This is a genomic window from Fervidibacillus halotolerans, assembly GCF_026547205.1.
Lineage (GTDB): Bacteria > Bacillota > Bacilli > Bacillales > Caldibacillaceae > Fervidibacillus > Fervidibacillus halotolerans.
Window position 1 is genome coordinate 911,370 of sequence record NZ_CP106877.1, and the last position, 115,343, is coordinate 1,026,712.

The window sequence follows — 115,343 nt, forward strand, 5'->3', positions numbered from 1 at the left end:
CTTTCTGCCATAGGGGCTGCAGCTGCATTCGCCCACCCATTGGCGATTTTAACTGCCTTTGTCGCCGCTCCAATCACTTCACTTAATCCGTTTTTAGCAGCCGGGTGGTTTGCAGGATTTGTTCAAGCGATCGTCCGTAAACCGAATGTACAAGATTTTGAAAACATGTCGGAGGATGTAACGACCGTTAAAGGTTTTTGGAAAAACAAAGTGACTCGGATTTTATTAATTATTATTTTAGCAAACATAGGAAGCTCCCTCGGTACATTTATCGGTGGTGCAGACGTTGTTCGGCTATTTTTTAAACAATTTTAAGTATGACAATTCAAGGATCGTCCGCATATTTGCTGGACGACTTTTTCTTTACAAATGAGGGTTTGGGAGGGTGATGGAAATGAAAATCGTGTTGATTACCGGTGCAGGCAGTGGCTTTGGATTGGAAACGACAAGATGGTTGGCAAACAAAGGCTACTATGTGATCGCTACCGTCAGATCCTTGGAGCGAGCGGGGGATTTGTTAAATCGAAAAGAAGAAAATATTGAAGTTTTGGAAATGGATGTGACCGACGAAGCCCAAGTGGCAAAGGTTCGAAGTAATCTTGAAAAAACCTTTGGAAAACTGGATGTCTTGATCAATAATGCTGGCTATTCCCAAGGGGGATTTTTAGAGTATTTATCACTGGACGATTGGAAAAAGCAGTTTGAAACAAATTTTTTCGGAGTTGTGCAAGTCACAAAAACATTTCTACCATTCATACGAAAAAGTGATAAAGGAAAAATAATAAATATTTCAAGTATTAGTGGCTTTTTCGGGTTCCCCGGGCTGGCACCGTACGTTTCGTCCAAATTTGCTTTAGAAGGTTTTAGTGAAAGTTTACGTCTTGAATTAAAACATGAACAGATTTCCGTATCCGTCGTTCAACCTGCGTCGTTTCGGACGAATATTTGGAAAAAGGGAATGGAATCGGTTCCGCCGATGGAACACCCCTTAAACTATCAAAAAAATCTGTTCAAAGAAAGTACAAAATCGATGGAAAAAGGTCAGGATCCTTCTGAAGTCGCTCGTATCATCGGAAAAATATGTGAAAGTTCTCGACCCCGTTTCCGTTATCGGGTAGGAAAGGGAGCCAGAACCCTCGCATTTTTCAAATCCGTTCTTCCATGGTATATGGTGGAATGGGTTGTGCATAAAAAATTGGAAGAATAAAAATGAACGCGCAAAATGGAATATCCATGTATTGCGCGTTTTATACATTATTTTGCTTTCTTCAATTGTTTACTTCGCAATTGGCCACACGCCGCATCGATATCGGTTCCGTGCTCTTGACGAATCACACAATTGACCCCGTTTTTCTTTAACGTATCGTAAAATTTAAGAATTGCCTCTTTTTCACTTCGTTCATAATGGATGTGTTCGTTCACCGGATTGTATGGAATCAAGTTTACATAGGAAAGGTGACGAATGTCCTTTAATAAATTTGCCAATTGTTGGGCTTCCTCTACATGGTCATTGACATCCTTCAGCATAATATACTCAAAGGTAACCCGCCGATTTGTCTTGTCTAAATAATAGCGGATGGCTTCCATTAGTTTTTTAATCGGATAGGCACGGTTGATTTTCATAATCGATGAACGCAATTCGTCATTTGGCGCATGTAAAGAGATCGCTAAATTCACTTGCAAATCAAAATCAGCAAATTCGTAAATTTTCGGAACGATGCCACTAGTCGATACGGTAATATGACGGGCACCGATGGCCAATCCCTTCGCGTGGTTAATCGTTTTTAAAAACCTCGTTAAATTTCCAAAATTATCAAAGGGTTCACCAATTCCCATCACAACAACGTGGCTGACTCGATTTCCATTTTCCGTTTCATCTAAATACCGTTGAACGAGCAAAATTTGTTCAACGATCTCACCCGCTGATAAATCTCGATTTTTTTTCAATATACCACTAGCGCAAAAGGAACAACCAATATTACAACCAACTTGAGTCGTTACACAAACGCTCAGTCCGTATTTTTGACGCATCAACACTGTTTCAATAATATTACCGTCGTTCAAACGGAATAAAAATTTAACCGTTCCATCAGAAGAAACTTGTCGAATTTCTTCCTTCATCGTATGGAAGACAAAGTTTTGACTTAATAATTGAAGGGTGTCTTTATTGACATTGGTCATATCGGAAAAGTCGGTTACCCGTTTTCGATACAGCCATTCCCACACTTGGGTCGCCCGAAATTTCTTTTGATCGTGTTCAATCATCCAATCCGTTAGATCTTCAAAAGTTAAATTATAAATGGATTCACTATTCATTAAAAACCCTCATTTCATCGGTTACTTTCCAAATTATAATCGAATAATCTTCCTTTTTCCATTAGTATTTCCGACCATTTCTCTATTTTAACTGAATAAACTTGCCATTTTCAACGGTTTTGATTGGAAGAAGGGAAGCGAAAGGAAGTTCGCATCCGATTTTAAAAAATGATAAAATAATCCTATTGTATGCGAAAGGAAGTGAATCGATTGAAAAAGATGAAATTAGGAACGAGCGATTTAGAAGTATCGAATCTAGTTCTCGGATGTATGCGTATGAATGAGCTAGATTCGATCGAAGCGAGTAAGGTGATTCATCAGGCGTTGGATGTAGGAATCAACTTTTTCGACCATGCGGATATATATGGTGGCGGGAGATCGGAGGAAATATTTGCCGAGGCGATCGGGATGAAACCGTCCGTTCGGGAAAACGTTATTTTGCAAACGAAGGCAGGCATACGGAAAGGGTATTATGATTTTTCCAAGGAACATTTATTGAAGTCCGTTGACGGCAGTTTAAAACGGTTGAAAACAGACTATATCGACTTGTTTTTATTACATCGTCCAGATGCCCTCGTTGAACCGGAAGAGGTTGCAGAAGCTTTCCAAATATTAAAGGATAGCGGGAAGGTTAGATATTTTGGTGTAAGCAATCATACCCCGTATCAAATCGAGCTTTTGAAAAAATACGTTGGCGAAGAAATAATTGTCAATCAATTACAATTTGGGATTATGCATACGAATATGATCGATACGGGCATTCAAATGAATACGAAATTTGAAAATGCAGTAGACCGAGACGGCCATGTTTTAGATTATTGTCGATTACATAATATAACCGTTCAAGCATGGTCACCATTCCAATACGGGTTTTTTGAAGGTGTTTTTATCGACAATGAAAAATTCCCTGAATTAAATCAAACATTAAAAAGGATCGGTGAGAAATACGGTTTATCCAAAACCGCCTTGGCCATCGCATGGATTTTACGTCACCCGGCGAAAATTCAACCGATTATCGGTTCCATGAATCCGAATCGAATTAAAGACATTTCAACCGCTTCCGAAGTAGTAATTACGAGGGAGGAGTGGTATGAAATTTATCGCTCGGCAGGCAACCGTTTGCCTTAAGCTAAAGGGCCATTCTTTCCAATATATGGATGAATGTTGCAAGTTAACCAATCGATCTATTATTTGTTCTGACTAAAAACGGGTGTGGAAATTCCTTTCGATTAAAATTTAAATCCCCACATTTCTTTCGTGGGGATGATTTTCAAATATGAATCATCGAACGTGGATATTATAATTTGAAAAATGTGAGAAACTAACAATCACTCTGTTTGATAAAGGAATAAGTTTTTCAATGATTTCGTTGACATATGTAATGAACCTTACTCCCGTTCGATTTGATGATCATGCATCACTTTCGGAAAATAGATAGCTAGAAAAAGATTCTCCTTAACCGGTATATCGTTCAATAATTTGTTTCACCGGTTGAAAATACGTTTTTCCAAATAAATTGAGATGAACAAGTAAATAAAACAATTGATACAAAGCTTTTCGTTCCTCATATTCTTTCGGAATCGGATGTATTTCCCGATAGCTTGCGTAAAACGCGGAAGGAAAACCACCGAATAATTGTGTAAAAGCTAATTCGAATTCAAAATGTCCATAAAAGACAGCTGGATCGATTAAATACGGGATTCCATTTTTCCCTGCAATCCAATTTCCACCCCAAAGATCTCCGTGTAAAAGGGAGGGAGCGACGTCCTTTGGAATCCAGCGATCGAAGTTTTCCAATAAAATCTCTGCCTTTTTTCGCACATCGAGCGGCAAATAGCCCTTTTGTTCTGCAGACCTGATTTGAGGCAGGAATCTTTGGTTGCGTAAATAGTCAATCCAGTTGGAAAACCATCCGTTTTTTTGTTTGATCATCCCGATGTAATTATCCTTTTCAAATCCGAATGCGGGCCCTAATGTTTGATGCATTTGTGCAACTTTTTCACCGAGTAATTGCGGGGTATCTTTCGTTTTTTCCCCACTGATCCATTCCATCACTAAAAATCCGTACGTTTCCGTCTCTTTCACACCATAACAAGAGGGCACTGCAATCGTGTTCGTCGCACGAATCGTTTCCAATCCTAGTTTTTCAAGGGAGAAAAATTGGGGAGGAATGGATTTTCGGTATTTCACAAAATATTCCCCTTGAGCACTTCGCACATAAAACGTATCATTGATGTCTCCCCCATAAACCCGGCGCCAATGGGAAATCGGTGATCGGTCTGCAATCCACCGTATCGCTTCATATAATAAATCTTCCATTATTGTAACACCTCTTTTGACTTAGGAAAGGAGTCGAAGAATCGGGTTCCTTTATTTTTTCTGTATATTAACTATTATACTGTCTTTTTCTTATCAAGCGTAGTGAATGGGAAAAGAATGAATCCGAATTATTTTTAAAAATGGTATATTTTTTAACTTGTTCACCCTTTGAAAAAACATTACCAAGGACACTATTTTAGAATGAACGAAATCGTAGACGGTGCACTTTCATTTGCGGATGGGAAAGGATGAAACGCTCAAGGATAGAATCAAACATTCCCTACCCATTCGTTTTTCTTCACTCAATCAGTTAGAAAAATCTAAATTCGGGTAAACGAAAAACAGTGATTAGAGACGGAGGATGAAAAGGAAGATTATTATCAATTGACTTACATAACACCGGATGATTACATGTTTCAAATCACCTGCGTTAACGAACAATGAATTCATTTGAGTCGATGAAATCGGATGAAAATCGGGGTGAAAAAGGATGAGAAATGTATAAGTGTGTTGGAATCATCATCGTCTTCGAAACCGGGATTGGAAAACGCTTTTTAAAATTAAGGCCTAAAGAGTGAAGGGAGAGCAAAATCTTTAGGCCTATTTGTTCATTGGTCATCTAACGAAAATACGGACATTTTTTTCGGATATACTTTTGTTCTGGAACGATCGGAGGAGAATATATCGAATGGTGAATAGACTTCTTAAATTATTGAATTAGTTTCGATATAGGCGATTATATTCTGGAATATACAAAATGAAGGATAAGGACAAAAAGATGAAAGTAATCCCCATCAACAACTGGGCAATATTCGGTTGTATGTTAGGAAAGGCGACTAAAAAGACCATAGTCACGTAAAAAATAAAGGTAGAAAGCTTTCCAAACCATTGGGCTCCGTCCAATTTTTTCCCTCTTCGTAATAGAATAAGACCATTGATCCCCATATACAATTCTTTGATGACAAACAAAGTAATTAAAATCCAAATAAATTTATATTTAATTGTTAAACAAAAAGCAATGGCTGCTTGAGTTAATTTATCTGCAATCGGATCCAATGCTTTCCCAATTTCGGTAATTTGATTAAAGGTTCTTGCGATCAATCCATCGAAAAGATCCGTTAAACCGGATAATAAAATGATGGAGGAGGCGATGAAATAATCCCGTTCATCAGTTGCATTTATGTACAGGAAAATAAAAATTGGGATAAGAAGGAGCCGGACGAAGGATAAAATGTTCGGTATGGAAAATATTTCTTTAAATGATCCTTGCACAATCATTCCTCCAAAATATGTAAATTGCTTTACTTTCCTTATTTTATACGATTCGTTAATAGAAAACTACCCTTTTGCCCATTTGTAGTAAAAAAAATGAAATAAACAATATTCATTTTATTAGAAATATTTACACAGAACGGTCTGTTTGGGATAATAAATCGTATGTTATGTGAAAAGTGGGGGGATTGAATTAGGGAAAAATATTTTAGAAAAAATATGAGTGGAAAGGGCAGTTAAAATAGAAACGGGGACAGTTAAAACAGGAAAACCCCTGCTAATTATCATGGGGAAAGATTAAAAGGAAAGACCTAAAAAATGCTGGAGATCAACATTTTTCAGGTCTTTATTTTTAATTCCTTTGGACACTTTTTCACCTTTTTTTCCTTTTAAGCTGTTTGTGAATATCAATGTTGCACGGTCATTTAGTAATGGTTCCCAATCCTTTTGGAAACGGATAAATTTCAAAGGCAACCTACTTTGAAAAGTTTAGTTCTTTTTAAAAATCGAACCGATTGCATTTCCTATGAAGGCTACAATAGTATATACAATTATATAACCCCAAGCAGAAGTATTATAGTGTATAAACATTGTCAAGGCAAATAGGGTACCGACGAAAATGGAAAATAAGAAATGAAATCCGTTTTTGATTCCAAATATGATTGATATAATGAGGCATGTTAGTGGAAAAACGATAACGATATTTGCAATGTAATCGGCATTTTTCTCGAATATAGGTAATGTGAAAAAGACGATTGCACAAATGAGTAAATACGGTACCATTTTTTTCAACGATTCCATATTTTCCCTCCTTTCATTCGCTCCAATGTTCATTTGTTCAACACGTGAAATGGGGCTATAGGTGGGCAAGGAGCGTTCGATAATCACGTTAACGTAGAAACATTGGGCACATGATAATTGTTTTAGAAAATTTGCTATAAATTTTTTTTTTAATGATCTTTTGAAATCCAATGTACTCGACAATGTTTCTTTTTCATTTTTTTAGACGTTTCATATTTTGAAAAGTTGCTCTTTTACGGTCGTTCAAAGAAAATTTTTTTTTGAAAATTTAGATGAACCCGATTAGAAAAAGGGCATTTATTTGAAAAAGAGGACAAGAAGGAAAAAATATTGGGGGTTGGAAAAATTTGAAGAAATTGATAGAAAAGTTTGAAATTCCTATAAATGAACATAGAAATTATATGAATTGCAAAGTGTTTAGAAAATAAAGATTATAATAATTGATAAAAAATGGGTCAAAGGAAGGCTTCCCGTTTCCTTTAACCCATTGGAATCTACTCATATCGATTTTTTTACTTTCTTATTCCGGTATAATAATGAATTGCTTCCCGTAAAAACTCCGCTGCACCAGGTGCAATTTTATCATAATAGGCTTTGAATCGTTCATCTTCCACGTACATGTCAGCAAGGCCTGCATGGGCTTCTTTACTATAGGTGTCCCAATAAAAACTAATCCACTGTTTATGGAGACTTGCGGTTTTCTGAGCCAATTCGCCCTTTGGATCGCCCGTTTCAATTGCTTGAGCTAATGTTTCGTTAATTTGTTCTGATAAATTTGTTATCGTTTCATAATCCTTTTTACTCATGTTTAACAGTTTTTCATTAGTGGCATCTACTTTTTCATCGCCATACTTCGCCCGGGCTTCCTTTCCGTACGTTTTCTCATTTTCCTGTACCAACGCTTTTTTAAAGCCTTCAAATTTTTCCTGATCAGACATTTTTCTTCCTCCTTCAAATTCAAGTAATGTATTGTCGATGTTTTTCAATAAACGATCGATCTGTTCGCGCTTTTCTAATAGTTTTTCCCGATGTTCCTTCAGTGCAGCAATTGGATCGAAGGATGGGTTCGATACGATTTCTTTAATTCGATCTAGACACACCCCTAACTCCCGATAAAATAAGATTTGTTGCAGTTTTTCCACTTCTTTTTTTTCCGTAAATTCGATATCCTGAAGAGTTAATTCGGGAAGGTTTTAGTAAATTAATTTCGTCATAATATCGTAATGTCCGTGTACTAACGCCTGCTAATCTGGCCAAGTTTTGAATCGTATATTCCATCATATCACCTCCTAACATCCATCACTTTACACCTTTACGTAACGTCAATGTCAAGTGGGTCGGGGTTCCGGTTCTTTTGGCCCACCTGGGTCAAGGTTCCGGTTCCTTTGACCCACTTCGACCCGCTTTGGCGTCTTGACCACTGTGGTCTAGTTTGGTAAGATGGATTTAGACCGTATTGGTCGATTTATTCAAAAAGGAGGGATACAGTGTCAGAACGATTTGAAAAATTACCTCGTGAAAAGCAGTTGCGTATTCTAAATGCCTCCTTCAAACAGTTTGCCGAAAATGGATTTGAAAAAGCTTCGACGAATGAAATCGTTAAAGAAGCCGGTATTGGAAAAGGGATGTTGTTTTATTATTTTGGAAGTAAAAAGGAATTATATGATTATTTGATGAATTATGCCCTAGATACATTTATGGAACAATTTTTGAATACAATCGATGATACAATTTATGATCTGCTTGATCGAATCACGCATATATCCCGTTTGAAAATGAAGTTTTATATGAAATATCCGGAATTAAGCAAATTTATTACTTCAGAACTTTTGCGCGGGGATATGAAACTGTCCGATGAACTTAATGAAAAACTAAATCGGGTGATTCAAATCGGAAATTCAAAAATGTATGATCATTTAACGGTCTATGAGGATCAACTTCGGGAAGGAATCGATGGGAAAAAAGTGTATCGGATCATCGAGTGGGTCATTCAAGGGTACCAAAATGACTTATTACAGATGATTAAAGGAAAAAATATTGAAGAGGTCGATTTTAATCAGTATTGGGAAGAATTCGAGGAATATTTGAAAATATTGAAAACTTCCTTTTATAAAGAATAGGAGGGATTTGGATGAATGTAATTGAAGTTAGAGGAGTTACGAAAAAATTTGGTAATTTTACCGCACTGAATAACATTAATCTAACGGTAGGGGAGGGGGAAATATACGGTTTTATCGGACCAAACGGGGCAGGAAAATCGACGACGATCCGGATTCTCCTCGGCATGTTGAAGGCAACGGATGGAAAAGCAACGATTTTCGGAAAGGATGTATGGAAGGACGCTGTGGAGATTCATAAACGGATTTCGTACGTTCCAGGGGATGTGAATCTTTGGCCGACTTTAACCGGTGGGGAAGTGATCGACATATTATTGAAGTTAAGGGGGAACGGAAATTCGAATAAACGGGATGAATTACTGGAACGATTTGATTTGGATCCAACGAAAAAATGTCGTGCCTATTCGAAGGGGAACCGGCAAAAGGTAGCTCTCGTTGCCGCACTCGCTCAAGATGCCGATTTGTATATTTTCGATGAGCCGACAAGTGGCCTTGATCCTTTAATGGAACGGATTTTCCAAGAATACGTTCGGGAACTAAGTCAAGAAGGGAAGACGGTCTTTTTATCGAGTCATATTTTATCGGAAGTAGAAAAATTATGCGATAAAGTGGCAATTATCCGTCAAGGGGAAATTATCGAAGAAGGTACATTGAAGGAAATGCGGCATTTAACCCGGATGAATGTCATCGTACAGACGAAGGAGCCTATCGATGGTCTTAAAGAGATGGACGGAATTCATCATTTGGAAAAAAGGGATAAGGAATGGCATTTCCAAGTTGATGCTGATAAAATGGGCTCGGTCATCACGCATATTAGTGAATTCGGAATCATCCATTTAGAAAGTTTGCCACCGACGTTAGAAGATTTATTTATGGGCTTTTATGAAGGTTCGGTTCTTTCGGAAAACAAAAGGGGGAACCGGTAATGTTAATAAAGGGGACAGGACAATTAACGAAACTTTTATTTAGAAAAGATCGCGTAAAAATCATCGTATGGCTCACTATACTTCTAGCCGTTTCGTTGGCTGCTGCATTTGCATATCCGAACGTATATAAAACGGAACAAGATATTATGGCGTTTGGACTTACTGTGGAAAATCCTGCGATGGTTGCGATGATTGGTCCAGGGTACGATCTGGAAGACTATTCCACGGCTACGATGTTTGCTCATGAGATGTTACTTTTTACATCCATAGCAGTAATCGTGATGAATATTTTGTTTGTCGGCAGGGCAACGAGAGCTGATGAGGAAGAGGGGCAATTGGAACTTGTCCGTTCTTATCCCGTCGGTCGTCTGTCTTATTTAAGCGCAGCGGTCATTGAAGCGTTGATCGTCAACTTGATCCTGGCTTTTGTTATCGCCTTTGGACTTTTTCTATCTGGACTTGATGGAATGGATTTGGAAAGTACGATGTTATACGGGTCGATTTTAGGCAGTATCGGTTTTGCTTTTGCAGGGTTTACCGCGCTTTTTTCCCAATTGGCTGAAACATCGAGAGGAACGAATGTTTTTTCCTTCGGGTTTTTGTTAATCGCTTATTTTTTACGGGCAATCGGTGATATTGAGTCAGAAGTTTTATCGTTTCTTTCTCCTTTAGGATGGATTGTGCGAGCATATGTATTTACAGAAAATGCTTGGTGGCCTGTTTTCTTATCCTTCATTACAGCAATTTTAACGATTGGTCTTGCCTATTATTTGAATTCGATCCGTGACATGGGTACCGGTTTTCTTCCAGAAAGAAAGGGAAGGAAGCGGGCAAGCGGGTTTTTAAAAACGATGTTCGGGTTTTTACTTCGTCAACAAAGACTGAACATTTTCGCTTGGGCGTTCGGCATCTTTTTGCTCAGTGCTTCCTTCGGGTCAATTATGGGAGAATTGGAATCGTACTTTGCAGATGTGGACCTTATAAAAGCCTTTTTAGGTGAGTATCCGAATGAATCACTAACAAATCAATTTTTGTCCTTGCTCATTGGTATTATGGCATTGTTTAGTGTCATTCCAGCGATTATGTCCGTTTTAAAATTAAAGAGTGAAGAATTTCAAAACCGGACAGAATTTTTTTACTCCCGTGCAGTATCACGTCCGTTCTTATTTAGTCATTATTTTCTCTTTGGATTGATCGTTACAGTTGTCGTTCAAATGATGATTCCCTTAGGACTTTGGTCAACGGGATCTGTCTTAAAAGAGATGGGTGTTCCATTCAATGATCTGATGAAAGCTTCTTTAGCCTATATTCCAGCTCTTTGGATTTACGTTTCACTAACCGCTTTCATAATCGGTTGGTTTCCAAAATTATCGAACGTAGTCTGGATTTATTTTGGTTACTCCTTTATCGTTTTGTACTTAAAAGAATTATTGAAACTTCCAGATTGGTTAGTAAATATTTCGGTAGTGGAGCACGTTCCAAATTTCTTAACGGAAGACGGCAACCTTCTGCCATTATTCCTATTAATGGGCATTGCACTCCTCCTATATATTATAGGAATAGTAGGGTACAAACGAAGGGATATCGTTGGATAATAATAAATCGCCCCACCTGTGGATATTCTTTAAGGTGGGGTTTTGACCATATTAAGGAAAAGAGAAACATCAATTTTTAAGAAGTTCTGCCACCTGCCCTAAATGATCGAAAATTCGATAGGCCTTGTCTTTCATTTCATCGTTTGGTTCTATTAAATCGGGAATAATAATGCAACGGATGCCAGCATTTACGGCCGCTTGAAGTCCGTGGTACGAATCTTCCAAAACGAGGGCATGCTCCGGTTGAACGTTCGCTCGGTTTAACGCTTCTAAAAATATATCCGGACTAGGTTTTCCATGCTTTACCTCCGTCCCACTTATGTAAAAATCGAAGCGATCAAAAAGACCGGTCAATTTTATATTTCGTTCAATTACTTCCGGTCTACTAGAGGAAGCGATACATTTTTTAATATGTTTTTCATCAAGGGTGTCAAGTAAACGATCCACACCCGGCTTTACAGGGATTCCTTCTTCTTGAATGATCCGTTCCACTTCCCCTTGATACAAATCGAAAGCATTTAAAATGGCCGAGTTTTCCCCGTAAATCTCTTTTAATATTTCCTTTCCTTTTTCATCGGTCACTCCAACAACTTTTAAATATGTGTCGAAGGTGAAATCAAAGCCTAATTTTTTTGCCGTTCGTTGAAAAGCCCGAAAATGGATCCGTTCCGTATCGAACAGGAGACCATCCATATCAAAAATGGCAAGTTGTAAATGTTTCATATATGTATACTCCTTTTCATCATTTTATTCGTATTATAACATTTTTTCGCCCTTCATAGCTTTTTTGTGAAATATAAAACAATCTAATTATACGACATATCGATATCGCTCTAGCAAAAAAATACTTTTCTGTAATTTAAAAATTGAAAAGTGAGGTATGGGTTTACAAATTATCTGACCATTTTTTGAACAGATCGGATTAAAAAAAGAATTCATCCCTATATAAAAAAGTTATAAAGCGATGAAGGGGAAACCTTCGGGAATCGATTTCAACTGAAAAATAATTATACACGCTGACATATATAAAAGAGATCGTCTCGAAATAATTAGTGAATTGACAAAATACGAAATAATCCATAAAATGGGTGTGAATAAAAAAGTGTAATATGATTAAAAACTCGAACGGAATCGCCTATCACCCAACTTTTTAACATAAAACATGGTTAGTCATTATAGCGCTCTTTTTTAACGAATAATTGGTTGGATGTGGAAAACGGTTGGAAGAAAAATTTCAATGGCTGAAAATTGAGGGTTTGCGATAGATAGACACTATTTTCTCTCCGATTCGTATCTTATTTGAAAAAGAAGTACCAAAGTTTTGAAAGAATGGTCAAGGTTTGTACTTTTGATGACTGGGATATTTCTAATCTATTGATTCGTAACCATTTCCCGTTCACAAATTCCCCCTTTGAACGAGAAGTAAAATTTTCGATTTACAAAGGATAAAAGGATAGTATTAAAAGCATTTTTCCACCCATAACAAAGGATGAAAAAATAAAAATGGAGGGGTTCTTTTGAAGATTGTCATTCAAGGTGCCGGGGCACTCGGTGCGTATTTCGGAGGGAGACTCCAAGAGGCTGGTCAAGACGTTACCTTTCTCGTTCGAAAAGGAAGGGCTGAACAGCTTCGGCAACATGGACTTGCCATCAACAGCGTGAAAGGAAATTACAAAATCGAACCGTTACATTTCATTGAAAAGGCGGAAGAACTTGAAGAAGTCGACCTCGTTATTACCGCAGTAAAAGGGTATCATTTACAAGGTGCACTGGACGATTTGAAAACATTTGTAAAAAAAGGTGCAAAAGTATTACCGTTACTAAACGGTATGGAGCATTTCGACGTATTGCAACGAGCATTAGGAAAGGAAAACGTATTAGGTGGACTAGCTTTTATTATCGCTACATTAGACGAAAAGGGGCATGTGGTACATACCTCTGAACAACATCGAATCGTATTCGGTCCCCTTGATCCTTCCCAAAAGGAAATGGCCGAAGAGTTTCGGCGAATAATTGGAAAGGCCAATGTACAATCCGAATACTCCGATCAAATCAATCAAGCATTATGGGAAAAATACGTTTTTATTACCGCTTTTTCCGGAATCACAACCGCAAGCAACATGCCGATCGGTCCCGTCAGAAGTACGAAGGAAACCTTTTCGGTGTATAAAGATCTCGTCAAAGAGATGGCTGAACTTGCAAAGGCCTACGGGTATCCATTAACGGATGAAAAACAAAAGGGAATTATTCATACCGTCTTTCAATTACCCGAAGACAGTACCTCATCCATGCATCAAGACAAGCGAAAAGGGTTGCCATTAGAAGTGGAGCATCTCCAAGGCGGTGCTTTACGGATGGCTGAAAAAAAGGGTTGCAAACTTCCTGTATTAAAAACCATTTACGGTTTAATCAAGCTATTTGAAAAATAAGGGAGAGGGAGCGTTCGATAAAGAAGCGCTCCCTTTTTTCTACTCTCTTGGAAATGATGAAACCGTTAGATTATTTAGGAAAACAGAGGAATCGTATTTTCCAATTTTTTTATTGCAATAATCCGTAAACCTTTTTTAGATAAAATGTTAATTATAAAATAATAGGCTACATAATTCGGTAACTTAAGCAGAAACCTATGCATCACACTTTAAAAATATGTTAATTAATTAGATTTTACCGACTGGTTATGTTCTTCTTGCTTATTTTTTACATACATATAGCTGAGGGCACTGAAGATGATGATATACCCAAGGATACTAAATCCATCCGGTGCTTGTTGGAAGACGAATACGCTAATGATGGCCGCAAAAAGAACGGTTGAATAAAAGAAAATCGAAATTTCCTTTGCAGGGGCAAATTTATACGCAAGGGTAATACCAAATTGCCCGACCGTTGCAAAGGTTCCTGCTAAAAGTAAATAGACGAATTGCTTCAATGTCATCGGTTCATAAAAGGCGATTACAAAGGGAAGCAGAGTCACGGTTGAAAAAAAGGAAAAATAAAAGACAACCGTGTACGACTTTTCCTTATTCCCAAGTACCCGTAAAACGGTATAAGCCCCGGCTGCAAACACGGCAGAGAATAGTCCTAACAAATACGGAATCACTTCAATGGAAAACTGGGGCTTAATAATAAATAACGTGCCAATAAAAGCGATGACAATGGAAACAATTTGAAACTTCATCGGCTTTTCCTTTAAAAAAATCGCCGAAAAAATAATCGTAAAAAACGGACTTAATTTATTTAACATTTCCGCATCGGATAATACAAGGGCGTCGATGGCATAAAAATAAAAAACGATCCCCAATGTGCCGAGAAAGGAGCGGAGAAGTAAATATTTTTGATTTTCCCATTTTCCAAATAGTCGTTCCTTATAATGTAATACAAACCCGAAGGAAATAACCGCAGATACTGCATTTCGAAATAATGTTTTTTGAATAGAGGGCAAATCCCCCGATAATTTCACAAAAGCGGCCATCACGGAAAAACCGAAAGCCGAAATAAGTAATAGTAATATGCCTTTCCTTTTGTCGCTCATAAAACCCTCCTTATCTAATCGGAAAAACGGACGACTGTGAAAAAACGTCTACTTGTCGAATTTTATCAAAAATAAACGGCGATGTCATCCGTTGAGGATGGATGAAAAAGGCTTTTACATGAATGTTAAGATGAAACACATACGATATTTTATTGGGGAGAATGACTTGTTTGGAAAAAGGTTGACACGGGAAAAGGGAGTCGTTCCATGGAAGATTCTATCGGGAATGGGTATTTTACATATGAAGGGAAAATTTTGCAGGAACAAGGCAGGGACAAAATAAGATTTTCATCTATTCCACTATTCTATACACACAAAACGCACCCTCGAATAATCGTCTAAATGAAAATCCTCTTTTTCAAAACCAGTCATAATAACTTTTAATTTCTCTCATGATTAATTCATCTTTCAAAATCCCTTTATAGATTAAAATGATAAAGGATTTCTTCAATTGATAATTTAAAGTATCCATACGATTATCGGTATTCATCGGACAGCCCTGTTGGATCAAATGGATGAAGTAGGAATCAAATCTTACGTTCAAACGAATTGTAATAAAATTACTGACGATGGTGTTGAAATTAAGCTTCCTAATGGAAAGGAAAAATATTTATCGGCTGATATGGTCGTTTATGCGGTAGGGTTAACGAGTAATAAAGAAGAAATTGAGAAATTAAAAAATGCCATTCCTGATATACCTACCTTTGTGATTGGCGATTGCAAACGTCCCGCAAAAGTAGGTGAAGCGATTCAAGAAGGCTATATGGCAGCAATGTCAATTGTTTAGCAGGGAAAAATCCATAATGATAAAAATTAGGAAAAATTCGATAAGTTTTTCCAGTTCTTTTCTTCAATAAAAAATTTTTTAAAGACAAGTGGACGTTTGATTACCACTTGTCATTTTTATTGTTTGGCCTCTACAAGGATGTGAAGGGTTTCCGTATGGTAAAATAGTTCATGTATTATATACTTGGTAGAGAAGTAAAGACGATGTAAAGGGAAGCAATAATCATTCTATTAACCATCCGAAACCGTATAGTATGATGCTTTATTTAAAGGGAAGGATTTTTTTAGAAAAGAAAATGGGGAAAACATTTATTTAGAAATTTTCTATGTTTAATTTATATGCATATAAACGGAAAGGAAATCAATGAATCATTTTTGTCGTATTATAATTAAATTGTAAAAAACATTCATCATCGGAGGCAAAAGGATGGGAAAAGTAAAGAAAACGAACGCGATGCGAATGTTAGATCAGGCAAAAATCGAATACAACGTCTATACATATGAAAGTACGGATTATCAGATCGATGGGATTTCCGTAGCAAAAAAGATCGGTAAAGATGGAAACGTCGTTTTTAAAACATTAGTTGCTCAAGGTGAATCAAAGGAAATATACGTCTTTGTCATTCCGGTTAATCATGAATTACATTTGAAACTTGCAGCGAAGGCAGCTGGAGAAAAGAATATCCACTTAATTCCCGCAAAAGACTTGAAAAAGTGGACCGGTTACATTCGGGGCGGTTGTTCACCCATCGGTATGAAAAAACCGTATAAAACGTATATCGACGAAAGTGCCAATAATTTAGATAAAATAATTGTAAGTGCAGGAAAGATCGGAATGCAGATTGAATTATCGTTGGAAGATTTACTGAAAATGACCGATGGTACCGTTACAAAACTCATTCAATCCTAACCGATTTCTTGAGGCATGAATGGAATGATGAAGATTAGGAGAAAAAATCTTTAAAAATAAAAGAGTTTTGAAATGGAAGCAATTTTAAAAGCGTTTTACAAAAATAAAAAGAGAAAGTGTCCAATCATTTCATAATAGCTCCGGTTTTATTAAACGTGTCATAACAAAAAATAGGACAAATGACATAATGATCGACCAAGGTGCAGCATAGATCAACTAGGAACTCCAAGGAACATCTACGTGAAATTCCTTTTCAATAAAACCGATTGCGACCATGTTTTGAGCAGCCGCCGTTTTAATTCCAATATTCCAAATGGAGACAGCTTGCACGGATGTTAATACTAAAAGGGCACCGAGTTTGCTGTTATTTGGCAGACCAAAAGCAGCGACCATCCCTAATAAAATGGGAATGACTGCCCCGGCCCTAGCTGTAGCACTTGGCACAAAGAAGGCTAAAATTAAAGAAACAAGAATTGCACCAAATACTAAATTTTTCGTTTTTACACCGACTTTGGAAAGAATCCATAAAGCTAGCCGCTTATGTAAATTCGTATCCTTAATGGCGGCAGCGAGAAATAAGGCAGCAGCAACAAGACCGACAGCCGTACTGCTGAAACCACTTAATGCCATTTTCAGTGCATTTTTTGTTCCAAATAGTTCGGTCGGATCCGTTAAATCAGGGGATAGACCGATAAGTATGGCAATCAAACTCATAATCATAAAAGCGCTTACTTGATAGGAGACTGCTTCCGTCACCCACAGGATCAACGCAAAGGCTAAAATGGCTAACGCCCGCTGTCCTGCCACAGGAAGATCTGAGGAATTTGGTAAAAGCACAATCGTGATTAAGGCGATAAAAGCAATTGCAACCCATACCCATTGAAATACTGAATTCTTCTTTTGTTGTACTTCTCCCAATGGTAACCCACTCCCTTTTTGTAAATTGAATGCAATAATAGAAAATAATTCCTATATACATTGTAACAAAAAGGAAAATAAAACATTATATTAATATAAGAAGTTCAGAAACTTGTAATAAATTCCGAAACATTGTAAAAAAAAAACGGAAATAGGCTTTGCCTTTGCGGGAAAAAGGGGTTAATAATCCGTTGAATCGTAAGGAAATTATGAAAAACAAATTTATATTTTTAAAATTTCACTGAATTTTTCGAGTAAAACTTTTCAATTTTATGAAATGTTGGCAATGAACAAATTTATTTTTCACAACTCCATTTGAAACCGATCTCAATTAGGAGAAAGAGGGGGGGCTTTTTTTGGTCCATTTAAACATTATGTTGTTGTAAAATTTCTACTTTCTAGTTATTGGATGGGTTACAGGGTTCATTATGACGGTAAAGAACCTTATAATCAATTAGCTGATACATGAGTTCGATCCCATCTAATGTATGTAAAGGAAAGAAAAACGGGTGACTCATTATAACAAACTCGTTTGAATACTGGAAATAATCGAACACCGGGGAAAACAATGTAGGACAAAACGTTCAGATAAAAGGAAGTACGATTCCCACTAGGGGATAGAATATTCAACTCTCTAGCGGGGAAAAGATGAATTCATTTTATGTCTAATAACACACAATCTGTATACTCTACAGAAGCATATACAAAATTCTTGACAGTACCCATATTTATTTCGTTAAAATTAAACACAGAGTGGAAAATTTTAAATTTTACTTATATTGGTTTTACCGTTTTTTATATTTCAGTAAGTAACGATATAGAAAGTTTATTAATATTTTTAGCAAATTTAAAGTTTTTTCCACTTTTATTACAAGCAATCATTTACAATAATAATAGTAGATAAATAAATAGTAATGGAGTGAATATTATGCCAGTTTATAACAAATTGATCCGTGATCGTATATTAGAAATTCTAGATAAAGAAGGGCTTTCTTATAATTATCGAATACTTGAAAATAATGAGCACTTAAAGGAAATTAAAAAGAAATTATACGAAGAAGTAAAAGAATTTGATGAAGCTACAAATGAACACGATGCATTAGAAGAACTTGCGGATGTGTTAGAACTTATTCACGCCTCATTAAAGGTTTATAATAAATCATTTGATGAATTAGAAGTTATTCGTGTGAAAAAGAAAAATAATCGGGGAGGATTTGATAAAGGTCTTTATTTAATTGATGTAGAGGATAGATAAATATGAAATTAATTACTGCAAATTTGATAAATGAATTAACTCATTTAACCGAAGATGCAATACATATTTGCTGGATTACCGCCTTCGCAATGAAATCTGGTGTTTCATTAATTCTTCCTACTTTAAAAAAGGCACATGATCGAGGATGTGAAATACAACTCTTAGTTGGTGATTATCTTTATATAACACAGCCGGAAGCTCTTAAAATACTATTGGAAAATTTACCGAATGCTGAAATTAGAATGTATCGATCCTACGGTAAATCATTTCATCCAAAGGCTTATCTATTCCGACATCAAACTTCTCAACATGTTATTGTTGGTTCATCAAATTTATCTCAATCCGCCTTGACTAGCGGTGTTGAGTGGAATTTATATACGGTGAATTTAGAAACATTTGAAAAATCTGTTGAAGAATTTCATAGACTTTTTTATAGCATACATACCATACCTATCAATAAAGAGACATTAAAAGAATATGAAATTTCATTTTCTGAAGCTAACAAGATTACACCTCTGTCAACAAAATGGGATGATTATGAGTCTACTAAATTAATGTATGGAGTTGAACAAAGTTCTCCAGTTGTAACGGAAGAAACTGATTCATACGATATTATTGTACCTAGACCTGCTCAAAAACTTGCATTAGATGCACTTGATGAAACAATTGAACAAGGTTATGACAAGGCGTTAACCGTACTAGCAACTGGTTTAGGGAAAACGTATTTAGCAGCTTTTTTTGCTAAAAGATTCAATAGAATACTATTTATTGCTCATCGGGATGAAATTTTACAACAGGCCAAAAAAGCATTTAAACAAATTCATCCAAATAAATCCCATGGTTATTTTAACGCAAAAGAAAAAGATATAAAAAGTGAGTTTATATTTGCTTCAATATTTACGATTTCACAAAAATATCATTTAAATAAATTTCAAAAAGATGATTTTGATTTAATCGTCATTGATGAATTTCATCATGCTGTTGCCAAGACATACAGCCGAGTCATCGATTATTTTACACCAAAGTTTTTACTCGGAATAACTGCTACCCCTGATAGACTTGATAATCAAGATGTCTATAGTATTTGTGATGGAAATGTAGCCATACAAATTCATTTTCTTGATGCAATTGCAAGAAAATGGCTATCTCCATTTCATTATTATGGAATAAAAGATGAAATAGATTATTCACAAATTAAATGGTTAGGGAATCATTATGATGAAGAGGAATTACTAAAAGAACAATTACAAAATAGAGTAGTTGAAAAGGTTTTTAATGAATGGATAAAATATAAACAAACTAAAACGTTAGCTTTTTGTTCTTCAGTAAAACAGGCAAAGTATTTATGTAATTACTTTAAAAATAAAAATATTAAAGCAGAAGTATTAACTGGGCAAAATTCACATTTAGAACGGAAAAATATACGGGAAAAGTTTACGAATGGAGAAATTGAGATTATTTTTACAGTAGATTTATTTAATGAAGGTGTAGATATTCCTACAGTGGATACGTTGTTGTTTATACGTCCAACGGAATCAATATCCATTTTTACCCAACAAATTGGTCGTGGATTAAGAATAGCAGAAGGTAAAACCCATTGTGTAATTATTGATTTTATAGGAAATTATCGAAATGTAGATCGTAAACTACGTGTTTTTAAACCAACCTTAAAGCCTAACGAACCATTAAGGATAAGAACAGTAGAGAACATTCCTATGACAGATTGTACACTGAACTTTGATTTAGAAGCTATTAATTTATTAGAGGAAATGGTTAAGAGAAATCGCACTTATCGGCAACAAATTATTGATGCTTACTTTAATTTGAAATTAGAATTGGGACGTCGGCCTACTTATTTAGAAATGTATTTAAAAAGTAATGTATACGAGTTAAATTTATCACGGGAATTTGGTTCTTACATTGGTATGCTGTATGAAGCAGACGAGCTTTCTGATAGTGAAATAAATGTTTTTAATAGATTTAAAGATTTGCTCCACGAGATTGAAAAAACTGCTATGTCTAAAAGTTATAAAATGGTTGTGCTTAAATCGATGCTAGAAAGAGGAAAGCAATCATGGTATAAAGCAATTACTGCAGAAAAAGTAGCTCCTTTTTTTCAAAAATATTTATCTGTTAAGAAAAGAAACAGTATTGATCCTGTGGATCCAGATATAAAAAAGGTTATTTCTTTAATAGAGAGAATGCCAATGAAAAAATGGGCAAATAGTAGTAAAGGGTTTGTAACTTTTGAAAATAAGCAATTTCAATTTGAAATTGAAGTACCTTCCTCTATGGAGGAAACATTGTTTCAATGGGTAAATGAAATTTGTGAATATAGACTTCATCGCTATTTTGAACGGAAGGCAAAAAAATTAAAAAATAAAAATTAACGATTTAATGTTTAGCATCAGTAGCATTGCATAAGCAGTTTTATTGGTCAGTCAAACAACCAAAAAATATCAACGTATTTATCACATAATTTCATTCGTCCCTTTGACGTTCGATCCTAGATATGGAATTGAGACTGAATAAACTTCCTTCGTTTCTTAAATAATCAATTACACACCCGATAAATTTACCATCGGGAAGATCTGTTTTGGTGATTCCTTGCTCTAGTATGTTTTGACATACTTATTTGGCGGTGTTGCCGATTTTAGCAATAAATTTGAAGTCTTCTGAATGTTTGGTTCTCTTTATGATGTCAGCCTCCTGGGTACATTAAGCAGTAAAATTAAAATTATTCTTATTGTCCAAGTTCATTTTGGGGCTAATAAGGTAATGGTAATTCTTTACAAATTAACTTTACCCTGAATCCGTGACATGATGGTTATCTTTATTCATTTTAATGGATTTTTTTATATGTAGTGTTGCTGTTTTAATTTCTCATAAAGAACAATCATTTACTGAGTTTACGGGAACGACAAATAAACCTGCTGTTTTGTAATTTTTGGCAGGTTTAGTGTTTGGGTATTCTGTTCATCTCGTCTATCTATTTGAAAAAGATATGTATATTCGCTTGAAAGTAGGAAACCATGGGCTGTTGTTTCCAAATTTCAAATACCACCTTCGCGCGTGACAAACCATTTTCGATGCGAGCGTGATAAGGTTTTGAATAACGGTTTTCACTCTTCGACGAAAGACCTTCTTTTTGACGGGTGCATCATGAGACTTTAAGCTTTCTTGCCCAATGAGCCGAAGAAGATTATAAGTAAAACAACCAAGGTGCAAGATCAAGTCATTGGTCGAAAACTTTCCAGACGGTAACCGTTCTAAATCTAGGTCTGTTTTTAATTCACTATGAAATTGTTCACATGTTCCATGTGCATGATAGAGATCGATGACTTCCTCTGGCTCAAGGTCTAAGGTTGTCCAGTAACTCTCGAATTCAATATCAGGCACTAACAGGATTTGGCCGTTTTTATCAATCGTTTGCTCCACAACTTTATATACTTGCCGAAGGGACTTCTTCATCCCTTTGGGTGTGACGGAGATAGAGCCATAAAAGATCCGTTTCCCATCACGTGCAGAGACTTGCTTCCCTCTTTGCTCGGCAATCGCTAGCCATGTTTCCAGTTTTTCACGTCGCGGATTCCGTTTAATAATGAGATGGACGTTTTCTTTTTCACACACTTTTAAGTTGTCGATGCTATCATTTCCCCCATCCATACGAACAAGCAATGGATTGTTTGTCAGCCTTTTCGAATAGTGAATCGCTTCTTGAAGGAAAGTATCGGTATTGTTTTGAACATGTGTTTTTCCTTCTCGCAATTCAACATTGACGACATACCCTTCTTGACCAAGATACGCGAAGTTTGGAGCGTATCCATCACATCCTTTGTACGTTCGACTCACTCCTTCTTTCTTCGTGTTGGAGTTATCAAACGGGGAAACATCGATATCAAGTGGAACATACTTGGTTTTCTTATCTTTCAGGATTATTGGCGTAACAGGGGAATCAAACTGCTGAAGCAACAAGACGGATTCTTCTAAGATAATGGACTTCCATCCTCCTACTTTCGCCGTTTGATCTAAGCGTTGTCGCAAAGTAGCACTGGATGGAACAGATTGTACGCCTAGTGCGCGACAGAAGAATGGGTCATCTCGAAACGGTTCGATATCTTCAAAGTCATTTTTACTTTGAGATAGGATACCGATATAGGACGTCATCACATCCCCAGTAGATATGGAAGGGAATGACTTTATGTTAGGCACTTTTAAGTTTGAAAAGCGCTTGGACAACTTGGTTTTTGATAAAAGTAAACCAATTAAACCTAACCCGGAATGAGTGGATAATGTTTCATCGGAGTCTTCTAAAATAAATTTTACCATTGTCATTATGCACCTACCTGGTGAAGTGATTTTATTGATCCAAAAGGATGCATATCCCTATTATATCAAGGTTTGTCGCTGTGAATATCTATTTTTTTATCACGGATTCAGATTTACTAAACGTGGGGTGTTTTTTGTGTTTTTATCTCAATTCAAGAACTAAACTTCAACTAGTGTGAACTCTACAGGGAATAGTATTTAACCATTTTTCAAGGTGCGAAAGTTGATTTAATTATCTTATAAAAGTTTTAACAAGCGTGGGTTTTCTCCAACATTCATTACATTATATAGTGGAAAATTTCAAGAAAGGATGTTTGGAGAAAATGAAAACGAATGAAAGAATGACAATTATTCCTACCGAAGGACTTGTAGAAGGAAAAGACTTTGAAATTGTTTCCTATTTTGTAGTAGACAATTCAAATCGATTCCATACGATTGAATCCTATTTCCAAATAGACCAGCTGGAATTAATCAATCGGTATCCGAATCCGAAAGAATTTTTTCATGTTTTCCAGATTCATGCACGATTTAATCGGAAACTAGAGGATTTGGAACTCATTCAAAAGACACCAATGTTCAAAAGGCCGGTTTATTTTTATAGGTTTAATGATTTACCGATGGACTTAGAATTATTAATATCCCTAGGATTTGGTCTCGTTCGGATACACACCGGTGATAGTTGGGGTGAGTTGCTCTTATATGATATCGGTTTTTTTAAAAACCTTCTCTATGAAGACGGTGAGGAATGGGACAATCCTTTAATTGGTGATACTGCATTACGTATCGCCTTTTATTTGTCCCTCATGGATCCAAAATTTGATGACCGGGATTTAGAAATATTGATGAATATGAGTGAAGACTTGGTGAAAAACCTTTGCATGTGTAATGGAGATAAAATCGTTCAGCAGTTAAAGGAAACATTTGCAAAGAAAAAGGGTGGGAACAATGTACTTCCCTTCCCGAGGTATTAATAATTCGTTAGTAACAAATAAAAACAATAAGGAGATGAACAAATTGAACAATATCAATCATTTTGTAAAAAATATCATTCCCGCAGGCAATCTTAAGAAAGGATACGATTTTAAATTCGTATCTTTTTTTGTTTTTGATATGGATCATTTGGAGTTTCAGACGGTTGATCAATATCATCACTTTTCAACGAAAGAAATGATTGAGAAAGGTAGTACTGAAAGGACACTAATGGATAACATTCTTCAATATTTGAATGAAAAAGGAAGACCCTTTCTGTAGAATAAAGTTAGCCAACCAACTCACAGAAAAGAGGTCTTCCATATGAATCATCTTTCTACAGATTTAGTCGAAGCAATAGCACAAAAACAAGATATCGAAGAAGTTTTTCGTCATAATTTGGGAACAGCGATCAATCAACTGTTGAAACATGAATTAACCGTCTTTTTAGACTATGAGCCTTTCGATCGGGAAGGTTTTCATTCCGGCAATTCCCGTAATGGCTACTACGATCGTACCTTGTAAACTGCATACGCAGAACTACATCTTCGCATTCCTAGAGACCGTAATGGCTAGTTCTAGCAACAAACAATAGCTCCTTATAAGCGTTCCAATGATACGCTGGAACAGTTTGTCATTCACCTTTATGACAAAGGGATTACGACAAATGAAACCGCTCATCTCATCGAGCGGATGTATGGACACCACTATTCCAAACAAACGGTTTCGAACTTGACGCAACTTGTTTCTAAAGACGTTAAGGCCTTCCATGAACGAAAGCTCGAAGAAGGCTATGTGTGCATTTATCTGGATGCCACTCATATTCCGATTCGACATCAAACGGTTGAAATGAAGCTTTCTACATCGCTATCGGTATTACGGAAGAAGGAAGCAAAGAAGTATTAGACTTTACCATTGCACCAACAGAGTCTTATCATGTATGAGAAGAACTCATCCAAGGCCTACGTGAACGAGGAGATGAAAACGTTCTTCTCTTCATTTCCGATGGAATCTCAGGGATGACAGATAGCGTTCACCATGTCTATCAAAAGGTGAAACATCAAGTGTGCTGTGTACATGTCGCTCGAAACATTTCCAGTAAAGTACGTGTAAAAGATCGCGCAGCCATTTTGATGATTTCAAGGCTGAAAGACCATAAAGAAGCTTTAGAAGCTTGAAACAAATGCAAAGCAAGTGGGAAAAGTCTTATCCACGTGTCATTGAATCAGTGATGAACAATAAACAGATTCTAATATTTCATGATTTCCCACCTTCCATACGTCGCAGTATCTACTCAACAAATTTAATCGAAGCTTTTAACAAAGAAATCAAACATATGTCAAACGCAAAGAACAATTCCCGAATGAAGAATCGTTAGAACGCTTTCTCGTGACACGGTTTCTAGACTATAATCACAAATTTGGCATGCGTTGTCATCAGGGGTTGAAAAGGCGAAATCAGAATTGATACAGATGTTTGAAGCACTAGAAGATTAAGCTTTAGCATCAGTCCGCCATCCTTGACCTTGTTTGTGGTCGTGGTAGTGTGTACGTTGGCGGATGGGAAAAATAAAGCCCTGTGCAGGGACTTAATCCGCACACCTAGCGTACCACGACCGATCTTTTCTAAGTTCTAGCTGTCAGGGTCCCTGAACCCAACCAGCAAAACAGCTACCGCTGTGGCTGTGTGTTTCACCTAAAATAGAAGCTTTACCAATTAAAATGAGCAGGCTAATCCATCTACTGGAATTGGATCATTTACACAAAATTATTGATACACCCCAAAAAAAGTGTAAAAATCTTTTATTGGTATATTCTTAGAAATTTTTGTATTTAAATTCAAATTTTCTTAACAATATACTAATATAAAATAATTCGGAAGTTGTATTTGGCAAGAGAAAAATGTATAAAATGGCAAGCCTTTTTGTAGCCACCTGCAAACCCACTTTAGTATCGATTAGACACTGATTCTCTTAAACGATGACTCTCACCTTTAAATAAGATTAAACGGGAATGGTGAATGAGCCGATCTACTACTGCTTGCGTTAAAATCGGATCACCAAAAATATGATTCCATTGTCCAAACTGAAGATTGGTGGTAACGATGATGCTTTTTTGTTCATAACACAGGCTGATTACTTGAAAAAGTAATTCTGCTCCTTGCTTGTGTAAGGGAATATATCCTAATTCATCTAAAATCAGTAAATCGAGCTTTTCAATCTGCTTAAAAAACTTATTTAACAATCCTTTCTCATTGGCCTCTAAAAGTTGATTGACCAAAGAGGCAACAGTATAAAACTTCACTCTCATTCCATACTTGCGTATGACATTTAATCCGATCAAAGTAGATAGATAAGTCTTACCAACACCTACTCCTCCGTAGAAAATAAGATTTTCTTTTCTCTCGATAAATTTACCATCGAGAAGATCTGTTTGGGTGATTCCTTGCCCTAGTTCAATATCTTTCCAATCAAACGTTTTGCCATACTTGTTTGGCAATGTTGCCGATTTTAGTAATAAATTGATTTTCCGTTTTTCACGCTGGGCAATCTCTTGTTCGAAGAGTTTTAATAAATATTCTTCATAATTTCTGGCGTTAACTTCATGGTAATGTTCACGAATCCAACTCAGTTTCAATCTTTTGGCATATTGCTGAATGAGATCATTCATATTCGCCACCCCTTTCTGAGAACATTGCGGTATCATATTGGCTCATGCCTCTTACAACATTTGGCAGTTCCGGAACCGAATGGATCATCTGTAATGTGAAACGATCGCCTTGTCCAGAAACCAATTGAATATAGGCATGTTTGATTGTTTCTATTGAAGGGTGGCCAGAAGCCATTGCCAAATCCAATGCCTCGCTTGCTTTACGAAAATCATAGTCTTTGAGAATCGTTGAAAGGAGTTGTAATGCCTTCCTTTTCTCTTCCAATGTACATGTTTCCAAATATTTTTGCCAATTGTGCGGAAGCTGCTCATAAAATGTACTATATTTCAAGGCCGTCGGTCTTTTAGCCATTAAAGCCAAATACGGCTGCCATTTCATGGACCTCATTTTTTCCCCATATATTCTTTCATGCCGAACAATGATTTCACCATTTTCATCGATGATATCGACCCGATTATATGTAATCCGGGCCAATACGGTTTGACTAGCGAATCGGGGAGATGTTGAATATTTCTTGGCGTCGATCTGTATAAAACCATATTTATCTGCTTTTACTGTTTCATATCGAGTACATGTGTATTCTTTTGCAGGAAGACACAGGAAAGCAGCTCTTTCTTCTTCATGTAATTTTGCAATTTCTATCTTTTTTTCATAATGCTGTCGTTGATGATCTTTTTCACATTCTTCCCATAGTTGTCGATTAAAATCCTCAAGATTATATATGGTCCGTTCCGGAAGGAACATATTGTTCCTAATATACTTTACTTTTGATTCGACATGTCCTTTCTCATTTCCGGAGGCAGGGTTACAAAACTCGTAAGCAAATCCGTAATGAAGGGCAAATTGTTGAAAACCTTCCGTTAAAATCCGTTTGCCATGTGGAAGTATTTTCTTTACTGCTGGTGTTAAGTTATCAAAACGGATTCTACATGGAACACCCCCAATATGATGGAAGAAACGCTTCAATCCTTCCAAAAAACATTCTTGGTTTTGAGATTCAAACACTTGCACATATGCGGCATTACTAGATGGAAAGGACATGACCAAAAAGGGGAGATCCACCACTTTTCCCATATATTTAAACGGAGCTTCCCCAAAATCAACTTGAGCGTCTCCTGGCTTCGCTTCAAGTGGTAATGCAGCCTCATTGCTTTCCTCAAGTAATTCCTTCTTGCGTTTTGCCACATATGCGCGTACAGTCCGATCAGAACCTTTAAAATTTTCGTTTTCTACCAACAGTTGCCAAATACGCTTGGCAGTTCGTCGATATTTCTTTTTCTTTTTTAAATCCTCTCTCAACCATTGATCCACAATGTCTTTTACAGGATCCATAACTGGAGCCGGTTGTGATTTTTTTATCTTTTTATTTGGCTGAAATTCTTCCATGTCAGCGTATTTTTTTACTGTTCGGTAATCTACATTGGTTCGCCTTGCGACATCAGAATAACTGCACCCTTTTCTATTTACTTCTTGTCTGATATACTGTATATCGGTCACTTGTAACATCTCCTTATCTTACCTCCTGTTTTACTAGTTCATCCAACAGGAAGTGTAATGAATTTAAGGGATGTTCGCAAGTGGCTATTTTTTTGTCTCCCTTCAAGGAGAACCTACATAAAAGGAGTGCCAAAACCTACATTTTTATAATGCCATAAACATCGGAAGTGAAGTTTATTTGAAAAGTTTGTTATTATATATGATATAAGAATCAGGACTTACTTTATTTTTGCTTGGATAATTAATATAAATTTTCATAAAGGGAGATGAAAGAATGGATGTTCAAGGTGAAATACGTTCAGAAATGAAAAATCTTACTGAAATTTTACTAAATAATAATAAAACTTTCCATATTCCGGATTTTCAACGAGATTTCGTGTGGACTAGTGAGCAAGCTCTAGAACTTTTTAGAGACTTTGAAGAAGATACAAATGGTTTTCAAATAGAAACTAGTAATTTACCAGGGTATCTACTTGGTAATATTGTTTTAATAGATGCGGGTAATAAGTGGTTAGTAGTGGATGGTCAACAACGACTAACTACATTAACTTTAACATTTAAAGCATTATATGAAGTAGTAAAAAAGAAAGCATATGATTTGGAATCTCCAGATCATACTCGTTGGTTAAAAAGACTGGGGGATCTTGAAAAAGGATTTTATAAACTTGATGATGCTGGTGAATTTCTAGGTCTTAAGATAACACATGAGTCAACTTTACCATTTGGTGAATATTATAAAAGTTTAATAAGAGATATAGAAAATATTAAGCCTAAGGTTCAATCAGATGAAAATATAGAAGAGGTTTACAATACTATTTTAGATAAAATCCAAGATCTTGAAGAAAATCAATTAATAAGATTCATTGCTTACCTTCGTACTAAGGTAAAACTAATTGTTACCACGGCTCCGTCTGAGGCAAAGGCTTTCCAACTGTTTGAAGTATTAAATGATAGAGGTCGTTCATTAGAACCACTTGATTTAGTAAAAAATCGCTTTCTAAAACAATTAAACTTTGCTGAATATCATAAAACAGATATTGAAGAATTTAATAGCAATTGGAGTGGTTTTATCAATAATCTTCAAATTACAAAAAACCGAAAAATAAATTCTTCAACTTTCATGAAACATTTTATTTCGGCTGAATTCGGGGAAAATATTAAACAGGAAAAATTATTTGACTTTTTTCATAAAAACAATATCAAAGATCAAAGTCCCAAAGTTAATACGAATGAAATACTATCAATGTCAAGGAAACTATTAAGTGTTTCAGAGCTATATAAAGAGATTGAAAAATCACCTATGGATAATCCATTTAGTTGTCACCAAAATATGTTTATTTTATTTAAGATTTTAAGGCTGAAACAAATGCATCCCTTACTAATCATTTTTTATGAAAGTAATCAAGATATAAAAGATCGTGTCCTCGATGCCGCTGTTAGATATGGTGCATCCATTTTATTTTCATATACGCAAACAAATACGATTGAAAGAGAATTACCTATACTTATAAATAAAATTTTGGATAAAAAATTTTCAGATGAAGAAAAGGCAAATGTTGTGCTAAATGAGTTGAATAAATTGATCGAAAGGCGTAGAAAATTAATAGAAACAATAATTCCAACCAAGGACTTTGCCAATGCCCGTGGAACAGCGCAAATGAAAGCTGTAGATATGTTAAAGTTCATTGAATTATATTTTAACAACAATACTTCAATTATAACTGTTCCACGTGGTAAACGAATATCTGTAGAGCATATTTTATCTCGCTCATTAAAAATTAACTTAAAAGAATATGGATTTAAAAGTGATGAAGAGCATCAAGACTATTTAAATCGTATTGGAAATTTAACATTATTGTATAATGTTGAAAACTCGGGACTTGGTAATTCAACCTTTGGTGAAAAAATTAATGCATACAAAAAGACTGATTTTATGATTACTAAGACCATTGTTGAAAAAGTGAAAACATCTATAAAAAGTGGTAAAACAGCGGAAAATGTAGCACTAATTAACAAATATCAACCAAATTATGTTACAAAGGATAAGAAAATTTGGTCAAAAAAGGATATCGATCGTAGAGGACAAAATATTGCCAAATTGGTTTCGTATTTAGTTAGCAAAAAATAATCTTATAGTTTTAAAGAAGAAAAGCACTGAATTAATTTTATCTAAACCTAGTGTTTTTCGGTGATGTAAAAAATTTTGTGTATAGCATTTTACTAGATCAAAAGAAAAGGTAGGGTATTCTCTGAATTGGAAAAAACACATCCCAGAGAAAGAAGAACCTTACCTATGTTTAAAGTATACCGAATAAAGAATAAAGACAGGGCAAATCAACTGGAAAGTGCGATTCTTCAGTTTATAAAAGAAAAATTAGAACTGATCATGATAGAATCTCCCCGAAATTGAACAGGCTGGAACGTTGAATATGATAAACTGTAACGATCAACGAATATTTAGATACGTAATAAGGCCAAATTAAAGGTCTTTTTGGTCCTAAGAGACCGAAAAGGGGAATTTCAAACCCAGTTGTTCCCTCCTTACCAACGCCATACCGGTTGGCTCGAGGAAACCATCATCAAGATGTATTAAAATGGCATCAGTACGTGTGAATTTGGTCGGTTTATTGAAAGAGTTCAAGGAAATGGTTACTCATCTACACCCACTACTCATATTACGGATGTGGTAAAGGAAGACATTGCCAAATTGGCACAAACGTCCTATTCAAAAGCGATATTCGGGCATATATATGGGTGGATTGTATGTGAAACTTCATCGAGATACGGTAGAAAAAGAGGTTATTTATGTTGTGTTAGGTATAAACGGAAAACGTCTATGTTTAGCAGGAGATTCTTAAATAACTACACAACAAAGGAGTAAGGGAAGTGTTTCTGGGCGTATTTGATGTACCACCGGAGTAAGAGGAAGACTTTATGGCAGATTACCCGAAGGTCGATGTATAGTGTTGTGTCGTTCACAAAGTACGTAATACCTTAAATCGTGTTCGGAAAAAATATTAAGTTGAAGTGGTAGAGGATCTCAAACTGATTTATCGTGTTCCGAATAAGGAGAGGACGTTACAGATGTTTTAACAGTTTGAGTCGAGACGGTCAAGAAAGTATCCGAAAGAAGTTCAATCATGGGGCAATGAGTTGGATAACCTCCTTAATATTTATGGATGATTCAAGCAGTATTTGAAGCGTGATTTATGTGACGAATGTCATTGAACGAACGATCAAGGAGATTCGGAAACATCTCAAGCCGATGAAAAAGTCGTGTATTAGACCATCCGAGATTTTAATGAGAAATGTTCAGGGAAAAAGTGACAAGGATTTATCGAAGCAGATGAAGCCCTTTAGCGGATGTTTGAAGACCGTTACAAGACAATTAACCAAATAATAGAAATAAATGAGATAAGGGGATTCTCACTTTCTACACAGGGGACTGAATATTCAGTCTCACCTGTGTGAGAAACGTAGTCCCCTATGCATTCTAAATCCATACAGAGATATCCTATCTATGTTTTTTTACATAAAATTCGTGACAGTATCTGTTTTGATTACCTCAAAGATTTATTAGTAATTAATAAAAAATTTACCGAATTTTTATTTGCAAAATTAATGAGGTGATTTTAATGCAATTAAAATTTGATGATAATCAACAATGGAAATTCTCCCCAATTCCTAATATCGAAGAACCTTTATTTAACAGAAGCTTGGAACGATTTAAGGAAATGGGCGTGAAAGGATTAACGCGTGAAAATATCCAAAATTCTCTAGATGGGAAACTACCTGGTAGTGATAAACCTGTAATTGTAAAAATAAAAACTGGAGAAATTCATGAGAAAGACATTCCGGGAATAGAAGGAATTAAAGAAAGAATAAAATGTTTGGTAGGTCACAATAAATATACAAAAGAAACAATTCAACATATGCAAAATAAACTAGATCAAAAGATTGTAAGATACATCTCTTTTGAAGACTTGAATACCAAAGGGCTTACTGGTGCAAGAAATGGACAGAGTAATTCTAAAAAAGACACTTGGGGGATATATGCTTATAGCAAAGGGGTTCATTTTGAAGAAGATGATGAAAAAATTGAAATTGCTCGCGGTGGGTCTCACGGAGTAGGTAAAATTGCTTCTAATGCTGCTTCTGATTTACATATTATGTATTTTGCAAATTGTGATGAAAATGGAGATCAACACTTAGGTGGAACTGTTCAGCTAATTGAACACGAGTATAAAGGGAGAGTATATCGCTCTACAGGATACTTTACTGATGTTAGATATGACAAGAATAACAATGCTAAATTTTTTCCTTATGAAAATAGATACCATGAAGTTTTTAAAAAAGATACTAGGGGATTAAAAATTGTAATTCCATATTTGAGAAAAGAGTATGATAATGATATTGAAATAATTAAGACTGTTTGTGACAGCTTTTTTATATCTATTCTCAAAAATAAACTAATAGTTTATGTGAATGATAAAGAAATAAGTAAAGATACAATCTTAGATTATGTAAATAATGAAAAATACTACGAACAAGAAATAACTGAAATAAAAAAAGAATTTACCCCTCTTTATGTTAATACTTATTTAAACTGTACTCCTAAGAAAATTGTAATTAATAATATCGCTCAAGATTTTCATTTTGACCTTTATTTTAGATATGACGAGCGAATTCCTAGAGGTCGCGTAGCAATTGTTCGAACAATCGGTATGAAAATAGAGGATTTTATAGTAAGTAACAATGCAACAAAACCTTTTAATGCTGTATTAATTGGTGGTTCAAAGGAAGACGAATATTTGAAATCACTAGAAAATGAAGCCCATACCAAACTTTCAAAAGACCATATTAATGATGAGAAATTGAAAAAGCAAGCAACTAGATTTATTAACAATTTATCAAAAGAAATTGCGAAAGTAATTAATGAAGCTATTCGAGTGAACAATAAAACTGATGGATTAATGGATACTAAGGATATTTTATATGTTGTAGAAACCCAATTTCGCAAAGAATTAGAAAAGTCTTTAGGTACTGTTAGAGTGAAAAATGGAAGAACTCTTGTAAAATCATTTGGCAGTGAGTCAAAAAAGGAAAAGCGGAACAAAAAACAAAAAACCGGTGTAGAAAATAAAGCAAATGGAGTTCGTAAACAAAAACGCGATCCACTCAAATGGCAAAAAACTCATACAGAAATAGGAGATAAGTTTGAAGATAGAGAAAGATATAGCGCAAATCCGGAAATGGTGGATCGAGTTATATTAGGTGATCGGGAAATCCTTAGATTTAATTTTTTTAAAAGTGAACAACTAGTTGGTATTCAGACATGTGATATTTCATTTTCGGTAATAGATGGTATGGGAGTAGAATACAACGATGAATTTAAGATTTACGATAGCTATAAGGAAGTTATTGATATGAATACAGGTCAAACATGTTATTTTGTAAAAAATGTCATCAAAAATGTTCGGATTAACAATGGAATTGCACAATTGCAATTAAGGTTAAGGGATACTCTCCATGGATCATTAAAGTTTGTTTATTATGTGGAGGTGTAAAAATGATATATAGAAAGAATGCCAACTTCCCATACCCTGTTTTATCAAATACTTCAAATGCGTATGTCAAAAATACATTTGAGTTTGATGTGGATGTGTACGATATTTCAAGCGACTATCAATTTAATATTGAGATAGAAATCGATTCAGAGTACATCAAAAAGCTTTTAACTACGGGAAAAGCACAATTAATTTTTATCATACAATCTAAAGACAATAAATATTTCCGACTAACATCTAGTCAAAATTCAGTATTAGTAAAAAAATCACGAGTTTCATTAAATGATAAAACTTCACTTCAATTACACATTCAAACATTAGAAGATATAAATTTCAAAGATAATTTCGATCTTAATGATTTCTATCAAGAATTCAAACATGAAATTAACATACCAAAGTATTCATTATTAGGATTTTCCAACGTGATATCTTTGCTGAATATTAAAAAACCATTTGATCTATTTGAAAAACGGTTAGACGAAAATTTAAATTCTGAAATAAAGATAGAATTAGGTCAAGAAACGATTATTATCAATTATAAAAAGTCAGAATTTCAATTTAATCATTTACCGAAGAGCAACGTATTAAATAATCCATATATTTATACAGGCTTAACAAAAGCTCTCCAAGCATTTATAGCTGCAAATAGTAAGGATGGAGATGTTGATTTAGAAGATATAAATGAACCAGAAGGAACATTGGATTGGAAACTATATAATTTAATGAAGAATAAAGGGGTTACTAGATTAAATTATGACAATATTGATGAGGTAATTCACATAATTTCTAATCGAATAATTGAGAAGTATACAAAGGCTCTAGAGGAGATGGTGAATAATGGAAGTTAGGCTTTTAAAGATCGGGTATAAAAACAATGAGACCTTGTATCAAGATTTTTTGACAGGAAAGATCAAAAATAATGCTGAATATTTAACTGATGAAACAATATATATTGAAAAGTTTGAAGAGTTTCCAATATATATGGGAAGGGGTAATGAATCAAAAAAGAAAAATGATTTCCTTGAAGCTTTTAAAATAGTAGCTACAACTTACATTAATTATGATCGTGAAATTATTATGAATGAGAGATTTTGGCATTCTTTATTACTAACAGAAATGCAGGAATATATTTTAAAAAAATATCCTGAAGTTCGAGAAAGTGAAAGTAAATTTAAAAATATTGTATTGAAGAAATTTGACTGGGAGAATTATATATATAAAACAATTCTAGGTGCCCAGTATATTCATGATAATATTAAGGATCCAACTGATCATCAACGTTATTATGAACTCATTATAGACAACCTTGATCTTTATAACTACATAATTAAATACGAAATATTTAGAAATGATGCTTTTTTAATTAATATATTGGATATTGTTGATGAATTAAACATTTCAAAATTAATGAAAACCAAAATTCCAGGTAGGGAAGATCTTGGTGAAGATGAGCGTTATGGAAGACGGGTGATATTTGAATTTAATAAATCATATCCAATTGTTATGGCTCCTATGCTTGAAAAAGAAGAATTAAAAAAATACTTCCTAAAATATTTAAGTTATTACTATTCATCAGCCTTAAAATGGCTTGATAGTGATTCCCATGAAAATGTGGAAGAATTAGATGCTGTTGTGAAACAGTAGGATTCGATGAAACTTATCAAGAAAGCTTCAATTAATGATTCATCCCCACTTTTTGTGATTTTTGCAAAAAGAAGAAAAAACTTACGAAAACCTAGCAATAACGATTCAAATCATCGTTTTGGTCAAGTGAGCGTCTTATCATAAAGTGATTTAATCCGTCCGTTAACGACGATCGTCATTAATAAATACTATGTTATTCAAAAAGTCACACAAGCCTTTGACATAGTTAGAAAAGGATTCGCAAAAAATAAAAAATGCACGGTTCCTCCTGTTGAAAGGATGTGAATCCTTACAGGGTCATCAGAAAGTACACTTGGAAGAAATCTTAGAAGAGTACCCAGAACTTGTTTGTGCACACTATTAAAAGGAACTATTTCGAGATTTCTATAAGTTGGCCTACGATGATGCCCATGATCTTTTCGAAGAGTGGATTCAATTAGCACGGAATAGTCCTAACCCATCTTTTCATAAAGTGGCCAAGTGGAGATCACCCATACTCCAATATTTTTTATCGCCATACTCGAATGTCTGAACTGAAGGAACCAACTATAAAATCAAAAATATAAGACGGAGGATTTATGGATATCGGAATCTAAAGCGATTTCTATTTCGTGTATTTTTGGAATGTAAGGGGAAAGGCTCTTTTTCAGCAGCTAACATGATAGTTGGTAGAATGGCAGCCGTTAAGGAAGACACTTGACAACTCCCATTCTTCCAACTTAGTGGTCAGTAAGCTGACGAAGGAGCATGCTCTAGATCGAGTATCAATCTCGCTAACTTATTTCCAGAATTGTGTGAACATCACAGAATATGGTGATGAGACGAAATTTATAACTTTGAGCCGAATTTGTTTATCAAATTTTTGAAATAACAAAATATTAAACATGCAAATATTCAAGAAACAAATGACAACAAAAATAGAGGTAAAATAAAAGTCTCTGAGAGCAATGCTAAAACAGTAATTGAAATTAAAGACAATGAATATAGTCATCAAGACATAATCAAAATAGTAGAATATATTAATAAACATAAATCCATTAAAAAAGCAGAAAAATCCTTTGGTATTTCCTCAGTTAACATTAGGTTAAAGGTAAAAACCCACGGATTTCACTATTATAGTCTGTTTGATATATGGCCGAAAAAGTCAAGAAGGGAATTAATTGATGAATATAAAGAAAAATTAGATGAAGGAATAGTTACATATAAAGATTTAAAAATTAATGGTGTTGATATAGAACGTTTTAAGGAAGAGCTAAGAAAGAATTAATATTTAGATGCTAAGTGGATAAAAACCAATTATTACGAAGGATCAGGTAGATTTATGAATGAAATTATAATATGAAAGAAAAGGATTATTATGATTTAATGTAGATTAAAAATACGAAATAGTAGTAATCAGTCTGTATCTTTTTTTGTTCGTATGTTATAATATTTTTGAATAATCTAACTGGTAAAAGGTGGGAGAATGTGTGGCTTCATCAGTTTTAACCATTGTAAAAATAATTCTTTTACTTACGGTTATCGGATTATTTATATGGGCTCTGATCGGTGAGAAAAATAAGGAGAAAAATGATTATGAAACCTTTAAATACGGGAAATATATGATATATTTATTGGTTTTAGAAGTCGGGATTTTAATCATTTTTGATTTTTAATGTATATAAAATTTGTCGTTTATAGCTTGAGATGATTGGATAAAAGATTAGATCTGCCAGTGTAGTTTGACTTGGCAGATCTTTTCTACGTTTATTCAATGAATGGCTCCGCCTGATTCACAAATATCTTCTTGTTCTTTGGCGGAAGTGATAGAGGCAATTTCAATTCCCTTTACAATGAGATCGAGGCTAAGGCTTGGTGCGTTTTTTTCAATTGTTTGTTCTGGAATATACGGAATATGGATGAATCCACCGCGAATACTAGGTGCCTGTTTTTCTAAATAGTTCATCACACCGTAAAAGAGATGATTACAAACGAAAGTACCTGCACTGTTTGAAACGCTCGAAGGGATACCCGCTTTTCGCATTTCTTTTACGATCCGCTTGATCGGTAATGTTGAAAAATAGGCAGCAGGACCGTTCGGATCAATGGGTTCGTCAATCGGTTGATTGGTTTCATTATCTGGGATCCTTGCGTCATCCACATTGATTGCGATTCTTTCCGGCGTGATTTGTGCCCGGCCGCCAGCTTGTCCAATACAAATGACCACATCCGGTTGTTCCTTTTTGATTGCTTCGATGACGACTTGAATCGATTTATGGAAAACCGTTGGCACCTCTTGAGCAACAATTACCACATCTTCAATGACTTTTCCATCTAACCGTTTCACAACTTCTAAGGAAGGATTCAAGTGTTCATTGCCAAAGGGATCAAAACCTGTAATTAATACTTTCTTTTTCATCGTCCAAAACCTCCTGATTTACGAAAGGTATACTTTGAAAATCGATTTTCCCGTTTCCTCTATTAAAACAATAGAGAAATCTCATCTTATGTTTCTATTCATTTTATCATACGAAAAGGAGAAATGAAGGAGGGTTTGAATCGGAGTAATCATTCCTAAAATGGGATAGGTAGTGAAAAAGGGGAAAATAATTAACTATAAATTTATTATGTGAATTAAAGTTTTTAAAAACCAATCATAACAATCTTTTATTTTCAAAAATAAGAGGGAGGGAGAAGTTTGCATGCACGTGAATTAAGACGTTTGTCAATTGAACAATTACTGAAATTAAAACCGGAAGTTGTTTTGAATCATTTTTCGGAACAGCCGTATTCCTCCTACACATTGATTGAATTTTACAAAGAGTTGTATCGAAAATTGAAGATGGATCGCACAACCAAGTATGATGGTCTCCTGAATGAAACAAAAGGGAATTTGATTCAAGCCTTAATTCAATACGGAACATATTTGAAAATGGAAGGCAAGAAGGATCAACGGGTGGCAAAGGATTGTTTGAAAGAGGCATTACGTATTGATCGGAATTTGCCAATTGCCCACTATCGGATCGGATTTCTAGCGTATCAAGAAAAAAGATATGACGAGGCACTAATCCATTTTCAACAAGCTCTTTCCATTCCTGAAGGAAATATCGAAACAAAATATGCATTAAATGAACGGCAAAAACGGTATGCAAAGTTGTACTTTATTAATTGCAGTCTTCATCTTGCAACAGAACTAAATGAAACATTGGATTCCTTTGATGATGAAATCGAACCATTGCCGGGATATGATTTTTCACCGTATTTTGACATGATTCACCGGAACGAAGAATATTTAGGTAGACATAAAATTATTACACGTGATGGAGAAACATTTTGTTTTAAAGATGAGATTGACGAATACTTAGATCAGGAAAATACAATCGTACTATATTTTTCCGATCATGAAAACGTAGTTTGTTTCAACGGAAAACAACGAACACTTCATAAGAATCGGGCGGAACTTTTACGATATCTTTTGTTATACGGAAAAAACACGCGCCCCATAATGATGCGGGATTTATCCGATTTAATTTCCACTCACCAAACAGGTGATCAAAATAACGATGCATACCGCCAAGCCATTCGGAGATTAAGGGATGACTTGGAACAAATCGGCTTGTCAAGACAATTAATAAAGTCGAAACCATATGACGGAATTCCTGGATATTATTTCACGGATGACATTCCATTCACCATCATTCATCGACCGGATGTTGATTTTATCCTTCCGTAATCGTCTATTTCCTTTAAACTTGTATCTGTTTGCAATAGAAAGCAGGTGAATGTAACTTCCTTTAAACCTAATACAACGAATTACCATATATGTTCGTTTTTCTAGGATGAATTCATTGGGTGTACTTGTTTAGATCCACCCACATAAAAATTCCCACGGTTTATCCCTTTTCCTTTAGATATTCTGTTTTTTATTCCTTCTGTCTCTGTGACAGGGGTGTCACCGTCTCCAAGTATACTGAAGGTAAATTAAAAGATAAGAGGAGATGGTGAAATGAAAACATGGAATCAATTGTTTGTTCGGCACGGTTGGTTAGTGAAAGAAGTGGAAAGAAATGTTTTCGATTGCAGTGGTGAACGGAAAGAAAATATTACGTTTTTGCAAAAATCGTTACAAAAAGTTGGAGCAAATTTTTCATTGGAAGGCATGCGGCTGTACATCCAATCTGAACCTGTCCACGAAAAGGAGTGGATACGGGTACTTGATTTTGAACATCGGGGAAGAACTGAAAGGCTTTTTGATTTCGAGAACGAAGAAATGATTATTAATGAAATTGATACGTATATCGCTGGAGTTGTCCGACAATTGAATCGACTTGGATTTTATACAAGAATGTCTTGTGATGGACATGAACGGAGAATGCCTTCAATTCACTTCTTAAGAACGGATCAAATGGTTGAAATTGTCATGTTGTTTCAATGGTTAGGTGTTAGTGAGTTATGGAATAGAAGTGAATTCAATCGTAATAATCGGCTTTCCCTCCCAGTAAACCGGTCGTTTTTGCTCGAATTGGCTGAAAGGCTCAGCTTCCTGGAAAAAGACTGGATAGAAAAAGGCAAAACATTTATTGAGGAAAAAATTTTTCAACAAAAATTGGAACAATTGCTTTCGATTCCAGGAGAAAGCGGAAATGAAACAGACATTCGCAGCTTCGTCGTCGAGCAGTTGACCCCGTTTGTCGACCATATCGCAATCGACCATTACGGAAACATTTTAGCGGAGAAAACGGGCAGGCGTATCGGACCGGTCATCCTTTTGAATGCCCACTTAGATACACGTGAACCGATTGTTGAGGGGCGAAAAATCATTAAGAAAGGAAACATTTGGTCATCCGATGCCGGCATATTAGGAGCAGATGACCGGGCAGGGGTGGCTATTTTGCTTCAAATTGCAGAACAACTCCATCGACAAATGAATATTGGTACGGTGAAATTTGCCTTTACTGTTGAAGAAGAAATCGGCCTAGTAGGGGCAAAGCATGTGGAAGACTATTTCCTCTGGAACGTGGATGCAGCAATCGTCGTTGACCGCCGCGGAACAGGAGACATTGTGACGTCCTTTGGTGAAAGCATTCCTTATTGCAATCCGTTATATGGACAATTTTTCGAAATGGTCGCACAACAAGCGGGGCAGTCCGGTTGGAAATGCACACCAGGTGGAAGTAGCGATACACATATTTGGGCCTCTCACGGTATTGAAAGTGTGAATTTATCGGTTGGATACGGAAATGAACATACAGATATGGAGATTTTGGATGTAAAAGCTTGTTTCCGAACTTATCAACTCGTCAAAGAAGCCATTTTGCAACCGGAATTACTTCGAATGGTACTAAGAACGATTCGGCAACAAATTCGACGGGATCAGACGAGAGGAAGGAATAATTCCCTTTATTTAATGAGTTAGGGTACTAAGTGTCCTGAAACCGGAGGAGAAAATTTTGCAAATGTGTCATGTGAACTTTGAATATTTTTGGATTTAAGAACTACCTGTTTCCCTATTGTGAGCATCTACTTTCGATGCCCACAATAGGTTTTTTTATGAATCCCCAGGTGAATAACCAGATTTGAATATTCCTATTTCATCGTCCTTTCTTGCTGTCTAAAATCTTGGAACCATTATGAATTGACATGGACGCCCAAGAATTAAATAAATATATCGATGCGGTGTTTTCCATTCAGACGGAGTGCCGACCGTTGCAAGATGCATTGAAACCGGAAATTGCTGCAAGTCAAATAGAAATAACGGCCGAACAAATTGCCCGACTGTTACGATTTTGAAAAGGAAATTGAGTATTAACGAATCCTCACTTATTTGGTAAAGTAACGGAAGAGGGATTGATGTGTGATGCCATCTTTGAATGGAACAGGTGGGGATCGATTTTGAAGCGGAAAAGAAAGATCTTTCTTATTAGTCTACTTGCGATCATTTTGTTTGTAATTGGCGGATTTTTCCTATATACATCCGATTACTATCGGGCAGATGAACTAGCTCAAAAAATATTATTGAGTGAAAATGTTCAGAAAGAAGAAGGAATGTGGTTTTTCCTCCCGGATGAAGGGAAGGATCAAAACGTGGGAATTATTTTTTATCCCGGCGGTAAGGTGGAAGAGACTGCCTATGCTCCACTACTTGCGAAACTGGCTGAAAAAGGAATTACTTCTGTTTTAACATCTTTCCGAAAGAAGTCTCCCACTTCTAAACGAAGTGAAAGTGGGAGATGAATTTCGGTTAGGCGTAGGTATGAGTTGTCTCTTTTTTTGTGTTATAATATAATCAGTATTATAAAAACGAAAGGCTGTTTTACCAATGAAATTAGATAATAATAACCATTCAGTGTTCCTCCTGTATTATCATCTTGTTCTGGTGGTAAAATATCGCAGACCAGTGATTGATGATACCATATCTGACTATGCAAAAGATATGTTTGTGAGACTGGGTAAAAATTACAATATTTCCTTAGTCGAATGGAATCACGATAGGGACCATGTGCATATTTTGTTCAAAGCACATCCGAATAGCGAACTGTCAAAGTTCATCAATGCCTATAAAAGTGCAAGTTCTCGACTGATCAAAAAGCATTTTCCGGAAGTGAAAAGAAAACTGTGGAAAGAATATTTTTGGTCAAGAAGCTTTTGCCTGCTTACAACGGGTGGTGCACCCATTGAAGTCAAAAAAAAATATATAGAAAATCAAGGGATGAAGTGATGGGGTGTCGATATGGCAAACAAAGCCTATCAGTTCCGTCTGTACCCAACAAAAGAACAAGAACAACTGCTCGCCAAAACCTTTGGTTGTGTCCGTTTCGTTTACAACAAAATGCTTGAAGAACGTATACAAATTTATGAAAAGTTCAAAGACGATAAAGAAGCTTTGAAAAAACAAACATTTCCGACCCCTGCCAAGTACAAAAAGGAGTTTCCTTGGCTTAAAGAAGTGGATAGCCTTGCGCTGGCAAACGCCCAATTGAATTTGCAGAAAGCGTTTCAAAATTTCTTTTCCGGTCGTGCTGGATTTCCGAAGTTCAAAAATCGCAAGGCGAAACAGTCGTACACCACAAATGTGGTCAATGGCAACATTAAGCTTTCAGATGGCTATATCAAGTTACCTAAACTGAAATGGGTCAAGTTCAAGCAACATCGGGAGATTCCTGCCCACCATATCATCAAAGCTTGTACGCTTACGAAAACAAAAACAGGAAAATACTTCATCTCCATTCTGACTGAGTATAAACACCAACCGGTTCCAAAAGAAATAAAAAACGTTGTTGGGCTCGATTTTTCCATGAATACGCTGTATGTCGATAGCGAGGGTAAGAGAGCCAATTATCCTCGATTCTATCGGCAAGCGTTAGAAAAACTAACCCGAGAGCAACGGGTGCTGTCACGCCGCAGGAAAGGTTCCAACCGTTGGCACAAACAGCGTCTGAAAGTTGCAAAGCTACATGAAAAAATTTCGAACCAACGAAAAGACTTTCTGCATAAGGAGTCGCACAAATTAGCGAAACTTTATGATTGCGTGGTCATCGAAGACCTCAACATGAAAGGGATGTCACAAGCCCTCCATTTCGGTCAAAGCGTACATGACAACGGCTGGGGCATGTTCACCTCTTTCCTTCAGTACAAGTTGGCAGAACAGGGGAAGAAACTGATCAAAATCGACAAATGGTTTCCCTCATCCAAAACGTGTTCGTGTTGCGGTCAAGTCAGGGAGTCGCTATCGCTTTCTGAGCGTACATTCCGCTGTGAATGTGGATTCGAGAGCGACAGGGACGTCAATGCAGCAATCAATATCAAACATGAGGGCATGAAACGATTAGCGATAGCCTAACTTGTCCTCGAACCGTGGGGCACACGGGGATCGCTCGGTCAACTTCCCATCATGAGATGGGATTACCCGAGAAGCCCCCACCTCTAAGCGAAGCATAGGTGGTGGGAGTATGTCACTCGAAATGCCTTTCCACTTGGCAATCTTTAATATTGATGGAGCAGATGCTGTTTATGAGAAGTTTCCTGAAATTGACCATTGGTTTTTGGCCGGTCATTCCCTTGGTGGGGCAATGGGTAGTAGTTATGCCAATAAACACGAAGACCAACTTTCCGGACTCATTTTACTCGGTGCATATCCAACCGATGAGCCAACGATTCCGACGATTGCTATATACGGAAGTGAAGATCAAGTGCTGGACAAGGAGAAATTAAAGGTTGTAGAAAATCGCATTGAAATTACTGGAGGAAATCACGCCGGTTTTGGAAATTACGGTGAACAGGGACTGTCCCCTTCATTCGCTTGAAAAATTTATTTTGAGATAATCATCTTTAATAGCTCTTTAAATTCTTCTTTCACAGGTAACAAATGAGGAGTTTCTTTTCTTACAAAAATATATGTGTTCTCCCCATCTGGCGAATAAATGTATTTTTTTGGAATATCATCATCTTTATCATCAAGTACCAAAGAGACTTGATCTTTTTCCGCTTTATAAATGTTCATAGAATAATAAATTTCATCATTAATGAAAAATTCGACTTCATAGACTGGATCATTTTTTAACAACTTTCTTCTTTCGAACCAGTTCAATTTAATATGGATTCCAGAGTAAATTTGTCTGAAAAAAATTGGATCTGAATTTGTGAGAGTCAGGATTTCCTTTGATGTTTTCCCGTCCTTTACGATTACTGTATTAATATCATTCACTGGATAGTCTAATGCTTTTCCTATTAGTAATAGCTCTCTTTGATCCCGTAAATCCAAAAACAAAGCGACTCCCAAAACAACAAGAATAATAATTTCCCATCGTTTCATATATTCCCTTTCCTTCCTTTTGTTGATCTTAATGGTAAGCGGTGGTAGCTAAAAATAAAAAATATTCTAATTTTTTACATTCTTATTATAAAAATTATCTAAAGTCAATGCAATATAAACTTTATTGTCATCCATACAGAAAGGGGGTATGGATAGATCATAAAAGATACTAAAGGTCAAAGATACCGGGCTTTATTTATCTGGACTGTCGTATACAAATTTACAACTTTTTTGTCATTTATAGAAGGAGAGAGAAAACAATATTATTATTCGTATAATACTTATTTTATGAATAATATAGACGTATAAATAATTTATATATGATTCATCACCACATTTTGTGATTGAGGGTGTGTCAATAATTTTGTGTAAATGACCCTGTTCCAGTAGATAGGTTATCCTGCTCATTTTAATTGGTAAAACTTCTATTTCTATGTGAAACACAGAGCCACAGCGGTACCTGCTTGTCTTTGACCTTGTGACTCACCTTTGTTCTTGCTGGTTGGGTTTAGGGAACCGGTCAGCGGGAACTTTAAAAAGATCAGTCGTGATACACTCTGTGTGCGGATGGAGTCCCTCACAGGGCATTATTTTCCCACCCGCCAACTTTCACACCACCACGACTGCAAACAAGGTCAAGGATGGCGGATGGGTGTTAGCCCTTAATCTTCTGCCGAGTAGATACTGCGACGTATGGAAGGTGGAAAATCATAAAATGTGAGAATCTGTTTATTGTTCATCACTGATTCAATGACACGTGGATAAGACTTTTCCCACTTGCTTCGCATCCATTTTAAGGCTTCTAAAGCTTCTTCTCGATCTTTTGCTTGGTAGACGGCCTTAAAGTCATCGAGAATGGCTGCTTACTAGAAATGTTTCGAGCGACATGACACAGCACATTTGATGCTTTGCCTTTGGGTAGACACGATGAATGCGATCCGTCATCCCTGAGAGTCCATCCGAAATGAAGAGAAGTACGTTTCTACGCCTCGCTCACATAGGTTTTGGATGAATTCTTCCCATACATGAGGAAAATATAAAAGGAAGATTTCGACGTCGATTGGAGGAAAAGAAATATATGAAACTACGTGCCATAAACGATAGAAGGTTCCTTTTACAAAAAGATATGTAACTGATAAACTATAAATAATATTACAAAGTTCGGAATTTCATCAGTTAAAATAGGGCGAAAATTGTTCGGCGTACATTTGTGGGCGTGCTGGAAGCGAAATTTCACAGCGAAAAACGTCATTTAGATCGTTACGAACAATTCGATAGGTAGGGGTCGAAGTCGATGAACAAAAAGGAAATTAGAAATCGGTTACATAATCAAATGAAAGAAGGAAAACATTTAATCGGTGTGGCTGCTGGTTCTGGTTTAACAGGAAAATATGCCCAAAAGGGGGGAGCGGATTTTTTATTAGCCCTTACTTCTGGACGGTTTCGGCAAATGGGTGTCAGTTCTTCAGCTGGGTATTTACCCATTGCCAATAGTAATGAAAATGTCATGAATTTTGCCGTGAAAGAATTATTGCCACTCAGTAATCAAATACCCGTCATTTTCGGATTAATGGCCAATGATCCTACGATCCATTTACGAAACTATATTTCTACGATTCAAAAAAAGGGATTTTCGGGGATTAATAACTTTCCAACGGTCGGTTTAATCGATGGGAAATTTCGAGAAGCATTGGAAGAACAACATATTTCCTACGCAAAAGAAGTGGAAGCAATCTCCATTGCAAATTCCCTCGGCCTATTTACTGTCGCGTTCGTTTTCAATAAAGATCAAGCCATTCAAATGGTTAAGGCTGGGGCAGATGTGATTTGTGTTCATTTCGGTTTTACAAAAGGGGGCATTTTAGGTCCGAAGCATGTGCGTTCATTACAATCTGCAAAGACGTTAGCGCTAGAGATCTTTGAAGCATGTGAAAAAATCAACTCGAACATTATAAAAATGATTTACGGAGGACCTGTTACAAAGCCGGCCGATGTCCAATTTATGTACAACGGAACGGACATTCACGGCTATATCGGCGGGTCCGTTTTTGAGCGAATCCCCTCCGAACAAATGATTCTCCAAGTGACCAAATCATTTAAGGAAACCGATGAAGTTCAATATGAACAATTGTCCCATTTTATAATGGACGGTTTTACATCAAAGAAAGATTATATTGATTTTATTAAAAATTACATCCGTCTCCATTATGCCGATAACATATCCCTAAACGATTTAGCGGAGTACTTAGGATTGTCTCGATCTTATTTAAGTACATTGTTTAAAGAAGAGGTGGGCACGTCCTTTCGGGATTATTTAATTGAATATCGAATCAACCTAGCCATTGATATTTTAAAAACAAAAATCCTTCCACTTACAACGGTTGCAGAAATGGTCGGTTATCCAGATTATGCCCAATTCAGTAAATTGTTTAAAAAGAAACTAGGCATGTCACCGAAGGAATTTGCTAAAAGAAACAAAAACACAAAAACGTAAAATAAAATAACATGTATTTTCAGAAATGTAAGCGCTATACTAACAATGTATTTAAAATTGGTTGAAACGGAAAGGAGTGGAAGGATGGATAAAACAATCGCTATTTCAGGTACGTTTGATACGAAAGGGCAAGAGTTTTTGTTCGTAAAAGAATTAATTGAATCACTAGGCTTTCGTACTTTTACGATCCACACCGGCGCATTTACGCCCCAATTTGAACCGGATGTGTCAAACCGTGAAGTCGCTTTAGCAGCCGGTCGGGATATTGACGAGGTCGTAAGTCGAAAAGATCGGGCATATGCTACTGACACCTTGGCCAAAGGAATGGAAGTGTTATTGCCGAAACTATACAATGAGGGGAAATTCGACGGCATTATTTCGTTAGGTGGAACAGGAGGTACGGCTATTGCGACGGCTGGGATGCGAAAACTTCCGATCGGTGTACCCAAGGTGATGGTTTCAACCGTTGCATCAGGAAATACGACGCCATATGTCGGATTGAGCGATCTTGTTATGTTCCCATCGATCGTAGATGTAGCTGGGATTAATGCCATTTCAGCAAAAATATTTTCCAATGCGGTTTATGCGATTACAGGTATGTTACAACATGAATTTAAAATGGAAAAGGAGCATAAACCGTTAATTGCAGCGACGATGTTTGGCCTTACGACTCCTTGTGTGAATTATGCGAAAAAGTATTTGGAAGATCGTGGATATGAATTGGTCGTTTTCCATGCGACAGGAATCGGTGGAAAAACGATGGAAAGTTTGATTGAAAATGGATTTTTCGCAGGTGTTTTGGATATAACAACAACCGAATGGGCTGATGAAACTGTGGGTGGCGTTTTAAGAGCAGGTCCGCATCGATTGGAAGCTGCGGGAAAACACGGTGTGCCGCAGGTCGTATCCCTCGGTGCGATCGATATGGTAAATTTCGGTCCGCGGGAAACCGTTCCTTCCAAATTTGCAGGAAGAAACTTTTATCAACATAATCCATCCGTCACACTCATGCGGACGACCGTTGAAGAAAACCGACAAATTGGTGAAACGATTGCGGAAAAATTAAATATGGCAGAAGGTTATACTTCTTTACTTATTCCTTTGAAAGGGCTTTCGGGGTTGGATGCCGAAGGAAAAGCCTTTGAAGGGAAAGATGAGGACAAGATGTTATTTGATACTATTAAGGAAAAAATCGATCGAAATAAGGTGGAAATCATTGAGATCGATGCCCATATTAATGACCAAATCTTTGGTGAAACAGCAGCGAAAAAATTAATTGAACTCATCGAGAAGAAAAGGAGCGAAAAAGGATGATAAAAAGGGAAGAAATATTAAAACGTTTTCGGGAAACCATTGCAAATGGTAATATTTTATTAGGTGTCGGTGCCGGTACAGGAATTACCGCAAAAAGTAGTGAAGCCGGTGGCGCAGATATGTTAATTATTTATAACTCCGGTCGATATCGGATGGCTGGAAGAGGTTCATTAGCCGGATTACTTCCGTATGGGGATGCGAATCAAATCGTCGTTGAAATGGGTCACGAAGTACTTACCGTCGTGAAAGACACACCCGTTCTTGCAGGTGTAAATGGAACGGATCCTTTCCGAGTAATGGACGTATTTTTAAAACAATTGAAAGAACAAGGGTTCAGTGGCGTACAAAACTTCCCGACGGTTGGATTAATCGATGGGGTATTCAGGAAAAACTTGGAAGAAACTGGGATGGGTTATGATTTAGAAGTGGATATGATTCGGAAAGCCCATGAACTCGATATGTTAACGACTCCTTACGTTTTTGATGAAGAACAAGCGAGAAAAATGGCTGAAGCAGGAGCAGACGTTCTCGTTGCCCATATGGGACTAACAACGAAGGGAACAATTGGAGCGAAAACTGCTTTAACATTAGATGATTGTGTTGAACGAATCGAAAAAATCGTGGAAGCTGGTCGCTCTGTAAATCCAGATATTTTAGTAATTGCCCACGGTGGACCGATCGCTGAACCGGAAGATGCGGAATATGTGATTAAACGGGTCGATGGTGTCGTCGGATTCTTTGGAGCATCGAGCATTGAACGCCTAGCTGCAGAAAAGGGAATTCAAGCACAAACGGAAGCTTTTAAAAAGATTAAAAAATAAAAGGAAAAAGAGTATAATCCTTGATTGAAGAGGGTGCCTTGAAATATGGGCACCCTTTGTAATCCATATTTTGTTGCGGGTGAATGATTTTTTACCATCGACCGAATAACCCTTTGAAAATTCCTGCTTTATATGGCAATATGAGATGGTAAAACGTTTGATTTGTGAAAGGAACGATGATTTTGCGAACACTTGTTATAAGCGATATCCATGGTTGTTTCGATGAATTCATGGAACTGTTAGATTTGGTCGAGTATACAGTTGGTAAAGACCGTTTAATCTTGTTAGGGGATTATGTTGACCGTGGACCGAAGAGTAAAGAAGTAGTCCAATATGTGTTGGAATTGGAAAAAAAGGATGAAGTTATTATTTTAAAAGGAAATCACGATGAACGTTTCGTGTCATTAGTAGAAAGGGAAAACCCTACAGTTCGAGAAATGTTTTTCAAATATGGGGGTTATGAAACGTTAAAAAGTTATGTTCCGAATTTTTCAATGGAACATTTCGATGAAGCCGTCGATTTTATTCGGCAGGAATACCGCCATCATATTGAATTTTTAAATCGAACGAAGCTGTATTTTGAAGATGACCATTTTATATACGTTCATGCCGGATTAAATCCGAAATTTAAAGATTGGAAACAGCAACCGGTTCCGGATTTTTATACGATTCGTGAAACATTTCTTCAAGGGACAGTTGATACTGAAAAACGAATTGTCTTTGGACATACAGCAACCCCCTTGATACATGAATCAGGAGATATTTGGATGTCTGGAGAAAAGATAGGGATCGATGGGGGCTGTGTTTTCGGATATCAGTTAAATTGCCTTGAAATCGGAAATGAGGGGAAATTGACCCAATACGAAGTACCTTCCAAACAAAAAAGGTCAAGGATTTAAGTGCCTTGACTCTTTTTATTTTCCATAGCATTTATTAATTGTATAAATTCCGGTAAGCCTTTATCGATCAGCAGTTCGAAAATTTTCATCATATCTTCCACTTTGTTGTCATTGACTTCTAACAAGTATTGAAGGATGACACCGTCGACGGCACCTAATAACCAGGATGAGAGTGCTTTATTTAGCGGGGTATCTTCTAATCCATATAAATTCACTAAAATTTCTTCGATCCCGAGATTCCATTGTTTATATTTCTCTTTCAATTTTTGTTTTAAATCCATATTCCCAGATAAAATTTCATGGGCAAAATGGTGTTGTAAGCGATTTTCTGCGTCTTTATAAAACCGTTCCTTTGTCTTTTGGATGACATCCCTTTTTATTTTTTCTTTATTTTCCACGTGGTTTTTGATTCCTTTAGCGATGCGAATGGAATCGGAAAGGCTTTCGTCAAGAAGATCGTAAAATATCTCCTCTTTATTTTTATAGTAATGATAAATTGCACCGGTGCTCATGCCCGCTTCTTCAGCAATGGCTCGAACGGTTGCCCGATTCGTTCCGTGCTCACTAATCACTTTTTTTGCAGCAAAAAGAATTTTCGATTTTCCGTTCACTATATTATCCTCCTTACTTCACTAGCATACCACAGAGCAAAAAAGAATTGAAATTTAATATTGTAAAAAAATGTACATTGACTAAAATCGTTTTCATGTTTATACTAAGGACATAACGAACGTTCGGTATGTAGTTCATAAGACGAAAAGTAAAAAGAATAAAACATTACTTTAGAAAATAAAAGGTATAGATGTGTTCATTTTTGTAAAGTAGGAACAAATGTGATTCCAATATTTTTATGTTTTTCGATTCGTTTAGCAATTTGTTTTCAACGTCTGAAGTCCCATGTTATGGGAAGAGATTTTTTGCACATAATTGATTTTCTATGTTTATAATTTTTTGTTTGTTTCATTAAAATATGATCAGTATTGAACAATTGTATCAAAATATGCTCAGTAATGAACAATTTATTATAAGGAGGTTTAACCGTGGGTATTTTATATGAATCAACGGATTTAGTTGGATGGGGAATTTGGTTTTTCGTACTATTCTCTTTAATGGCTTTCAATGAATTTAGCCGTACGACGAAATGGGGAGGAATCACACTTTTTCTCATCGTTCCAATCATTTTAACGATTTTTGTTTGGCCTACTACAGCAGCGCCTGGGAATGAATATGGTACGGGTACTTGGTTTAACTGGGTAAAAACGTATTCAGCCCTTGCAGGTTGCCTCGGTTTTATGGCGATTCGATACATTCCGTCGTTAGCAAAAAAGAAATGGGTACTTTGGTTTCCACCGGCAATATTGGCCTTAAATATTTTAGAGGCATGTATTCGAGACTTTCAAGTGTTCGCGTATGGTGTTTGGGAAGGAGCATATATTGATCATCTTTGGGTGATGTCCGGTCCTTGGAATATTATGAATGGAATCGCAGGACTTTTAAATATTATCGTAATTTGTGGATGGACGGGTATTTTCGTTTCCAAAGACAAATCAAAGGACATGATTTGGCCCGATATGATTTGGCCTTGGATTATTGCTTATGATCTATGGAATTTTGCCTATACGTATAATTGTATAGCTGATCATTCATTTTACTGTGGTTTGGCATTATTGCTTTCTTGTACGATTCCGACATTTTTCATCAAAAAAGGTGCATGGCTACAACACCGTGCCCATACCTTAGCCCTTTGGATTATGTTCGTTATGACAGTGCCGGCCTTTGCTGATCGCATTGCACCTGTACCAACTACCCATAATCCAACCGCATTTTTCGTCGTTAGCCTCTTGTCCTTATTGGCGAATAGTGCTTTAGTTGTTTATCAATTTTATCGGATTCGAAAACGAAAACTTCATCCATTAAAAGATGAAATTTATACCGATACAAAAGCGTACAAAAAAGCAATGGAAGAAAATACGGTGGCAGTATAAAAAAGTATGGACGATTTTCGCTATTCGAATGGATGAAAGCGAAGATCGTCCGTTTTTAATTGAACGATTTTTACATTTTTTTGGTACGCATTTTTTTAGAGAAAAAGAGTTACATTACAATTGACTCAGTAAATGAAAAGTATGCTGGAAAATTTGTCTTGTTAAAAATTTAACATATTGTGAACACCTATTGACGGATTATACGTTGGGTGGTATTATTTAATTGTGAAAAGTTGAACAAACATAAACATCATTTTTATGAAAGGAATGGTTATAAATGTCTACAATGGAAACTTTTAAAGCGACAACAAAAATTTTAGAAGGAGGTTTATCGGTAGAATCTTCTTCTCGAAATTTTAAAGTAGTATTAGATGAACCGAAAAGTCTCGGTGGAACAGATAAAGGAATGAATCCCGTTGAACTCGTATTATGTGCATTAGGCGGATGCCAAGGAATTGTGGCAAAGGCCTATGCGAAACATAAAGGAATCGATTTGAAAGATTTCCGGGTTGAATTGGAAGGAGACTTGGATGTAAGAGGATTTAAAGGTGATCCAAACGTTCGTCCGGGATTCCAAGAAATTCGCTTTAAAATGTATATGAAAACCGATGCTTCTCCGGAAAAAGTGAAGGAATTTGCACAATTTATCGAAAACACTTGTCCGGTAGGAGATTCGTTAACCAATGGCGTTTCATTAAAACTAAGTGATGTAGTTGTAGAAAAACCGTAAAACCCCATTAAATTAAGGCTGGTTCCATTAACAGGAATCAGTCTTTTTTCTAAGTTTTCTTAAAAGGAATCCAACCGGTTCAAAAAGGTTTAAGGCTGGACCATTTTAAATCATGATCGGATCCGTTGTAAATATTTACGAGTTCGGAAAAAGCTTGTTTTGAATTTGTGAGAGTAAGGATTTTTTTATGTATTCCCGTCCTTTCTGGTGAATGAATCAATATGTGACATATTTTCTAACATATTTCCAATCATTGAATTTTCTCTTTGTTCCTGTTATCCAAAAAAATGTCCCTGATAATTACAACGGGGTAATTTTCAGAAACAGAATTGATTAAAATTTACAAAATCGTAAAATAAAGAAATGTTCTATTTATACATATTTGGTATGATAATCGTGAAATCGTTCAAATGTATTAACGTTTTTTGTAGGGAAGGAATGAAAATGTATTTTTGGGAAGGGAGCATGAACTATTGAACTGGAAAAAGGACGAGGAACAGTTCGTAAAATCAATTACTGTAATTTTTCAATTTTTGTTGAATATATCACTTATTTTTTTAGCAATCATTTTATCTGTTTTACTGTTTAAAGAGTTATTTGTGTTTGGGAAAATGTTGTTCCTTGGGGATCAGAACGATTACATTGTTTTTTTAGAGAATATTTTAATTTTCTTTTTATATTTTGAGTTTATCACGATGATTGTAAAGTATTTTAAAGAAGAGTATCATTTCCCCCTCAGGTATTTTATTTATGTGGGGATTACGGCCATGGTGCGGTTAATCATTGTCGACCATCAAGATCCATACAGCACCCTTTTGTATGCAGTGGTCATCTTAATCCTTATCATTGGGTATTTCATTATGAATTTAACCCCCCGGGACCGTCCTGAAAGCAGATGGTTTTTTAAACTGCAAAAGAAAGATGTCGAGGGCGACGAAAAATAAATAGTATATTACAATAATTGTCGTCGACCTCCAGGAGTGCAAAAAACCCGGGGGATCGACGACATTTTGTGATTTTTTCACAATCTACAATGATTCTTGATTTATCAATCCTTTTCAACAACTAGTTGTTTATATACACAAGTGATTCAAAAATAAATTACAGTTAATAACTAGTATATAAAACAATCACATATAATAAGTATCCCGTTAAAAGTATTGTAATAAACAGACGACGATCAGTAGAATTTTTTATTATGTATTTTTTTATGAAAAGTCCTGGCAAAGTAATAATTATAAACATAACAAGTGCAAAAAGTAATAAATTACTAGCATTGAATGATTCAATAAAATAGTCAAGAAATATAAATGATATAAAATGTACTATCAAATATAAACCAAAAATTATCATTGCAAATAATATGAATTTTTTCATTTTACCCCTCTAATTTAAAAATAATATTGGTAATAAAAGCCGACGATCTATTTATTTTGAAAAATTCTTCTTGCAACCCCACTAATATGCGTACAATATTCTTCTTTTACACCGATTTTTTCATAATAGTATTTTCCAACATCATAAACATAACCTTCTCCTAAAGAACTGAAGGTTATTTCTTCCTTATCCATTAATCTGTCTCCAGAATAATAATTGGCTTGATAAAATCCCGAAGAATCCCTTCCTTCCCAGCCGAAATCTGGAGGAGACGATGTTAATAAGATTCCATCTTCATTAAAATGGTAATCAATTACTCCGTCCTTTAATGTTAAAGGAGGTTCACTTTCTACATTGTAAAATACATACGCACATCCTTGGAAACCCTCTGGTAAATAGTAATTCATTACTTTTATGTTTTCTTTTTTAGGAAGGAGTAAAATTAAAGAAAAAAGGATAATGGAAACACCAACAAAAATACTTTTTTTTCATTTTCCTCATCTTAATCACTTCCTTGCAAACAATATTTTACTATTTTCGGTACCGTCAAGAATTTTGTGTAAGATCCTATAGAGTATCCTCAGATTATGCTTTATTTGATAATAAATTCATTTATCTGTTTCCCACTAGGAGACTGAATATTCAGTCTCCTAGTGGGAAACGCACGCCTCTTCGAATATCTTTATATACTTACAAATTTTAGTATCTTTCTTCGAACATTTCTTGCAGGGCTTGATAGGCGTTTGAAAAACCTCGTAATTTTCGATTCGACCATTTTTCATTAAACTCTTGTATGGTCAAATACGTGATTTTCTCCGCAGCTTCTATACTTGAAAGACTGTTCATCGTCTTTAGTCGTTTACGTATGTCTTTAATGGTTCTTTCAATCGCGTTTGTCGTGTATATGACACTGCGTATGCTTAGTGGATATTTCATAAACGTGAGTAGAACGTCTAAATCTTTTTCCCATGATTGTACTTCTCTTGCGTATTTTTTGGACCACTTTTTCTCGAATTCATGAAATGCTTGTATCGCAGCTTCTTTTGTCGTGGCACGATAAATGAGCTTTAAATCTTCTGTCACTTCTATTTGGTCTTTCTTTCTGACTTTATTTAATGTATTTCTGACTTTGTGTACGACACATCGTTGTACATCGGCTTTTGGATAGACAGATTTAAAAGCTTCTTCTAAGCCATTAAGACCATCAAACACACCAAGTAATACTTCTTTTACTCCGCGCTGATATAAATCTTGAAGAATTTCTTGCCATCCAAGAGCGCTTTCTTGACCTCCAACATAGAAGCCTAATATTTCTCGATAACCATCCTCATTGACTCCAAGGACGATATAAATGACTTCCTTCGCATACGTATCACGACGGACTTTTATATATAAGCCATCTAGGTAAAGGACAGAATAACGCTTATTGAGTGGACGTTGTTGCCATTTTCGAATGTCTTCTATTGTCGCATCTGTAATATTGCTTATCGTGGTTGGGGAGTAACTGGAACCGAGAATTCGTTCGATAAATTTACCGATTTCTCGAGTGCTCATCCCACTTTGGTACATTTTAATAATCGCTTCTTCAAGCCAACCATCGCGACGTTGATAAGGTTCAAATAGTTGGGTTTGAAAATCCCCATTTCGATCTCGTGGAACATAAAGTTGATCAATTTTTCCATACTTCGTATCCAAAGAACGGGTGTAATACCCATTTCTGGAGTTATGAACTTCTTTCTGTTCCACTTCTAAAAAGTTTTTGATTTCTTCTTTCATGATGAGCTCTAATTTTTCTTTTACAAACTCACGAATCAAATTTTCTAGTTGATTTGCGAAGTCAAAGTTAGGTATACTACTAGACATAGGTAGGGTCATCCTTTCTCAATTTGTTTGGTTGCAAATCTGAGAATACCCTACCTTTTTTCTTTTGGTCTAGCAAAATGCTTTACACAAAATTTTATACATCATCCTATTTTCCTTTATTATAACAAATTTAAATTATAATTTATAAAAAATGTTATGATAATTTATTTTAACAATTTTTTTTGGAATTTTTTTATGGACAAAAAAGAAAGCAAATTAAATCTGAAAAGTTTCCCATTTATCCTGCAAAAAATGCGTTTAACCATCCAGAAGTCATTTCCTTTTTCTTCCTTATAAGTTTTCGTTATAGTAAACAATAGTACAATAGAAAAAGAGGTGTTTGAAAATGAATCAACCATTAGTAACGTTACGAGTGAAGGGGAAGGTTGAATCAGGAATTACAAATACGATTCAAGTGCGAAATTTGGCACCCGTATTGATTGATGAACCGATACGCCTTGGTGGGAAGGATCAAGGTCCGAATCCGTTGGAGTATTTGCTTGCAACTTTAGGAGCCTGTGCGACCATTATTGCTCATGATGTGGCAAAGGAACAACAATTCACATATAAACGAATCGATTACTCCGTGAGTGGAAAACTCGATCCCCGTGGTTATAAAGGGGTTGAAGGAGTCAAAACGTATTTCCAATCTATCCGTCTCGATGTTTTTGTCGAAACGGATGAAAATGAAGAGGCGTTACAACGGGTGGCAGAAATTTCTGAGGGGAGATGTCCCATTTACAATTTATTGAAAGATGCAGGTGTGGAAATCGAATCGAATTGGGTGAAAAAACAATAATTTCGAAATGGATAAATTCATCGAATACGATTGGTGATGAACGAATTAGACGAGTAAAGAAAGGTCTAGACCCATTTACGGTTTAGACCTTTTTACAAAATGCCTTTAGGAAGGCTGCCTCTCGATGAAAGGACTTGTTACGCAATTAGTTCTTCATTATTTATAGATTCCTTTTCATTAACCGAATCGAGAATCATCGCAAAAATGGAAGCAATCATTTGTTGAAACAACATGCTGACAACGATCGGTAAAACGACTGGAGACGGGAAAAATGTGATGGCAATTACGGCACCTGCACTCACATTTCTCATCCCACCCCCAAAGGTTAGGGAAACGAGGGAACGTTTCGGAAACTGCAAAACTTTCCCAATAATAAAAGAAAGGAAATAACCGATAAATGTGACGAAAATCACAACTATCATGATATAAACGAGTTCCCAGTTGAAGGTTTGAAAAAAAGGAGCCACTTCCGCACCGTTTAATAACATTACTCCACAGAGGAACAACTTTGAAATCGGTGATAATCGGGGTTTCCAAACTTTTCCGCTATTCCCCTTTGTAAATTCATTGAAAAGGAGAGCGATAATGGAAGGAAAAACGATCATAAAAAGTAGGGATGACATCATTTGCCAAAGATCCAACGCCACGTCTTGACCGACCAAAATCGATAAACTAAGTGGCACGAGAAAAGGGGCTAATAAAGCATCGATGATAATCACTGAAAGGGTTAAAGCTTGATTTCCCTTTTTCATCGAAACCCAAATAAAACTTGTAATCCCTGTTGGTATTACCATGCTTAAAATTAAACCAGTCATCGTTTCTGAATCCTCTGGGAAAGTGAGTTGGGCAATGCCCCAAGTTAACATCGGCATTATGATATGAAGAAAACTTAAAATAATAAAAACTGGTAGGGGTTGACGGACCGCTTCTTTTAAATCCCGAAAATTTAGGCTCAAGCTTCCTTCAAAAGTCATAAAAGCAAAGAGACAAGGAATTAAATATGTAAAATCTTTCACATAACTAGTGAGAAAGATTCCGAGGATAACGCTAAATGGTGCAATAAAAGGGATGGATCTTTCAAAATTTCGATTCAAATTTTGTAGCATAAATGTACTCCTTCTATTTTAGACAATGATACAACCACTTTACTCTCCATAAAAGGTGCTGTCAATCTTAAAATAATTTACCGGAATTTTAATAAGAAAACTACCTTGTTGTAAAGAGCCAGTAGATGGAAGGTTGGAGAAAAATTCATGACAATTGATCATTGATGAGTCGATCAGAAAAAGTAATGAAAAGGAATTGTGAAAATGGTGATTATCAACATTTCGTATATCCGATTGTTTTTGAATATATAAAGAAAAGGATTTTTAAAAAATAGAATGACAAATATGTGAAATTATGGAAAAACTGTAAATGGTCGAATAAACCCCTTGACCGAAGAAAAAGGTAGTTGTAATATGAATATTGTAAAAACAATGATTTATTTGTGCGGAAGTAGTTTAGTGGTAGAACACCACCTTCCCAAGGTGGGGGTCGCGGGTTCGAGTCCCGTCTTCCGCTTAAAAGTCGGTAGAAACGGCGTAATGACGCTATTTCTACCGATTTTTTTATGCGTTGATTTAACCGCTGACTTGCCCCTTTGGGTGCGGCATAGCGCAATACTGGCATGGCGTCGGTTATTCCGTAAAAACAGGCGGAAGGAGTGCCGACGATGACAAAAAAGCGCCGCAAAGTTAACCGCAATATTGGAGAAACCTCGGACAACCTCGACGTACTTTTCAAAAAATTCCTTGAAATTAAAAAGGCGGAAGGACGCGCTGAAAAAACAATTAACCAGTATATCGAAAACTACCGGTATTTTTCGGAGTATTTAGAAAAGCGCAATATACCACGCCTAATGTCCAAGATGAATAAAGACGTAATGCGCGGCTATATCGTGTATATGCAAAATGAAATCATCAAATTTGAAGATCATCGGTTTGTACTCGACAAATATAAAACGGTTGGACTATCGCCAACAACGATAAATACACGATTAAAAACATTACGCGTAATGTTTAAATGTTTGCAAGACGAGCGATTAATTACAAAAAATCCGATGGACGGAGTTAAAAACTTAAGAGATCAAGAAAAGGAAATTGTCGTATTAAGCGCCGACGAATTAAAACGATTACTATATTCGCTTAATCAACGTAAATACACCGAATTTCGCGACTATGTACTTACAATGTTGCTACTCGACAGCATGATGAGAATAAGCGAAGCAACCGGTTTAAAAACGACGAATTTTGATTATGCAACGCGAACGGTCGTTGTTCCAGCACACGCCGCCAAAAACCGCAAGGCGCGAATTATCCCAATTCAAGAAAAGACGGCGCGCTTACTGCGGGAATTGATTGCAGAGAATCAAACGGACTTTGATAGCGAATACATCTTTTTGACAAATAACGGAAGTAAAATGCAGCCGTCGCATTACAGACAACGTTTAACAAGATATGCGGAACGTGTCGGTATTCAGAAAAAAGTACATCCGCATTTAATACGACATACAGCCGCGACAATGTTTCTCGAAAATGGCGGCGACATTCGTCATTTGCAAAAATTGCTCGGTCATAGTGATATGCGGATGGTGCAAAGGTACACGCATTTATCGAATAAAGCGCTGATTGAACAGCACGAGAAATATTCCGCGCTAAATAACGTCATGAGCAATCTAAATAAGCCGCGAAAAATTAAACGGTCAAACATTTAAACAAACAGGGGCGTTGATTATGTACTATTTAAGCGAATACCAAACTTTCAACAATAAAGACGAATTAAATACAGCGGTTAAAAGTCACCTTGCACGCCATAAATTTGATTTAACCGACACAGAAAAGCTGACGTTGCGCACTATCGCACGATACGCGGTCAAATATCCCGGTGCGGCGCATTTAAAAGCGGCTACTATTGCGGACTTGATCGGCAAGAGCGAAAAAACCGCCCGACGTGCCATAAACAAGTTGGTTAAATTCGGAATTATCCGCAAAGTTGAAACGATACGCAAAGTAACCGGAGGTAAGGGCGCCAACATTCTTCAAATTTTACCGCCTACTAATGACCATACGGACACGTCCAATCGGAAAGAATCGAAAAATAGCGACGTTGCAACGGTTAAAGCGTCAAATTCCGCAAATGAACCTAGTAACTCTATTAAGCAAAACATTAATACAATAGCTACTGAGGAAACCGCAAATGGCGCATTAAAGCGTTCAATTCCAGCCGAATTGTACAACGCATTAAAACCGTACTTCAATGATCGCGATATGTATAAAGCCGTCGGTATCTTGTGGCGCGCAAAGGCGTCAATTGACCGCAACATTACGTTTGAACAACATTCCAGCGTCTATGTTGACACATTTAAGAACGTCATATTCCATTACAAGCGAGGCAAAGTGCGGAATTTGTTCGCCTATTTATACGGTGCATGGCGTCAAGTAGCGATTGAAATTAAACGCAGGTTGACGCTGGCGGAAAGCGACTTGTTTTATAACTGGTTGGACGCTTAATTCGCTTTAGTGCGCTAAAATGTGTGCGCTTATTCGGACAAATCGCCAAAAAGTGTGCGCTTATTCGGACAAATTCGATACCCGAAATAAATCTATATATTGAGTATATTGCGTTATTTTTCGCTAAATGAACGCTATATATTGTGTTTAATCGTCGGTATTTACTGCGATATATGCGAAATTATATCTTAATCTTTGTTACTTGGTTTTAGCGGTAAGAAAACTGAATGACCATTCATCGGTAAATTCGCGGAAAAAATACGGGGTTCATCGGTAAATTCGCGGAAAGTGATTTTCGGGGGTTTTTCGCCGTTTTTCTTCGATTTGCTCCGTTTTTCTCCGTTTTTCTTACGTGCAGGAAACGACTTTATTCTTAATCTTTGTGAATTCGTCAAGCAACTTCACTCCAGATTTGGAGGAATGTCTAATGTCCGCGAACTAGTGAATTTAAACCTTGATCCAAAATTGGGTCAAGGTCAGGGTAGTACGATAACTGTACTAGGGTAGTACGATAACCGTACTGTATATATATTTATATTATATATATATATATCTAATTATATATATTTATATTTGCGTCCATGTTCGCTTACGCTCACATGTCCGCGAACTAGTTTACTTTATCCCGGTTTATAGCGGAATGTGAGGTAGAAGTAGTTATAAAAGGTATTAATCTATCATCATTAAGGTACTGTCCGCAATATAAATATTATTTAATAAATAATATGATATATTGACTAGTTCGCGACGACAAGCCACGATAGTGGCGCAGTCGGCGCAATATCACGTTTTCATAAAACGTACGACATTAGGCGGGGAATGTACAAGACATTCCGCGTTGATACAACGTTATATTTACGGAGGTGAGGACGATGGCAAAACGTAAGCGACGTAAGCGTACAAGACCGCCGTTGGATGATCGGCATTATACCGCAATATATTTGATGACGCGCCCATTTTACGACAAAAAGACCGGTAAAAAGCGTTGGTTAACGCGTCAAGAAGTCGCGGACATGGTCGGAGTTAGCCGGATGCAGTTATGGCGCTGGGAACAACGCAAGGACTTTCAGCGCGAACACGACAAGGCGTTAAAGGCGTACTTGCGAACGTTGAAACCGAAGAAACCGCGCTGGACGGTGCCAAGTAGTGCGGATGAAATTAACGCAATATTGCGCAATTCAGGAATAATTTAGCAGGATTACAACCGCGAGCGTTGTCTATACCTGCTTTTTTCGACAACTCTACGGAAGTGTCGCGATTTATTGCAAGGTCTGCCAAATCTGGCAACCCTTTATTAATTCCGCATTTTGTTTTAGTCGGTTGCGGTATACTGCGAGAAGGTTCGCCATTGACGACTTGCCTACGCCGGCTTTTTTGGCGAGGATTTCGTTTGTACGTCCTCCTTGTTGCAAATCTGCACCGAGGTCTGTACGTGTGCCTTTACGCCCCTCCGCTTTACGCCGTTCAACCGAATAACCAACGCTGCTTTCTGTCCTGTTACTAAAGTAGTTACAAGTTGCGTCTTTTTGCGAAATTTCACAAGGCAAACGCCTCTCACGCGCGACCCCTCCGACGTTTTGAATCCGCCACCTCGTATATATAAGTAGAAAAACGGAATCATTCCGATTTATAACGTCAACCAGTCGCGACTATTGTGCTGATCGACCGCTTACATGCGGAACAATGGAAACCGCGTCTGTCGGTCGTATTAACCGCATTAACTCCTATAAATGTGTATTTAATACCGAAAACGTACATCGGACGCAAGGCGCTATTAACCGCGTTAACTGTTATTCGTACCGATTTCCAACAAATCGCAAAAACCTGCGTATAATACTTGCGTATAATTAGCATTATGCGTATAATAAACGTAGAATCAAACGGAAAACAACGCCATTTTCGCCGAATAACAAGCGAAAAAAGTTGCGTATAATTATTTACGGAGGTTTTTGCGATGAGTAATAATGCGGTTATGGAACGATTTATTGCGGAATCATTAGCGGGCAAGTCGCCGAACACAGTCAAAGCCTACCGGCAATCAATCGCCAAATTCGCGGACTACCTTGCGGACAGTGGCGCCGACTTGACGACGTTCGCCCGATCGGACGTGCAATTCTACATACAACGGTTGGAAACCGTCGAGAAACGCAAACCAAGCGGTGTAAACCGCGAGTTAGCGGCAATCAAGGCGTTTTGTCGCTGGGCGAACAAAGAGGACGCGGTCAAGGACTTACGCGTTGTTAAGCCGGCAAAACCAACGGCAAAAGCGCCGGAATGGCTCGACAGAACGACGCGGAATAGACTGATACGCGAAACCGACCGCAAACGCAACAAACGCGATCATGCGATGGTCATGACGTTGTTGGGCTGCGGATTGCGCGTCAGCGAGTTGGTGACGCTTGACCGCGACGACGTGACGATTAGCGAGCGCAAAGGTACGCTACACGTCCGCAATGGCAAAGGCGGCAAAGAGCGTTACGTGCCGATACCAGCCGATACTAGACGCGCAATAAGCGAGTATTTAGCGCAACGTACCGATAACCATGACGCGTTATTCTTGTCGCAATATGGTAAGCGAATCAGCGTCCGGACAGTCCAAGCGATGTTGGCCAATTACGGCGTACATCCGCACCAATTGCGACATACATACGTTAAGACGCTCGTTGATCGCGGAGTGCCAGCCGCGACGATTATGGCACTAACCGGACATACTAGCGCCGATATGGTCGCGTGGTATTCGCAACCGAGCGAGGACGAGAAAGCGGCGATTGTCGAGGGTATGTTCGCATAGAAACGTAAGCGTGGCGAGGTTGCCGCGCTTTTTTTTTTTGACCCGGGGGGATGTCGAAATCAGCCGCGTTTGCCTTGCCGTTTTAAAATCCGCGCACTAAAAAATCACTTTGACTTTACCGCGCTAAAGCGTCGCGCACACTCCGCACGCTCGCGTCAACCTCGTTGAAAAATGCGTGTATTTGACAGATTTTTCGCTTAAAATTGCGATTTAAGGCGTTTATTTTTATGCGGTAATGTAATAAGTCGCTAAAACGTTAAAACGCGTTAGAACGCAAATTTGAGGCAAAAATCGGTTTAATGTAAACATGTTGCGGATAACCTATTTCCAAATTTGGAAAAAGGTCGAAGTTTTCACGCGCCTTCCGTCGTTCCTCTTTAATCGCCGTCGATCAGCGTCATGATCTCGTTAATATCGTCAATGTCGAGCGCATTGGCGATTTTTTCGATGTGTTCGATCGAAACCCGGCTAACAAATCCGCGCGATAACTGCGAAATTGCCGCCTGTCTAACGCCAGTCATTTCGCTTAATTGCGCTTGTGTGAGATTGTTTTTCGCAAGTAATTCGTCAATCCGCAATTTTACTCGTTTCATTACTCCGCCCTCCTATCCGTTTTAACTAAATTATAAAATTTTATGCGTAATTTTGCAAAAACGTATTGACGTATAATACGTAAATGCGTATAATAGAATCAAACAAAACGAGATAGGGGGAATTAAGTTGGAAGCAAAGGAAAAAGTTGTAATTTGGTACAAAGACGCTGACAACAGTATTATTGCAAATTTCTTTGACGCTTATCGACTGTTTGATGATGTTTATATCACACTTTTTCAAGGCAGCGGAGAATTCGCGGCAATCGGAACGTTAAAACCTAGCAATCTATACAAAAATTGTGCAGAAATAGACGAAATAATTACAACATTCACGAACAGGTTTGACGTTGACAAGTTAATTAATAAGTTCAACAGTCTAACAGCAGCTGACTTGCTTCGTTTGATTGAGGCGGAAGGAGTGGAGGAGTTGTGGTAACGATTAAATACGTGCGGACCGTTGTTGGCTGGTTTAATGTCACAGTCGGAAACAACCGCTATAACGTTGCACCGGAAGTTTTTCGCAAATTTACCGGTGTTAGCAGTAATGCGACGTTAGGTGTTGCGGAGTTGAACGCGGCGGATGTGGATGCGTTGATTAAGCATAGTATCGCAATCGGTGTTGGCGCGTGGAGGGCAAACGGAGAAGAAGTTGGCGGCAATCAGGGCAACGGCGAAGAAATTGGCGGACTATAGCGAAAAAGTTGGCGGGGCGCGAAGATTAAATAGGCGGAAGGAGCGACAAAGAAATGTGGGCGAACAAATGGCGCGGACTGGACGTGGAGTGCATAGACGGCAACTTTTATGTGAGATTGCGAGATTTAGAGCGGAAGTTTGACCGGTTTACAACAAAAGAACAGGCGGAAATTATACTCAAGCATATCTCAAAATATATAAACGTTGATAGCGCGTTCGAGGAATTTTATTTGAAAGCGATCATAGCAGGATTGGCGGAAATTGACCGGCGGTAAAGCCGGCTTTTTTTTTGCGGTTTACGGTGCAAAACGAGGTTTTATTTTGGTTATTTATAGTAGAGGCGGAAAAAAGTCCGCTTTGCCGAAGTTGGAAAAACGAGAGAACAGCGGAGAAACAGAACGGAATATTACAAAACATATACAAATAATACATTTTTGTTACAAATTACGATTACACCCTACAAAAATTGCAATTAGCTACCCTATATAGGTGGGAAAAAGCTGCCGGTCGATTGACTGGCGGTTTTTATTTCATCTTTAAATAACAACATTATGTACAAAAGGAGGAATCAAAGCATGAATCAGTTTTTGATTAAACGAGTTAGGCAAATGAAAGGAATGTCACAACTTGAATTCAGCAAAGCGCTAGGAGTAAGTCGCAGTCTAATTGCGCAGGTTGAAGGCGGCTATATAAATCCTAGCGACGATCTTGTCGAAAAAATTCGCGAATTTGTGGGTGATGATTTTATAAACGCAGTCAAAGCGTTAATGGAGGTGCAAAAATAATGAACGAGTACAAGTGTATTTTAAGTATCAGTGTAGCAAACAAGTTAATCAAACAAGGTTTTAAAGTTGAAAAAATCGAAAAAGGCAGAAAACACCGTGATCGCGTGGTTTTTGTTTTTAGAAACACAAAAGAATTAAGTGAAGCATTAAAACAACTTTAAAAAGAGCGGAGGTAAAAGCGGATGAAAACAACAGAACCGGTGCAACAAAAACAGCTAATTAAGAAATTCAACACGCTTTACATTCAGACGCGAAAAAAGTATTTAGTGCAATTTGCGGAAGGTCAATACGCTACGTTCGACAAATCGAAAAACAATCGCGTCATCATGCTGAATGACAGTATGTTAAAAACGCATTTAGCCGGCGAATTAACGTATGGCGTATTTAATGGCGGCTACTACAACAAGTTTATAACGTTTGATGTCGATTATAGCGACAATGAAACTGCGGCGCGTTGGACGACGTTTAAATTAATCGACGTACTAGTCCGCGAGTTTAATATACCGCGAAAATATATCCACGCAAGTCAAAGCGGCAACAAAGGTTACCACGTCGATTTATTTTTCGACCGACCGATTGCGCTAGTTGACGCGGAAAAGTTTTACAATCGCGTCATGGCGGCAATAGGCGAGTTACCGCCCGGCGGTCAAATCGAGTTTCGTCCGAGTTGGACGCAAGGCGTCAAGTTGCCGTTAGGCGTTCATCAGCGGACTGGCAACCGGTGCTGGTTCGTCGACAATGAAACGCTGGAGCCGGTCGAATCGTTCGACTACTTGCTAACCGTCGAGCCAATGGACGCAAATATCGTTCTTGACGCGATTATCGAGTTGACCGAAGAACAACAAGCGGAATTTGACGAAATCGTCCGCAATACTGACACGTCAATAACGATTGTTGACACGTCCAAAGCGTTGCGCAAAGCTGCGCGAATTTTAGAAGCGGGGCGGTTGACTGAAAGCGGCACGCGACATAATACGACGTTTACATTAGCGTGCTTTTTTAATTCGCAAGGTTTCGAGCAGGACGAGGCGGTCGAGGCGATCATGGAAATATTGCGGAATACGCCGCGCGACTATTTCAGCAAGGGAAGCACGCCGGAGTTTTGGCTAAAGGAAACAAAGCGCCTTGTTAAATACGTGTATGAAAAAGACATACAACTTGGTAACGCGCACAAAGAAATCAAAATCTATAAGTCTGAAATTTTAGAAGTGCTAAAAGTTGGAACGTTCCGGCAAAAACAACTAGCTTATGCGATGTTAGTAACGTCAAAGCGGTACGGCAAAGTGTTTTATCTTACAGTGAATACTGCAATGAAAATGATCGACACAACGTCGAGGCAAACGGTACAAAACGCGATTAATAAGTTGATTGACGTTGGTTTTATTGAGTACGTAAGAAAAGGAGAACTGGACGTGGCAAAAAGTAAGGAAACAGGTCGCGCCCACTATAAACCTAATAAATACAGGCTTTTAATCAATGAACCACCAGCCGGCGACGAATCAATTAAAACAACCGGCGATGACAGTTTGATCGATGTTGCTTACAAGTTATGTCGTACCGATGAGATAAAGAAGTATGTAAAACGCAGGGAGTTTGATAATCGTTGGGCTCGTTAATGGCGGTATTAATACGGTTTTACTCTATAAATATGTATTTAGTACTTAAAATGTACAAGGCATTCATGTAGGAGTATTTCAAACGTGCTGGTACGGTTGGGGCGTTATTACTCGGATCAACTCTATAAATATGTATTTAGTACTTAAAATGTACAAGCACACATTACACCACAAATCAAGGAGGAATTTTAAAGTGAACAAAGCAGCCAAAACAGCTAAAGAACTAAAAGAATTTTATGGAAGAACACCCAAAACCGCCAATTTCGCAGTTATGTCTTTAATTGTTGGAATTATTATAGACAAATTAAACGAAGTGAACTTGTCAGAACTACCGCGTCTCCGCGCAACTGACCGCGTCAATTCACCGACCGAGGCATACGCAAACGTGCCGGATCGTCGCTTGAGGACTGCGCCAGCTGCAACGGTTGAAGGCGTCACAAACGTTTTAGATTTAAACATACGACTATTAGAACGTGAACTCAAGCGCGAGGAAATTAAACGACGGACGGCGGCTGAATGGCGGTTGATTGAGCGGTCATATATTCGCCATGCAGACTATACACTGCCGGATTTTTATGACGATTTTAAGACGAGAATTGAACGTGGACAAGCGACGTGGGCGGACTATCGCGAGGAACGACGGAAATGGCGGCGATGTGAAAATCGTTGGTGCTTGAACGTGTTTCCGGTTGACCGCGATCACTTCAAAAAAGGCGAAATCAAAGCGAGAAATAAACACGCAAAGTTTTGTAGCAGTACGTGCAGGACTGAACATTTTAAAGCGCTGAAACAGTACGAGCGAACGGCGGAAATGTACGACAATCCGACATACTTGCCGCAATCGGAAATTGACGCAGAACTCGAACTGGAAACGTCGATAAATGACGCAATCAGCCGCCGCGAATTACCGTTTGAACATGAACATTTGATTGCGCTAGAAAATGGATCAATGAAAGTCGAATCGTTCGCGCCGACTGACGACGAGGTAAACGGCGAGGTTTACGAGTGTGTTACCTACAATTTGAACGACTTAACAGACGAAGAAATTCGGGAAAAAGGCTTGGAAAAATATGCGAAAAAGCGTTCTACTGTCATGTTATAAGTGAAGAAAATTCCTCCAGCGATATTTTTTTGGAGGAATTGTAAGAAAACAATAAAAAGGTGGTGAAATGTATATGAATAATGAGCAGTTTAGAATCGTTCGTCTGTATCTAAACATGACACAACAAGAATTCGCTGATTTTTTAGATGTATCTCCTGCAACCGTCGCGTTGATCGAGACAGGAAAAAGAAGCGTCTCGCCACGAATAAAAGCTAGGATTGTTTCAAAGGTCGAATTTGACAGTAATTTTTTAGATTTTCAAGAAAAAATGCTTAAACTAATCCACAATAACAATAACAAAAAATAACGATTAAGTCAAGTAAAAAAAAAGAAGCTGGGGGAATGAATAATGAAGGAATTAAAAACTTGTTCAAATTGTAAAAGAGAATTAGAAATCAATCGTTTTTACAACAAAGAAAGGTCATTGTGCATTGATTGCGAGAGAGATACTGCAAAAACACGCATGAGAGAGTACTATTCAACTTTGCACGGAAAAGCATATCAAGCATTGCAAAGTGCAAGAAAAACAATTCGTCGAAATAACTATCATGTTCATGATGATTTAACAGTCGATCAGTTAGTTGAAGCATTCGAGTTTTTCGACCACTGTGCATATTGCGAAAAACCGTTCGATAACTTGAGTGACCGTTCAATCGATCATATTGTGCCGCTTTCCAAAGGTGGCGCAAATACAATTTCAAATATTTGCATCGTTCATCGAAACTGTAATGCGAAAAAGCAAGACAAGAGTGTCGCGGACGTTTTCGGCGATGAAAAAGCGAACGAAATCGACGAATACATGAAATTCCAGCGAGCTGACGATGAAGTAATCGAAAAAATTTCGTACTATCTCGATATTGAAGCAAAGAAAAAGGCGGACAAGCCAGCAGGTTATTATGGCGAATTTTGCAGGTCAGCAAGTTACAAAATTGAAAAAATCGCGGTTCAGTTAAATAAATTACGTGAGGTGATTTAGTGTCGCAATTTTATTGCATATTTGACGAGAACATCGTCAATTTTAACAATTCCGCCCATTTACGCCAGTTTCGCGAAAACGTCGACGGCGACCGTTTGCCGATGTTTCCGGACGGTCGGGCGGTAATCGTCGTAAACAATCGCAATTTTGAAGTAATTAGCGAAGCAACCGGCGAAATTTATTACGTTTGCAACGACTTTGATGACGCAATCAGACGGGCAAAATACGCTGACAAAAACGCAGAAATCGTCGTACTGAAAGACGGAGAATACTTCACGGTTGACGCGTACAAGAAAGCAATTGCGCCAGTCGTGTTTCGCTTATATTTCTATGACGGAAAGTACGGATTTATTGCGGCGATTGATTGTGTTAAACGAGGTAAAGCCGGAAAAGTGCGGTTGTGTGAATCGGTTGACGAAATACAAGACTCGATTAATAGTGAAAATGTTGACGATTATGTCGTTGTGGCGTCGAGGTTGCCGGATGGTTTGACTGTCGAAAACTGGACAAGCGACGGCAATTTTGAACGAGTTAAAAAAGCGGTTGAAAAAGAGAAATCAAAGAGAGAACAGAAGGATAAAAAACAAACCGAGAAAGTAAAAAACGGAAACTTTGACGTAATGACGCTTTATAACATCGACGGAAAGGCGGTGAATGACGATTGAACGCAACGAATTATGGAAGTTAGAGCCGGGCTGGATCGCTGGATACACCGAGGATCGAGAGTTAATTCGACGGATAAAGAGGTATAAAACCGATTGGCAAATCATCGCTGAGTATTATCGTTTTAACAAACTAGTTGCGGTTCAGTACAAAATACCTGCTGAACAACGCAAATCGGCGGAACGAATGTTCGAAAAACGCGTCAAAATTGCGATTTAAGGCAGTTTTTAATCGGCTAGACTTATTATATTATAACGCAATGAAAAACGCGTCAGAAAGCAAATCTAGTCAAAAAAAATTGACCATATCACGCAAGGAGGAATAATAGATGAAAAAGTGGGACTTATACGAGCAAAGAAAAAATGGTGATGAAAGTATTTCTGTTGAGGATTTGATTAGTGATTATGCAAAAAACTACTGTCCATTGGTATTCAATGAAGAAGTTGCACCGATTGTTGAGCGTATGAAAAAAGCAAAGTCCGATTATTTTAATGCGCTGATGGATTTGCATGAAAAAGAGGAAGAATACAAAGACATCTACAATGAAATCAACGAATATGCGCACCGCTTCAAAGTCGATGGTGCTTACTTATTGGTAAACAATCCAGCAGAATGCGACAAGAAAGCTATTGAACAAGCAATGATTGATGAAAAAGACTTGTATAAAGCAAGAATAAATGAATTGCCGGATGGTATTGAACGTGTTGTGAAGGATGATGAATGATGAAAGAAAAAGAAAACAACTGGCAAAATCAAACAAAATATTTTGACTATTATCCGCGCTGGCTCGAAAAGTTTGTGGAAAGCGAGTTTCCTAATCTTGCGAGAAAGAAATACAAGCCGCCTTATATTAAACTTTGGGAAAAAGTTGCGAGACAACGAAAAAGGCGGCGACAGTAGTAATATGAGGTATTTAGCAGTAGTTAACTATGAACAACTTGATAGCATTACGTTTTTTGTTGCAAATCTTTATGACGATAATGGTTATCTTGCAGATCAAATAATCACACCAAAAACAACAGACGATGATGCAATCATAAAGATTAGAGAATTAGCTTTACTATATGATACTACAAATCTTGAAGTCTGGACAAGCACAAAATCCTTGTATAAAAAGCTATTACAAGAAGCAGGAATGGCGGCAAGTCTGGAAGAAAGAAGCGCAACACTGGACACATTGCGAGCAATAAACGAACATTCAGACTTGCTGCATGAATTTTATTTTCTTGACAAACTACCAAAATCAAAATTGAAAAAATTAGGGGGACTGATTGAATGTATCAAGAAAAAATTAAGCAAGCACAAGAATTAAAGCAAACGAGCGCTGGCTGGTATAGACAAATTGCGCAACAAGCACAACATGAAATTTCGCAAGCTGAACTAAACCGCGACTATTCCGAAGAAGGTCGGAAAAAACTAGTCGCAAAAATTCGCGCAAAACGAGCAAACGAATTAATGAACGCAGTAACCGAGCGGAAACAAGAATACATCAAGTTATTACAAGAAGCAAAAGCGGACGCAGAAAAAGTCGTCAAATCAAAGCTAAAACAACCGGTCGACGCGGACGAATTCAAAAAGGAAATCGACCGCTTGAAAGTCGCGGTCATGCTTGCACCTGACGCAAAAAACGCGACGGAAAAAATCGAATCAACCATGCAGAAAATTAGAGATCCTTATCATGCATCAATGCTTGCGGATGAATTTTCAACGATTGTACCGCAAGTGTTAACGCTAAATGGCGACACAAGCAAGGCAAAAACGGAATTGTCGCGAATGTTTGAACGCTTGAACAACGATTATTTGCCCGCCGACGTGAAAGACGCAAAAGAAGCGCTGGAATACGTCGAGCAGGCGCTTGCAAATCCGAAGTTGTTTCCTCCGGTTGTTTCGGAAAATGCGTCCGGATTGTTTGGACGTGAGGTGGCAAGAAATATAAATACGCCTGAAAACTATGAACCGGTCGAAATCGACGATGATGAACGCGAACAGGCGGTTTTATTTTAATGATAACGCCCGGCTAATCGGCTGGGCGCGATTTTTTTATCAAGGTAGGGCATGGAATCTTGAAAGTAGGGCGCCTATATGCTAGAATTGAGTAAACGAAATGACCGGCGCCGCTTTTTATCGCCTGATTTAGCGGTTGACTTGACGGAGAAAATTCGCCGTAGACTTCCCAAGGTGGGGGTCGCGGGTTCGAGTCCCGTCTTCCGCTTTTATAGTGCCCTATTATAAAGGGTTTTTCTATTGCATTTTTTGGGGCCTTAGCTCAGTTGGGAGAGCGCCTGCTTCGCATGCAGGAGGTCAGCGGTTCGAACCCGCTAGGCTCCATTTTTTTATGGGTAGTATGGGAACAAGAAATGATTCGTTTTAACTACGGGAGTAAATCAACTGTTTTTTAACATGTATCATTTTCAAAAACATGAACAATAACAAAATTCGATTTCATTTAAACATGGAATATAGATGTATTCAGAAAAGGACTGTTCGAATAGCAGTCCTTTTTTCTATTTTTATGAGCATTTTTACTATTCAACGTTAACAAGTTTATAGGTGTTTCATTGCTTAAAGGGTTCTTTCAAATGGATAAAAAGAAAGTACTTCCCTTTCAATCGCTCATCACCAAAATGAATGAAAAAATGGTTGCATCTTACGTAACGTTAGGTTGTATGATAAAGAGGAAAACAAAGGAGGGATTTCGTTTGGGGAAAATGTATTCCATCGGCGAAGTTTCAGAGAAAACGGGTGTAACGGTCCGTACTTTGCACTATTACGATGAAATCGGATTATTGAAACCTACTAAAGATCCAAAATCTAGGCATCGTATGTATACAGATGAAGATATTTTCACCTTGCATAAAATCATTTCTTTAAAAAATCTCGGAATGAATTTAAAACAAATTCGTGGAATTTTAAACAAAGAGCGGATCGATTTAACCGTGAAAAAAACGTTGGAACTTGAAAAGGAAATTATATCAAGAAAGATTAAACAAATGGAAAAATCGATTAACGTGATCGATCGTATTTTAGATTTACTTGAAGAGGAGGGGGAGGTTGATAGTGCGATATTAATGAGTTTGGTAAGAAGCCTACAAACGGAGGATGAACAAAAGAAATGGATGAAAAAATATGTAGACGAACAGTTTGTTGATTCGCTGTTTCAATTAATGAAAGATGAGAAAATACATATGGACAAAATGTTTCTCCAGTTTGCGCAAAAAGTAAAACAGCTATACGGTCGTCCTGTGGATGATAAGGAAGTACAAACGATGGTTGGCAATTATTTGGAGTCGAGTTTACAGTTATTTGAAACAGAACAGGTTCAATCGTTTAAATTGACGTCTGAACAAGTTGATTTTGACGAGTTGGATCGATTTGCACCATCACCATTTACGAAAGCGGAAGAAAAATGGTTAGAAGAGGCATTTGAATATTATTTTTCAAAGAAATGAAATCAATAAATGAGAGTGTGGTGTGCCTATTGGAAGAAAAGGTAAACGATATTGAACAGCCGACGATCAATATTAAGCGATTTATCAAACTGTTAAATTTCGGAAAGTTAAACAAAATCGTATTTGTTATCGCTTTTATTTTCGGATTCATTGAAACATTAGCAGGGTTGGTCGTTCCTTTATTTACTCGGAATATAATTGATTTGTTGTCAACAGGTGGGATCGAATGGTCGTATATCCTTTTTCTTGTGGGTGCCTTTATTGCTCAAGGAATCGCCGGTGGTATTTCCTTTTATTTAATGACGTATGCAGGTGAATCGATCGTGTCGTTTTTAAGAAATCGGCTATGGAGTCATGTGCTCCAAATACCCGTCTCCTATTTTGATGAGCATGAATCAGGGGAAACGATGAGTCGAATCACTCAAGATACAAACATTATAAAAACTCTTGTAACGAATCATCTTGTATCTTTTATTTCCGGTATGACCGGGATCATCGGCTCAATCTTATTGTTGGTAATGATTGATTGGAAATTTACTTTGTTTATATTTATTTCCATACCCGTTGCGATTGTTATTATTTTTCCTTTAGGCAAACTGATGTATAAAATTTCCAAACGTACCCAAGATGAACTCGCGTCGTTTTCTTCCCACCTAGGCCGGGTATTAAATGAAATTCGTTTAGTAAAATCCCATAACGCCCAGGAATATGAAAAAGAAATTGGGAGAAAAGAAATAAATCGATTGATGAACTATGGACTTAAAGAAGCGAAAATAAATGCGGTGATTTCTCCAGTTATGACGGCGATTATGATGGCGATTGTTGTCGCAATTATCGGTTACGGTGGTGCAAGGGTTGCATCAGGATCCCTTTCACCCGGATCCCTTGTCGCGATTATCATTTACATTTTTAATATCGTTCTTCCCTTTAGTCAAATGGCTACTTTTTTTACAACTTTTCAAAAGGCATTAGGGGCGACTGAACGAATTTTTCACATTCTCGAATTGGAAAAGGAACATTCTGGACATGTTACAGAGATTGATCTTATGAATCCCCTTTCATTTCATCACGTATCCTTTTCCTATGATGGACGGCAAAACATTTTAAAGGATGTTTCTTTTACAATCGAACAAGGAAAAACGTATGCCCTTGTTGGACCGAGTGGTGGAGGAAAGACGACGATATTTTCTTTAATTGAACGCTTTTATGTTCCGCAAGAAGGAGAAATTAAATTAGGAGAGACAAATATTCAAGATTTTCATTTAGCCAGTTGGCGGGCGCAAATCGGCTATGTTTCTCAAGAAATCTCTGTTTTATCGGCAACGGTGAGGGAAAATATTTGTTATGGACTGGAAGGACCAGTGGATGAAGAAAGAATAAAGGAAGCAGCTCGACTTGCGAATGCTTTCGAATTTATCGAAAAATTACCCGATGGCTTTGAAACACATGTAGGAGAAAGGGGAATCAAACTTTCCGGAGGCCAGCGACAACGACTTGCTATCGCTCGGGCGGTTTTACGGAATCAGAAAATCCTTTTGCTCGATGAAGCGACTTCGAATCTAGATAGTGAATCGGAACAATACGTTCAGCAGGCTATTAGAAATTTGATGAAAGATCGGACAACGATCATCATCGCCCATCGATTATCCACTGTCGTCGATGCGGATGAAATATTCGTCATTGAAAAGGGGAGAATCACTGGAAGAGGAACTCATGATCAATTGTTAGCAACCCATCCGTTATATCAAAAATTGGTCAAACATCAATTTCATTCACATGAGGTACATTCTTGATTTCCTTTTTTAGTAACTCGTTTTTAAACGGATGGATGTTTTCCCTTGTTCGCTTATTCCCCATATAGGAAAATCGTCTCTTTTTTCAGAAAATAGAACAAGCGTTCCATTTTTTATGGTAAAATGAGAATACAATAGCAAGAGTCTCAAGGGTGGCCGGCATGACCCCTATTGGAAAGGGGGTGATGCCTTCGTGACGACATTTCAAACGCTAATGCTCATGATTGCATTTGCCAGTTTGATTTTGTCGATTCTGTCCTTTACGAATAAAAAGTAATCCACCCTTGAGCTTGGCGGCATGGAGGGTGGATTACGCTTCCTTGCTGGCTTCCCAATCGGGACTTGCTATTGGATTCGCCGATGTTTTGTGCATCGGCGACTTTTGTTCGCATCTATTTATATTATACAAAAAGCGCCTAAAAATACACGAAAAAAATTCCATAAAAGGAAATATTCTTTTACTGTTTTCAATCCATCCCTTTTGATTTTGTTAACAGTGTTCGTCTCCAACTTCAACTTTGTCTCCGAATGAGTCGTTTCGCATCTAGTTTCCATACTCCATTCGCAAGGGTTATGAAAATTCGGTCAACTCCTTTCCTTTGATCAACCTTTGACTACTACCGATGAAGTTCGAATGCATTCCCATTAATTTGGATCAAGAATACTGCACCGACCGATTACAAAAAACGCAATATTTTTAAAGTGCTTAAATGCAAACAAGTGTTACTTCAAATAAACGGTTAAAGAGAATTAGACACGACATCGTTCAGCTGGAACTAATTGTTACCTGGAATCATCGAATTCTGGATTAAAATCGGACCTGCTTATTATTTATATTCAATTTAATCAATGGTAATCTACAAATTGGAATGAATATTCAAAAAACAACAGTTTTTCCCCGTTGATCAAAAAATGAATGAAGATGTAATTTTTATTTGGATTTGAAATGACTGACACATTTGATAGTTTCTGTTTATCAATAGTCATTGGTTAGTGTTGATTTTTCTAAAGGGACAGCTATATAGAGGAAAGCTATCGTATATTTAACGTGAAAATCTTATATGAGGGGGAGGATTATGAAAGAAGAGAATAAAGTAATTATTCCAATCGTAATCATTTTCATCCTTTTAAGTAGCGGAAGTTTTATCTTGTATAAATATATAACACGAGATATTACGGGTAGAGGTTCCGTCCCTAGTGAGGCGAAATTAGAGGAAACGATTCGAGACTATTTTCAAGCATTAAATGAAAATAATAAAAAAGAAGTTGCACAATTTTTAGGGGTATCTGAAAATGATCCGATTGTAGAGGATCACATGAAAGATTTTGACGGACGAAAGATCAACATCCAAAAGGTGCTAATATATCAGGAGTTTCCATATATCTTTCAAGTAACAGTATGGATTAAAGACGAAACGAATGATATGACGGATGTATATCTAGTTGTAGAATGGACGGGAAAAGAATTCGTCATTTCACCAACATAACGTTTTCTATTAAACGAAAAAGGCAGAAATGAAAGGGTAGATTTCATTTCTGCCTTATTTTATGGCAAAAAATTTGTTAGGAACGTCTCCGTAAACTTTCTTTTCAAGCGAGTGTTTGTTTAAGGGACGGAAGAAAAATAGGAAACGGAAATCTTTTTGTGAATCGATGTGGTTGGGAATTTATTGATCAGTTTACCGGAAGTCCTCTGGCATTGCTTTAAGTTTTTTTTGAACGTCTTACCATATCGATTCAAGCAAGCGAAAGGGCGATGGTTGGAAAAGGTGTACAAAAATAGGGTGTTGGAATAAGTATCGTGACAGATCCATCGAGAAAACTGGAAATAGACCTTTTTCTTTCAATCGTTGGCAAATCGGCAAATTAATCTTATAATCATACGATGGAACATTTGTTATTATTTGATTGATGGATTAAATGGTGTTTGATCGATTGAATTCGGCTAACCGATTGGAAAACTTTGCCGTCTCGTCATTTTATAAAATGATTTTTGTGCGAAGTTCGAAGTAAAATATGTGGAAATGGAGACGTGAATGATGACAGCAGAACGTTTTTTTACTCATCCTTTAGGAATTATGATTTCAGCAGTACTAGCTACTTTTTTATGGGGAAGCGCCTTCCCATTTATTAAGTTAAGTTATAAACTATTAGACATTCAATCGAATGAAATTGGTGAGCAAATATTATTTGCCGGTTATCGGTTTTTTTTAGCTAGTATGCTTATTTATCTTTTCTTTTATTTAGTGAAGAAAGATATGCGATTTAAGCGGAGAACTTTTCAACCGATTTTAAAGATCGGCTTTTTTCAAACATTTCTTCAATACGTTTTATTTTACGTCGGTTTAAGTTTATCGACCGGCATTCAAGGATCGATTATTGCGGGAACGACATCCTTTTTTCAAATGTTACTCGCCCATTTTATGTATACAGATGACCAGATGAATCGGCGAAAAATAATCGGATTGATTGCCGGTTTTTCAGGGGTCATTGTCGTAAACTTAACAAAGGGAGATTTTCAGCTTGACATCGGTTTTGGGGAAATTTTGTTATTACTTGCTATGTTTTCGGGTGGCCTCGGAAATATTTTGGCGAAAGAGGGAGCAAAAAAAATGGAGATCCCGTACCTTACTTCGTATCAAATGCTTATTGGGTCGCTCGGATTACTGGTGATCGGTATTTTACAAGTTGGATTTTTTCCATTTTCATTTCATCTTACTTCCTTTTTCATACTTTTATATTTAGCGCTTTTATCGGCTGCAGGGTTTATTTTATGGAATAATGTGATGAAATATAATCAAGTCGGTAAAGTATCGATTTATTTATTCCTCGTGCCTGTTTTTGGCGTATTTTTAAGTGCGTTGATTTTAGGAGAAGAGCTACATCTATTCGTACTTCTCGGACTGGTACTAGTTACATCCGGAATATGGATCATCAACCGCAAATAAAGAGATTAAATGATTGCTTTTACCAAAAAGTAAATGTGGATTAAGTATGGAAATAGTAGTTATTGGCGTTTTTTACATATTTAAAATACAAATTCCGTTAAGAGACGGAAACTAAAGGTGTCAGGAAAATATCAGAATCATTCCGACACCTTTTCTATATACCTTCCAATCTTATTTAAGTTTAGATGTTTGTAGAAAAAGAGAACGCACAATGTTAGGAGCCCGTTTACGCAGGTGATTTCATCGATGGGAATGAGTCCAAAGGGATTGTCCATTTCCCTGCGTAGTAAAACTTATAAAAAAACAAATATCCCCTTTTCTTATAGTCGTTACGAGTTGTACAATGAAAGAAACGATTTCAATTCGTTTCGTGGAAACAAACGATTTTTATAAAATGGGGGAGACATATGCGAATAACGTTAAAGACGTATCGGAAAAACGGTCTCCATGTGCGGTTGGCCGCAAAATTTATCACTTTTTTGCAAAACCAAATTTCTGATAAAGATTTAATTAAACATGCATATATTTTATATAATGGGAAAAAAGTTCAAGTGAATAACTTATTGGCTGTCGTTTCTTTAAAAATTCGACCGGGCGAAGAATTTTATTTTGTTGTTGATCGACCGTTAAGCGAACAAATGGTTGCTGATATTCGGAATTTTTTTCTTCAACAGGAAAAGGAAGACGCAGAACAAGTCGAGACAGATCGGATTTTGATGGAGAATTCTTTAACTTTACAGGAAGCCATTTCGAAAATACCAAACGGAATCGTCGTAATCAATCGGGATTTAATCATTACATATGTAAATCGTGCGGCGGCGTTACTTTTTGGACAAGATCCCCAACAGATGATCAATCATCGGGTAGACGGGATTATTCCGAAAGATGAATTGCAAGAATTATTTCAAACGAAAAAGCCGGTCGTTACGAAAAAATTGCAATTGAATCGGTATACAGTTATCGCCACCTATTCACCCATTTTGTTAAATGATCAAGTAATCGGTATTGTCGCTATTTTTCAAGACATCACAAGTATTGAAAAAATTAGTAAGGAATTGAAGGAAGTCAAAGAGTTACAACAACGGCTCGACCTTCTCCTCCATTCGGTTTCCGATCTGATTGGAATGACGGATCAATCGGGAAATTTTATTTACATGAATGAGGTTATGGAATTATTTTTGAAAAAAAATCAAAGGATTCAATCCCTTGCCCATATCATCGGCAGAGAAGATTTTTCAAAATTGAAAAGAAATCCGAAACCGATAATGAAAGTCGTTAAACTCGATGGCCAATCCTTTGTAATTAAAGTGAATCCGATTTATTTTGATAAAGAGTTAACAGGCACGGTTACGACGATGACGCGGCTTGATGATGTGAAAAAGCTACTTGAGAAAATCGAGCTAATGAAACAGCATAATGAATACTTAGAAAAGGAATTGTCGAGGCATGAAAGCTTGCATAAGGCCTTTCATTCGATTATCGGAACGAGCAAGACGTTAACAGATACATTAAATATAGCCCAAAAGGTTGCTTCCACCGATTCGACGGTGCTGATCACCGGTGAAAGTGGAACGGGAAAAGAACTTGTCGCAAGAGCTATTCACGAAGCAGGAAAGCGAAAGAACGAACCGTATATTCGGGTCAATTGTGCGGCAATCCCACCTACATTAATCGAAAGTGAATTGTTTGGCTATGAAAAGGGCGCATTTACCGGTGCGACGAAAACGACAAGGGGAAAATTTGAATTGGCCCAAAAGGGAACGATTTTCCTCGATGAAATAGGCGACCTCCCTATCGAATTACAGGCGAAATTATTACGGGTGTTACAGGAAAAAGAAATCGTACGAATTGGCGGATATGAACCGATTCAATTGGATGTTCGTGTGATTGTGGCTACGAATAAAGATTTGAAAAAATTGGTTGATGCAGGAAAATTCAGGGAGGATCTGTATTATCGTTTACATGTCGTTCCGATTCATTTACCTCCGTTAAGAAACCGTAAAGATGATATTCCATTACTTGTGGAAGCATTTCGTCAAGAATTAAATCAAAAGTTGGGAAAAAATATCAAAGGTTATGAAAAGGGATTTATCGAATATTTAACCCAATATAATTGGCCAGGGAATATACGGGAATTGAAAAATGTAATGGAGCGTCTCATGAGCCTTGCAGAAACGGATTATTTACAATGCAAAGATCTTCCCCATTATATTTTTTCACCAGATCAAGCTCCGTTCAAAGAAGATAATGGGGAGGAACATATTATTTTAAATAAAAAGAAAACATTAAAAGAATACGAAAAAGAAATCTATACCTTTGCTTGTCAAAATTACCCAAGTTTTAATCAAATTGCGAAAGCGTTAGGGGTAACTCATAAAACTGTTGCAAAAAAGGTGAGGGAATACGGATTAGAACCGCTTGTTGGTAAAAAGTATCAGAACACTTGATACTTTTTACCAATACAAATCACCCTATTTTTGAAAACGCATTCATAATGATGCTTCTAAGTTGGCACACTTCTTGCATATTTTTTTAGTGAAAGGAATTTGAATCAAGTTGAAAAGGGGGGTAGAGGAGTTTCAAGGGATACGAGGGATTGTTTTAAAAAAGAATTTGTTGAATCAAACAATAAGAAGGAGATGAATTTGTATGAAAAAATTAATCAATGATCCAAATGCCGTTGTCCAAGAAATGATCGAAGGAATGATTGCTGCACATCCAGACAAATTAAAAACAATTCCAGGTACGACCGTATTAGTAAGAAAGGATGCACCTGTTCAAGGGAAAGTTGGACTCGTAAGTGGTGGGGGTAGCGGTCACGAACCAGCCCATGCCGGGTATGTAGGAAAAGGAATGCTCGATGCCGCTGTTGCAGGAGAAGTGTTCACGTCCCCGACCCCTGACCAAGTTTTTGAAGCGATTAAAGCGGTCGATGGGGGAAAAGGAGTTTTGCTCATCATTAAAAACTACACTGGTGACGTATTAAATTTTGAAATGGCAGCAGAGATGGCTGAAGCAGAAGGAATTAAGGTGGCAAAGGTGATTGTAAACGATGATGTGGCCGTTGAAGACAGCACATATACGACGGGAAGAAGGGGGATTGCAGGAACCATTCTCGTCCATAAAATCGCTGGTGCTATGGCTGACACAGGTGCATCCTTAGAAGAAGTGGAAGCGGTCGCCAAAAAAGTCATTTCAAACGTCCGAACGATGGGAATGGCTTTAACTCCTTGTACTGTACCTGCCGCCGGAAAACCGGGCTTTGAACATGGTGAAAAGGAAATGGAAATCGGGATGGGAATCCACGGTGAACCAGGAATTGAAAAAACAGAAATTCAGCCTGCAAATCAAGTAGCTGAAACATTAGTCAATAAAATATTGGAAGATATGCCGTTAGTGGAAAAAGATCGGGTGGCGATCATGATCAACGGTCTCGGTGGTACGCCGATTATGGAACTTTATATCGTCAATAAAAAGGTTGCCGAAATGATGAAGGAAAAAGGTATTGATGTTCATGAAACCTTTGTTGGAAACTATATGACTTCACTAGAAATGGCTGGGTGTTCGGTCACATTATTGAAATTGGACGATCAATTAGCAGAATTACTCGATGCCCCATCCGATGCTATTGCTTTTAAAAAATCATAAATTCGTATCAAGTTCGGTTTTCCATTGAAGGATTCAATTTAGACATTTAAATACAAGACTTAGGAGAGGTTCACATGAAACTAACCATTGCACGAGCAAAAGAATGGATGCTTACTTTCAATCAACGAATTCAAGAAGAAAAGGATCATTTAACAGAGTTGGATCAAGCGATTGGCGACGGGGACCACGGGCTCAATATGGCTCGAGGGTTTCAAGAAGTGGTGAAAAAAATCGAACCTACGAATTATGACACTCTTGATGCCTTATTTAAAGATGTTGCCATGACGTTAATATCCAAGGTGGGAGGTGCATCCGGCCCCCTTTATGGAACAGCGTTTTTACGGCTTTCTACAGCATTAAAGGCAGAAAGTGAAGCAAATCGAGAAAAATTTGTAGAAGGGTTAAAAGCTGCTTTAGATGGCATCAAAGCGAGGGGAAAGGCCCATCGTGGGGACAAAACGATGGTCGATGTATGGGAGCCGGTTGTGGATTATGTACAAAGCCAATCTACCATTCATCTTTCCCAATTGAACGAATTAGCAAAGGAAAAAATGGAGGAAACAAAGGATTTGGAAGCTAAAATGGGAAGGGCATCCTATTTAGGAAAACGTTCGATCGGAACGATTGACCCGGGTGCAGCTTCTTCCTATCTATTATTTGCTTCCTTAGCTGATTGTTTTCAAAAAGGAGAGATGGATTAATGGATAAAGTCGGCATCGTTTTAGTCTCCCACAGTTACGATATTGTAAAAGGGCTGAAAACATTATTGAATCAAGTCCAACCTGATGTTCAGATCGCCATCGCCGGTGGAGATAACGGTGGCATTGGAACGAGTGCACCTGCCATAATGGAGGCGATTGAATCCGTTTATTCCGAAAAGGGGGTAGTCGTTCTATTCGATTTAGGCAGTGCCCTTTTAAATACAGAAATGGCGTTCGAAATGTTAGGTGAGGATCGACGAATTCAAATCGCAGATGCACCCTTAGTGGAAGGAGCCTATGCGGGTGTAGTGGAAGCAGGTTTCGGAAATTCGATCGAAGAAGTTGTGGAAGCATGTGAAAACGCCCGACATGTGAAAAAAATAAACCGTTAATATCGGTTTATTGAGAATCCCGTGTAAAAAGGGATCTTAACACCTATGTTAATGAAATGGACCTTCGGGAATCCAGCGAATGGGGTGAACGAGCGTTATTATTAAAAAAGTGGGGGATGGGAAGATAAAAATGATGTTGATTTATCATTTATTCACATTGGACAAAGTGGGTGTCTAAAGATGAAACAAATCGTCATACCTGCGATATCGACTTACAAACGTTTTGAAAAGTTTTTAGCAAGCGACTTTGAATTAGGGGTTTTTCTCGAAGTCCATATTTCACAACTGAAAAATATTACAAGGCTGGCAGAACGTTATCGGAAAAAATTAATTTTTCATGTGGATTTAATTGAAGGATTAAAAAATGATGAGCGTGGGACAGAATTTCTTTGTCAAGAATACAAACCGTACGGTCTCATTTCTACAAAAGCTAGTGTGATTCAAAAGGCAAAACAAAAAGGGGTTCTTTCCATTCAACGGGTATTTTTATTAGATTCTCAAGCCCTAGAGCAAAGCTATAAATTAATCGAATTCTCCAAACCCGATTATATTGAAGTGCTTCCAGGTGTCATGCCATGGATGATTGAAGAAATTAAAGAACAGACGAAAACCCCGATTCTTGCAGGGGGATTGATCCGAAAGTCGAGGGAAGTCAAACAGGCGATATCTGCAGGTGCAACCGCCGTTACGACATCCAATACAAAACTTTGGGATATTTTCGAAAAGGAAAAAAATTTGTTTAAAACAGGTTGACAGGGCTTTCATAAATTGCTATATTAAACTCAAGTTAATAATCGTGAGGAGATACGGAGACACATGGATAGCCCGAGATTTGTTCTCATGGGTTAATCTATGTGTCTTCTTTTCTTTTAAAAAAATCCTCATCATTATTAGCCAAAAAAAGGTAAAATATAGGAAAGGGGAATGGATATGTCAGCATTTTTGGGAGAAATTATTGGAACGGCAGTGTTGATCATGTTCGGTGGTGGTGTAGTCGCGGGTGTGTCACTGTACAAAACAAAATCGAACGGTGGAGGTTGGGTCGTCGTTACATTGGCTTGGGGACTCGCTGTTACGATGGGAGTTTACGCGTCAGGACAATATAGCGGTGGCCATATTAATCCAGCAGTTACGTTCGCCTTTGCAATGACCGGTGATTTTCCTTGGAGTGAAGTACCAATGTATATTTTAGGTCAAATGATTGGCGCAATTATTGGGGCCACAATCGTATTTTTGCATTATTTACCCCATTTCAAAGCGACGAAGGATCAAGCGACAAAACTCGGTGTTTTTTCCACTGCTCCAGCAATTAAACATACACCTTCGAATCTTTTATCAGAATTAATTGGAACTTTTATCTTAATTTTCGGATTGATGTTTATCGGTACAAATGAATTTTCGGATGGATTGAATCCAATTGTCGTTGGGTTATTGATTGTTGTAATCGGTATGGCTTTTGGTGGAACGACTGGATATGCGATTAACCCGGCACGGGATTTAGGTCCGCGTATTGCCCACTTTATTTTACCGATTCCTGGAAAAGGTAGTTCGGATTGGGGATATTCTTGGATTCCAGTTATTGGCCCCCTATTAGGTGGTGCTTTAGGTGGGTTAACATATAAAGCACTATTTTTAGGAGAAGTTACTGTATCTTTATGGATTACGTTAGCATTAACATTAATCGTGATTTTCTTCTCCTATTCGACGATCACTCAAGTTGCTGAGGAAAAGGATTCCATTACTATGTAATCGCTTACCTAGCATGATCCGGATTTTATAAAAAATTTACGTTTTCCTTTTCGTTTACACATACACGAAGGGTGAAGAAAAAAATTTAGGAGGGAGAAACGGATGGAAAAATATATTTTATCCATCGATCAAGGTACGACGAGTACACGGGCGATATTATTTAATAAAAAAGGGGAAATTGTTCACATCGCACAAAAGGAATTTACACAAATCTTTCCGAATCCAGGATGGGTTGAACATAATGCCAATGAAATTTGGGCATCTGTCCTTGCTGTAATGGCATCTGTTTTAGCAGAATCCGATACGAAGCCAGAACAAATTGCCGGAATTGGTATTACGAATCAGCGGGAAACGTCAGTCGTATGGGATAAGGAAACGGGAACGCCGATCTATAATGCAATCGTTTGGCAATCGAGACAAACGGTGGATATTTGCGATGATTTGAAGGCGAAAGGGTACAATGATTTATTCCGTGAAAAAACCGGACTATTAATCGATGCGTATTTTTCCGGAACGAAGGTAAAATGGATTTTGGATAATGTGGAAGGTGCTCGGGAAAAAGCAGAACAAGGAAAATTATTGTTTGGAACAATCGATTCGTGGATTATTTGGAAATTGTCCGGTGGTCGTGCCCATGTTACCGACTACTCGAACGCATCCCGTACGTTAATGTATAATATTTACGAACTAAAATGGGATGAAGAGTTGTTGGAAATTTTAAATATCCCGAAATCGATGTTGCCTAAAGTTAGACCGTCTTCAGAAATTTATGCTCATACGGTTCCTTATCACTTCTTCGGTCAAGAAGTTCCCATTGCAGGTGTCGCAGGGGACCAACAAGCCGCTCTCTTCGGTCAAGCTTGCTATCAAGAAGGGATGGCGAAAAATACGTACGGTACAGGTTGCTTTATGTTAATGAATACGGGAGAAAAGGCCGTTCAATCCGACCACGGCTTGTTAACGACGATCGCTTGGGGATTGAATGGAAAAGTAGAATATGCTTTGGAAGGTAGTATTTTTGTCGCTGGTTCTGCGATCCAATGGTTGCGGGACGGCCTAAGGATGTTTAAAGAAGCGAAGGATTCGGAAGAGTATGCGAAACGGATTTCTTCAACGGATGGTGTGTACATGGTTCCCGCCTTCGTTGGACTAGGAACGCCCTATTGGGATAGTGATGTACGCGGCGCAGTATTCGGCTTAACTCGCGGAACGAAGAAAGAACATTTTATTCGAGCCACATTAGAATCCATCGCTTATCAAACAAAGGACGTTTTAACTGCGATGGAAAAAGATTCCGGAATCGATTTAAAGACGTTACGGGTCGATGGCGGTGCCGTTGCGAATAATTTCTTAATGCAATTCCAAAGTGATATTTTAAATGTCCCGGTTGAACGTCCGATTATAAGTGAAACTACCGCTTTAGGTGCTGCATATTTGGCAGGTCTTGCGGTCGGTTATTGGGACAGTCAAGAAGAAATCGCAGAGAAATGGGCGATTGATCAAACCTTTGAGCCGAAGATGGATGAAGCTGAGCGGGAAAAATTGTATGAAGGATGGAAAAAAGCCGTTCACGCAACGATGGCCTTTAAATAAGTTGTATCTTGAAAAAATAGGCTAGCGTTAAATTGAATGAAAAAGTTAATAGATGATTAGAGAGATGGGAGAAATCAAATGCACTTGATCGATTGAATACAATGGATGCGTTGATTTCTCCTTTTTTAATTTTTTTAAAAGTATCACTTTTTCAATCATTCACATAATAAAAGAGAAACGATGATTTTCTGACAAACTTGGAATATTGATTACTTTTGAATATAAAAATGAAGAAATGGGGAATGGCTTATGGAAAAAAAGTTTTCCTACTTTTCTAGAGAAAATACGATTGAAGAGATGAAAGTAAACCATTATGATTTAGCGGTGATCGGAGGAGGAATTACGGGAGCTGGAATCGCGTTGGATGCAGTCTTGCGAGGGATGAAAGTTGCTTTAGTTGAAATGCAAGATTTTGCTTCAGGAACATCGAGCCGTTCGACGAAGCTCGTACACGGGGGCCTGCGTTATTTAAAACAAATGCAAGTTGGTCTTGTCTCAGAAGTTGGAAAAGAGCGGGCGATCGTATATGAAAATGGTCCCCACGTTACGACACCGGAATGGATGCTTTTACCGATTTATAACGATGGTACCTTTGGTAAAATGTCTACTTCCTTAGGATTACGTGTCTATGATTATTTAGCTAGGGTAAAACGTTCGGAACGGAGAAAAATGTTAACTAGGGAAGAGGTCATTGAAAAAGAACCGCTGTTGAAAAAAGATGGACTGCTCGGTGGAGGTTATTATGTTGAATATCGGACAGATGATGCAAGATTAACGATTGAAGTATTGAAAAAAGCCTTTGAAAAAGGTGCAGATCTCATCAATTATGTAAAAGTAGAGGAACTTACGTACGAAAACAATCAAGTTCAAGGTATCCTATGTAAAGATCGTTTAACAAACGACACGTTTCATATTCAGGCGAAGATCGTCGTCAATGCAGCCGGTCCATGGGTTGATTCCATTCGGGAATTGGATCAGTCGAAAAAAAACAAACGGCTTCAGTTGACAAAAGGTGTGCATATCGTTTTTGATCAATCCAAGTTCCCCCTCAAACAGGCCGTATACTTCGATACCCCAGACGGACGGATGATTTTTGCCATTCCTAGGGATGGAAAAACATATGTTGGTACGACGGATACATTTTATGAAGGCGATCCGGCATTAACACGAGTAGAGTTAGCGGACAAACAGTATTTAATCCGTGCAATACAATTTATGTTCCCTCATTTGGCAATCGGTCTGGAAGATATTGAATCGAGCTGGGCGGGGGTCAGACCTTTGATATATGAAGAAGGAAAGGATCCTTCTGAAATATCGAGGAAGGATGAAATTTGGGAATCGGAAAGTGGTTTGATATCGATCGCAGGTGGAAAGTTGACCGGATATAGAAAGATGGCGGAAAATGTCGTAAATCTCGTTGCGAAAAAACATGAACAGCTAGGTACGACATTCGGCCCTTGTATAACGAAACAAACGCCGATTTCCGGGGGAGATATCGGTGGATCAAATCATTTCTCTTCCTTTATTTCTGAAATGGGAAAAGAAGGTCAAAATTACGGGTTTTCGAAGGAGGAAGGGGAATATTTAGGAAAAATTTACGGATCCAATGCCCCCGTTGTTTTTCAATATGGAATGCTTTATCAATCGGAAGAAACGGATCTTAGCCCCGTTGTATATGCTCGACTGATGTATGCGATGGAACATGAAATGATTGTCCATCCGTCGGACTTTTTTATTCGACGGACAGGAGCTTTATACTTTCAAATCGATTGGGTGCGAAAATGGAAAGATCAAGTTATACAGTTCATGGCTAAACAGTTTCATTGGACCGATGAACAAACGGAACGATATAAAAAGGAATTCGAAGAGGAATTAACCTATGCCGTTCGGGCTATTGATGAGAACTAGGAAAATAAGCACCGTTTCCGAAACTTCTTTCATTTCGGGACGGTGTTTTTGGTGGTCGGGATTAATTTTTGAAATGCTTTTCGTTCAACAATAGAATGGAAGGGGATCGAAAATTTACGAAAAGTTTTGAATGAATTATAATAAAAATATGTTATATTTAGTAAATTTTAACAAACACGCTTTTTTAAATAGAAGGAAGGGTTCATCATGAAGGAAGTACTTTTTGGAATCGTAGTGATCGGTATTTTATCCGGCTTCCTTTTATTTCGCCGTAAGACGATTCCTAATCGAAAAGATGATGAAGGATTTGAAACGATTTCAGTTATTATTCCCGCCCGAAATGAAGAAAAAAATCTTCCCTTTTTACTACAATCGTTACAAAATCAGACGATAAAGCCCCTTGAGATTATCGTCGTTGATGACCATTCGGAAGATCGTACGAAAGAGATTGCACGGGAATTTAATGTCACATGTATTTCTGTCACCGATCCCCCTAAGGGCTGGACGGGAAAAACATGGGCCGTTTGGAACGGATATTTGCACTCAAATGGCGAAATTCTCGCTTTTTTCGATGCAGATATCCGATTGGAACCGGATGCTTTACGTGTGTTAATCTCAGCCCGTAAACATTTCGGAAGTGTCCTAAGTGTTATACCGTATCATACGACAGAAAAGTTTTATGAAAAATTGGCGATGATAGTAAATCTTTTAAGCGTTTTCACATTTACATCACCATTTGAAACAAACAGTACAAGGAAAGGACTTTACGGATCTTGTATTATTACGACTAGAAAGGATTATGAGAAAATCGGTGGTCATAAAAGTATTCAATCGGAAATTTTAGATGATTTATCCTTAGGAGCAAAGTTTCAGCAAGCAAACATCCCGGTTACAAATTTTATTGGCAAACCCTTTGTGTCCTTTCGAATGTATCCAAACGGGTTGAAAAGTGAGATCGAAGGTTTTGCCAAATCAGCGGCTATCGGTGCTACAATGTTTACGAAAAAAACATTGTTTTTTATCATTCTTTGGTTAATTGGCTTATTCACATCGGAATTATTTTTATTGTTTTATCAAACAACTTATTTTTATCCATTATTAATTGGTTATTTATTATATATGATTCAAATATATCTTTTTAACCGTTATATTGGTCAGTTTGGTATCATTCAACCGCTCATCCATTCCTTATCAGCGTTATTTTTCCTAATCGTCATCTTTTATTCTTTTTACCAATCCAAATTTCGTAAATCTGTGTTATGGAAAGGCCGGTATGTTTCCGTGGGGAGGGGAGGAATGAGATGATTTTCCTTTTAACACTTATTAGTTTTTTCAGTGGATCGTTAATGTTTTCCTATTGGCTCGGCCTGTTGAAAAAGAAAAATATTAAATCGGTCGGTGATGGTAACCCGGGTGCAGCCAACCTTTGGAAAGCTGCAGGATATAAATTTGGGATTTTCGGAGTCCTCCTTGATTTTTTAAAAGGGTATATTCCTATAAAACTCATACTAAAAAATGAACTTGTATCAGATGTTCAATGGCTTCCAATTGCACTTGCTCCATTATTGGGCCATGCCTTTTCACCCTTTTTAAAATTTCACGGTGGAAAGGCATTGGCGGTATCCTTTGGAATGTGGAGTGCTTTAACATCTTTCCACGTTTCCTTTGCATATGCGGTCATTTTGGCCATCATGTTTTCCACTCTTCATGTCATCAAAAAAGGGAAACCGATATCGAGTGAAGAGGATGGCTTCCAGGCAACTTTAGGTATGTTTTTATTGTCCTTTTATTTGCATTATCGGGATTTTCCAATGTATATTTTGGCGATTTGGTTAGGCAATTTTTTACTCTTTTTATATAAAAATCGAACTGGGAATATGCAAGTAATTAAAAATTGGGTTAATAAACGTAACCGGGAGCTTCATGTATAAAGGAGGCTAACCTATTCCAAATTCGTTAAATAGGCACTGAGCATCCAATGTTGTTTTTCAAAAAATTCGATGGAATTACCGGTTAAACCACCAGTATAGGCACTGTCGACTTTTTCATTAATGGCTCGTAGTTGACGGATTAACGTTTGCAAGTCCTTGATGACAATGTTTGCCACTGTCGGCCCATTATAATCCATCGTCGAGGGAAGTTCGGTGATGGTCGCTAGTCGCAAAGCTTCTGAAAGGGATCCAACTGGGTAAAAACCAATCATTTTAATCCGTTCGGCAATCCGATCAATTTCATCACCAACATAATGGTATAATTCGTCTGTTTTTTCATGAATCGCAAAAAAGCTCATCCCAACTACGTTCCAGTGAAGATTATGAAGTTTAATGAACATCACTTGTAAATTAGCTAAATACCGATTCAACTCACGTGCAGCTTGTTCGGCTTCAACCGGGTTTAACCCGAGATTTTCCGGATTCACTTTATAATTCAACGTACTCACTCCTTCTTTGATCATCAATATCTACTGGGCTTCATCATTAACGTATGATGAAAATAAAAAAACGTCCGCCCAAAAAAGGTGGCGGAGGAAGGAAAAACATGAATTTGTTCCTTTCGTTTATTGTTGATTTTCTGATGCCGGTTGATCTGGAAATAGAAGGCTAAAGACAATCCCGAAAAAGGCTGCGATAAAGAAGGTTGAAAATCGAGACGTAATGATGTCGTCAAGGGGCGTGTTAATCCAAAGAAGGGTGAAGAAAAAGCCAGATATGATCGTGGCTATCACTCCTGCACTTGAATATCGTTTCCAAAAAAAGGTCATTAAAATGGCAGGGGATAAAGTACATCCGACACCGGCCCAAGCCCAACTGACGATTAAATAAATCAATGATTCGGACGTAAGGGCGATGAGCATTCCAACGAGTCCTGAGAGAATAACGGTCAACCGTGATACCGTAAGCAATTGTTTATCGGTTAATTTGATTTTCAATGTTTTATGAATAATATCTTCACTGATCGAACTTGTAACGACCATTAATTGGGAGTTGGCTGTTGTAATAATAGCAGCCATAATTCCAGCTAACAAAATTCCAGCGATCCAAGAAGGAAATAAATCGATAATCATCGTCGGTAAAATCGTTTCCACATCGGAAAACGTATCTTGTTTATACAACGCAATCGCTGCCAAACCGATGAGGAAGGCACCGGTATAAGCGAGAATCGTCCAAATAATTCCAATGGCGATTCCTTGTTTTGCTTCCTGTTCGTTTTTCAGTGCCATAAAGCGGGAACTGAGTTGAGGTTGGCCACCTAAATATCCAAAAAACCAGGAAAAATGATTAAAAAACAGAACACCAAGGGCAAAACCTGTCGTTCCCCCAAACCATAGAGGGAACGTTTCTCCCGCTTCCACAAGGGATGTAGAAAGGGATACGTCCGATTGAAAAATGTGAATAAAGGCAATGATTGGCAAGACAAGTAACGTAACAAGCATCATCACACTTTGAATCATATCTGTCCAAACAACGGAAATAAATCCACCAAAAAATGCGATTGCTATAACGATGAGCGTAGTCAAGATGATTCCGGTTGTCACGCTCATGTTAAAAGAGGTAAAAAACAACTTTCCTGCCCCGGCAAACTGGGCACCGACATAAAACATAAAAAAACTAGCAATCAAAATCGTAGCAACCCACCGAATTAGATCTGCTTTTTGCCCAAATCTTGTCGCCAAATAGTCGGGAAGTGTCAATACCCCGTAGCGATCTGCTTCCTTCATAAATTTTTTCGCTAAAAAAAGCCAAGCAAATATAATACCGATTGAAACGCCGATCGCTACCCAGATTCCTGCCAAACCGGTTGAAAATACGAATCCAGTAAAACCAAGGAGAAGCCATGACGACTCACCTGTCGCCCGCTCAGAAAAGGCAAGAGCCCATCCAGGTAGTTTTTTCCCTCCGAGAATAAAATCTGCGTGGGTCAACTTTTGACGACTCGTCATATAACTGATCCCAATGATTACAATAAAATACAAAATAAATACGGTTAGAATCGTCGAATTCATTCCAATCCCCCTTTATACGTCGGATAGTAAGCGTTTACAAAAGACTTGACCGCCTTTTTTACATATGTATGTCGTCCAGTGAAAAAAATGAGCCCTTTTCTTTTCAAAGGAAAAGGACTAGTTAAAACAATTTCATAAAAAAAGCCCGGGTAAACCGGACAAATATTTGATCATCAATGTTTCTTAAAATTATATTAAGTCGAGAAAATTTTTAGCTTGTTGTGGAAGATATCGATCTTTAAGCCAAATAACACATGCTTTCGAAACAATCGTCTCATCGGTAATCGGTAAAACCGTTACGTTGCCACTAAATGGTTTTAAAAATGTCGATTCTGGAACGATACTAACCCCTAACCCTTCACTTACGAGCCCCAAGAGCATATCCACATCTGGACATTCACAAATAATTTTCGGTTGATACCCTCGTTTATGAAACGCTTCTAAAATGACTTCAAATTGACCGATTCCTTGAATGCGATGGAGAAGCATAAGGGGAAGCTGGGCCAATTCTTCCAATGAAATATGCTCTTTTTCCCTCCAATGCTGCCACGAACGAGGTAAGACGGCTACATACCGTTCATCAGGTAAAGGGATGGATGAAAAAGATTCCAATTGAAGGGGAAGGCGGACGAAGGCGATGTCGATCTCCTTCTTTTTTAACTGCTCGGATAACATATAGGTATCTCCTTCACGTAATTCAAAGGTTACATTCGGATACATTTTTTGAAATTTCTTCAATCGCTCAGGCAAATAGGAGAAACAAGTTTTTGCACAACCGATGGAAAGCTTCCCTTTTACCCCTTTTTTCGTATCTTGCACTTCCAAAATCGTATCCTCTAATTGTTCGAAGATCGATTGTAGACGAGTATACAAAACATTTCCCGCTTTTGTTAATTCCATTTTTCGACCGTTACGTTCAAATAAAACGACATCCAATTCTTCCTCGAGTAATTTTAAACTTTGGCTAAGGGGAGGTTGGGCCATATGTAACACTTTGGCCGCCTTTGTAATTTGCCCTTCCTTTGCAATTGTATAGAAATACCGTAACTGTTTTAAATCCATACAAAACCCTCCAAATGAACAATAGAGGTATATATAAAGTGTAGCGAAAAACAAAAATATTTTCAAATTTATAATCATTTTAAAAATTATATAAATAAAACTATATAAGTTAAATATAGATCTTGAATGAAATTAATATTATTTATGAATTCGGAAAAATGGTACAATTCGTATACAGGCATAAATTTGTCTGAGCATCGTAAGAAGGAATTGAAAGGAGGAAGAAGCGTTGCCGGCGAAAACGGGGGATCAATATATTGAACGGTTAAAGAAAGCAAATAACAATGTGTACGTAAATGGCAAACGGGTAGATGATGTAACGGAACATCCGGCTTTTAAAAATGTTGTCCGTTCAATGGCAAAATTGTATGATCGACAATTTGAAAAGGAAGAAAAGATGTTGTATCCTTCACCGACGACGGGAGAAAAGGTTGGGAAAACCTTTATGGTGCCAACGTCGATTGATGAACTGATCGAACGTAGGGAAGCGATTATGGAATGGCAAAGTATTACCCACGGATTCATGGGACGGTCACCGGATTATTTAAACGCAGATGTGATGATGATGGGACCAGCTGCATCCTTTTTTTCGGAAGGTGATCCGAAGTTTGCGGAAAATGCACGGAATTATGCCGAGTATGCACGGGAAAATGACCTTAGTTTAACCCATACGTTAATTCATCCGCAAGTCAATCGGGCAAAGGCAGTATCGGAACAGCGGGATCGGAACGTGGCTTTACATTTGGTGAAAAAAACGGAAGAAGGGATCGTTGTAGACGGTATTCGGCTATTGGCAACTCAAGGAGCGATTACCGATGAATTGCTCGTCTTTCCTTCTACCGTAAAAAAATCTGGAGAAAAGGATGATCCGTACGCCCTTGCATTTGCTATTCCGAATAATACTCCGGGTTTGAAATTTTTATGTCGGGAACCGTTTTACATGGGTGAACATTCCTACGATTATCCATTAAGTTCCCAATTTGAAGAAGGGGATGCGATCGTATCCTTCGAAAATGTACTCGTGCCATGGGATCGGGTATTTATTTTAGAAAATTCATCCCTTTGCAATCGATATTTTCGAGAAACGAATGCCGTTGTTCATATGGCGCACCAGGTTGTCGCAAAGGATATTGCTAAGACTGAATTTCTTTTAGGTGTCGTTTTATTGTTGATGGAGTCGATTGGAATCGAAGGTTTCCAACACGTACAAGATAAGGGAACGGAAATCAAGCTCGTTTTGGAAACGATGAAATCCCATTTATATCGGGCGGAACATCATGCCCAATTGGATCGATGGGGGGTTATGACACCGGATTACGAAGCCCTCGATGCTGCTCGAAATTGGTATCCGAGGATGTATCCCCGTTTGGCAGAAATCGTCCGTATATTAGGTGCTTCCGGATTAATGGGACTTCCGACATATAATGATTTTACAAATGAGGAAATCGGTCCGCTCCTTCATCGGGCGATGCAAGGGAAACAGATCGACGGTTTTGAACGGGTTCAATTATTCCGTCTTGCTTGGGATATGACGATGAGTGCGTTTGGAAGTAGGCAAACCCATTATGAATATTATTTCTTTGGAGATCCCGTTCGAATGGGGATGGCGTATTTCGAAAACTTTGATAAAGAACCATATAAACAAAGAGTAAAAGAATACCTTCAACAGTTAAATTCGTCCAAACCTTATTATATTCGTACGTAGTTTATCAAATACGTTTTTGGACAGTTTTGAAAGCGATTTCTAATTTCTGAGTATGATTTACAATTCATTTTCATTATTTATATAAAATTGGTCCGCGATCGTTCGGATCATTTGAACAAATATTAAGGGGGTATCGAAGGGAATGGATGAAAAACAGTTTCGTCAAGCGATGGGTAAATTTGCGACAGGGGTAACGGTGATTACTACTTCAGATGGGAAAGATATTCACGGCATGACAGCAAATGCGTTTATGTCTGTGTCACTAGATCCAAAGCTCGTTGTCATATCCGTAAACAATCGAGCTCAAATGTATGAAAAAATTCAACAAACGAAAACGTATGCGGTTAGCATTTTAAACGAAACACAATCGGATATATCGATGCATTTTGCGAAACAAAAACAATTGGATCGTTCCGTCGAATTTGAACAATTAAATGGATTGCCCGTTATAAAAGATGCTTTGGCCTTTATTACTTGTGACTTGGAAGAAGCATTTAAGGCAGGTGATCACACGTTATTTCTCGGCCGTGTAACAGGGATAAAAATAAATGAGAAAAAGAAAAAACCGTTAACGTATTTTGAAGGAAATTATGGAACCATTTTATCCTTCGATTAGGGATCAATCGGAAAGGAGGTTAAGTCTAGGTGAATATTATCCGAGCAGCCCGAGCGGTATTACATGTGACGGATTTGGAAAAATCAAAAGCATTTTATGAAGCGCTCGGTTTTGTCGAAACGTACGCGGATGATCATGCGGTCTATTATCGAGGATTAGAAGAACATGTGCACCATAGTCTCGTTTTAAAGAAAAAGAGGCGACCGGCGGTAGAATGTATTAGTTTTAAAGTGATGTCTGAAGAGGATTTGGATCATCTGGCTGATTTATACGAAAGGGCGGGATTTTCCGTCATTTGGATTGAAAAAGGAAAAGAAATGGGAATGGGAAGAACATTGAGGGTGCAAGACTTATCGGGACTGCCAATCGAATTTTTCGCCGAAATGGAAAGTAAAGAGCGTTTGTTACAACGGTATGACTTATATAAAGGTGCAAAGGTACAACGGATCGACCATTTCAATTGTCAAGTGACGGATGTAAAACAAGTCGCCCATTTCTTCCAGGAAACCCTCGGCTTTAAATGTTCAGAATATACGGTCGATGATTCGGAAAACTTGTGGGCCATATGGTTACATCGAAAACCGAACGTGCACGATATCGCAATTATGAACGGAAAAGGTCCACGTCTACATCATATCGGATTTTGGGTAAAGGACGCGATGAATATCATCGATGCTTGCGATATTTTAGCTGCACTAGGATATGGGGATCAAATCGAACGGGGTCCGGGTCGCCACGGTCTATCCAATGCCTTTTTCCTTTATTTACGGGACCCGGATGGGCATCGAATCGAATTGTATAACGGGGATTATTTGACGAGTGACCCGGATTTTAAACCGATCCGATGGCATTTGAATGATTCGATGCGTCAAACATTTTGGGGACATGCTGCACCTGATAGCTGGTTTGAGGAGGCTTCTGAAGTTTTAGATGTAAAAACCGGTAAAAAAATTCCTCTCCAAGAACCGAAGCTACAACAGAAAAAACCAGAATTTATGATTTAACCATTCGATTTTTCTTTTCACGTCCGAAAAATGGAGGTAGAGAAATGATGGAAAAGCAAAAGGTTGAAAATCATCGGTCGTCGTTAAAAAACTCGTTAAACGATGTGAAATTGTATATCGACGGATCGTTTGTTGAAGCCGATTCAAAAGATACTTTTTTAAATATTGACCCGTTTACAAGCGAGCCGTTGAATACCGTTGCAAAAGGGGATGAAAGGGATATAGACAAAGCTGTAACGGCGGCGAAAAAAGCTTTCCAAATATGGGGAAAAGAAAAACAAAAGGAACGCTTGAAATACGTGTATAAAATTGGTGAATTAATCGAAGCCCGAGTGGAAGAGATCGCCTTGATGGAAAGTTTAGACACGGGTCTTCCGATTAAACAGACGAAAAAGCAAGTCGAGCGGGCTGCACAAAATTTTCGGTTTTATGCAGATATGGTTAAAACCCATTTATACGGTGAGGCATACCAAGTCGATGATGAATTTATCAACTATACCGTCCGAAAACCGGTCGGTGTGGCAGGATTGATTACACCTTGGAACGCTCCGTTTATGCTAGAAACGTGGAAGATCGCCCCAGCGTTGGCTACGGGGAATACGGTCGTGTTAAAACCCGCGGAATGGTCTCCCCTTACGGCTAATCTTTTAGCCGAAATCATCGATGAAGCGGGTCTTCCAAAGGGAGTGTTTAATGTCGTACATGGCTATGGGGAAACAGCTGGAGCCGCCCTCGTCCGCCACCCGGACGTCCAAATCATTTCCTTTACCGGTGAAACGACAACCGGATCGGAAATTATGAAAAATGGAGCGGATACGTTAAAACGATTTTCAATGGAGCTTGGTGGAAAATCGCCGATTATCGTTTTTGAAGATGCGGATCTTGATCGGGCGTTGGATGCGGCCGTCTGGGGTGTATTTTCCTTCAATGGGGAACGTTGTACAGCCAATTCCCGATTATACGTTCATGAACGTATCGCCGACTTATTTTTAACGAAATTAAAGGAACGGGTCAAAAACATCGTTGTTGGTGATCCGTTAGATGATCGTACGGAAGTGGGACCGCTTATTACGAAGGAACATTACGATCGGGTGATGAACTATATCCAATTGGCGGAAGATGAAGGGTGCGAACTTTTTTGGGGGGATGTTCCAGAACCGTTTAGCGATCGAAATTTCGTACCACCGACTCTTTTGCTTCAGGCAAAAAATGAGATGCGGGTCGTTCAAGAGGAAATTTTTGGTCCAGTGATGGCCGTGTTAACCTTCCAAACAGAGGAAGAAGTAGTCGAAATGGCAAATGATGTGAAATACGGTTTAGCCGCCTACGTATGGACAAACAACATAAAGCGGGGGCATAAAATTGCACAAATGATGGAATCAGGAATGGTTTGGTTAAATTCCCAAAATGTACGAGATTTACGAATCCCCTTCGGAGGATCCAAATATAGTGGAATTGGTCGAGAAGGTGGCCATTATGCCTTTGATTTTTATACGGAAACCCAAATCATTCACGTTGCAGTTGGTAACCACCGTATTCCTCAATTTGGAAAAAATAGTGGGGGGTAAGGATAAATTGAAAGGAAAATATGTAGAGGCGAAAGAACGATTACGGGGATCGATTGCCCCATTGGTTACGCCTTTTAAACGGAATTATGAGATCGATTTAGACAAACAGAGGGAATTAATAGAATTTCAAATTACTAATGGCACCCATGGGATTTCTGTTACAGGTACTTCCGGAGAACCGAGTTCATTGACGGTAGACGAACGAATCACCGTTATGGAAAACGCGGTAAAAACGATCGATGGTCGGGTTCCTTTTGTTCCCGGTACCGGGTCGGTGAATCAGGCCGAAACATTACATTTAACGAAGGTGGCACAGGAAATGGGGGCCGATGCAGCGATGGTGATCGTCCCATATTATAATAAGCCGAATCAACAGGCACTTTACAATCATTTTAAAACGGTAGCTGATTCTGTCGATCTTCCAATTATCGTCTATAACATTCCCGGGCGGACAGGGGTGAATTTAGAAGTTAACACATTAGCTAGATTAGTAGAAGATTGTCCAAATATTATCGGTGTGAAAGAATCAAACAAAGATTTTGAGCATGTCAATCGAGTCCTCCTGTATTGTGGTCGGGACTTCTTATTGTACTCCGGTATTGAACTACTTTGCTATCCGATGTTGGCGATCGGTGGTGCAGGTTCCATCTCTGCTACGGCTAACGTCGAACCGAAAAAAGTAGCTGAGATGCATAATGCGTGGGAGTCAGGAAATCTAGAAAAGGCGCAAAACCTTCATTTCGAATTAATGAAACTGAACGATGTATTGTTTAAAGACACGAATCCTGCTCCAGTAAAGGCTGCCCTCGGTATGATGGGGAAAATTGAACCGGTGCTAAGACCGCCGATGGGACTTCCTTCAAAAGAAGTGTTAAAGGAAATCCATCAAACATTAATTGAATATGGGAAGGACGTTCAAAACACATTTGACATGTAATTCAGGAAGGGGAATCGTTCGTGAAACGAATTTGGTTCAAGCGTAAAGGGATGGATCGAATGGAATCGGCTCTCCTCGATTGGAAAAGGGGGATAATTAGGACCGTTCAGGGGCCGATTCCAATTCAATCCGTCTCCTTCGATGTTCCAATAACAGGTACCGTTTACAATATTCTTTTCAATTATAAAGGGGTTTATGAATCCTTTGAACCATCCATGTACAAACCACCGTATATTCATCCACCGAAAAGCCCAGTTTTGTATATGAAGCCTGGGAATACACTCATTGCTCATAAAAGTTCGATACCGGTTCCAAGACATTATTCTTCAGTGATGGTCGGTCCTTCCCTTGGCTTTGTAATCGGAAAACGGGCGAAGAGAGTAAAAAAAGAGGAAGCTCGCTCGTACATCCAAGGATTGATTATTGCCAACGATGTACAAATTCCCCATAAGAACTTTTACCGCCCTGCGATAAAGGAAATTGCTCGAGACGGCTTTTGTCCAATTGGTCCGTGGATTGTTGATATAGGAGCATTCGATCGATTGGACCGATTACAAATTCGAGTATTGATCAATGGTGATTTGAAGTTGGAAAATCATACTGGAAATATGGTCCAAACATTCGATGTTCTCCTTGAGAGGATAACAGATTTTATGACATTGGAAGAAGGAGATGTATTATTAACCGGTATTCCAGAAAATGCACCGTTAGCAAAACGGAAGGACGTGGTTACAGTGGAAATCGAAGGAATCGGTCGATTGGAAAATGAACTCATGGATGAATCCCTTTGGAAAGGAGAAAAGGGATGAAGCAAGGAAGGGTGTTATATGAGGGAATCATTCGAACGGTTTTTGAAAAGGAAGGAAAAATTTTTACAGATACCGGTACGATGGTTAAGGAAAATGACGTTCATTGGTTACCCCCATTTGAAGCAAACACGATTTTTGCCCTTGGATTAAATTATGCAGACCATGCAAAAGAATTATCTTTCAAACCTCCTTCCGAACCACTTGTTTTTTTGAAAGGAAAAAATACGCTCATCGGGCATTTACAGGAAACGATCCGTCCAAAAGATGTAACTTTTATGCATTATGAATGTGAACTTGCCGTTGTCATCGGTCGAAGGGGGGAGGGGATCGCCGAAAAAGACGCTTATGAATATGTGAAAGGATATACGATAGCCAATGATTATGCATTTCGGGACTATTTGGAAAATTATTATCGACCTAATTTCCGTGTGAAAAATAGAGATGGGTCAACACCAATCGGTCCTTGGCTCGTTGACCATGGAGATATCCCCGATCCGATGCAACTTACACTACGTACCTTTATTAACGGTAACTTAGTGCAAGAAGGAAGTACGTCGAATATGATTTTCTCGATTCCCCAAATCATTACCTATTTAAGTGAATTTCTTACATTACAGCCGGGGGATGTGATTTTGACCGGTACGCCTAAAGGGGCCGTTGATACGAAGGTAGGGGATGAGGTCGTGACGGAAATTGAAGGAATTGGAAGGCTCGTCAATCGAGTTGTAGCAGAAAATCGGTAGCAATAAAGCATTCCCTCGTAATGGTTTCATACATGTATATAGCGTATCATCGAATGATTGAGGGCAGGATCTAAATCGGAAAGGAGGACCGATATGCCTCATTTTATTTTGGAGTATACAGATAACATTAAGGAAGAAGCGAATATTCCAACCCTATTAAAAAAAGTGAATACGACTTTACTCACCTTTTCTAATATTGTTCCAATTGGTGGACTTCGATCGCGGGCGATTGAATTGAAAGATTATGTTATTGCTGATGGAACGGAAGATGATGCCTTTATTCATGCCACCTTAAAAATCGGTAAAGGAAGAACGGAGAAAGAGAGAAAACAAATAGCAGATGCAGTGTTTGCGGTGATGAAAAAGCATTTACAAGACGTATATGAAAGACGGTCGTTAGCTGTTTCAATGGAAGTATACGAGTTCATTTATCCGACCTATAAATGGAACAATATTCATTCCCGCTATCAAGATCAAAATTAATCGATTGAAAAATAAGGATAAAATCTTCCAAAATAAACATCGAAAGGGGTTATGTTCCGTTGCCTAAAATTTCCTTTTTTATGGTACGATAAATAAAAGAAGGGAATGAGAAAAGGGAGTTGTTTCAATGGAAGTACATATTCAGAAAAACCGTTTACGATTGATAAGCGGGGATATAACGAAAGTAAAAACCGATTGTATCGTTAATGCGGCGAATGGAACATTGTACGGAGGGGGAGGAGTGGACGGGGCGATTCACCGAGCTGCAGGTCCGAAGCTTTTAGATGAATGCAAAGTAATCCGTAAAGAACAATTAAAAGGAGAATATTTACCGACTGGTGAAGCGGTTATGACAAAGGGATACGAGTTACCGGCAAAATTCGTTATTCATACCGTAGGACCGATTTGGGACGGGAAGGATGTGGATGAAAAAGGGAAATTGCTCGCTCATTGTTATCGGAATTCCCTTTTGTTAGCAAAAGAAAAAGGATTACATAGCATCGCCTTCCCATCCATTTCCACAGGGGCGTATCGGTTTCCCATTGAAATGGCAGCCGAAATCGCCTTAAAGGAAATCATCCAATTTTTGCAAGAGGAAACATTCGGGGATGTGTACATGGTGTTATTTTCCGAAAAGGATTACAACATATATAAACAGACGTTGGAAAGACTGATGGAAAATGTTTGAATGAAAAGAATCGGTTGATGAGGGAAGGTGCGGGCGACTCCTTAGGGTACAACACGAGCCGAAGCCCTGCGAAGGGTGCTAGTCGAAAAGGCTAGGCGTGCCCGCAGAAAGCGTCGCCACAGAAATGAAAGGCATGAGGAAAGGGGCTGTATTTTTTGAACGGCCCCTTTCATGTGTATGAGCGGGATTTTCTTAATTTGCCGATTCACTGCTTTTAATAAAAAGATCTCCATTTTCAACGGTAATGGTTACTTGTTGGTTTTCATGGATATTCCCTGATATAATTGCTTTTGCTAATCTCGTTTCTACTTCCCGTTGAATATATCGTTTTAGCGGACGCGCACCATAAACAGGGTCAAATCCATGTTCGGCGATAAATTCCATCGCCTTTTCATCTACGTCCAGTCGAATTTGCTGATTGGAAAGTCTTCCTTCCAATTCCTTCATTAATTTAACGACGATTTGCTTAATAACCGAGTAACTTAACGGTTTAAATAAAATGACCTCATCGATCCGATTTAAAAATTCTGGTCGGAAATGAAGGCGTAATTGATCAAAGACCGCATTTTTCGCTTCATCAACAATTTCCCCATCCTTTACTCCTTCCAGTAAGTGTTGGGAACCGAGATTCGATGTCATGATAATGACCGTATTTTTGAAATCGACGGTTCGTCCGTGGGAATCGGTGATTCGTCCATCATCGAGCATTTGTAACAAAATATTAAATACTTCCGGATGGGCCTTTTCAATTTCGTCAAATAAAACGACAGAATACGGTTTTCGACGTACCGCTTCCGTTAGTTGACCTCCTTCTTCAAATCCTACATATCCTGGAGGTGCACCAATTAAACGGCTGACGGCATGTTTTTCCATATATTCCGACATGTCGATTCGAATGATTTGGTCTTCACTATCGAATAAATTTTGGGCGAGTGCTCTTGCTAATTCGGTTTTTCCGACACCCGTAGGGCCGAGGAAAAGGAAGGAACCGATCGGCCTTTTCGGGTCTTTAATACCGGCTCGGGCACGTAAAATGGCATCGGTAACGAGGCTTACTGCTTCGTCTTGTCCAATCACCCGTTTTCGGATAATTGCCTCTAACCTTAATAGTTTTTCCCGTTCGCTTTCGACGAGTTTTGTAACAGGGATTCCCGTCCAGCGAGCAACGATTTCAGCAATTTCTTCTTCCGTCACTTCTTCACGTAATAACCGGTCATTTCCCGTTTGATTGACCCGCTCCTCTAGGGCTTTCAATTCCTTCTCTAAGGCAGGAATGCGTCCGTGGCGAAGCTCTGCTGCCTTGTTCAAATCATATTCATTTTCCGCCTGTTCTAATTCGCGATGTAGTTTTTCCAATTTTCCCCGTTTTTCTTGAACCGCTTGAAGTCCTTCTTTTTCCAATTGCCAACGTGCACGCATTTCATTCGCTTCATCTCGAAGTTCCGCTAACTCTTTTCGCAAAGCTTCCAGTCGTTGTTGACTCGCTATATCTTTTTCTTTTTCTAATGCCGCTTCTTCAATTTCTAGTTGCAATACTTTTCTCGTTACTTCATCCAGTTCTGTCGGCATCGAGTCCATTTCCGTTCGAATGGTGGCACAAGCTTCATCCATTAAATCGATCGCTTTATCCGGTAAAAATCGGTCGGAAATATAACGATCGGAAAGGGTGACGGCAGCGACTAAAGCCCGGTCATGGATTTTGACCCCGTGATGAATTTCATAACGTTCCTTTAATCCCCGTAATATGGAAATCGTATCTTCCACAGTCGGCTCTTGAACGAGTACTTGTTGGAATCGCCTTTCCAATGCTTTATCTTTTTCGATATATTGGCGATATTCATCTAACGTCGTTGCACCGATACAATGCAATTCTCCTCGGGCCAACATCGGTTTTAACATGTTTCCAGCATCCATCGCACCTTCCGTTTTCCCCGCACCGACGATCGTATGTAATTCATCGATAAAAAGAAGAATCCGACCGTTACTTTTCTTAATTTCTGTTAAAACCGCTTTTAATCGTTCTTCAAATTCTCCCCGGAATTTGGCTCCGGCAACTAAAGCGCTCATATCGAGGGCGAAAATGGTTTTATCCTTCAAACCGTCCGGAACATCTTTTCGAACGATCCGCTGGGCTAATCCTTCTACAATCGCCGTTTTTCCGACACCCGGTTCACCGATTAAAACCGGATTGTTTTTCGTCTTTCTCGAAAGGATTCGAATTACATGGCGAATTTCACTGTCACGGCCAATTACCGGATCCATTTTACCCGATTTGGCTTTTTCCACTAAATCCCTGCCGTATTTTTTTAATGCTTCGTATGTTGCTTCTGGATTTGGCGTTGTCACCCTTTGATTCCCCCTAATGTCTTTGATTACTGACAAAAGTTTGTTTTCCGTTACACCTTGTTGTTTGAAAAGTTTTCCGACGGGTGTTTGAAGTTTGACAGCTGCGTAAATAACATGTTCGACGGAGATATATTCATCTTGGAAAGATTCCATCCATTTTTCGGCCTCTGTCAGTAGCCGTTGAAACTGATTCGTAATATAAATTTTTCCTTGTTCAACACCCGTCCCGGTCACTTGTGGTTTTTGATTCAAAAGCTTTTGACAATCGACTTGAAAGGTTTGTTCATCCATATCCAATTTTTGAAAAATGGAGTGGAGGATGTTTTGATCATCTTCAAGAAAAGCGAGGAATAGATGGACATCATCGATCTCCTGATGATTATTTCGAATAGCGATCGATTGGGCTGTCATTATTCCGTTTTGCAATCGTTCCGTCATTCGATTCAGATCCATACGTAACTGCTCCTTTTGACTATATTTGACCTTTATACTTTATTATATTCCACCTTTTTTTAATATGCAAAAGGAAAAAGAATAGAGCATATGTCCAAGTTAAAATTGGAATCATTTTTTGCCAAATGAAAGAATTGGTCATAGAAAAAAGTTTAAAAAAATAAATGAAAAAGGAATCAGAAACGTTTGAATTCTCTTCGTAAATCCTGAAAAAAATATCCCATGATTTGAAAAGACTCATTTCGTTACTTCACCTCGTTTTTCCTTATAGTCGATTCAAGTTTGCTAACAGGGAAAAATCAAACCTTTGTCGAAAATATAAAGGTATAAAGGATTCATCAATTTTAACGTTTGCTTCGTGCAATTTTTTCTTATGATTTCCAGCTTTCGAAAGGGATTTACACTTATTTCAAAGAAAAAATGGGGTGAAAAGGATGGAGGAAAAAACCCGTTGGCTAAAAGTTGATGATGGGGTAGAAATTTTTATAAAATCGTGGGAATCCACTCAAAAGCCGAAAGCTATTATACAAATCGCCCATGGAATGGCCGAACATATCGAACGATATCACGAATTCGCAAAATTTTTTGTTACTAAAGGATTTTTAGTCGTTGGAAATGACCATCGAGGACATGGGAAAACGGGAGAAAAGGAGGGGCGGCTCGGGTATTTAGCGGATGAAGAAGGATTCGAACGGGCAGTGGATGATTTACGTGCGGTAAATTTAATGATTAAGGAGGAGTTTCCTAAAGCTCGTATTTTTTTAATGGGGCATAGTATGGGCTCCTTTTTCGTAAGAAGATATATTCAAAAATATGCAAATAGCATACACGGTGCCATCATCTCCGGCACTGGTGGAAATCCCAGAATAGGTGGTAAAATTGGCAAATGGATTGCTAAACGGGAAATTAAAAAAAGGGGAAGGATGGCCGAGAGTCCGACGATCCAACGACTCATCTTCGGTTCCTATAATAAAAAATTTAAGGACGATTCGTCACCTTTTGCTTGGTTAACTAGGGATACAGAAATTGTAAAAACGTATATGAACGACCCATTTTGTGGATTTACATGCACCTCTGGATTTTTTTACGATCTTTTCACCGGTTTAGAAACGATTCATCAAGATGAAAACATTAGAAAGATCCCGAACGATTTTCCGATGTTTATTTTCAGTGGTGAACAGGATCCTGTAGGAGGAAATACAAAGGGTGTCAAAAAAGTGATTCGTCAATATGAAAAAAACGGTTTAACGAATATTCAAAGCATGTTTTTCCCAAAGGGTCGACACGAAATGTTAAATGAATTAAATAAGGAAGACGTTTATGAACATATTTTCCATTGGATCGAAAATCAAATAAAATAACAAATCTCATCTTTCCTTTAACACCTTCATGGATAGAAAAAGGAAAACGGCACGATTTAGCCAATTTTCGTGCCGTTTTTTACTGGCTCATCCGGTTTTAATAATACCACATCCCCTTCCTCCGGTATTCCGCCAAGGACTAATACTTCTGATTTAAAACCGGCGATTCTTCGCGGCGGGAAATTTGTTACAGCTACTACCTGTCGTCCAACTAACTTGTCCACCTCATATCGTTTTGTTATTTGTGCAGATGATTGTTTTATGCCTAAGTCTCCGAAATCGATTTGCATTTTTATGGACGGTTTTCGAGCTTCAGGGAAAGGTTCTGCATGGATGATTGTTCCGATTCGAAGATCCAATTTTAAAAAATCATCAATCGTTGCCATAGGCTACCCTCCAATTCGTTTTATTCGTAATTTATCACAATTGTCAAAAAAAGAAAAGAATTACTAATATATTTTTAAAAAAATATAAAGAACAATAAATGTATTATGTTAAGTAAATTATTTGTAAAGAAATGATAAAAACCGTTGCTTATATAAGTATTTAATTATATAGTAATATACGTATGGAAGGAGGGTCAGTGATGAAACCATCAATAAGTATGGAGCAGGCATCGAAAATATTAAAATTACTCGGGGAGAGAAATCGACTTACGATGATGAAAATGCTGGAAGCTCGATCGTTATGCGTCTGTGAATTTGTCGAGCTGTTCAATATTAGTCAGCCTGCCATTAGTCAACATCTTCGCAAGCTAAAAGATCTCGGATTAATTCAGGAAGAAAAGAAGGGCCAATGGGTTCATTATTCCATTAATTCGGCATGTGAATATTATCCGTTTGTTAAAAATATCCTTGATTCATTACCCGACCAATTCGAGATAATCAAAAATTCGAACGTCCAGTGCAATGTGAGTGAGGATTCGATGTTAAGGAAATAGTCTTATTTTAATTTCTACAGAAAATGAATTAAATAAAGGAAGTGTAAGGACATGACAGAAAATACGACAGCAAGTATGGGTATATTCCAAAAATATTTAACCGTTTGGGTCGCCCTTTGTATGGTTGGTGGCGTATTGATTGGTGAATTTTTGCCCGCGATCCCCCAATTTTTAGGGAAATTTGAATATGCGAATGTGTCGATTCCGATTGCTATCCTTATTTGGATTATGATTTATCCGATGATGATGAAAGTTGATTTCCAAAGTATTAAAGATGTTGGGAAAAATCCAAAGGGATTGTATTTAACGTGGGTCGTCAATTGGTTAATTAAGCCCTTTACGATGTTTGGTTTTGCGGCATTCTTTTTTTACATCGTCTTCGATCAGTTGATTCCGACGGATTTAGCCAAAGAATATTTGGCGGGTGCGGTATTACTCGGAGCTGCGCCGTGTACTGCGATGGTATTTGTTTGGAGCTATTTAACGAAAGGCAACGCAGCGTATACCGTCGTTCAAGTTGCGACAAACGATCTAATCATTATGATTGCCTTTATTCCAATCGTCAAATTTTTACTGAATATTGGTGATGTCACCGTTCCTTGGGATACGCTTATTTTATCCGTCATTCTTTTCGTCGTCATTCCGCTTTTTGGAGGGGTATTGACGAGAATGTACGTGACGAAAAGGAAAGGTCTCGACTATTTTGAAAATGAATTTTTACCGAAATTTGATGGGGTAACGACGGTCGGATTATTGCTCATGTTAATTTTGCTCTTTTCCTTTCAAGGGGATATTATTTTACAATCTCCACTACACATTTTATTGATTGCCATTCCCTTGACCATTCAAACCGTTTTTATTTTCTTCATTGCCTATTTAAGTGCAAAATGGATGAAATTGCCCCATCCAATTGCTGCACCTGCTGGGATGATTGGTTCTTCGAATTTCTTTGAACTTGCTGTTGCAGTGGCTGTAAGTTTGTTCGGGATGGATTCTCCTGTTGCTTTAGCGACGACGGTTGGTGTTTTAACGGAAGTACCCCTTATGCTTATGTTAGTGAAAATTGCAAACAATACTCGACATTGGTTTCCAGAAAGTTCAAAAGGGGAACTAGCTGTTTCTTAATAAAATAAGGAGGTAATGTGAAAATGAAGAAAAAAATGTATTTATTATGTACGGGAAATTCCTGCCGTAGCCAAATGGCAGAAGGATGGGCAAAGAAATATTTATCCGACAAATGGATTATCCGGAGTGCTGGAATAGAGGCTCACGGATTAAACGAAAAGGCAGTTAAAGTTATGAAAGAAATAGGAATCGATATTTCCAACCATAAATCGGAAGTAATCGATCCGACTTATTTAAATCAGTCTGATCTTGTTATTACCCTTTGTTCCGATGCTGATGAACGTTGTCCGATGACACCACCCCACGTTAAAAAAGTTCACTGGGGATTTGATGATCCAGCAAAAGCTACCGGATCGGAAGAAGAGGTTTTAAAAGTGTTTCGACGTGTTAGAGATGAAATTGGTGAACGTTTTTATCAATTTGCAAAAAACGAAGAATTTACTTATTGATCCGAAGAAAAGGAATTACATAAAACGAGATAGTCCGATCATTCATTTGTGCATATAGGTATATTCAAGCTTAAAGGATGTTGTAACTTGACATTCTTTAAGCTTTTTTATGTAAACTTCTTCCAATATGATGGAACTGCTTTTATTACAAGATTCTATATTTTTGTTGCATAGAACCATGGGAATTTTTGATAATGAAAAAATATGAAACTTTTTTTCCGTTCAGTCGTCAAATATACATGAGAGGGGAAAATGGATGAAATATGTACATATTAATAAGTTTTCCCCACCTTGACATCTTTAAATAATGTAGTATATTTAGTTAAATGTAAAGATGATTTTAGTTTCATAGTAAAAAAATCATATAGAATACTCATAAGTTCAGCGATTTTTCGTATGCTTATTTAAGGGAAATTTCATATACAAATTTGTCTTTACCCATAAATCGAATAATATAATATATACGAATGGGTTATTGTAAAGAAAGATGGTGTGAATATGTATCCTTTTTCAAAAAAACAAATATTTTCAAATCAATTTTTCGTTTTTTTCACAATTGCCGTTGTTTTTCTTTGGATGAAAACGTATTTTACGCAAATCACCCAGTTTCATTTAGGGGTGGAGGGGATTTTACAGCAATTTCTTCTGTTCATTAATCCTCTCGGTTCAGCGATCCTATTTTTAAGTATTGCCTTTTTGTTTAAAGGGCGAAAAAAATACATTGTGCTTTTGATCATCGACCTATTTTTATCGATTTTATTATATGCTAATGTTGTCTACTATCGTTTTTTTGATGATTTTATTACGTTACCGACTATTTTCCAAACACAAAATTTCGGCGATGTAAGCGGCAGTGTTCCTGCGTTAATGAGACCGTATGATTTTCTGTTTTTCATCGATTGGGTTATTTTGCTATTGCTTGTTATATTGAAGTTTTTCAAAATGCCGACCTCTGAGTTGGGAAGAAAAAAAGTATTTGCCATTATTTCACTCGCTTTAGGTATCTCTTGCTTAAATCTCGGTTTAGCTGAATCCGATCGACCCCAATTGTTGACGAGGGGATTTGACCGAAATTATATCGTCAAATATTTAGGAATGTACAATTATACGATTTATGATGCGGTGGAAAGTACGAAAGCCTCCGCACAACGGGTGTTGGCCGACAGCAGTGATATAACAAAAATCATCAACTATACGAAATCGAATTATGCGGAACCAAATCCGGAATATTTCGGAATTGCTGAAGGGAAAAATGTAATATACATCCACTTAGAGTCGATGCAAAACTTCCTGATTGATTACAAATTAAATGGTGAAGAAGTAACTCCATTCTTAAATTCATTGGCGAAGGATCCGAATTCCCTGTATTTCGACCATTTTTATCATCAAACTGCTCAAGGGAAAACAGCGGATGCGGAATTTATGTTGGATAATTCCTTGTATGGATTGCCTCAAGGGGCTGCTTTTATTACGAAAGGTAGAAATACGTATCATGCAGCTCCAGCCATTTTAAGTAGTTACGGGTATACTTCTGCTGTTTTCCATGGAAATTCCGGTAGTTTCTGGAATCGTAACGAAATTTATAAATCTTTTGGATTCGAGCACTTTTACGATATCGATTACTTCCAAGTTCAACTGGAAGAGGATTTAGCGGAATACGGTTTGATGGATAAACCGTTTTTCCACCAATCCATTCAATATTTAAAGACTTTACCACAGCCCTTTTACACGAAATTTATAACGGTAACTCACCATTATCCGTATAAATTAGATGAAAATTTAGCTACCATTGGAAAACATGTAACTGGAGATAAATCGGTCGACAATTATTTTCAAACGGCCCGATATGCTGATGAAGCCATTGAACAATTTTTCAACGACTTAAAAGAGGCAGGATTGTACGAAAATACCATTTTCATCTTATACGGTGACCATTACGGCATTTCTGAAAACCATAATGAAGCGATGGAAACTGTACTTGGAGAAGAAGTAACGCCAACGGTAAGTGCGGATTTACAACGAGTCCCATTAATTATCCATATGCCAGGTCTCGAAGGAAAAACGATTCATACGTACGGTGGACAAATTGACTTGTTGCCAACGGTTCTTCATTTGCTAGGTGTCGATACGAGCGATTATATCCATTTTGGAACCGATCTTTTATCCAAAAATCATAAGGAACTTGTCGCCTTTAGAAATGGTGATTTCGTCAGTCCAGAAGTGTATTCGGTAGATGGAAAATTTTATGACCCAATTACGGGAGAAAAAATAGATGATTCGTTACTTGATTATAGTAAGGAATTAAAACAACTGGTGGAAGAACAGTTACATTTGTCTGATCAAGTGGTAAATGGTGATCTTTTACGATTTTACACACCAGATGGTTTTGAACCCGTCGACAAAAAAACCATAAATTACAAAAAAGATAGTGAATAATTGAAACCCCAGAATATAGGAAAATACATCTTTCCTGTATCTGGGGTTTTCGTTTTGTTTGTAAAACATTCGAAATGCAAAATTTGTACTTAATTTCCCATATGTATATCAATCGATCATCCAATTCCCATTTTCCACCCCCTATTTACGACCGTTAATGATGAAATAGAATTCGTAAAAAATCGGTAAAAAAAAGTAACTCCTTATTTTATAATCTTCTCGTCTGTTGAACACAATCCCCGAGTTTTATTTTCCAACTGCATTTTCTCCAATTCTAATCGCATTTTTTCCGTTTCTAACAAATAGTTTTCATGTTTTATCTGTTCCAATTTCACTTCTTCTTTTAACATTTCATTTTTTAATTTTAATGTTTTTCTTTTGTGATCCGTAATAATGCCAATGATAGCCGGAGAAAATACGGCGATGATAAAAACAATGGGAATCAATGCCCACTCCATACGACCCCTCCTCGAATGTCCTTTTTTGATTATATTTTATCATTCTCATAGTAGGAAAAAAAACCCTTTTTAAAAAGATTCGATATTTAAGTTTTGTACCTTTCGGAAAATGATTATCCGTTTCCTCCTTAAGACGGAAAAACATTATGTACAAATGAAAACGGTTTTAGCCTACCATGGATACAGGAAAGATGAAATGCAAATGAAGTTAAAAAGGGAGGACGAACAAATGAAACGCATTTTATTAGCTTGTTCTGCAGGTATGTCGACGAGCTTGTTAGTGTCAAAGATGAAAGAAGTTGCTGAGCAAAAAGAAATAGAAGCGGAAATTTGGGCGGTTGCTCAAGATAAAGTGATGACCGAAATGAAAAAAGCAGATGTCCTTTTAATTGGTCCACAAATGCGATTTATGAAACGAAAATTTGAACCTATTGCACAGGAACAAGGAATACCGTTAGAAGTGATCGATCCAATTGCATACGGAAGAATCGATGGAGAAGCAGTTTTGAAGCTTGCCATTAATTTAATGGGCGAAAATGAATGAGAGGTCAGGAGGAGTTCCAATGAATAAATTAATGAATTATTTAGAAAGAGTATTGTTACCGATTGCAGATAAGTTGAATAATAACCGGTATTTGACTGCCTTACGTGACGGATTTATGATCGCTTTACCATTTATTATTTTTGGTTCCATCTTTGTAGTTATCGCGAATTTCCCGTTTTTAGATAAAGTTTTAAGTGAAGATGCACTAACAGCTTACAGAACTGCTTTAGGTCCAGCATCTAGCGCTACGCTAGGAATTATCGGTTTGTTTGCTATTGTAGGCATAGGGTATAAGTTGACGGAGCATTACGGATTAGAGCCAATCTACGGAGGGGTTGTCGCACTTGTTTCTTTCCTTATTTTAAATCCTCAAGAACTCGATGGTGTATCCGGTGTAATTCCAACATTTATTCTCGGTGCTCAAGGAATGTTTTTAGGAATTTTCACAGCATTTTTTGCAGCAGAATTGTATCGGTATTTCGTAAAGAAAAATTGGACCATTAAAATGCCTGCCGGTGTACCTGGATCGGTTTCCAAATCCTTTAGCGCATTGATACCGATTGCCATGACCTTATCTATCTTTTTAGTTGTACGGATTTTGTTTAGCTTGACTTCTTATGAAACAGTTCAAAACTTTATTTATACCATTATCCAACAACCGTTAACAAAACTTGGAAGCGGACTGGCGGCGACGATAGTAGCTGTTTTGTTAATTCAAGTATTCTGGTTCTTCGGTCTTCATGGTCAAATTATTATTAACTCAGTATTTGACCCGATTTGGTATGCGTTAAATGACCAAAACTACCAAGCATTCCAAGCGGGTACGGAACTTCCAAACGTCGTTACAAAACAGTTTATCGATACGTTCCTCGTTGGAATGGGTGGTTCAGGTATGACGTTGGCTGTTGTCGTATTGATTTTCTTAATTGGTCGTAGCCGACAAATCAAGGAATTAGGTAAACTCGGTGGACCGGCTGGTATATTTAACGTCAACGAACCGATCATTTTCGGTCTTCCAATTATTATGAACCCGTTAGTCTTAATCCCTTGGTTACTTGCTCCAGTTGTCATAACGATTATTACGTATTTTGCCATGTCGACGGGACTTGTTCCGAAACCTGCAGGGATTATCGTACCTTGGACGACACCGATTGGACTTAGCGGATTTTTAGCGACAGGAAACGCATGGCAAGGGGCCGTGTTACAAATATTCAACTTACTTGTTGTAATGGGAATTTGGTGGCCATTTTTGAAAATCTTAGATAAAAGTTACTATGAAACTGAAAAAAGTGGTATACAACATAAATAAATCGATTGAAACAAATATATAAAGATGGCTCCTTGAATGGGGCCATCTTCAATTAAACATACGAAGAGTAGTTTGGAGTGAATATAATGGATCAAATCACAGAAATTGCCTTTCAAATTATATTACATGCAGGAAACGGCCGTTCCAGTGCCATGGAGGCCATTCAAGAAGCGAAGGACGGAAATTTTCAAAAGGCAGATCAGTTAATCGATGACGCAGGGGAAGAGCTTGGAAAGGCCCATAGTTATCAAACAAAATTGTTACAAGAAGAGGCAAAGGGCAATGGAATTGATGTAAATGTTATGCTCATTCATTCCCAAGACCATTTAATGACAGCCATGACAGTACGGGACTTAGCTTCAGAATTTGTTGAATTGTACCGCAACAAATAACAATTTTACAAGGAGTGGTTTTAATGGCAAATGAATATACATTTCCAAAGGGATTTTGGTGGGGAAGTGCTACAAGTGCAACCCAAATTGAAGGTGCGGCCAATGAAGGTGGGAAGGGACCGAATATTTGGGATTATTGGTATAAAAAAGAACCGAACCGTTTTTTTGAAAATGTCGGACCTGAAAAAACATCAGATTTTTACCATTTATATAAAGAAGATATCCAATTAATGAAAGAGATTGGCCATAATTCCTTTCGAATGTCCATCTCATGGTCCCGATTAATTCCGAATGGAAAGGGCGAAGTAAATGAAGAAGCAGTAACTTTTTATAATAACGTAATTAATGAATTAATCGACAACGGTATTGAACCTTTTGTGAATTTATTTCATTTTGATATGCCCTTAAAACTCCAACAAGTAGGTGGTTGGGAAAACCGGGATGTTGTAGAAGCATATGCGGATTATGCTGAAATTTGTTTCCGCCTTTTCGGTAATCGGGTGAAAAAATGGTTTACATTTAATGAACCGATTGTTCCCGTTGAAGGTGGGTATTTATACGATTTCCATTATCCGAATATCGTTGATTTTAAAAAGGCTGCACAAGTGGCTTTCCATACGGTCCTAGCCAGTGCCAAAGCGATTGAAAGATTTCGGAAGGAAAAGGTCAGTGATGGTAAAATCGGGATTATTTTAAATTTAACCCCTTCTTATCCGAGAAGTCAAAATCCGTATGATTTGAAAGCATCACGAATTGCAGACTTATTCTTTAATCGAAGTTTCCTCGATCCGGCTGTTTTAGGAGAGTATCCTGAGGAATTGATCGAAATTTTAAGGGAGCATGGACAACTGCCTGTCGTACAAGATGGGGATTTGGAATTTATTAAAAATCATACGGTCGATCTCCTAGGCGTGAACTATTATCAACCGCGACGAGTAAAGGCAAAAGAACATTTGCCAAACCCGTATAGTCCCTTTATGCCTGATTGGTTTTTCGACAATTACGAAATGCCTGGAAGGAAAATGAATCCATATCGCGGTTGGGAGATCTATGAAAAGGGAATTTATGATATAATGATAAACTTAAAAGAAAACTACGGAAATATCGAATCGTTTATTTCTGAAAATGGTATGGGTGTCCAAAATGAAGAACGCTTCTTAAAAGATGGAATGATTCATGACGATTATCGGATTGAATTTATTAAAGGTCATTTACAATGGTTGCATAAAGCGATTGAAGAAGGGGCAAATTGCAAAGGATACCATTTATGGACATTTATGGATAATTGGTCTTGGTGTAACGCATATAAAAATCGGTACGGATTCGTTTCCGTCGACATTACGACACAAAAACGATCGTTAAAGAAAAGTGCCCTTTGGTTTAAACAAGTTTCCCATAACAATGGTTTTTAAAAAGTAGTAAAAAATTAAACGGAGCTTAGGTTCTGGTCGAGAAGGATCAGAACCTTTCCCTAGTTTGAAGGGAGGGATGAATGTTGAATACTCGGTTTATGACGATATTAAAAGAATTGATGACAGCAGAGGAACCCTTAACCGCATCTTATTTAGCAAAGTTGAATCAAGTAACGGCGAGGACTACCCGGGAAGATATTAAAAGGCTATCATCCTTTCTATCTGAACACGGAGCCGAGATAAAATCGACGATGGGAAAGGGATACGAACTTAAAATCCATGAAGACGCTCCCTTTCGAAAAATGTTGCAATCGATTTCTAATAAATCGACAGTGGCTATCCCGAAAACGCCTGAGGAACGGATTCATTATATTATGCGCCGTCTGTTGTTAAGTGAAGATTATATGAAAATGGAAGATTTGGCAGACGAATTGTATATTAGCAAATCGACCATTCAAAATGATTTTAAAACGGTTAAGAATATTTTAAAAGAATATAATCTCTCATTACAATCCAAACCGAATTACGGGATGAAATTAGTTGGCTCTGAATTAAAAATGCGATTTTGTATGGCGGAATATATATTTGATCGAAAAAAAATCCACCTACAGAACTTTTCAAATACAACGATCGACAAAAAAGAAATGGACATGATCCAACAGATTATATTGAAACAAATTAAAAAACATAAAATTTTACTTTCCGATATTGCTCTAAATAATTTATTGATTCATATCGAAATCGCTTTCAAACGAATAAAAAGTGGCCATTACGTCACCCTTTATAAAACAGATGTCCAATCGATTAAACAACAAAGGGAATATGTCGTCGCTACAGAAATTGCAAGAGAAGTCGAAAAAACATTCCACATTCAATTTCCAACCATTGAAGTTGCTTATATCGCCATCCATTTAATGGGAACGAAAGTAGTGACGAACACGACGGAAAATGTAAAAGAAATGATTGACGATGAAATATATGATATCGTACGTTTTGCCTTGGATCAAATTGAAAACGAACTCCAGCTTGGCATCCGATTCGATCAAGAATTGATAT

General features: G+C 37.7%; 108 protein-coding genes, 2 tRNA genes and 5 pseudogenes (2 of these 115 cut by a window edge). 90 read left to right on the plus strand and 25 right to left on the minus strand.

Annotated elements, in window-relative coordinates; all coding sequences use genetic code 11:
* Together OE105_RS04265 and OE105_RS04270 are read left to right on the plus strand one after the other, a co-directional pair.
* Positions 1 to 315, plus strand: the 3' end of a protein-coding gene (locus OE105_RS04265) for a TraB/GumN family protein (protein WP_275421500.1). The gene continues 852 nt to the left of window position 1, outside the view; 315 of the gene's 1,167 nt are visible here — the last part of the coding sequence; its start codon lies beyond the left edge, outside the window; the stop codon is at positions 313 to 315.
* 79 nt (positions 316 to 394) lie between these two features.
* The gene (locus tag OE105_RS04270) at positions 395 to 1,207 is read left to right on the plus strand and encodes an SDR family oxidoreductase (RefSeq protein ID WP_275421501.1); all 813 of its coding nucleotides are present in this window, start codon (positions 395 to 397) and stop codon (positions 1,205 to 1,207) included.
* Between the two features lie 47 nt (positions 1,208 to 1,254).
* On the opposite strand, the gene rlmN is transcribed toward OE105_RS04270, so the two are convergent.
* On the minus strand, positions 1,255 to 2,316 hold the full coding sequence (gene rlmN / locus OE105_RS04275) for a dual-specificity RNA methyltransferase RlmN (protein WP_275421502.1): 1,062 nt from the start codon (positions 2,314 to 2,316) through the stop codon (positions 1,255 to 1,257).
* A gap of 210 nt (positions 2,317 to 2,526) precedes the next feature.
* On the opposite strand from rlmN, the gene OE105_RS04280 reads away from it, so the two are divergent.
* Entirely contained in the window at positions 2,527 to 3,444 is a 918-nt protein-coding gene (locus OE105_RS04280; protein ID WP_275421503.1) for an aldo/keto reductase, read from the plus strand.
* A 327-nt stretch (positions 3,445 to 3,771) separates the two neighbouring features.
* Here the strand turns inward: OE105_RS04280 and OE105_RS04285 are convergent, their stop codons facing one another.
* From OE105_RS04285 to OE105_RS04300, 4 genes and pseudogenes are all read right to left on the minus strand, one after another.
* Positions 3,772 to 4,635 carry a fructosamine kinase family protein gene (locus tag OE105_RS04285; RefSeq protein WP_275421504.1) on the minus strand — a complete coding sequence of 288 codons (864 nt, stop codon included), beginning with the start codon at positions 4,633 to 4,635 and terminating at the stop codon, positions 3,772 to 3,774.
* A 717-nt stretch (positions 4,636 to 5,352) separates the two neighbouring features.
* The gene (locus OE105_RS04290) at positions 5,353 to 5,913 is read right to left on the minus strand and encodes a CDP-alcohol phosphatidyltransferase family protein (RefSeq protein WP_275421505.1); all 561 of its coding nucleotides are present in this window, start codon (positions 5,911 to 5,913) and stop codon (positions 5,353 to 5,355) included.
* Positions 5,914 to 6,396: 483 nt separating this feature from the next.
* Positions 6,397 to 6,708 (minus strand): DUF2651 family protein, encoded by a 312-nt coding sequence (locus tag OE105_RS04295; RefSeq protein WP_275421506.1) that lies wholly within the window; start codon positions 6,706 to 6,708, stop codon positions 6,397 to 6,399.
* A 512-nt stretch (positions 6,709 to 7,220) separates the two neighbouring features.
* Positions 7,221 to 7,986 (minus strand): annotated as a pseudogene (locus OE105_RS04300) (MerR family transcriptional regulator).
* A gap of 209 nt (positions 7,987 to 8,195) precedes the next feature.
* Here OE105_RS04300 and OE105_RS04305 point away from each other — a divergent pair.
* From OE105_RS04305 to OE105_RS04315, 3 genes are read left to right on the plus strand one after another with little or no spacing between them, the layout of a single operon-like run.
* Positions 8,196 to 8,828 (plus strand): TetR/AcrR family transcriptional regulator, encoded by a 633-nt coding sequence (locus OE105_RS04305; protein ID WP_275421507.1) that lies wholly within the window; start codon positions 8,196 to 8,198, stop codon positions 8,826 to 8,828.
* 11 nt (positions 8,829 to 8,839) lie between these two features.
* Positions 8,840 to 9,751, plus strand: a complete 912-nt coding sequence (locus OE105_RS04310) for an ABC transporter ATP-binding protein (RefSeq protein ID WP_275421508.1) — start codon at positions 8,840 to 8,842, stop codon at positions 9,749 to 9,751.
* Entirely contained in the window at positions 9,751 to 11,346 is a 1,596-nt protein-coding gene (locus tag OE105_RS04315) for an ABC transporter permease (RefSeq protein WP_275421509.1), read from the plus strand. Before OE105_RS04310 ends, OE105_RS04315 begins: the two co-directional genes overlap by 1 nt.
* Positions 11,347 to 11,415: 69 nt before the next feature.
* Here the strand turns inward: OE105_RS04315 and OE105_RS04320 are convergent, their stop codons facing one another.
* Complete coding sequence (locus OE105_RS04320; protein ID WP_275421510.1) at positions 11,416 to 12,069, minus strand: HAD family hydrolase; 654 nt, start codon at positions 12,067 to 12,069, stop codon at positions 11,416 to 11,418.
* Between the two features lie 794 nt (positions 12,070 to 12,863).
* Here OE105_RS04320 and OE105_RS04325 point away from each other — a divergent pair.
* Positions 12,864 to 13,775 carry a ketopantoate reductase family protein gene (locus tag OE105_RS04325; protein WP_275421511.1) on the plus strand — a complete coding sequence of 304 codons (912 nt, stop codon included), beginning with the start codon at positions 12,864 to 12,866 and terminating at the stop codon, positions 13,773 to 13,775.
* A gap of 224 nt (positions 13,776 to 13,999) precedes the next feature.
* Here OE105_RS04325 and OE105_RS04330 read toward each other — a convergent pair whose 3' ends face one another.
* The gene (locus OE105_RS04330) at positions 14,000 to 14,875 is read right to left on the minus strand and encodes a DMT family transporter (RefSeq protein WP_275421512.1); all 876 of its coding nucleotides are present in this window, start codon (positions 14,873 to 14,875) and stop codon (positions 14,000 to 14,002) included.
* 511 nt (positions 14,876 to 15,386) lie between these two features.
* On the opposite strand from OE105_RS04330, the gene OE105_RS04335 reads away from it, so the two are divergent.
* Both OE105_RS04335 and ybaK read left to right on the plus strand, forming a co-directional pair.
* Positions 15,387 to 15,662 (plus strand): NAD(P)/FAD-dependent oxidoreductase, encoded by a 276-nt coding sequence (locus OE105_RS04335; RefSeq protein WP_275422092.1) that lies wholly within the window; start codon positions 15,387 to 15,389, stop codon positions 15,660 to 15,662.
* 426 nt (positions 15,663 to 16,088) lie between these two features.
* A complete protein-coding gene (gene ybaK, locus OE105_RS04340) occupies positions 16,089 to 16,571 on the plus strand; it encodes a Cys-tRNA(Pro) deacylase (protein ID WP_275421513.1) in 483 nt (160 codons plus the stop codon).
* 138 nt (positions 16,572 to 16,709) lie between these two features.
* Here the strand turns inward: ybaK and OE105_RS04345 are convergent.
* Positions 16,710 to 17,489, minus strand: a pseudogene (locus tag OE105_RS04345) (SLC13 family permease); the annotation flags it as partial.
* Positions 17,490 to 18,417: 928 nt separating this feature from the next.
* On the opposite strand from OE105_RS04345, the gene OE105_RS04350 reads away from it, so the two are divergent.
* Together OE105_RS04350 and OE105_RS04355 are read left to right on the plus strand one after the other, a co-directional pair.
* Positions 18,418 to 18,744, plus strand: coding sequence for a nucleoside triphosphate pyrophosphohydrolase (locus OE105_RS04350; RefSeq protein WP_275421514.1), 327 nt, complete (start codon positions 18,418 to 18,420; stop codon positions 18,742 to 18,744).
* A 2-nt stretch (positions 18,745 to 18,746) separates the two neighbouring features.
* Positions 18,747 to 21,134, plus strand: a complete 2,388-nt coding sequence (locus OE105_RS04355) for a DEAD/DEAH box helicase family protein (protein ID WP_275421515.1) — start codon at positions 18,747 to 18,749, stop codon at positions 21,132 to 21,134.
* A gap of 595 nt (positions 21,135 to 21,729) precedes the next feature.
* Here the strand turns inward: OE105_RS04355 and OE105_RS04360 are convergent.
* On the minus strand, positions 21,730 to 23,079 hold the full coding sequence (locus OE105_RS04360) for an IS1380 family transposase (RefSeq protein WP_275421517.1): 1,350 nt from the start codon (positions 23,077 to 23,079) through the stop codon (positions 21,730 to 21,732).
* A 317-nt stretch (positions 23,080 to 23,396) separates the two neighbouring features.
* Here OE105_RS04360 and OE105_RS04365 point away from each other — a divergent pair, with 317 nt between their 5' ends.
* Positions 23,397 to 24,044: a hypothetical protein gene (locus OE105_RS04365; RefSeq protein WP_275421518.1), complete on the plus strand. Its 648-nt coding sequence runs from the start codon at positions 23,397 to 23,399 to the stop codon at positions 24,042 to 24,044.
* A gap of 322 nt (positions 24,045 to 24,366) precedes the next feature.
* Positions 24,367 to 25,538, plus strand: a pseudogene (locus OE105_RS04370) (IS256 family transposase).
* Positions 25,539 to 25,988: 450 nt separating this feature from the next.
* Here OE105_RS04370 and istB read toward each other — a convergent pair.
* Both istB and istA read right to left on the minus strand, forming a co-directional pair.
* Positions 25,989 to 26,711, minus strand: a complete 723-nt coding sequence (istB, locus tag OE105_RS04375) for an IS21-like element helper ATPase IstB (RefSeq protein ID WP_275421519.1) — start codon at positions 26,709 to 26,711, stop codon at positions 25,989 to 25,991.
* Positions 26,704 to 28,218, minus strand: a complete 1,515-nt coding sequence (istA, locus tag OE105_RS04380; RefSeq protein WP_275421520.1) for an IS21 family transposase — start codon at positions 28,216 to 28,218, stop codon at positions 26,704 to 26,706. Before istA ends, istB begins: the two co-directional genes overlap by 8 nt.
* 265 nt (positions 28,219 to 28,483) lie before the next feature.
* Here istA and OE105_RS04385 point away from each other — a divergent pair, with 265 nt between their 5' ends.
* The 7 genes and pseudogenes from OE105_RS04385 (at position 28,484) to OE105_RS04415 (ending at position 37,075) form a co-directional block, all read left to right on the plus strand.
* Entirely contained in the window at positions 28,484 to 30,337 is a 1,854-nt protein-coding gene (locus tag OE105_RS04385) for a DUF262 domain-containing protein (RefSeq protein ID WP_275421521.1), read from the plus strand.
* 165 nt (positions 30,338 to 30,502) lie between these two features.
* A pseudogene (locus OE105_RS04390) lies at positions 30,503 to 31,536 on the plus strand (IS256 family transposase).
* 308 nt (positions 31,537 to 31,844) lie between these two features.
* Positions 31,845 to 33,776, plus strand: coding sequence for a hypothetical protein (locus OE105_RS04395; protein ID WP_275421522.1), 1,932 nt, complete (start codon positions 31,845 to 31,847; stop codon positions 33,774 to 33,776).
* A gap of 2 nt (positions 33,777 to 33,778) precedes the next feature.
* A complete protein-coding gene (locus OE105_RS04400) occupies positions 33,779 to 34,624 on the plus strand; it encodes a hypothetical protein (RefSeq protein ID WP_275421523.1) in 846 nt (281 codons plus the stop codon).
* Positions 34,614 to 35,420, plus strand: a complete 807-nt coding sequence (locus OE105_RS04405) for a DUF6339 family protein (RefSeq protein ID WP_275421524.1) — start codon at positions 34,614 to 34,616, stop codon at positions 35,418 to 35,420. The genes OE105_RS04400 and OE105_RS04405 overlap by 11 nt, the downstream gene beginning before the upstream one ends.
* A 562-nt stretch (positions 35,421 to 35,982) precedes the next feature.
* Entirely contained in the window at positions 35,983 to 36,120 is a 138-nt protein-coding gene (locus OE105_RS04410) for a hypothetical protein (RefSeq protein ID WP_275422093.1), read from the plus strand.
* 769 nt (positions 36,121 to 36,889) lie between these two features.
* Complete coding sequence (locus OE105_RS04415) at positions 36,890 to 37,075, plus strand: hypothetical protein (protein WP_275421525.1); 186 nt, start codon at positions 36,890 to 36,892, stop codon at positions 37,073 to 37,075.
* A gap of 95 nt (positions 37,076 to 37,170) precedes the next feature.
* Here the strand turns inward: OE105_RS04415 and pcp are convergent, their stop codons facing one another.
* Positions 37,171 to 37,818, minus strand: a complete 648-nt coding sequence (pcp, locus tag OE105_RS04420; RefSeq protein WP_275421526.1) for a pyroglutamyl-peptidase I — start codon at positions 37,816 to 37,818, stop codon at positions 37,171 to 37,173.
* Between the two features lie 279 nt (positions 37,819 to 38,097).
* On the opposite strand from pcp, the gene OE105_RS04425 reads away from it, so the two are divergent.
* The 7 genes from OE105_RS04425 (at position 38,098) to OE105_RS04455 (ending at position 43,702) form a co-directional block, all read left to right on the plus strand.
* On the plus strand, positions 38,098 to 39,132 hold the full coding sequence (locus OE105_RS04425) for a tetratricopeptide repeat protein (protein ID WP_275421528.1): 1,035 nt from the start codon (positions 38,098 to 38,100) through the stop codon (positions 39,130 to 39,132).
* A gap of 273 nt (positions 39,133 to 39,405) precedes the next feature.
* A complete protein-coding gene (locus tag OE105_RS04430; RefSeq protein ID WP_275421529.1) occupies positions 39,406 to 40,815 on the plus strand; it encodes a M20/M25/M40 family metallo-hydrolase in 1,410 nt (469 codons plus the stop codon).
* Positions 40,816 to 41,039: 224 nt separating this feature from the next.
* Positions 41,040 to 41,189: a hypothetical protein gene (locus OE105_RS04435; RefSeq protein WP_275421530.1), complete on the plus strand. Its 150-nt coding sequence runs from the start codon at positions 41,040 to 41,042 to the stop codon at positions 41,187 to 41,189.
* Positions 41,190 to 41,291: 102 nt separating this feature from the next.
* The gene (locus tag OE105_RS04440) at positions 41,292 to 41,633 is read left to right on the plus strand and encodes a hypothetical protein (protein ID WP_275421531.1); all 342 of its coding nucleotides are present in this window, start codon (positions 41,292 to 41,294) and stop codon (positions 41,631 to 41,633) included.
* 85 nt (positions 41,634 to 41,718) lie between these two features.
* The gene (gene tnpA, locus OE105_RS04445) at positions 41,719 to 42,117 is read left to right on the plus strand and encodes an IS200/IS605 family transposase (protein ID WP_275421532.1); all 399 of its coding nucleotides are present in this window, start codon (positions 41,719 to 41,721) and stop codon (positions 42,115 to 42,117) included.
* A gap of 12 nt (positions 42,118 to 42,129) precedes the next feature.
* On the plus strand, positions 42,130 to 43,239 hold the full coding sequence (locus tag OE105_RS04450) for an RNA-guided endonuclease InsQ/TnpB family protein (RefSeq protein ID WP_275421533.1): 1,110 nt from the start codon (positions 42,130 to 42,132) through the stop codon (positions 43,237 to 43,239).
* 109 nt (positions 43,240 to 43,348) lie between these two features.
* The gene (locus tag OE105_RS04455; RefSeq protein ID WP_275421534.1) at positions 43,349 to 43,702 is read left to right on the plus strand and encodes an alpha/beta hydrolase; all 354 of its coding nucleotides are present in this window, start codon (positions 43,349 to 43,351) and stop codon (positions 43,700 to 43,702) included.
* A gap of 5 nt (positions 43,703 to 43,707) precedes the next feature.
* Here the strand turns inward: OE105_RS04455 and OE105_RS04460 are convergent, their stop codons facing one another.
* Together OE105_RS04460 and OE105_RS04465 are read right to left on the minus strand one after the other, a co-directional pair.
* On the minus strand, positions 43,708 to 44,211 hold the full coding sequence (locus OE105_RS04460) for a hypothetical protein (RefSeq protein WP_275421535.1): 504 nt from the start codon (positions 44,209 to 44,211) through the stop codon (positions 43,708 to 43,710).
* Positions 44,212 to 44,885: 674 nt separating this feature from the next.
* A pseudogene (locus OE105_RS04465) lies at positions 44,886 to 45,239 on the minus strand (transposase); the annotation flags it as partial.
* Between the two features lie 266 nt (positions 45,240 to 45,505).
* On the opposite strand from OE105_RS04465, the gene OE105_RS04470 reads away from it, so the two are divergent.
* From OE105_RS04470 to OE105_RS04485, 4 genes are all read left to right on the plus strand, one after another.
* The gene (locus OE105_RS04470) at positions 45,506 to 46,705 is read left to right on the plus strand and encodes a phosphoenolpyruvate hydrolase family protein (protein ID WP_275421536.1); all 1,200 of its coding nucleotides are present in this window, start codon (positions 45,506 to 45,508) and stop codon (positions 46,703 to 46,705) included.
* A gap of 84 nt (positions 46,706 to 46,789) precedes the next feature.
* A complete protein-coding gene (locus OE105_RS04475; RefSeq protein ID WP_275421537.1) occupies positions 46,790 to 48,019 on the plus strand; it encodes a Tm-1-like ATP-binding domain-containing protein in 1,230 nt (409 codons plus the stop codon).
* Positions 48,016 to 48,840: a phosphoenolpyruvate hydrolase family protein gene (locus OE105_RS04480; RefSeq protein WP_275421538.1), complete on the plus strand. Its 825-nt coding sequence runs from the start codon at positions 48,016 to 48,018 to the stop codon at positions 48,838 to 48,840. The genes OE105_RS04475 and OE105_RS04480 overlap by 4 nt, the downstream gene beginning before the upstream one ends.
* A 176-nt stretch (positions 48,841 to 49,016) precedes the next feature.
* Positions 49,017 to 49,739, plus strand: coding sequence for a metallophosphoesterase family protein (locus tag OE105_RS04485; RefSeq protein WP_275421540.1), 723 nt, complete (start codon positions 49,017 to 49,019; stop codon positions 49,737 to 49,739).
* Here OE105_RS04485 and OE105_RS04490 read toward each other — a convergent pair.
* A complete protein-coding gene (locus OE105_RS04490; protein ID WP_275421541.1) occupies positions 49,736 to 50,350 on the minus strand; it encodes a TetR/AcrR family transcriptional regulator in 615 nt (204 codons plus the stop codon). The genes OE105_RS04485 and OE105_RS04490 overlap by 4 nt on opposite strands.
* Positions 50,351 to 50,779: 429 nt before the next feature.
* Here OE105_RS04490 and OE105_RS04495 point away from each other — a divergent pair, with 429 nt between their 5' ends.
* The 3 genes from OE105_RS04495 (at position 50,780) to psiE (ending at position 53,398) form a co-directional block, all read left to right on the plus strand.
* The gene (locus OE105_RS04495) at positions 50,780 to 51,724 is read left to right on the plus strand and encodes a DUF5692 family protein (protein WP_275421542.1); all 945 of its coding nucleotides are present in this window, start codon (positions 50,780 to 50,782) and stop codon (positions 51,722 to 51,724) included.
* A gap of 277 nt (positions 51,725 to 52,001) precedes the next feature.
* Positions 52,002 to 52,454 (plus strand): OsmC family protein, encoded by a 453-nt coding sequence (locus tag OE105_RS04500; protein WP_275421543.1) that lies wholly within the window; start codon positions 52,002 to 52,004, stop codon positions 52,452 to 52,454.
* A gap of 473 nt (positions 52,455 to 52,927) precedes the next feature.
* Entirely contained in the window at positions 52,928 to 53,398 is a 471-nt protein-coding gene (gene psiE, locus OE105_RS04505; RefSeq protein ID WP_420842570.1) for a phosphate-starvation-inducible protein PsiE, read from the plus strand.
* Between the two features lie 480 nt (positions 53,399 to 53,878).
* Here psiE and OE105_RS04510 read toward each other — a convergent pair whose 3' ends face one another.
* Together OE105_RS04510 and OE105_RS04515 are read right to left on the minus strand one after the other, a co-directional pair.
* The gene (locus OE105_RS04510) at positions 53,879 to 54,238 is read right to left on the minus strand and encodes a DUF6843 domain-containing protein (protein ID WP_275421544.1); all 360 of its coding nucleotides are present in this window, start codon (positions 54,236 to 54,238) and stop codon (positions 53,879 to 53,881) included.
* Positions 54,239 to 54,530: 292 nt separating this feature from the next.
* A complete protein-coding gene (locus OE105_RS04515) occupies positions 54,531 to 55,694 on the minus strand; it encodes an IS256 family transposase (RefSeq protein WP_275421545.1) in 1,164 nt (387 codons plus the stop codon).
* Between the two features lie 346 nt (positions 55,695 to 56,040).
* Here OE105_RS04515 and OE105_RS04520 point away from each other — a divergent pair, with 346 nt between their 5' ends.
* Entirely contained in the window at positions 56,041 to 56,493 is a 453-nt protein-coding gene (locus OE105_RS04520) for an OsmC family protein (protein WP_275421547.1), read from the plus strand.
* Between the two features lie 137 nt (positions 56,494 to 56,630).
* On the opposite strand, the gene OE105_RS04525 is transcribed toward OE105_RS04520, so the two are convergent.
* Entirely contained in the window at positions 56,631 to 57,599 is a 969-nt protein-coding gene (locus tag OE105_RS04525; protein ID WP_275421548.1) for a bile acid:sodium symporter family protein, read from the minus strand.
* A 385-nt stretch (positions 57,600 to 57,984) separates the two neighbouring features.
* On the opposite strand from OE105_RS04525, the gene OE105_RS04530 reads away from it, so the two are divergent.
* The 6 genes from OE105_RS04530 (at position 57,985) to OE105_RS04555 (ending at position 62,835) form a co-directional block, all read left to right on the plus strand.
* Positions 57,985 to 58,056: transfer RNA gene (locus OE105_RS04530), tRNA-Gly, on the plus strand.
* Positions 58,057 to 58,207: 151 nt separating this feature from the next.
* Positions 58,208 to 59,248 (plus strand): tyrosine-type recombinase/integrase, encoded by a 1,041-nt coding sequence (locus OE105_RS04535; protein ID WP_275421549.1) that lies wholly within the window; start codon positions 58,208 to 58,210, stop codon positions 59,246 to 59,248.
* A 19-nt stretch (positions 59,249 to 59,267) separates the two neighbouring features.
* Positions 59,268 to 60,044 carry a helix-turn-helix domain-containing protein gene (locus tag OE105_RS04540; RefSeq protein ID WP_275421550.1) on the plus strand — a complete coding sequence of 259 codons (777 nt, stop codon included), beginning with the start codon at positions 59,268 to 59,270 and terminating at the stop codon, positions 60,042 to 60,044.
* 872 nt (positions 60,045 to 60,916) lie between these two features.
* Positions 60,917 to 61,237: a helix-turn-helix transcriptional regulator gene (locus tag OE105_RS04545; protein WP_275421551.1), complete on the plus strand. Its 321-nt coding sequence runs from the start codon at positions 60,917 to 60,919 to the stop codon at positions 61,235 to 61,237.
* A 461-nt stretch (positions 61,238 to 61,698) separates the two neighbouring features.
* Positions 61,699 to 61,878 carry a hypothetical protein gene (locus OE105_RS04550; RefSeq protein WP_275421552.1) on the plus strand — a complete coding sequence of 60 codons (180 nt, stop codon included), beginning with the start codon at positions 61,699 to 61,701 and terminating at the stop codon, positions 61,876 to 61,878.
* 120 nt (positions 61,879 to 61,998) lie between these two features.
* The gene (locus OE105_RS04555) at positions 61,999 to 62,835 is read left to right on the plus strand and encodes a tyrosine-type recombinase/integrase (protein ID WP_275421553.1); all 837 of its coding nucleotides are present in this window, start codon (positions 61,999 to 62,001) and stop codon (positions 62,833 to 62,835) included.
* A 377-nt stretch (positions 62,836 to 63,212) separates the two neighbouring features.
* On the opposite strand, the gene OE105_RS04560 is transcribed toward OE105_RS04555, so the two are convergent.
* Positions 63,213 to 63,428 (minus strand): helix-turn-helix domain-containing protein, encoded by a 216-nt coding sequence (locus OE105_RS04560; protein WP_275421554.1) that lies wholly within the window; start codon positions 63,426 to 63,428, stop codon positions 63,213 to 63,215.
* Positions 63,429 to 63,555: 127 nt separating this feature from the next.
* Between OE105_RS04560 and OE105_RS04565 the strand changes: the two genes are divergently transcribed.
* The 30 genes from OE105_RS04565 to OE105_RS04705 all read left to right on the plus strand — a co-directional run bounded on the left by OE105_RS04565 (position 63,556) and on the right by OE105_RS04705 (position 89,375).
* A complete protein-coding gene (locus OE105_RS04565) occupies positions 63,556 to 63,864 on the plus strand; it encodes a hypothetical protein (protein WP_275421555.1) in 309 nt (102 codons plus the stop codon).
* Positions 63,858 to 64,121: a polysaccharide deacetylase family protein gene (locus OE105_RS04570; RefSeq protein WP_275421557.1), complete on the plus strand. Its 264-nt coding sequence runs from the start codon at positions 63,858 to 63,860 to the stop codon at positions 64,119 to 64,121. Before OE105_RS04565 ends, OE105_RS04570 begins: the two co-directional genes overlap by 7 nt.
* Before the next feature lie 575 nt (positions 64,122 to 64,696).
* Positions 64,697 to 64,906 carry a helix-turn-helix domain-containing protein gene (locus OE105_RS04575; protein ID WP_275421558.1) on the plus strand — a complete coding sequence of 70 codons (210 nt, stop codon included), beginning with the start codon at positions 64,697 to 64,699 and terminating at the stop codon, positions 64,904 to 64,906.
* Positions 64,906 to 65,067, plus strand: a complete 162-nt coding sequence (locus OE105_RS04580; RefSeq protein WP_275421559.1) for a DUF5659 domain-containing protein — start codon at positions 64,906 to 64,908, stop codon at positions 65,065 to 65,067. Before OE105_RS04575 ends, OE105_RS04580 begins: the two co-directional genes overlap by 1 nt.
* Positions 65,068 to 65,088: 21 nt before the next feature.
* A complete protein-coding gene (locus OE105_RS04585) occupies positions 65,089 to 66,522 on the plus strand; it encodes a TOTE conflict system archaeo-eukaryotic primase domain-containing protein (RefSeq protein ID WP_275421560.1) in 1,434 nt (477 codons plus the stop codon).
* Between the two features lie 193 nt (positions 66,523 to 66,715).
* Positions 66,716 to 67,624: a hypothetical protein gene (locus OE105_RS04590; RefSeq protein ID WP_275421561.1), complete on the plus strand. Its 909-nt coding sequence runs from the start codon at positions 66,716 to 66,718 to the stop codon at positions 67,622 to 67,624.
* Between the two features lie 73 nt (positions 67,625 to 67,697).
* On the plus strand, positions 67,698 to 67,931 hold the full coding sequence (locus tag OE105_RS04595; protein ID WP_275421562.1) for a helix-turn-helix domain-containing protein: 234 nt from the start codon (positions 67,698 to 67,700) through the stop codon (positions 67,929 to 67,931).
* A 42-nt stretch (positions 67,932 to 67,973) separates the two neighbouring features.
* The gene (locus OE105_RS04600) at positions 67,974 to 68,600 is read left to right on the plus strand and encodes an HNH endonuclease (RefSeq protein WP_275421563.1); all 627 of its coding nucleotides are present in this window, start codon (positions 67,974 to 67,976) and stop codon (positions 68,598 to 68,600) included.
* Positions 68,600 to 69,265: a hypothetical protein gene (locus OE105_RS04605; RefSeq protein WP_275421564.1), complete on the plus strand. Its 666-nt coding sequence runs from the start codon at positions 68,600 to 68,602 to the stop codon at positions 69,263 to 69,265. The genes OE105_RS04600 and OE105_RS04605 overlap by 1 nt, the downstream gene beginning before the upstream one ends.
* A complete protein-coding gene (locus OE105_RS04610; protein ID WP_420842571.1) occupies positions 69,255 to 69,482 on the plus strand; it encodes a hypothetical protein in 228 nt (75 codons plus the stop codon). Before OE105_RS04605 ends, OE105_RS04610 begins: the two co-directional genes overlap by 11 nt.
* Positions 69,483 to 69,591: 109 nt before the next feature.
* Positions 69,592 to 69,987, plus strand: a complete 396-nt coding sequence (locus OE105_RS04615; RefSeq protein WP_275421565.1) for a hypothetical protein — start codon at positions 69,592 to 69,594, stop codon at positions 69,985 to 69,987.
* Between the two features lie 96 nt (positions 69,988 to 70,083).
* Positions 70,084 to 70,575 (plus strand): hypothetical protein, encoded by a 492-nt coding sequence (locus OE105_RS04620; protein WP_275421566.1) that lies wholly within the window; start codon positions 70,084 to 70,086, stop codon positions 70,573 to 70,575.
* Complete coding sequence (locus OE105_RS04625) at positions 70,539 to 71,267, plus strand: hypothetical protein (protein ID WP_275421567.1); 729 nt, start codon at positions 70,539 to 70,541, stop codon at positions 71,265 to 71,267. The genes OE105_RS04620 and OE105_RS04625 overlap by 37 nt, the downstream gene beginning before the upstream one ends.
* Positions 71,268 to 71,345: 78 nt before the next feature.
* The gene (locus OE105_RS04630; RefSeq protein WP_275421568.1) at positions 71,346 to 71,495 is read left to right on the plus strand and encodes a hypothetical protein; all 150 of its coding nucleotides are present in this window, start codon (positions 71,346 to 71,348) and stop codon (positions 71,493 to 71,495) included.
* 23 nt (positions 71,496 to 71,518) lie between these two features.
* A tRNA-Ala gene (locus OE105_RS04635) sits at positions 71,519 to 71,591 on the plus strand.
* Between the two features lie 380 nt (positions 71,592 to 71,971).
* Positions 71,972 to 72,712 carry a MerR family transcriptional regulator gene (locus OE105_RS04640; protein WP_275422096.1) on the plus strand — a complete coding sequence of 247 codons (741 nt, stop codon included), beginning with the start codon at positions 71,972 to 71,974 and terminating at the stop codon, positions 72,710 to 72,712.
* Between the two features lie 29 nt (positions 72,713 to 72,741).
* On the plus strand, positions 72,742 to 74,505 hold the full coding sequence (locus tag OE105_RS04645) for an ABC transporter ATP-binding protein (protein ID WP_275421569.1): 1,764 nt from the start codon (positions 72,742 to 72,744) through the stop codon (positions 74,503 to 74,505).
* Positions 74,506 to 74,725: 220 nt separating this feature from the next.
* Complete coding sequence (locus OE105_RS13935) at positions 74,726 to 74,782, plus strand: hypothetical protein (RefSeq protein ID WP_420842586.1); 57 nt, start codon at positions 74,726 to 74,728, stop codon at positions 74,780 to 74,782.
* A 799-nt stretch (positions 74,783 to 75,581) separates the two neighbouring features.
* A complete protein-coding gene (locus OE105_RS04650; RefSeq protein WP_275421570.1) occupies positions 75,582 to 75,992 on the plus strand; it encodes a hypothetical protein in 411 nt (136 codons plus the stop codon).
* A 552-nt stretch (positions 75,993 to 76,544) separates the two neighbouring features.
* Positions 76,545 to 77,453, plus strand: a complete 909-nt coding sequence (locus OE105_RS04655; RefSeq protein WP_275421571.1) for a DMT family transporter — start codon at positions 76,545 to 76,547, stop codon at positions 77,451 to 77,453.
* Between the two features lie 407 nt (positions 77,454 to 77,860).
* A complete protein-coding gene (locus OE105_RS04660) occupies positions 77,861 to 79,900 on the plus strand; it encodes a sigma 54-interacting transcriptional regulator (RefSeq protein ID WP_275421572.1) in 2,040 nt (679 codons plus the stop codon).
* 202 nt (positions 79,901 to 80,102) lie between these two features.
* A complete protein-coding gene (dhaK, locus tag OE105_RS04665; RefSeq protein ID WP_275421573.1) occupies positions 80,103 to 81,101 on the plus strand; it encodes a dihydroxyacetone kinase subunit DhaK in 999 nt (332 codons plus the stop codon).
* Between the two features lie 74 nt (positions 81,102 to 81,175).
* Positions 81,176 to 81,802 carry a dihydroxyacetone kinase subunit DhaL gene (gene dhaL / locus OE105_RS04670; protein ID WP_275421574.1) on the plus strand — a complete coding sequence of 209 codons (627 nt, stop codon included), beginning with the start codon at positions 81,176 to 81,178 and terminating at the stop codon, positions 81,800 to 81,802.
* Positions 81,802 to 82,194, plus strand: coding sequence for a dihydroxyacetone kinase phosphoryl donor subunit DhaM (gene dhaM / locus OE105_RS04675; RefSeq protein ID WP_275421575.1), 393 nt, complete (start codon positions 81,802 to 81,804; stop codon positions 82,192 to 82,194). Before dhaL ends, dhaM begins: the two co-directional genes overlap by 1 nt.
* Before the next feature lie 180 nt (positions 82,195 to 82,374).
* Positions 82,375 to 82,947, plus strand: a complete 573-nt coding sequence (locus tag OE105_RS04680) for a glycerol-3-phosphate responsive antiterminator (RefSeq protein WP_275421576.1) — start codon at positions 82,375 to 82,377, stop codon at positions 82,945 to 82,947.
* Positions 82,948 to 83,124: 177 nt separating this feature from the next.
* On the plus strand, positions 83,125 to 83,943 hold the full coding sequence (locus OE105_RS04685; protein WP_275421577.1) for an MIP/aquaporin family protein: 819 nt from the start codon (positions 83,125 to 83,127) through the stop codon (positions 83,941 to 83,943).
* A gap of 102 nt (positions 83,944 to 84,045) precedes the next feature.
* A complete protein-coding gene (gene glpK / locus OE105_RS04690; RefSeq protein ID WP_275421578.1) occupies positions 84,046 to 85,536 on the plus strand; it encodes a glycerol kinase GlpK in 1,491 nt (496 codons plus the stop codon).
* A gap of 249 nt (positions 85,537 to 85,785) precedes the next feature.
* Positions 85,786 to 87,444 (plus strand): glycerol-3-phosphate dehydrogenase/oxidase, encoded by a 1,659-nt coding sequence (locus tag OE105_RS04695; RefSeq protein WP_275421579.1) that lies wholly within the window; start codon positions 85,786 to 85,788, stop codon positions 87,442 to 87,444.
* Between the two features lie 207 nt (positions 87,445 to 87,651).
* On the plus strand, positions 87,652 to 88,749 hold the full coding sequence (locus OE105_RS04700; protein ID WP_275421580.1) for a glycosyltransferase family 2 protein: 1,098 nt from the start codon (positions 87,652 to 87,654) through the stop codon (positions 88,747 to 88,749).
* Entirely contained in the window at positions 88,746 to 89,375 is a 630-nt protein-coding gene (locus tag OE105_RS04705; RefSeq protein WP_275421581.1) for a glycerol-3-phosphate acyltransferase, read from the plus strand. The genes OE105_RS04700 and OE105_RS04705 overlap by 4 nt, the downstream gene beginning before the upstream one ends.
* A gap of 11 nt (positions 89,376 to 89,386) precedes the next feature.
* Here the strand turns inward: OE105_RS04705 and OE105_RS04710 are convergent, their stop codons facing one another.
* From OE105_RS04710 to OE105_RS04720, 3 genes are all read right to left on the minus strand, one after another.
* Positions 89,387 to 89,875, minus strand: coding sequence for a Dps family protein (locus OE105_RS04710; protein ID WP_275421582.1), 489 nt, complete (start codon positions 89,873 to 89,875; stop codon positions 89,387 to 89,389).
* Between the two features lie 126 nt (positions 89,876 to 90,001).
* The gene (locus tag OE105_RS04715) at positions 90,002 to 91,447 is read right to left on the minus strand and encodes a sodium/proline symporter (protein ID WP_275421583.1); all 1,446 of its coding nucleotides are present in this window, start codon (positions 91,445 to 91,447) and stop codon (positions 90,002 to 90,004) included.
* Positions 91,448 to 91,636: 189 nt separating this feature from the next.
* Complete coding sequence (locus OE105_RS04720; protein WP_275421584.1) at positions 91,637 to 92,509, minus strand: LysR family transcriptional regulator; 873 nt, start codon at positions 92,507 to 92,509, stop codon at positions 91,637 to 91,639.
* A 229-nt stretch (positions 92,510 to 92,738) separates the two neighbouring features.
* Here OE105_RS04720 and hpaB point away from each other — a divergent pair, with 229 nt between their 5' ends.
* From hpaB to OE105_RS04765, 9 genes are all read left to right on the plus strand, one after another.
* A complete protein-coding gene (gene hpaB, locus OE105_RS04725) occupies positions 92,739 to 94,214 on the plus strand; it encodes a 4-hydroxyphenylacetate 3-monooxygenase, oxygenase component (RefSeq protein WP_275421585.1) in 1,476 nt (491 codons plus the stop codon).
* Between the two features lie 142 nt (positions 94,215 to 94,356).
* The gene (locus OE105_RS04730; RefSeq protein WP_275421586.1) at positions 94,357 to 94,830 is read left to right on the plus strand and encodes a flavin reductase family protein; all 474 of its coding nucleotides are present in this window, start codon (positions 94,357 to 94,359) and stop codon (positions 94,828 to 94,830) included.
* Positions 94,831 to 94,859: 29 nt separating this feature from the next.
* Positions 94,860 to 95,834 (plus strand): 3,4-dihydroxyphenylacetate 2,3-dioxygenase, encoded by a 975-nt coding sequence (gene hpaD / locus OE105_RS04735; protein WP_275421587.1) that lies wholly within the window; start codon positions 94,860 to 94,862, stop codon positions 95,832 to 95,834.
* A 44-nt stretch (positions 95,835 to 95,878) separates the two neighbouring features.
* Positions 95,879 to 97,402 carry a 5-carboxymethyl-2-hydroxymuconate semialdehyde dehydrogenase gene (gene hpaE / locus OE105_RS04740; RefSeq protein WP_275421588.1) on the plus strand — a complete coding sequence of 508 codons (1,524 nt, stop codon included), beginning with the start codon at positions 95,879 to 95,881 and terminating at the stop codon, positions 97,400 to 97,402.
* A 7-nt stretch (positions 97,403 to 97,409) separates the two neighbouring features.
* Positions 97,410 to 98,339: a 2,4-dihydroxyhept-2-ene-1,7-dioic acid aldolase gene (gene hpaI / locus OE105_RS04745; RefSeq protein ID WP_275421590.1), complete on the plus strand. Its 930-nt coding sequence runs from the start codon at positions 97,410 to 97,412 to the stop codon at positions 98,337 to 98,339.
* Positions 98,340 to 98,359: 20 nt separating this feature from the next.
* A complete protein-coding gene (locus tag OE105_RS04750) occupies positions 98,360 to 99,148 on the plus strand; it encodes a fumarylacetoacetate hydrolase family protein (RefSeq protein WP_275421591.1) in 789 nt (262 codons plus the stop codon).
* Positions 99,145 to 99,891: a fumarylacetoacetate hydrolase family protein gene (locus OE105_RS04755; RefSeq protein ID WP_275421592.1), complete on the plus strand. Its 747-nt coding sequence runs from the start codon at positions 99,145 to 99,147 to the stop codon at positions 99,889 to 99,891. The genes OE105_RS04750 and OE105_RS04755 overlap by 4 nt, the downstream gene beginning before the upstream one ends.
* 93 nt (positions 99,892 to 99,984) lie before the next feature.
* Positions 99,985 to 100,374: a 5-carboxymethyl-2-hydroxymuconate Delta-isomerase gene (locus tag OE105_RS04760; RefSeq protein ID WP_275421593.1), complete on the plus strand. Its 390-nt coding sequence runs from the start codon at positions 99,985 to 99,987 to the stop codon at positions 100,372 to 100,374.
* Between the two features lie 127 nt (positions 100,375 to 100,501).
* The gene (locus tag OE105_RS04765; RefSeq protein ID WP_275421594.1) at positions 100,502 to 101,062 is read left to right on the plus strand and encodes an O-acetyl-ADP-ribose deacetylase; all 561 of its coding nucleotides are present in this window, start codon (positions 100,502 to 100,504) and stop codon (positions 101,060 to 101,062) included.
* 192 nt (positions 101,063 to 101,254) lie between these two features.
* Here OE105_RS04765 and clpB read toward each other — a convergent pair whose 3' ends face one another.
* Positions 101,255 to 103,861, minus strand: coding sequence for an ATP-dependent chaperone ClpB (gene clpB, locus OE105_RS04770; protein WP_275421595.1), 2,607 nt, complete (start codon positions 103,859 to 103,861; stop codon positions 101,255 to 101,257).
* Positions 103,862 to 104,295: 434 nt separating this feature from the next.
* Here clpB and OE105_RS04775 point away from each other — a divergent pair, with 434 nt between their 5' ends.
* Entirely contained in the window at positions 104,296 to 105,222 is a 927-nt protein-coding gene (locus tag OE105_RS04775) for an alpha/beta hydrolase (protein ID WP_275421596.1), read from the plus strand.
* Positions 105,223 to 105,278: 56 nt separating this feature from the next.
* Here OE105_RS04775 and csaA read toward each other — a convergent pair whose 3' ends face one another.
* Entirely contained in the window at positions 105,279 to 105,608 is a 330-nt protein-coding gene (csaA, locus tag OE105_RS04780; protein WP_275421597.1) for a chaperone CsaA, read from the minus strand.
* A gap of 200 nt (positions 105,609 to 105,808) precedes the next feature.
* Between csaA and OE105_RS04785 the strand changes: the two genes are divergently transcribed.
* The 4 genes from OE105_RS04785 to ltaS all read left to right on the plus strand — a co-directional run bounded on the left by OE105_RS04785 (position 105,809) and on the right by ltaS (position 110,172).
* Positions 105,809 to 106,162 carry an ArsR/SmtB family transcription factor gene (locus tag OE105_RS04785; RefSeq protein WP_275421598.1) on the plus strand — a complete coding sequence of 118 codons (354 nt, stop codon included), beginning with the start codon at positions 105,809 to 105,811 and terminating at the stop codon, positions 106,160 to 106,162.
* A 51-nt stretch (positions 106,163 to 106,213) separates the two neighbouring features.
* A complete protein-coding gene (arsB, locus tag OE105_RS04790) occupies positions 106,214 to 107,287 on the plus strand; it encodes an ACR3 family arsenite efflux transporter (RefSeq protein WP_275421599.1) in 1,074 nt (357 codons plus the stop codon).
* A 23-nt stretch (positions 107,288 to 107,310) separates the two neighbouring features.
* Positions 107,311 to 107,736 (plus strand): arsenate reductase (thioredoxin), encoded by a 426-nt coding sequence (gene arsC / locus OE105_RS04795; protein ID WP_275421600.1) that lies wholly within the window; start codon positions 107,311 to 107,313, stop codon positions 107,734 to 107,736.
* A 498-nt stretch (positions 107,737 to 108,234) separates the two neighbouring features.
* Positions 108,235 to 110,172, plus strand: a complete 1,938-nt coding sequence (gene ltaS, locus OE105_RS04800) for a lipoteichoic acid synthase (RefSeq protein ID WP_275421601.1) — start codon at positions 108,235 to 108,237, stop codon at positions 110,170 to 110,172.
* Between the two features lie 203 nt (positions 110,173 to 110,375).
* On the opposite strand, the gene OE105_RS04805 is transcribed toward ltaS, so the two are convergent.
* Positions 110,376 to 110,630: a hypothetical protein gene (locus tag OE105_RS04805; RefSeq protein WP_275421602.1), complete on the minus strand. Its 255-nt coding sequence runs from the start codon at positions 110,628 to 110,630 to the stop codon at positions 110,376 to 110,378.
* 229 nt (positions 110,631 to 110,859) lie between these two features.
* On the opposite strand from OE105_RS04805, the gene OE105_RS04810 reads away from it, so the two are divergent.
* From OE105_RS04810 to OE105_RS04830, 5 genes are all read left to right on the plus strand, one after another.
* Positions 110,860 to 111,174 carry a PTS sugar transporter subunit IIB gene (locus OE105_RS04810; protein WP_275421603.1) on the plus strand — a complete coding sequence of 105 codons (315 nt, stop codon included), beginning with the start codon at positions 110,860 to 110,862 and terminating at the stop codon, positions 111,172 to 111,174.
* Positions 111,175 to 111,193: 19 nt separating this feature from the next.
* Entirely contained in the window at positions 111,194 to 112,483 is a 1,290-nt protein-coding gene (gene celB, locus OE105_RS04815) for a PTS cellobiose transporter subunit IIC (RefSeq protein WP_275421604.1), read from the plus strand.
* An 86-nt stretch (positions 112,484 to 112,569) separates the two neighbouring features.
* Positions 112,570 to 112,875 carry a PTS sugar transporter subunit IIA gene (locus OE105_RS04820; RefSeq protein WP_275421605.1) on the plus strand — a complete coding sequence of 102 codons (306 nt, stop codon included), beginning with the start codon at positions 112,570 to 112,572 and terminating at the stop codon, positions 112,873 to 112,875.
* 23 nt (positions 112,876 to 112,898) lie between these two features.
* Positions 112,899 to 114,287 carry a glycoside hydrolase family 1 protein gene (locus tag OE105_RS04825; protein ID WP_275421606.1) on the plus strand — a complete coding sequence of 463 codons (1,389 nt, stop codon included), beginning with the start codon at positions 112,899 to 112,901 and terminating at the stop codon, positions 114,285 to 114,287.
* 80 nt (positions 114,288 to 114,367) lie between these two features.
* A protein-coding gene (locus OE105_RS04830) for a BglG family transcription antiterminator (protein WP_275421607.1) crosses the window boundary here: on the plus strand, positions 114,368 to 115,343 show its 5' portion. 944 nt of this gene lie beyond the right edge of the window; the window shows 976 of its 1,920 coding nt (coding positions 1-976); it begins with the start codon at positions 114,368 to 114,370; its stop codon lies beyond the right edge, outside the window.

Coding starts and splice junctions, on each gene's coding strand:
- celB (WP_275421604.1), top strand. CDS start 111,194: ATGAATAAATTAATGAATTATTTAGAAAGAGTATTGTTACCGATTGCA.
- OE105_RS04510 (WP_275421544.1), bottom strand. CDS start 54,238: ATGAATTACTATTTACCAGAGGGTTTCCAAGGATGTGCGTATGTATTT.
- pcp (WP_275421526.1), bottom strand. CDS start 37,818: ATGAAAAAGAAAGTATTAATTACAGGTTTTGATCCCTTTGGCAATGAA.
- OE105_RS04650 (WP_275421570.1), top strand. CDS start 75,582: ATGAAAGAAGAGAATAAAGTAATTATTCCAATCGTAATCATTTTCATC.
- dhaL (WP_275421574.1), top strand. CDS start 81,176: ATGAAACTAACCATTGCACGAGCAAAAGAATGGATGCTTACTTTCAAT.
- OE105_RS04525 (WP_275421548.1), bottom strand. CDS start 57,599: ATGCTACAAAATTTGAATCGAAATTTTGAAAGATCCATCCCTTTTATT.
- OE105_RS04520 (WP_275421547.1), top strand. CDS start 56,041: ATGAATCAACCATTAGTAACGTTACGAGTGAAGGGGAAGGTTGAATCA.
- OE105_RS04715 (WP_275421583.1), bottom strand. CDS start 91,447: ATGAATTCGACGATTCTAACCGTATTTATTTTGTATTTTATTGTAATC.
- OE105_RS04730 (WP_275421586.1), top strand. CDS start 94,357: ATGGATGAAAAACAGTTTCGTCAAGCGATGGGTAAATTTGCGACAGGG.
- istA (WP_275421520.1), bottom strand. CDS start 28,218: ATGTTACAAGTGACCGATATACAGTATATCAGACAAGAAGTAAATAGA.
- OE105_RS04760 (WP_275421593.1), top strand. CDS start 99,985: ATGCCTCATTTTATTTTGGAGTATACAGATAACATTAAGGAAGAAGCG.
- ybaK (WP_275421513.1), top strand. CDS start 16,089: ATGGGAAAAGTAAAGAAAACGAACGCGATGCGAATGTTAGATCAGGCA.
- OE105_RS04555 (WP_275421553.1), top strand. CDS start 61,999: ATGAGTAATAATGCGGTTATGGAACGATTTATTGCGGAATCATTAGCG.
- OE105_RS04350 (WP_275421514.1), top strand. CDS start 18,418: ATGCCAGTTTATAACAAATTGATCCGTGATCGTATATTAGAAATTCTA.
- OE105_RS04805 (WP_275421602.1), bottom strand. CDS start 110,630: ATGGAGTGGGCATTGATTCCCATTGTTTTTATCATCGCCGTATTTTCT.
- OE105_RS04600 (WP_275421563.1), top strand. CDS start 67,974: ATGAAGGAATTAAAAACTTGTTCAAATTGTAAAAGAGAATTAGAAATC.
- tnpA (WP_275421532.1), top strand. CDS start 41,719: ATGAAATTAGATAATAATAACCATTCAGTGTTCCTCCTGTATTATCAT.
- OE105_RS04810 (WP_275421603.1), top strand. CDS start 110,860: ATGAAACGCATTTTATTAGCTTGTTCTGCAGGTATGTCGACGAGCTTG.
- OE105_RS04765 (WP_275421594.1), top strand. CDS start 100,502: ATGGAAGTACATATTCAGAAAAACCGTTTACGATTGATAAGCGGGGAT.
- OE105_RS04640 (WP_275422096.1), top strand. CDS start 71,972: ATGTATTCCATCGGCGAAGTTTCAGAGAAAACGGGTGTAACGGTCCGT.
- OE105_RS04585 (WP_275421560.1), top strand. CDS start 65,089: ATGAAAACAACAGAACCGGTGCAACAAAAACAGCTAATTAAGAAATTC.
- OE105_RS04320 (WP_275421510.1), bottom strand. CDS start 12,069: ATGAAACATTTACAACTTGCCATTTTTGATATGGATGGTCTCCTGTTC.
- OE105_RS04680 (WP_275421576.1), top strand. CDS start 82,375: ATGAAACAAATCGTCATACCTGCGATATCGACTTACAAACGTTTTGAA.
- OE105_RS04560 (WP_275421554.1), bottom strand. CDS start 63,428: ATGAAACGAGTAAAATTGCGGATTGACGAATTACTTGCGAAAAACAAT.
- OE105_RS04395 (WP_275421522.1), top strand. CDS start 31,845: ATGCAATTAAAATTTGATGATAATCAACAATGGAAATTCTCCCCAATT.
- OE105_RS04595 (WP_275421562.1), top strand. CDS start 67,698: ATGAATAATGAGCAGTTTAGAATCGTTCGTCTGTATCTAAACATGACA.
- OE105_RS04820 (WP_275421605.1), top strand. CDS start 112,570: ATGGATCAAATCACAGAAATTGCCTTTCAAATTATATTACATGCAGGA.
- OE105_RS04470 (WP_275421536.1), top strand. CDS start 45,506: ATGAACAAAAAGGAAATTAGAAATCGGTTACATAATCAAATGAAAGAA.
- OE105_RS04435 (WP_275421530.1), top strand. CDS start 41,040: ATGGACGCCCAAGAATTAAATAAATATATCGATGCGGTGTTTTCCATT.
- OE105_RS04365 (WP_275421518.1), top strand. CDS start 23,397: ATGAAAACGAATGAAAGAATGACAATTATTCCTACCGAAGGACTTGTA.
- OE105_RS04290 (WP_275421505.1), bottom strand. CDS start 5,913: ATGATTGTGCAAGGATCATTTAAAGAAATATTTTCCATACCGAACATT.
- OE105_RS04310 (WP_275421508.1), top strand. CDS start 8,840: ATGAATGTAATTGAAGTTAGAGGAGTTACGAAAAAATTTGGTAATTTT.
- OE105_RS04360 (WP_275421517.1), bottom strand. CDS start 23,079: ATGACAATGGTAAAATTTATTTTAGAAGACTCCGATGAAACATTATCC.
- OE105_RS04295 (WP_275421506.1), bottom strand. CDS start 6,708: ATGGAATCGTTGAAAAAAATGGTACCGTATTTACTCATTTGTGCAATC.
- OE105_RS04720 (WP_275421584.1), bottom strand. CDS start 92,509: ATGGATTTAAAACAGTTACGGTATTTCTATACAATTGCAAAGGAAGGG.
- rlmN (WP_275421502.1), bottom strand. CDS start 2,316: ATGAATAGTGAATCCATTTATAATTTAACTTTTGAAGATCTAACGGAT.
- hpaE (WP_275421588.1), top strand. CDS start 95,879: ATGATGGAAAAGCAAAAGGTTGAAAATCATCGGTCGTCGTTAAAAAAC.
- OE105_RS04455 (WP_275421534.1), top strand. CDS start 43,349: ATGTCACTCGAAATGCCTTTCCACTTGGCAATCTTTAATATTGATGGA.
- OE105_RS04515 (WP_275421545.1), bottom strand. CDS start 55,694: ATGTCTAGTAGTATACCTAACTTTGACTTCGCAAATCAACTAGAAAAT.
- OE105_RS04335 (WP_275422092.1), top strand. CDS start 15,387: ATGGATGAAGTAGGAATCAAATCTTACGTTCAAACGAATTGTAATAAA.
- OE105_RS04615 (WP_275421565.1), top strand. CDS start 69,592: ATGAAAAAGTGGGACTTATACGAGCAAAGAAAAAATGGTGATGAAAGT.
- csaA (WP_275421597.1), bottom strand. CDS start 105,608: ATGGCAACGATTGATGATTTTTTAAAATTGGATCTTCGAATCGGAACA.
- OE105_RS04430 (WP_275421529.1), top strand. CDS start 39,406: ATGAAAACATGGAATCAATTGTTTGTTCGGCACGGTTGGTTAGTGAAA.
- OE105_RS04700 (WP_275421580.1), top strand. CDS start 87,652: ATGAAGGAAGTACTTTTTGGAATCGTAGTGATCGGTATTTTATCCGGC.
- arsB (WP_275421599.1), top strand. CDS start 106,214: ATGACAGAAAATACGACAGCAAGTATGGGTATATTCCAAAAATATTTA.
- OE105_RS04485 (WP_275421540.1), top strand. CDS start 49,017: ATGATTTTGCGAACACTTGTTATAAGCGATATCCATGGTTGTTTCGAT.
- OE105_RS04330 (WP_275421512.1), bottom strand. CDS start 14,875: ATGAGCGACAAAAGGAAAGGCATATTACTATTACTTATTTCGGCTTTC.
- OE105_RS04625 (WP_275421567.1), top strand. CDS start 70,539: ATGTATCAAGAAAAAATTAAGCAAGCACAAGAATTAAAGCAAACGAGC.
- OE105_RS04540 (WP_275421550.1), top strand. CDS start 59,268: ATGTACTATTTAAGCGAATACCAAACTTTCAACAATAAAGACGAATTA.
- OE105_RS04695 (WP_275421579.1), top strand. CDS start 85,786: ATGGAAAAAAAGTTTTCCTACTTTTCTAGAGAAAATACGATTGAAGAG.
- OE105_RS04685 (WP_275421577.1), top strand. CDS start 83,125: ATGTCAGCATTTTTGGGAGAAATTATTGGAACGGCAGTGTTGATCATG.
- OE105_RS04405 (WP_275421524.1), top strand. CDS start 34,614: ATGGAAGTTAGGCTTTTAAAGATCGGGTATAAAAACAATGAGACCTTG.
- OE105_RS04775 (WP_275421596.1), top strand. CDS start 104,296: ATGGAGGAAAAAACCCGTTGGCTAAAAGTTGATGATGGGGTAGAAATT.
- OE105_RS04355 (WP_275421515.1), top strand. CDS start 18,747: ATGAAATTAATTACTGCAAATTTGATAAATGAATTAACTCATTTAACC.
- OE105_RS04785 (WP_275421598.1), top strand. CDS start 105,809: ATGAAACCATCAATAAGTATGGAGCAGGCATCGAAAATATTAAAATTA.
- OE105_RS04575 (WP_275421558.1), top strand. CDS start 64,697: ATGAATCAGTTTTTGATTAAACGAGTTAGGCAAATGAAAGGAATGTCA.
- clpB (WP_275421595.1), bottom strand. CDS start 103,861: ATGGATCTGAATCGAATGACGGAACGATTGCAAAACGGAATAATGACA.
- OE105_RS04480 (WP_275421538.1), top strand. CDS start 48,016: ATGATAAAAAGGGAAGAAATATTAAAACGTTTTCGGGAAACCATTGCA.
- OE105_RS04580 (WP_275421559.1), top strand. CDS start 64,906: ATGAACGAGTACAAGTGTATTTTAAGTATCAGTGTAGCAAACAAGTTA.
- glpK (WP_275421578.1), top strand. CDS start 84,046: ATGGAAAAATATATTTTATCCATCGATCAAGGTACGACGAGTACACGG.
- OE105_RS04500 (WP_275421543.1), top strand. CDS start 52,002: ATGTCTACAATGGAAACTTTTAAAGCGACAACAAAAATTTTAGAAGGA.
- OE105_RS04400 (WP_275421523.1), top strand. CDS start 33,779: ATGATATATAGAAAGAATGCCAACTTCCCATACCCTGTTTTATCAAAT.
- dhaM (WP_275421575.1), top strand. CDS start 81,802: ATGGATAAAGTCGGCATCGTTTTAGTCTCCCACAGTTACGATATTGTA.
- OE105_RS04450 (WP_275421533.1), top strand. CDS start 42,130: ATGGCAAACAAAGCCTATCAGTTCCGTCTGTACCCAACAAAAGAACAA.
- OE105_RS04630 (WP_275421568.1), top strand. CDS start 71,346: ATGCTAGAATTGAGTAAACGAAATGACCGGCGCCGCTTTTTATCGCCT.
- OE105_RS04460 (WP_275421535.1), bottom strand. CDS start 44,211: ATGAAACGATGGGAAATTATTATTCTTGTTGTTTTGGGAGTCGCTTTG.
- OE105_RS04655 (WP_275421571.1), top strand. CDS start 76,545: ATGACAGCAGAACGTTTTTTTACTCATCCTTTAGGAATTATGATTTCA.
- OE105_RS04385 (WP_275421521.1), top strand. CDS start 28,484: ATGGATGTTCAAGGTGAAATACGTTCAGAAATGAAAAATCTTACTGAA.
- OE105_RS04545 (WP_275421551.1), top strand. CDS start 60,917: ATGGCAAAACGTAAGCGACGTAAGCGTACAAGACCGCCGTTGGATGAT.
- OE105_RS04535 (WP_275421549.1), top strand. CDS start 58,208: ATGACAAAAAAGCGCCGCAAAGTTAACCGCAATATTGGAGAAACCTCG.
- OE105_RS04660 (WP_275421572.1), top strand. CDS start 77,861: ATGCGAATAACGTTAAAGACGTATCGGAAAAACGGTCTCCATGTGCGG.
- OE105_RS04475 (WP_275421537.1), top strand. CDS start 46,790: ATGGATAAAACAATCGCTATTTCAGGTACGTTTGATACGAAAGGGCAA.
- ltaS (WP_275421601.1), top strand. CDS start 108,235: ATGTATCCTTTTTCAAAAAAACAAATATTTTCAAATCAATTTTTCGTT.
- OE105_RS04705 (WP_275421581.1), top strand. CDS start 88,746: ATGATTTTCCTTTTAACACTTATTAGTTTTTTCAGTGGATCGTTAATG.
- dhaK (WP_275421573.1), top strand. CDS start 80,103: ATGAAAAAATTAATCAATGATCCAAATGCCGTTGTCCAAGAAATGATC.
- OE105_RS04270 (WP_275421501.1), top strand. CDS start 395: ATGAAAATCGTGTTGATTACCGGTGCAGGCAGTGGCTTTGGATTGGAA.
- OE105_RS04825 (WP_275421606.1), top strand. CDS start 112,899: ATGGCAAATGAATATACATTTCCAAAGGGATTTTGGTGGGGAAGTGCT.
- OE105_RS04315 (WP_275421509.1), top strand. CDS start 9,751: ATGTTAATAAAGGGGACAGGACAATTAACGAAACTTTTATTTAGAAAA.
- OE105_RS04755 (WP_275421592.1), top strand. CDS start 99,145: ATGAAGCAAGGAAGGGTGTTATATGAGGGAATCATTCGAACGGTTTTT.
- OE105_RS04610 (WP_420842571.1), top strand. CDS start 69,255: ATGACGATTGAACGCAACGAATTATGGAAGTTAGAGCCGGGCTGGATC.
- arsC (WP_275421600.1), top strand. CDS start 107,311: ATGAAGAAAAAAATGTATTTATTATGTACGGGAAATTCCTGCCGTAGC.
- OE105_RS04285 (WP_275421504.1), bottom strand. CDS start 4,635: ATGGAAGATTTATTATATGAAGCGATACGGTGGATTGCAGACCGATCA.
- istB (WP_275421519.1), bottom strand. CDS start 26,711: ATGAATGATCTCATTCAGCAATATGCCAAAAGATTGAAACTGAGTTGG.